We start from the raw sequence: 115,343 nt of genomic DNA, 5'->3' as shown, positions 1-115,343 counted from the left end.
AAGATATCTCAATAACTTAGTTAATGGACAAAATGGAGGCTACCGGTTTTGAAGATGACAATTACCTAAGTTAAATTTGCAGTATGATCATATAGCTGAAAATTAGTTTTCACAAATTAACATGGGTATAAAACAGGTGCTATTTAGGAATTCTGGCTGCTTTAACGTTTTTAATTTGAGTAAACATAATAAGGTGGGTAATTCCCCCATAGATATCCGTTATAATATAAGCATCTTTATTTGATTTATTCTGATTAATAAAACCTGTTGCGCTGAATTTATTTTCGTTGTGATCTGTGAAACAAAGTTTGATCAGTTTATGTTTTTGAATCGCTTGAGTAATGAAAAAATTAAGTTGAAAAGCGGGCATTTGCTGATAACTGATATTTTCATCTAGGAAGGTACTGTTAAATTTCTCTTGAATAGCCTGTATGGTCTGCTGTAAAGTTGTTTTTCTTAATGCCATCTTGAAATCACTCTCTTTCAGAACGCTTGTTCGATAAATTTATTATAGAACATTTGTTCGTAAATGCAAGTGTAATTTTAAGAGTTGAAAGAGAATAATTATAATTTGAAAATAGAGTCTTGAAAAAGCTACAAAAAAAGTACATCATTGAGTTAATACATTATTTTAGAGGAGAATTTAAAGACATGTCTAAAAGGGGAATGTTGATTGTACTATCTGGTCCTTCAGGTGTAGGCAAGGGAACTATCCGAAAGGCAATTTTTGAACAGGATGATAACAAATTTCATTATTCAATTTCAATGACAACTAGAAAGAAAAGACCTGGTGAAGTTAATGGAAAGGATTATTATTTTGTGTCGAAGGATGAATTTGAAAATGAGATTGCAGCCGGAGACATGTTGGAGTATGCACGTTATGTTGACAATTATTACGGCACACCGTTAAAATATGTTAATAAGATGCTTGATAGTGGTAAAGATGTTTTCCTTGAAATTGAAGTTAAAGGTGCGATGCAAGTTAGAAAGAAATGCGCAGATGGACTTTTTATTTTTTTAACCCCTCCTGATTTGATGGAATTGCGTCACCGTATCATTGAACGCGGAACTGACGACCTTGCGACTATTGATAAGAGGATGAAAAGAGCCGTCGGGGAGATTGAGATGATGCAGAATTATGATTATGCAGTTGTTAATGACGAAATCCCCGCAGCTGTTGAAAAGATTAAAACCATTATTCGAGCTGAACGGTGGCGTGTTAAAAGATTTTTGCCAGATTATAAAAAACAGTTAGGAGATGTTTTAAAATGATTTTGTATCCTTCAGTAGATGACTTGTTAAAACGTGTTGATTCTCGTTATTCGTTAGTGATGCTAGCAAGTAAACGCGCTCATGAACTTGATGGCGGAGCAGCTCCAATGTTGAATAAGTATAAATCTGTTAAGAATGTCGGTAAAGCACTTGAAGAGGTTGTTGCAGATGATTTAATTATCGATCCGGATGAGAGTGAAAAAATTTAGATTTATGTTTATTGAATTAGTTAATGTAGCGGTTTGAGATCATGCTTGGATGTGTTAACAACCTTTTAGTGGTTGAAGCACTCTGAGTGATCTCTTTTTTATTGTGTTTTTTGCTGCTAATATTGGTACAATATGGTTATTATATACAGGAGGCCGGCACAGTGAAAAATTTGCATGTTGCAGTCTATGTGACTGGGGGAATAGCAGCTTATAAAGCAGCCTTTTTTGTAAGGGAATTAATAAAAAAAGGTGCTCATGTCAAGGTTGCACTTACAAGAAGTGCAGAAGGTTTTATTACGCCCTTAACTTTTGGAACACTTAGTCGAAATCATGTTTATACTGATCAAGAAAAAAATGACGGAATTGTTCCTCATATTGAACTTTCTGACTGGTCGGATATTGCAGTTGTAATTCCGGCAACCGCAAATATTATTGCAAAAATGACTTCCGGAATTGCAGATGATTTTACAACTTCGGCATTATTAGCGAGCTCGTGTCCTAAGTTTGTGATTCCAGCAATGAATGAGAAGATGTATTTTAATCCGGCAACACAAAGGAATCTTGCACAATTACACAAAGACAGTGTCTTTGTCTTAGAACCAGATTCGGGTTTTTTGGCAGAAGGCTACGAAGGGAAAGGGCGTTTGCCCAAGATCTCACGGATCGTTTCATGGATAGAAAAAAAAGTTCAAAATTTTTCTCTAAAGCAGGACTTGTATGGAAAAAAAATCTTGATCACTGCTGGCAGAACCGTTGAACCGATTGATCCAGTTCGTTATATTACCAATCATTCGACAGGCAAGATGGGTTTTGCGTTGGCAAAAAATGCTGTTGCCCGCGGAGGAAAAGTTATTTTAGTTGCTGGGCCTACAGATTTAAAAATTGAAACAGGAGCAACGCTTATTCAGGTTCAGACTACAGCTCAAATGGATGAGGTTGTTGAACATTATTTTTCGGAAATGGATATTGTGATTATGGCTGCGGCAGTTTCTGATTACCGTGTCGAAAAGCCGGCAGCTCAGAAAATAAAAAAACATTCAGAAAAAATGTCTCTTTCTTTGATAAAAAACCCAGACATTCTTTTAAAGCTTGGAACTAAAAAGCAAAAGCAATTGCTGGTTGGTTTTGCTGCTGAAACTCAGCATTTATTGTCAAATGCTACTAAAAAAATGAAAGAAAAAAATGTTGACCTGTTAGTAGCAAATGACGTTTCACGTTCTGACATTGGTTTCGGCAGCGATCAAAACGAAGTTACTTTCTTACAACCAGATAAGAAACCGCGATTAATAAAAAAAACCAGCAAAGAAGAAATTGCCGAAAAAATTTTTGACATGCTGCTTTCCAAGTAAAGGAGGTGCTTAGAATCACTCAGTATGCTGAAGTAATTGTCGATGTTCCTACTATGCAGACCAATAGGCCATATACGTACAAGGTCAAAAAAGAGTTTGAGAATGAAATTGATAGCGGAATGCGGGTGGTGGTGCCCTTTGGTCGGGGGAGCCGCCTTGTGCAGGGTTTTGTTATGCGAGTGTTTACTCAAAACAGTTTTGAAGGCAGTTTAAAAGAAATTACTGCACTTATTGACTTTGAACCTGTATTAAATACAGAGTCACTAGAGCTTGCGAAGTGGATGGCACGCAACACCTTTTCTTTTGCAATCAGTTGTTTGCAGACAATGCTTCCAGGGGCGCTGCGAGCCAAGTATCAAAAAGAATTGGTTTTAATTGATGGCCGTGAACTTAGTAAAGAAGTATCGGCTTTTTTTAACACGCGGAAAAGCCAGTTTTTGGATGAACAAAAAGTATCAGCGGATTTGCTGACAAAATTATTGGATGCACGTAAAAAAGGGAAAGTTAAGTTAAACTACTTGGTTAATGACAGGCTTTTACCCAAAAAGGTGATTTTTGTAAAGAGTATTTTAAGTAAAGAGCAATTAGAAGCAGCAAAAAAGAACTTACGGGCAAATGCAGCCAACTTGAAAAAAATGCTTGATTATCTAATCCGACATTCCCAAGAAGTACAACAGACAATACTGGAAAAAAAATTGAAAATTACTGCACAAACCTTACACAGTGCGGAAAAAAGAGGCTGGATTAAAAGATTTGAGAAGGTTGCCCGGCGCAATCCTGTTGAAAATATGGAAATCGTTAAAACGCATCCAAGGGAACTGACTGTTGCGCAAAAAGAAGCAGTTACAGCAATTAATGCTGACATTGATAATGAAAACGCAATTACTTTTTTGCTTGAAGGAGTAACTGGTAGCGGTAAAACTGAAGTGTATCTACAGGCTATCGCACATGTGCTTGCAAAAAAGAAAACAGCTTTAATGCTGGTACCTGAAATTTCGTTAACGCCGCAGATGGTAAAAAGAGTAATCGGCCGTTTTGGTACGCAGGTAGCTCTTTTTCACAGCGGGTTATCTGCTGGGGAGCGCTTTGACGAGTGGCGCAGAATTAAGGAAGGCAAGGCAAGTGTAGTCGTTGGTGCAAGGTCTGCCGTGTTTACACCATTGGAAAACATTGGAGTCATTATTATGGATGAAGAACATGAAAGCAGCTATAAGCAGGAAAAAATGCCGCGTTACCATGCACGTGATGTTGCAAAATGGCGGGCTGATTATCATAATTGTCCTGTAATCCTGGGGAGCGCTACTCCTTCCTTAGAATCACGCGCGCGTGCACAAAAAGGTGTTTACCGCTGGCTTAAACTGCCTCAACGTATTAATAACAGACCGCTGCCGGCGGTTTCTTTGATAGATATGAGGCAGGAAGCTAAGAAGACACGTTTTCCTGATTTTTCACAATCTTTGTTGGACGCAATCACCGTAAGATTGGAAAAAAAAGAACAGACTATCTTAATGCTTAACCGCCGTGGCTATTCTTCTTTTATGATGTGCCGCGATTGCGGTTACGTTTTGAATTGTCCTAATTGTGATATTTCACTAACCCTGCACCTTGATACACATTCTATGAAATGCCATTACTGCGGGCATGAAGAGAAAATTCCTTATATTTGTCCTGCTTGTGGCAGCAAGCAGATCAGATATTACGGAACCGGTACGCAAAAAGTTGAAAAAGAACTAAGACAGCTTTTTCCACAAGCGCGGATTTTGAGAATGGATGTTGATACGACTAGGAGAAAGGGAGCACATGAGAGTATCCTGAGGCGCTTTGGGGAAAGAAAAGCCGACATTTTATTAGGAACACAGATGATTGCAAAAGGACTCGATTATCCTGAAGTAACTTTGGTAGGTGTACTCAATGCAGATACTGCGTTGGGCATGGCCGACTTTCGTGCAAGTGAGCGTACCTTTCAATTGCTTACTCAAGTAAGCGGACGTGCTGGACGTGCACAAAAAGAAGGAAAAGTAATTATTCAAACCTATAATCCAAACCATTATGCTCTATTATTGGCACAAAAGCAGGATTATGAGGAGTTCTTTAACCAAGAAATGAATATTCGTCATCGTGGAGGCTATCCGCCGTATTTCTTTACTATTCAGGTGACGGCAAGTGCCCTTGACGAGGGTAATGCTGCAAAAAAAATTTTTGAGACCTATACGGAGTTAAAAAAGGTTTTGGGTCGTAATTCTTTCATTTTGGGACCAACTCCTAAAGCAATTATGCGTATTAATAATCGCTATTATTACCAGCTGATTATCAAGTATAAAAAAGAGCCTAAGTTAAATGCGTGTTTGCATGCATTGTTACAGAAAAGCCAGCGCGATGAAAGAGCTGGTGTGATGATTACTATTGATAAAGAACCTTTGAATTTCATATAAATAAAAAGGAATGATAAATTAAATGACCTCTGTTGTTTTTATGGGAACACCTCAATTTGCAGCAACTATTTTAGAAGGAATTTTAGAAGCCGATTATAACGTTAAGGCAGTTGTTACACAACCGGATCGTTTTACAGGACGTAAGCGTGTTTTAACACATCCTCCGGTTAAGCAAGTCGCACTTGCACATCATATCCAGGTTTTACAGCCGCAAAAAATAAGTGGCAGCAAGGAAATGAAAGAAGTAATTGCATTGCAGCCTGATTTGATTATCACGGCGGCTTTCGGTCAATTTTTGCCGAATGCATTGATTGCTGCTGCTAAGGTTGGTGCCATTAACGTGCATGGTTCCCTTTTGCCTAAATATCGTGGAGGTGCACCTGTACAGTATGCTATTATGAATGGTGATCAAAGAACTGGTGTTACATTAATTTATATGATCAAAAAAATGGATGCTGGAGCTATGCTCGCCCAAGCAGAGTTGCCGATTACAGCAACGGATGATACTGGTTCGATTTTTGAGAAGATGAGTATCCTCGGACGCCAGGTATTGCTTGAAACTTTGCCAAAACTATTAAATGGTGAAGTCAAAGCACAGCCGCAAGATGAAGAAAAAGTTACTTTTGCTCCAGTGATTAGTGCAGAACAGGAAAAACTCAGCTTAACGAAAACAGCACAACAGTTGGACTGGAAAATAAGGGCACTTAGGCCAAAGCCGGGCGCATATTTTAAAAAAGTGGTTGGTAAGAGAACTAAACTTTGGAAAATCAAACCGCTTGCTGAAACAACATCTTTAGCACCAGGGTTTGTTGTTGCTGTTGACAAACAAAACTTAAAGGTTTCAGCTGCAAAGGGAACGGTTTACCAAATAGAACAACTGCAGCCCGCTGGCAAACCAAAGATGGAAATTACTGCTTATCTGAATGGTCAAGGGCAGGGTATAAAAGCAGGTCAAAGGATAATCGAGGATGAATAATAAAGAAAAAGAACCAACAGCTCGTTTTTTAGCCGTCGATATTTTAACTCGAATAGAAAGCAATAATTCCTATTCGAACCTTTTATTGAATCAAACGATGCATAAACAGCATCTATCACGCGTTGATGGCAACTTATTGACGAAAATGGTCTATGGTGTTTTACAACATCGGTTGACACTCGAATATTGGTTGGAACCCTTTATTAAGCCAAAGAAAATAGAAACTTGGGTAAAACAGCTGCTGCTGATATCCCTATATCAATTACAATATCTAGATAAAATACCCAGACATGCTGTGTTGAATGAGGCAATTGAAATTGCTAAAAAAAGGGGACATGATGGAATTCGCAAATTTGTAACGGGTGTTTTACACGCTGTAATCCGACAAGGTTTGCGTAATCTGCAAGATATCAAGCAGCCATTAAAGCGTTTGAGTATAACCTATAGTGTCCCTGAGTGGATTATTGAAAGCTTGCAGCGGCAGGTTGGGGAAGAAAAAACTATAAAGATTTTGGCATCGCTAATGAAGGTTCCACATCAGGCGGTGCGTGTCAATACTTCACATATACCCGTTGCTGATGCTATTGCGCAACTTCAACAAGAAGGATTTGAAATTAAAAAAAGTCCGATTTTTCCTGCTAGTTTAATACTTAATAATGGGCATGCGCTTAATAGCACTCTTTTTAGAGAAGGAAAAATAATGCTGCAAGATGAAAGTGCGGCTTTAGTTGTTGATTCGATGCAGCCGTTTGAAGATAAAATAATTTTAGATGCCTGTGCAGCCCCTGGTGGTAAAACGATGCAGATTGCTGATAGTTTAAAGTCAGGGAAAGTGATCGCGTTGGATATTCACCAGCACAAGGTGAAATTGATTAGAGAAAATGCCCGCAAGTGTGGCTTTAGTGCTCAAGTGACTGCTCAAACAATGGATGCCCGTAACGCTTCAGAACACTTTGCACCGGACAGTTTTGAACAAGTGTTAGTAGATGCGCCTTGTTCAGGAATAGGTTTGATGAGACGTAAACCAGAAATACGCTATGAAAAAACATCCGCTGATTCAAACAACCTGCAGCGAATCCAGCTTGGAATTTTAGAAGCAGTTTCTGTCCTTGTTGCTCCGAAAGGCAAACTGACTTACAGTACCTGTACAATCTTAAATACTGAAAATGAAAAAGTAATTAATATGTTTTTAAAAAAGCATCCAGAATTCGAACAACTTAAAACGACAACCAGTTATCATCTTAAAGATGATAAAAAGCTGGGATTAACTATCTATCCTGATGAATATGATTCAGATGGCTTTTTCATTGCAACTTTGTGTAAAAAAAACGTTGGGGATGAAGCAGATGATTTTTGCGTATAAGAGTGATATTGGAAGAATTCGCAAAAGAAATGAAGATTATGTCGGTGTTTTTAAAAATAAAAACGGAATCGAATTTGCTGTGGTTGCCGATGGCCTAGGCGGTCATAAGGGGGGCGATGTAGCCTCAGAAATGGCTGTTTCTCACCTTGGATTCAGGTTTGAAGAGACGAGTTTTGCAACTTTAAAAAAAGGGGCAAACTGGCTGGTTGAAGAAGTAGAACGTGAAAATGAGTTAATTTTAAAAAGAGCACAGCAGTACGAAGACCTGAATGGTATGGGGACAACTCTGGTCTGTGCGCTTTTCTTCGGCACAGAATTTCTTCTGGCAAACCTCGGTGATAGTCGTGGCTATCTTTTGCGCGAAAATGAATTAATTCAGGTTACGGAAGACCATTCATTAGTTAATGAATTACTTAAAAGCGGACAAATTAGTTCAGAAGAAGCTAAACATCATCCTCAAAAAAATATTGTTACGCGCACTCTGGGTATTTCTAAAAGTGCAACTTTAGATGAAAAAATCGTCAAAATGAAAACTTCTGATATGCTCTTGTTATGTACAGATGGATTAACCAATATGCTTTCTGATGAAGAAATCGAAAAAACTTTGCAAGATGATGCAACACTTTCTAATAAGTGCCACTCCCTGATAAAAAAGGCAAATGAAGCTGGTGGGAATGACAACATTACGCTTTTGCTTGCGCGGGCAGCAAAAAACGATGAGGTGGAACCGCAATGAAATCAGGTTATGTATTAAGCGGTCGTTATAAAATTGAAAAAAGCCTAGGCGAAGGCGGAATGGCTAATGTCTATCTTGCATTTGATCTGATTTTAAAAAGGGATGTCGCAGTTAAATTAATGCGTCTTGATTTAAGAGATGATCCTGCAGCAATTCGAAGATTTAAGCGTGAAGCCATTTCGCTTACTGAGTTAGTTCATCCAAATATTGTCAGTATATATGACTTAGGTGAAGAAAACGGTATGCAGTATTTGATAATGGAGTACGTAGAAGGGATGGATCTGAAGGAATACATCAGTAAAAGTTTCCCTTTTCGTTATACAAGAGTAATTGCTATTATGGAGCAAATTCTTTCTGCGGTTGCAGAAGCTCACGCACATGATATCATTCACCGTGATCTCAAACCGCAAAACATTCTGATCGATAAAAATGGTCAGGCTAAAATTACTGACTTTGGAATTGCCTTGGCAACGTCGGAGTATTCTCTAACACAGACAAATACACTGTTGGGGTCGGTCCATTATCTTTCACCTGAACAAGCAAGGGGAAGTTTGGTTACAAAACAGTCCGATATTTATTCTTTAGGCATTATCTTGTTTGAAATGCTGACCGGCCAAGTTCCGTATCAGGGAGAAACTGCAGTTTCAATAGCACTTAAGCATTTTCAAAACGAAATGCCCTCTGTTCGTTCATTTGACAAAAATATCCCTCAGGCACTTGAAAACGTAGTTCTAAAAGCAACTGCAAAAAACTTGAAGGAACGTTACCAAACTGTCCTTGATATGGCAAATGATCTGCAAACTAGTCTTTCTGAAACACGTTTAAATGAGCCCAAGTGGCATCACATAGAAGTAATGGATGATGAAACCAAGGTCCTAGAGCCTCTTTCATCCGGTATAGAAAAAAGTGAAGAAGATAAAATAAAAAAAACGCTGCAAAAGAAGCCAAAAAAATGGAGCCGCAAAAAAAAATGGCTGTTTTTTGGCGGAATTGGTTTTGCTCTAATGCTGTTTTTGTTTACAACTTTGGCGTTTGCTCTAGCCCCGCATAATGTCAAAGTTCCTAATTTAAGAGGGATGACAAAAGCAGAGGCAGAAGGAGTTTTATCTGATCGTAATCTTAAGGTTGGAGCAGTTACATACCAAAATAGTGATAAGTATTATCAGGGACAAGTTATTGCAGCTATTCCTCAAGAAGATACAAGTGTTCGTGAAAATTCAAAAGTAGCAATTGTGCTGTCTAAAGGACCTGAAAAATTTAACTTTGGTGATTACTCCGGTCAGTCTTATGCAACTGTTAAGAAAAAACTTGAAGCTAAGGGAGTAACTGTGCTCAAACAGGCTGAATATTCTAATAGTGTTGCAAAGGGTGAAATTTTAGCGCAAACACTTTCCAAGAATAAAAAGGTAGTTTGGGATCAAACTACGGTTACATTTACGGTTAGTTCAGGAGCGGGCCAAACTTACCTGCGCGATCTTACTGGCTATACTGAAAAAAGTGTTCGCGATTACGCAACTGAATTAGGATTGGTTGTTCAGGTCAAAAAAAAAGCTTCCAGCGACTATGAAAATGGCTTGGTAATTAATCAAGATCCGGCAGCTGGTTCTCCGGTACAAAGTGGCGATTTACTGCAGGTGACAATTGCAAAAAATGATGGGGAAAGTTCTTCATCTTCTGCGAGCAATGCAAGTTCTTCAAGCCAAAATCAAGAAAATGATTTTACAGTAGGAGTTACAGTTCCTTTTGATGGTGCTTCAAATTCATCAACCCAAAATGCATCAAATAAAATAGAAGTTTATTTACAAGACAAGAATCATAGCTACAATGATGTTTTCCAGAGTATGACAATCCAACGTAATACGGAACTTTCTTTACCTTTTACCTTAGACGGTTCAGCAGCTGGAAAGTATAAGATAGTCCGTGATGGGAAGGTTATTGAAGAAAAAGATGATGTTAAAGCTGCTGATAATCATTAAACTTGTTCTTCTTAGAAAGGAACGGTGCTGAAAATGACAGTTGGTCAAATCCATCAGTCTTTGAGCGGATATTATGATGTGAAAACTCAATCAAAAGTTTACCGTACCAGAGCACGCGGTAATTTTCGCAAGAAAAATCAGACTCCACTGGTAGGAGACTGGGTTGAGTTTAAGGTTTCTGATCAAACTGAAGGCTATATTTTGAAGATTATGAAACGCAAGAATCGCCTTGTACGGCCTCCAGTTGCTAACGTGGATTTTGCAATCATTGTTACTGCGGCAAAAGAACCTGATTTCTCAACTAATCTTCTGGATCGTCAGTTAGTAATGCTCGAAAAAAATTTAATTAGACCAATATTGTACTTTTCAAAGATTGATCTTTTAAATTCTGCGGAATTATCAAAATTAAAGATTATAGCAGCTGCTTATAAACCTTATTATAATTGTATACTTTCACTTGATCCTAAGCCGGAAGAGTTTTTAGGGACAGTTGAAAATCAGTTAGGAGTGGTAATGGGGCAAACAGGAGCTGGTAAGTCAACTTTGCTGAATAGACTAAAACCTGGTTTGGATTTAAAAACCGGTGAAATTTCTAAAGCGCTTAGCCGCGGGAAACATACCACTCGAAAAACGTCTCTTTTTTCTCTTCTAAATAATTTAATTGCTGACACTCCTGGATTTTCTTCTTTTGAACTAGCTGATATTACTAAAGAGAAGCTGGGTTCATTTTTCCCTGAATTTCGTGATCGCAGTATGGAGTGCAGATTTAGAAGCTGCCTTCATCTTAATGAACCTGGGTGCGCTGTTAAAGAAGCAGTTGAAAAAAGCTTGATTTTAAAGAGCCGCTATCTCAACTACATGCAGTTTCAAAAAGAAATCAGCGCCCAAAAACCAAAATATCGTAAATGAGGTGTTATAGATGAAAATTGCTCCATCAATTTTAAGTGCAGATTTTGCGAATCTGCAACATGAAGTAGCACAGGTAGAACAAGCAGGAGCACAGTATCTTCATCTGGACGTAATGGATGGACATTTTGTGCCGAACCTTTCTTTTGGGGTTCCGATTATTAAGGCACTTAGACCGCATAGTAAGATGATATTCGACTGTCATTTAATGGTCAGTCATCCAGAAGATTATATAACACAGCTTGCTTCTGCAGGAGCAGATATTATTGGGGTCCATTATGAAGCAACTGCCCATATTTATCGGCTGCTTCAATTGATTCATAAAGTTGGCTGCAAAGCAGAAGTTGTTTTGAACCCAGGGACTCCCTTAGGTGTTTTACAGGAACTTTATTCTGAACTGGATGCTGTTTTAATAATGACAGTCAACCCTGGCTTTGGGGGACAGAAATTTATTCCAGAAATTTTAGATAAGATTGAAAGACTGGCACATTTAAAAAAGGAACGCGGACTTTTATTCGAAATTGAAGTTGATGGCGGAATTGATGATCAGACCATCGCTTTGTGTCACGAAAAGGGAGCGACAGTTGCAGTTGCTGGTTCTTTTATTTTTGGGGGTACGTCACCTAAAGCACAGGTTGAAGTGCTGCGTAAAGTGGCAGGTGATTAATATGATTATTAATGTCTTAGTTGGTGGGCCGGTTAGTGAATGGCCCGATGATCTTTTCACAGGTAAAGAAAAGGAAATTTGGGTTGGTGCAGACCGAGGAGCTTTACGCTTGATCAAAAGAGGATTAACTCCTGCTGTTTCGATTGGAGATTTTGATTCTTCTTCTTCGACTGAAAGAAAGCAGATTTTTAAGGCAAGTCGTAAAGTTATCACTGCAAAAGCCGAAAAAGATGATACTGATACTGAATTAGCGCTTAAGGTTATTTTTGAGGAGTTTGAAGTTGAAAGAATTAACCTCTATGGAGCAACTGGAGGGAGGATTGACCATCTCCTAGCAAATCTCTTCTTTGTGCTGCGTCAGCCATTTTATGCTTATCTTGAACAAATCTTTATTTACGATCGTTTTAATTCAATTCGTTTTTTTAAGCCGGGGAAGCATCAGCTTGTTAAAGAGACAGATAAAAAATATTTAGCATTTGTTCCCCTAACTGCAGTAAAAAAATTAAGCTTGTTTGATGAAAAGTATAGATTATCCGAGGTTGATTTCAACTATCCAATTTCACTTGCAAGCAATGAATTTACCGGCAGTGAAGGAAACTTCAGTTTTGAAAGCGGAGTAGTTTGTGTTATTCAAAGTAAAGACTAGTCGCAGTGTTTGAATGAATGGAAAGACGGGTAATTTTAAAAAAGTACAAAAAAAGACTCGTAAAACGAGTCCTTAATAACTATACACGAGTTACCTTACCGGATTTTAAAGTACGAGCCGATACCCAAACTCTTTTTGGCTTACCGTCAACCAGAATTCTAACCTTCTGCAGGTTAGGTTTCCATGAACGACTTGTTTGGTTTAAAGCGTGTGAACGTTTCTTACCGAAAGTTGTTTTGCGGCCTGTAATAAAGTCTTTTGCCATCGTTATTCCTCCTTTGCTGCTAAAACTAAGAATACTGCTACTGATAACTCACTTGACTAAGTTATCATAATTCAGTTTTGAATGCAAGATTTTTCTGTAAAGTAAATTAACTTGGCAACCCTAATATCTGGTTCAGAAAACACATTAACTTCCTTCTTCGTTGAAATAGGGTTTGCGCTGGGGTATAGTGGTTTAGTGTGATTTATGATAAAATACCGTTAATGATTGTGCTAAATTAAGGAGGCTGTATTTTATGGCTGTAAAGATCAAAACGCAGTTCGGAAACATCGACATCAATAATGATGTGATTGCAACAGTTGTGGGCGGAGCAGCAACTGAAATTTTCGGGATCGTGGGAATGGCCAGCAAAAGTCAGATCCGGGATAATCTTAATGACATTCTGAAACGTGATAACTATTCTAGAGGAGTAGTAGTACGTCAAGAGGGATCCGGTGTTGCAGTTGACGTCTATATTATTGTAGGATACGGGACTAAAATTTCCGAAGTCTGCCGCAATGTTCAAGACAAAGTCAAGTATAATTTAGAAACCATGTTGGGTATAGCTGCTAGCTCTGTAAATATCTTTGTACAAGGCGTACGCGTCATTGAAGAGTAATAGAGCAGTTGTTGATAACCAAGGAGGATAAGTAAAGTTGAAAGTGACGAAGATAACTGAAGCGCAATTTAGAAAAATGGTTGCGCTCAGTTCTAAAAGGTTGAGTAAAAATGCTGAATTTATTAATTCACTGAATGTTTTCCCCGTTCCGGATGGTGATACCGGGACCAATATGAATCTTTCTTTTGCCAGTGGTGCAAAGTATGTAGCTGAGTCAACTGCAAACAGCGTCGGGTCACTAGCAATTGCTTTGGCTAAGGGACTTTTAATGGGAGCACGCGGAAATTCCGGTGTTATTTTGTCACAGATTTTTCGGGGTTTTTATAAGAGTACTGAAAAAAAAGATGTGCTGACAGCCGCTGATTTAGCGGCTGCCCTTTCTGCAGGGGTGGAATCTGCATATAAGGCTGTGATGAAGCCAACAGAAGGAACAATTTTGACTGTTGCACGTGAAGCGGCAAAGGCGGCAAACAAAAGAGCTGAAGAAACAGATGATGCCGTTTTGGTGATGAAGTCAGCCTATGAAGCAGCTAAATCAGCCTTGGCTAAGACACCTGAATTACTACCTGTTTTAAAAGAAGTCGGTGTTGTTGACTCTGGGGGGCAGGGATTGACTTTTGTATATCAAGGTTTTTATGATGTTCTTTCAGGCAATAAAAGCGAAGATGGCGATTCACACCAGCCAAGCGTTGAAGAGATGGATGAGATGGTTAATGCACAGCATCATAAGAGTGTGCAAAGCCAGTTGAATACGGAAGACATTCGCTATGGTTATTGTACTGAGATTATGGTTCGTTTAGGAGCAGGGCGTTTAGTGGATCAGAAATTCGATTACGATGAATTTAGAGCTTATCTCAACGGAATTGGCGATTCTCTTCTTGTAATTGCAGATGATGAAGTTGTTAAGGTGCATGTGCATACCGAGCATCCTGGTAAAGTTCTTTCTTATGGACAGCATTTTGGTTCACTTATCAAAGTTAAAGTCGATAATATGCGTCTTCAACATGAAACAATTTTGGAACACGATAAAGAAGAAAATGTTCAAGAGCAGTCAACGGCTGCTTCAGTCAATGGCTATGGAATTATTGCAATTGCCTCTGGTAAGGGATTAAATAAACTTTTCCGCAGTTTAGGCGCTACATATGTTTTAAATGGCGGTCAGACAATGAATCCTAGCACCCAGGATATTGTAGATGCGGTTGAAAAAACCCATGCAAAAAAAGTAATTATTTTACCTAATAATAAAAATATTTTACTTGCAGCACAACAGGCCTCTAAGATTGTATCTGGAGTGAAAGTTGCAGTTATTCCAAGTAAGACAATTGCCCAAGGCATGTCAGCTTTGGTTTCATTTAACCAAGATGCAAATCTTTCTGATAATGAAGAAGAAATGGCAGCGGATCTAGACACAGTAAAATCCGGTCAAGTAACTGTTGCAGTACGTGATTCTAACATTGATGGTAAGAAGATTGAAAAAGATCATTATATGGGTATCGTGGATGGGAAAATTGTAGTTACAGATCCTGTATGCAAACAAGCGGCCATTTTAATGGTAAAAGAAATGTTGGATGTTGACAGTGAAATAGTAACTGTTATCTATGGAACAGAAGGCTCTGCAAGCGAAGCGCAAGAAATCAAAAAAGCTGCCCTGGAATTTGATGAGGATCTAGAAGTTGAAATTCATGAAGGAGATCAGCCAGTGTATCCTTATTTAATATCAGTTGAATAAGTTTTTATTTTTATTCCTAGGTCTGATTGATTCATAGAAATCGATCAGGCTTTTATTATCCTTTTTCCAAAGAACGCGAGGTGTTTGTATTGAAAAGTCTGAATGATTCAATCAGTGTTTTGCCCGGTGTTGGTCCTAAAAAAATGGTTGCATTAAATAAGCTCAATATCAATACAATTGCAGACCTTTTAGGTGCTTATCCTTTCAGATACGAAGATTTTGCCACCCGCAAGCTTAGTGAAGTCAGTGATCAGCAAAAAGTTGCTCTAAAAGGAACGGTTGCATCGGAACCTGTAATCAGCCGTTTTGGCAGAAAAAAGAATAGATTAAATTTTCGTCTTTTGATTGAACATGATGTTATTATGGTAACCTTTTTTAATCAAGCATATCTCGCAAAACAGGTTGAAACAGGTAAAAGCCTTGCAGTATATGGGAAATGGGATGCTAAAAGGCAAAGCCTGACTGGAATAAAAATTCTCGCAGCAGCGGCAGATGATGAACTCGGTGGAGTATATCGTTCTTCAAAAGAGATTAAGCAAAGTCAGGTAAAAAAATTAGTTGCTGAAGCTTTTAAGGAATATCAAGAACTTATTGTTGACTTAATACCAGAAAAACTTCGTCATAAATACAGGTTAATGTCGCGTAAAGAAATGATACGCAACATCCATTTTCCAGACAATCAAAAAATTGCTAAACTGGCACGCAGGACCGGAGTCTTTGAGGAATTCTTTCTTTTTCAGGTTAAGATGCAATATTTAAAAAGGCATAGTCGAATTAAAAATGGGATTCAAATTAAGTATGATCTGCAAAAGTTAAGATCTTTTATTGCTGGTCTGCCTTTTACGTTAACTCCTGCTCAAAAAAGGGTTGTTAATGAAATCTGTTATGACTTGCATCACAAATATCATATGAATCGTCTTTTGCAAGGCGACGTGGGATCTGGGAAAACTATAGTTGCCGCGATTGCCTTGTATGCGGCTGTTACGGCCGGCTTTCAAGCTGCTTTAATGGTTCCAACTGAGATATTAGCACAGCAGCATGCGGAAAAATTTGTGCAATTATTTAAAGGACTCGATGTCAATCTGGTATTATTGACAAGTGCAACCGCCAGCAAGGCCAAGCAGCGAAGAGAGCTTCTTAAAAATCTGGAAAACGGGCAAATTGATATTGTGATCGGAACGCATGCTTTGATTCAAGATGACGTTAATTTTGCTAAAATAGGAATTGTAGTGACTGATGAACAACATCGTTTCGGAGTTTCACAGCGGCAAGTGTTACGCCAAAAGGGAAAGTCTCCAGATGTACTGATGATGACAGCTACTCCGATACCGCGTACACTTGCGTTAACAGCATATGGAGAGATGGAAGTTTCAACTATTGATGAACTTCCTAAAGGCAGAAAGATAATTAAAACATTTTGGCTTAAAAACAGCCAGTTGGCACAGGCTTATTCTTTTATTCAAAAACAACTGAAAGAACATGCACAAGCATACATTGTTAGTCCTTTAATTGCAGAATCTGAAATGATGGATCTTAAAAATGCTGAGGAAGTTTATGCTAAGACAAAAAAATTGTTTGAACCGCAATATCATGTTGGTCTTCTTCATGGTAAAATGAGCAGTGATGAAAAACGTCAGATTATGGCAGCATTCAAAGACCATCAAATTGACGTACTTGTTTCTACGACTGTGATTGAGGTTGGAGTGGATGTAACTAACGCAACTGTAATGATGATTTTGGATGCAGAACGTTTTGGATTAGCACAGCTGCATCAACTGCGCGGACGTGTTGGGAGAGGTGAGCGGCAGTCTTATTGCCTGCTTTTGGCTGATCCTAAAAACGAATATGGAGTAGCACGTATGAAAGTGATGGTTCAGACAAACGATGGATTCATGATTGCTCAAAAAGACCTTGAACTGCGGGGTCAAGGGGACATTTTAGGAAGCAAACAAGCTGGAATGCCAGAATTTAAACTGGGTGACCCGGTTGCTGATTTAAATGTTTTGCAAGTTGCGCAAAAAGAGGCAGCTCAAGTTGTTAACAATCCTGCTTTTGACGATTCGCAAAACAAAGATCCGCTTTTTAAGTATGTAAAACACAGTCTGAGTACTGGAATGAGTTTTGATTAAAACTGGGAGATGACAGTCAGAATGAAAATAGCAGTTGATGCAATGGGTGGCGATAATGCACCGCAAACGGTTGTTGAAGGGGTAGAACGTGCTCGAGATGAGTATAGTGATCTGGAATTTATTTTATTTGGAAAAAAAAGTGAAATTAAAAGCTACTTGAAAAGTGAAGTACACATTAAGATTGTGCATACCGATGAAGTAATATCGATGAATGATGAACCTGTGAAGGCTATAAGAACTAAAAAAAATTCTTCTATGGTACTAGCAGCAAAGGCTGTTAAGGATAAAGAAGCCGATGCTTTCTTTTCTTGTGGGAATACAGGCGCACTTTTAGCGGCCGGGTTATTAATTGTCGGTCGAATTAAGGGAATTTCGCGTCCAGGTCTTCTTTCAACCTTGCCTGTACTTAGTGGAGATGGTAGTGGTGCTTTTAATCTTCTCGACAGTGGTGCAAATGCAGAAAATAAGCCGGAACATCTTCACCAGTATGCAATTTTAGGCAAATATTATGCTCAAAGAGTTAGAGGGATTAAAAACCCACGTATCGGTCTTTTAAATAATGGAACTGAGCCCCATAAGGGAAGTAAGGTAACGCAGGAAGCATATCAGCTTCTTAATACAGATGACACCTTGAACTTTGTCGGCAATGTTGAAGCAAATGCTATTTTAAAAGGAGCTGCCGATGTAGTTGTTGCTGATGGTTTTACGGGTAATGCGGTCCTTAAAGCAATTGAAGGAGCAGCTTCTGCTATGATCCATTTATTAAAAAATATGATCATGGATAGTGGATTAACAGGAAAGCTAGGTGCAATGCTGCTTAAGTCAAGTTTGAGCGGTCTTAAAGATAAGATGGACCAATCCCGCTACGGCGGAGCAGTGCTTTTAGGAGTAAAAGCTCCAGTTGTTAAAGCACATGGAGCAAGTGATGATGCAGCAGTTTACTATACGCTTAGACAGATTCATAAGATGCTAGTTGAAAAAATGACACCTGATTTGGTTAGTTATTTTAGCCATAAAGGATAATAGCTATTTAAAAAAGTTGGAGGAAAACAATGACTGAAAAAGAGATCTTTAATAAAATTGCTAAAATTATTCATGAACGTTTTGAACTTGAATTAGACAAAATTACTCCGCAATTGAATTTCACTAATGATATTGATGCTGATTCTATTGATATCGTAGAGTTTGTACTGGAACTTGAAGATACTTTTGGAGCTGAGATTCCTGACGAAGAAGCTGAAAAACTGGCAACAGTGGATGATGTTGTCAAGTATATTGCGGCCCATCAGCCAGAATAAAGGTTAAGAAAGATCATATTAAAGGGAGTGTGGCATGAAAAATCGTCACGCTCCTTAACTTTATACAGATACAAGATTCATAACCTATTTTTCCAGCGGGTTTTAAAGATGGTCAGAGTAAAAAATTACAATAAAGCAAGAAGACTTTGTCCCAATGAGAGTGAAAAGGTATAATAAAGCTATGACATTAAAAAAGGAGAAGACCGGCGTGATTATTGGTTTGACTGAAAAAATAAAGAATGATTTTGGGATTAATTTTGAACATCCTGCACTACTTGATGAAGCATTTACGCATGCCTCTTACGTTAATGAGCATCCGCGAAAAAAGTTAAAGTATTATGAAAGAATAGAGTTTTTGGGCGATGCAGTAATGCAATTATGTGTTTCAGAGTATCTCTATAAGAGGTACCCTTCCATGCCTGAAGGGAAACTTTCACGGCTTAGAGCTGCCATGGTTTGTGAAGATAGTTTCAGTAAGTTTGCAAAAGAGTGCAACTTTGATGAATATATCAGGTTAGGCAAGGGAGAAGAAAAGGCAAATGCAAGAAAAAGGCCTTCGCTATTATGCGATATTTTTGAGGCTTTTGTTGGCGCTCTTTATCAGGATCAAGGCAAACAAGGTGTGGACAAGTTTATTAGCCAAGTTGTTTTTCCAAAGTTAGATATGGGATGGTTCGATCATTTGCTAGACCACAAGACTGAATTGCAGGAACTGCTGCAAAAAAATGGTGAAGTTGAGATCTGTTATAACGAAGTGACGGATGAAGGGCCGGAACATGACAAAGAATATACTATGACTGTAAGTGCAAACGACCAGATACTTGGCACTGGAAGCGGTCATTCAAAAAAAGCGGCAGAGCAAAATGCAGCTAATGCAGCCTTAAAAAAGCTTGCTGCAAAACAAGCGTGAATTTCAACAGTATGTAAAAAGGGGCAGTATTCTCAATGAAACTAAAGTCACTTGTCATTAATGGTTTTAAGTCTTTTGCAGATAAAACACAGATAGATTTTCAAGCAGGAATGACAGCTGTAGTTGGTCCTAACGGTAGCGGTAAAAGTAACATAATTGAAGCTATCCGCTGGGTACTGGGAGAGCAGTCGGCTAAAAGCCTGCGCAGTGGTAAAATGCCCGATGTAATCTTTGCAGGTTCAAGTGAACGCAAGGCGTTGAACCGTGCCGCAGTTGAGATTACTTTTTCAAATTTAGATCGTTATCTGCCTATCAATGAAGATGAAGTAGTGATTACACGCCGTATTTATCGTAATGGTGACAGTGAATTTTTGCTGAATGGTAAGAATGTACGTTTAAAAGATATTACTGATTTAATGTTGGATACTGGATTAGGAAAAGAATCATTTTCAATAATTTCTCAAGGAAGGGTTGAATCAATTTTCAACAGCAAAGCAGAAGATAGACGGACTATTCTTGAAGAAGTTGCCGGGGTTTTAAAATACAAAAAAGAAAAACAAAAGGCACAACAAGAGCTTTCACAAACGGCGCAGCATCTTAATCGTGTTGCTGATATTGTTAGTGAATTATCAAAACAACGTGAACCTTTGAAAGAACAAAGCAGTTTAGCAAGAGATTATATGGTGCAAAAAAAAGAGCTTGATCATTATAATTTAGCCCGACTAGTTCTTGAGATTATTCGTGATGAAAAAAAAGAAAAGGTATGTCGTGCTGATCTCGCAAAGTTTAACAAGTTGATAGAAAAAAAACGGATGGCGCTTGACGAAAATAAGCAACAAAGTGCTTACTTGCAACAACAGCAGCATGATTTAAATGAGCATCTTGATGAATTGCAGGAACAATCAAGTGAATTAGCAGGTCAGCATGAAAGGCTGAGTGGACAAAAAGAACTATCGCAAAAAGAAAGCGAGTTCCAAAAATTAAGGCAGCAGGAATTAGAAACAAAGTGCAGGGAAAATCGTGCTAAAATACAGCAGATTTCAGTACAAAGAGAACAGCTACTAAAAAAAATTAAAGATCTTTCTCTTGAAAGCACCGATTGGCAGAAAAAAATTGAACAGTTGGAACATCTTCGGCAACTTGATGAAGCTTCTCTTGAAGAAAGACTAGAAGAATTGCGTAATCAAATTATTGCAAATATGCAAAAATTAACAACATTGAATAATCAAGCTTCTTATCATGAAAAAGAAAAAAAACGTCAAGAGGCAGTAAAAAATTCTTTCGCCAAGAAAATAGGAGAGATAAAAGAATCAATAGCTGAATTACAAAGTGAAAAAACTGTTTTGAAAGAAAAATTAGTGGTTCAAGTTCAAAAAACTAAACAGCTTGAAAAGAAAAGTAAAGAAGCAAAACAAAAAATTGTACAAAAAGATGAACAATTTGCAAAGCAGAAGCAGCGCTGGTATAAGGGACTTGAGATCTTACAGCGTGCCCAGGTACAGTATGATAGTCTGAAAAACATTTCAGAGAATTACTCTGGATACTTTCGTGGTGTAAAGGAAATTCTGCAGTCACGTTCTAAACTCGAAGGAATAATTGGGGCAGTAACAGAACTGCTTGAGGTCCCGCCAAAGCTTGCTTTAGCAGTAGAAATGTCTCTAGGCGGCCAGCTGCAAAATGTTGTTGTTGCAAATGAAGCAGCTGCCAAAGAAGCAATCAACTTTTTAACTGGCAATCATTTGGGAAGAGTGACTTTCTTACCGCGGACTTCTGTAAGGCAACGCAGGTTGAATGCTTATCAGCAAAGAATAGTAAAAGAAACTGATGGAGTATTAGGTGTCGGCAATGAACTGGTCAGCTGCGAGAAAGAAGATCAAGCGGTTTTAAATTATCTGCTAGGCGCAACGGTTTTTGTTACGGATTTAGAAGTAGCAATCAAGCTGGCTTCTAAGATAGAGCACACTGTCCGGATTGTTACTCTGGACGGTGATGTTATTAATCCTGGCGGGTCAATTACAGGTGGGTCAACCAAACAGCATGGAACTGGTTTGCTTGAGCAAAAGCAGAAATTACAACAGCTAAAAATTGATATTGTAAAAATGAAAGATAAAATGCAGCAGTTTGAAATTGCAGGAACATCTTCACAAAAAGAAATAGAAAAAGATAAAAATGATTTCATATGTCAAGAAGACTTATATAAGCAAAATCAACAAAAAGTACAAGAAATAAAGAACAGCTTGGTACTGTTGGAAAATAAATTGAAGTATCAGCTTCAACAAGCTGACTTACAGCATTTTGAGTTTGAAAACACAAAAAAAGCAGCTGGTGTTTCTGAAAAAAATAATAGCCAATTGGCTGATGAACGGGAAAAAATTACTGCTAAGCTGGATAACTTGCATCAAAAGTATGCACAGCAAAAAGAAGAATTGGCAAATTTAACTCAAATTCAGCAAAAAAATTTACAACAGCTAAATCAGTTGAAACAGCAAACAGCAGTGGATAATGAACGTGTAATTGCGTTTAAAACAAGACAAGAAGAACTTAAAAAACAAGAAGAACAGTATCAAAGAGAGATAAAAAAGGCACAAGCTGACCTGCAACTGTTTATGCAAAGGCAAGAATTCGGCTTTCAAAAGAAAAGTACATTGGTTCAACGGTTGGTTGAACTTGAAGATAAGAAGAAAAAATTAATTCAAAAAATCAATGAAGGTAAAGAAAAAAGAGATGATTTGCATAATCAGCTGGCAGCAGCACAAAAGAAGACTTTGCGCCTGAATGAATTGCAAGAAATCACCTTTAATCAACAAAAGGGACAAAGTGTCACTCTAAGTAGACTTGACGCAAATCTTGACCGCAACTTACAGGAATTAGCACAAGAATATCAAATTTCATTTGAGAGTGCAAAAGAGCAGATAAAGGAAACAAACCTTGATGAAGTTTTGCATCGAATAAAATTGTTAAAACTTGGAATAGGTGATTTGGGGAATGTTAATTTAGGTGCGATAGAAGAATACGAGCAGGTTAATTCGCGCTATCAATTTCTTGAAACGCAGCAAACAGACCTGATTGAAGCAAAGAAACAGTTGCAAAACAGTATGCTTGAAATGGACAATGAAGTTAAAGTGCGCTTTAAGAAAACTTTTAAAGAAGTTGCGTTTGCATTTAGTACGCTCTTTCCAAAGATTTTTGGTGGGGGTCGGGCTGCTTTGAAGCTGACGAGACCGGATGATCTTTTAACGAGCGGCATTGACATAATGGCTCAACCGCCTGGCAAAAAGTTACAGCAGCTATCATTACTTTCTGGCGGTGAAAAAGCTTTGACTGCAATTGCTTTGTTATTTGCAATTTTAAAAGTTAAACCTGTCCCCTTTGTAATCTTAGATGAAGCTGAGGCTGCTTTGGACGATGCAAATGTTGAACGCTATGCTAGCTATTTGCAAAACTTTCATGATCAAACTCAGTTCATTACAATAACACACCGTAAAGGAACAATGAAACACGCAGATATTCTTTATGGAATAACCATGCAAGAATCTGGGATATCACGAATGGTTTCAGTTTCTTTAGCAAATGCAAAATAGTATTAAAGATAACTTGATAGGAGGACAACAATGGGCTTTTTTGATAAATTGAAACGTGCTTTTAGCGGCGAAGAGACTAAACAAGCAAGCGAAGAGGAACAGAAGTATGAACATGGTCTGCAAAAATCTCGTAAAACTTTTGGTGATAAGTTGAATGAACTTTTTGCGAATTTTCGCAGTGTCGATGAAGAATTTTTTGAGGAACTTGAAGAAACTTTAATTGAAGCTGATGTTGGTTTTGAAACTGCTGTAAAAATCAGTGATGAGTTGAAAGAAGAAGTTAAGCTCAGAAATGCAAAAGATAAAAAAGCTGTCACACAAGCAATTATTGAAAAACTGGTATCCTTGTATGAAGCTGAAGGAAAAGTTGAAGAAAATGATCTCCATTTTGCAGCGGAGGGACCTACCGTTTTTCTTTTTGTGGGTGTCAATGGAGTTGGAAAAACAACGACAATCGGCAAACTGGCTCATCGGTTGAAAGCAGAGGGGAAAAAGGTGCTTTTGGCTGCAGCAGATACTTTCAGAGCAGGGGCAATTGAACAACTTGTAGAATGGGGTAAAAGAGTTGATGTAACGGTGGTCAGCAAACCTGAAGGAAGTGATCCGGCTGCTGTTGTATTCGACGCGGTTCAAAAAGCCAAAACTGAAAGCTATGATATATTGCTGGTAGATACGGCTGGAAGATTGCAGAATAAAGTTAATTTGATGAATGAGCTAGCAAAAATTGAACGTGTGATAACGCGTGAACTTCCGGCACAACCGCAAGAAGTTTTACTTGCTCTCGATGCTACAACTGGGCAAAATGCTTTGACTCAGGCTAAACAATTTAAAGAGGTTACCAAAGTGACCGGTATTGTCCTGACAAAGCTTGATGGGACTGCTCGTGGCGGAATAGTTTTGGCCATTAGAAATGAACTGCATCTGCCTGTAAAACTTGTCGGGTTAGGTGAAAAAATGGATGATTTGCGTGACTTTGAACCGGAAGAGTTCGTTTACGGGCTTTTTAAGGGATTAATCTGAAAGTTGTAAATAAGAAGAGGTGAGATTCCGTTGGCAATTGAAAAAACAAACCGTATTAATGCCCTATTCGAATTCTATGAACCGCTTCTAACAAGTAAGCAGACTGAATATATTGCTTTGTATTACAGAAATGATTATTCTTTAGGAGAAATTGCAGAAAATTATCATATCTCTCGTCAGGCAGTCTATGATAATATAAAGAGGACTGAAGTCATTCTTGAAGCATACGAAAAAAAACTGCATTTGTTGCAGCAGTTTCAGTTGCAAAGCAAACAGACTGATGAACTGTTGATTTATGTTGAAAAGCATTATCCGCAAGATCACACTCTGTTGAAATTAGTTAAAAAGTTAGAACAATTAGAAGAATGAAAGTTGGTGGCTAAAAGTGGCATTTGAAGGGTTGACTGAACGTCTGCAAAATGCGATTGGTAAACTTAGACGCAAGGGAAAAGTTAGTGAAACTGATGTTAAAGAAGTTATGCGAGAAATTCGGCTGGCGTTGCTTGAAGCCGATGTTAATTTTCAGGTAGTTAAAGATTTTGTTAAGACTGTTAGACAGCGTGCGGTTGGGGCCGAAGTTTTAGAAAGTCTTACACCTGCACAACAGATTGTTAAAATCGTTAACGATGAATTGACAAAAGTTATGGGTGAAGAGGCTGTTACCTTAGAAAAAGCTCCTAAAATTCCAACAATCATTATGATGGTTGGTCTTCAAGGAGCTGGTAAAACAACTACATTGGGTAAACTAGCTTTGAAACTCAAAAAAGAACAGAACGCACGTCCATTATTAATTGCTGGTGATATTTACCGTCCTGCAGCAATTGATCAATTGAAAATTATTGGTCAAAACATAGATGTTCCGGTTTTTTCTTTAGGAACTGATATTTCTCCTGTTGAGATTGTTCGCCAAGGGCTTATACAGGCAAAAGAAAAAAAGAATGATTATGTTTTAATTGATACGGCTGGGCGTTTACAAGTCGATGAAAAGCTGATGAATGAGCTTTCAGAAATCAAGCAGTTGGCAGAGCCTAACGAAATTTTGCTGACTGTTGATGCAATGACTGGGCAAAATGCTGTTGAGGTTGCTAAGGGATTTAATGAACAGCTAAACGTTACAGGTGTTGTATTAACTAAGCTTGATGGTGACACACGTGGCGGGGCAGCACTTTCAATTCGCGCGGTAACGGGCAAGCCAATTAAGTTTATTGGACAAGGCGAAAAGATGACTGACCTGGATGTCTTTTATCCGGATAGAATGTCTTCTCGAATTCTAGGCATGGGCGATATGCTTACTTTGATTGAAAAAGCACAGCAAGATTTCGATCAGAAAAAAGCGACCGAAATGCAAGAGAAGATGCGCGAAAATACTTTTGATTTCAATGACTTTATTGATCAGATGGCACAGGTTCAAAAGATGGGGCCAATGGAAGATATTATTAAAATGATTCCTGGTATGGCTAACAATCCGGCATTAAAAAATTTAAAGGTAGATCCTAAGGATATTGAACATCTAAAAGCAATTGTCTTTTCGATGACAGAAAAAGAACGGGAAGATCCAGATCTGTTAAATCCTAGTCGCAGAAGAAGAATTGCGGCTGGTTCTGGACGTCCGGTTCAAGATGTTAATCGAATGATTAAGCAATTTAACCAGATGAAAAAAATGATGGGCAAAGTTTCAAAGGGAAACTTTTCAGGCATGGAGGGAATGCTAGGCAATGGTATTTCTGGAAAACTGGCAAAGATGTCGATGAATTCGATGATGCGTAAGAATAAAAAGCGTAAACTGAAGCGATTGCGAAAAAAACGCAAGCACAAGTAAGTTAATTTTTTTGCTTCTGTCAAGAAATAATCCTTTACAGCAGTCCAAATTACTGGTATATTATTTATCGTTAAGGAAGATATTAGGAGGTGTATTTATGTCAGTAAAGATTCGTTTGAAACGCATGGGTTCAAAGAAGCGTCCATTCTACCGAATTGTTGTAGCGGACTCACGTTCACCGCGTGATGGCCGTTTTATCGAAACAGTAGGTACGTATAATCCATTAGTAGAAACTGAAAGTGTAACTCTTAAAGAAGAAAACATTTTGAGTTGGTTGAATAATGGTGCACAACCTTCAGATACAGTACGTAACATTCTTTCAAAAAATGGTGTTATGAAGAAGTTTCATGATACAAAGTTTGCAAAAAAATAAGTTTTGAAGAATAAAGGATAGTTAGCTATTCTTGAAGCTTTTATATGACTTGAAAAAAGTAGCCAATTTAAGCGGTACTGTGTATCTTGTGCATAGTAAAAATGCGGCAGACATTATTTAATTGTCTAGCGGTGTTTATGGACTTTAAAAATAATTGTTAAAACCTCTTGATGAAGCAGCTTTGTTTCGTTCAGGGGTTTTCTTTTTAGAGGAGGGTGCACGTTGAATTACTACGAAGTTGGCCGAATCATTAATACTCATGGCATTAAAGGCGAGGTAAAACTCACTATTACTACTGATTTTGCTGCAGAACGTTTTCAAAAGGGTGTTCGTCTTTATATTGAGGATCAAAAAGAGCAGCCGATTGAAGTGAAACTGCAGACTATTCGGCGTCAAAAGCAATTTTATCTGCTTGGCTTCAGTGGTTATGATAGCATTAGCCAAGTTGAAAATTTTAAAGGCCGGAAGTTAATGGTTGCACAAGAAGACCAGCAAAAATTGTCAGTTGGAAACTATTATTACCGTCAAATAGTTGGATTGGATGTTTGGGATGAAAAAAACAACCAGCTAGGTGTTGTTAAAGAGATTCTCAACTTCGGGGCAAATGATATTTGGGTTGTTGAACGGCCGCATAAAAAAGATCTTTTATTGCCTGCTATCCAAGATGTGATTAAAAAAGTTGATTTGGAAAACGGTAAAATTGAAATAGAGCTATTAGATGGGTTGGATGTTTAATGAAAATTGATATCTTAAGCCTTTTTCCAGAAATGTTTGAAGGACCGCTCCATGAATCTATTGTCGGTAAGGCACTTGAAAAAAATTTGTTGCAGGTTAAAATTACGAATTACCGTGACTTTACGAAAGACCGACAGCATCATGTTGATGATTATCCGTATGGCGGCGGGGCAGGCATGCTGCTGCAGGCTCAGCCGATTTTTGATGCTCTTGATGAGGTTAAAAAGAACAGTGAAGAGGTCGGCAAAGTTATACTTCTCGATCCGGCTGGAAAAAAGTTTGATCAAAGTGTTGCTTCTGACTTGGCTAAGGAAAAACACCTGACTTTTATTTGTGGACACTATGAAGGTTATGATGAACGAATCAGAACACAAGTAACTGATGAAATTTCCTTAGGTGATTATGTTTTAACAGGTGGTGAACTGGGTGCGATGGTAATTCTTGACGCTACAGTCAGGCTGATTCCTGGTGTTCTTGGAAATAAAGCTTCTGCTGGTGATGATTCTTTTTCTGCAGGCTTGCTTGAATATCCGCAATATACACGGCCTGCAGTATACCGTGGCTTAAAAGTTCCAGATGTTTTATTGAGCGGTAATCATCAAAAAATTGCTCAATGGCGTAATTACCAAGCACTGAAAAGAACATATTTAAGACGTCCTGATTTACTTTTAAACATGAAACTTGATGCTGAACAGTGCAGTTGGTTGAAAAAAATTAAGAAAGAATATAAAAGTGAGTTATAGTTTTATCTTGAAAATGAAACTTGAGTATGATAACATTTTAACTGGCTTATGCCAGATTAACGATATTCCGCTGTGAATGGACATGAATGTCGGCGAAGGGGAGAAACAAAATGAATCCATTAATTGCAAAGATTACGGAATCTCAATTAAGAAGTGACATTCCTGATTTTCGTCCAGGAGATACTGTCCGTGTTCATGCTCGTATCGTTGAAGGTACACGCGAACGTATCCAGATTTTTGAAGGTGTAGTTATCAAGCGTCGCGGTAAGGGTGTTAGTGAAACATATACTGTTCGCAAGATTAGCAGTGGTATTGGTGTTGAACGTACTTTCCCAGTACACACACCGCGCGTTGAAAAAATCGACGTTATCCGTCATGGCCGTGTTCGTCGCGCTAAGCTCTATTATCTGCGTGATCTTCATGGTAAGGCAGCTCGTATTCCAGAAAAACGCCGTAAGTAATAGAATTAAACAGCATTAACTAAAAGCCTTGATTAACAGGGCTTTTTTGCTTCTCCAAAAAAACCAATAGACTGAAGTAAATGTGCTTTTCCTCAGTCTATTGGTTTATTTTTTACGTTACCTTTTTTAAACTTAATAGTATTTTTAAATTCTTGATTTGTCAGATCTTTTAAAATTTTATTTGGATGAGCTTTGTACAACATGCTGTTAATGTTAGTTAAAAAAAGACGATAAGCCGTTTTGATAATAAGCTTTCATTTGAAAAGCAATTTCTTCTGTTAAATGTGAAGGAATTGCAAAAATATTCATAAATTCCCAGCTATTCGCATCCTCGTATGTTTTATGCTCACAATAAAAGGGTAAGAGAAGTTTAATTGCTGTACTATTTGCTTGAGCCTCAATTAGTGCTCGTTGTGAATAGGAACGTTCATAAAGAATTTCATCACCGTAATCTTTAATGATTAAATGTGCAATTTCATGGGCAAGCTGAAAAGCAATTTCGCTTTTTTTATGCCAATTGGTGTTCATGATAATACAACGTTGTTCTATTGAAACAATTGACGGTGTTTCAGCAGCAAGTTCTTTTGTCCAAATAACACTGATTTTTAAAGAAGAAGCGATTTTAAGCAGTGAATCAAGTACCAAAGATTCCATTGCCCTATCCTCCCGTGTTATTTCATCTTATTTTCCCGCAGCAACCTTCTAATCAGTTCTAACTCGTCATCAGGGATAACCTTACCCTCGAATCTTAAAATTCCTTGAGGAGTGTCTGCAAGGTCAATTTCATTTTGACTGATCTTTTCGTTTGCAGATCGTCCCATCAGATAATCAAGCGAGACATCAAAAAAATCAGCCACTTTTTTAACACGTTCAACAGAAGGCGTTCTTTTTGTCCACTGATAGATTGTATTTTTACCGAACCCAAGCTGATCTTCAAGTTCATAGACAGAAATGTGATGTTCCTTTGCAAGATTCTTTATCCGGTCTACTGTGCACATAGTAAATCTCCTATCAGTAAAATATAACTAAAAAGTTAGAAAATTATTGAAAACTAACGTATTAGTTAGTATAATTAGTACAGGTAATAAAGATTAACATTTAATGAAATTGCTATTTTATTACACTGACGGCTATCTCTTTGTAAATTCTATAATAACGTAACTGGAATCGTCAAATAAATTAGCTAATATTTAGGAGTGGAGCAAAATGAAATATGAATTGTCAGATGCAATTTTGCTGTGTTTAAAAAGAAATAAGCGTATGGGTATAAAGCCAAGTTCTCAATCGGATATTGCAAACCACTTTGGGCTTTCAAAACCATATGTCAATCAGTTAATTAATGGAAGAGTTGCAGACTCTGAAAACACTAGGAAGTGGTTAACTCAGATTCGGGACTATGCGGGGACTAATAATTAATAAAACTATGAGTGCTCTAAAAAACTCTACAACAATAAAGAGGGGTGTACTAATAGTCGTTAGGCTTTGAGCATTACCTACGAATTATGAACATGGTCTGAATTTGGCTATGAGTAATTTGCGGTTAAGTGGAAAAAGGCTGACTATTAAAACACATTAATGCGCGTATTTGCAGATTAAAACAGAAGGACTGAGTCAAAAGTTAACATTTGGCTCAGTCCTTCTTAAATATTTTATTAAAAATTATTTTTTAATATCCCATCACAGAAACTACAGCAGTCAGTACCATTGTTCCAAGTGTAGCAATAATCATTACCCATACAACAGCTGTTGTAATTTTTTGAAACCGTGTCTTCTTTTTCTTGGCCAAAATAAGCTCACCTTTCATTTTCCTTTGCTCTTTACTATACATTCTGCTGTAGGTGCGTGTCAATATGTGCATGTCTTTGAGCATTTTTTGCAAAATTGCAAACCTCTGAAACAAATTGAATTTGACCTTGTAAACATTTATAATGAAACAAGTGAAAAACTTACCGGAAGAGGTGCCGATTATGTGCGGTTTTGTAGGGTGTTTAAGTGATATCACCAAAGATACCGGAAAAAAATACAACAAAATGATACATGCGATGAATAAGATGATTGTTCATCGTGGGCCTGATGATGATGGCTATTTTGAAGATCAAAATATTACTATGGGCTTCAGAAGACTAAGTATTATTGATCTTGAAGGAGGACACCAACCTCTTTCTTATGATAATGAGCGATACTGGATGACTTTCAATGGAGAAATTTATAATTATATTGAATTGCGTGATGAATTAAAAAAAGAAGGCTATGATTTTAAGACGGATTCAGATTCTGAAGTTATTTTAGCTATGTATGCTAAACACCGTGAGGATTGTGTGAAATTCTTTCGCGGAATGTTTGCTTTTGTTATCTGGGATCAACAAGAAAAAGTCTTTTTTGCGGCTCGTGATCACTTTGGAATTAAACCATTTTATTATGCTGCTGTAGGAGATAAATTTTATTATGCTTCAGAAAGTAAAGCAATTTTCAAAGTATTGCAGGATAAGACGTTTGATAAGGATGCTTTGCAAGACTATATGACCTATCAATTCGTACCTGAACCAGAGTCATTGGTTAAAGAAATCAGAATGCTTGAACCAGGACATTATCTGCTAAAAAAATTGGGAAAAAAGCCAGAAATTAAGCGGTATTACTATGCACAGTTCAAACCGGTAATCAGGCCTGAAAATGAGTACATTAAAAAAGTGCGTGATGTTTTATTTGATTCTGTTGAAAAGCATATGCGTGCAGATGTACCCGTTGGTTCGTTTCTTTCAGGCGGAATTGATTCATCAATTATTGTGGCAATTGCAAAACAATTTAATGAACATATCGAGACAGTTTCAGTAGGCTTTCAGCGTGAAGGATACAGTGAACTGGACGTTGCAAAAGAAACTGCTGAAAAGTTAGGGGTAAAAAACTATAGTTCAATTATCACTCCAGAGGAATTTATGAAGGCTTTTCCGCATTTTGTTTGGAACATGGATGATCCGCTGGCGGATCCGGCTGCAGTGCCGCAGTATTTTGTTGCAAAAGAAGCACGTAAACATGTTAAAGTTGCATTAACTGGTGAGGGAGCGGACGAACTTTTTGGCGGTTATACAATTTATAATGAACCTAATTCATTACGTCCCTTTAAATATACGAAACCGATTAACGGCTTATTGAAAAGAATTGCACAGATTATTCCAGAAGGAGTTAAGGGGCGCAGCTACCTTTTGCGGGGGACAGTGCCGCTGGAAGAACGGTACGTTGGAAATGCCTTTATCTTTAATGAACCTGAAAAGCATCGATTTATAAAAAATTACAATGTAAAGCATCCATTGCAAACTATTACGCACCCTTTTTATCATGATTCAATTGATTATGATTCAATCAGTCGAATGCAGTTTATTGATATGCATACTTGGTTAAATGGAGATCTTCTGCATAATGCGGATCGAACAACAATGGCTCACAGTCTTGAATTAAGAACACCTTTCTTAGACAAAGAAGTTTTTGCAGTTGCTAGTCAAATTCCGGCAAACTTACGGATCGCTCATGGAACAACAAAGTACATTTTGCGTAAAGCAGTTGAAGGAGTAGTCCCCGCACACGTTTTAAATCGTAAAAAACTGGGATTTCCGGTTCCAATTCGTTTTTGGCTGCGTGATGAAATGTATGACTGGGCACGTGATATTATTACTTCATCTCAAACTGATAAATTTTTTGATAAAGATTACTTCTTGAAACTTTTGGAAGAGCATCGCTTGGAAAAACGGGATAATTCGCGTAAATTATGGGCTATCTTAACGTTTATGATGTGGTATCGAATTTATGTTGAATCACCTGAACTGGTGGATTCAATGCAAGCAGCTAAATTTGATAATTAACTCAAATAAGAATGAAATGGGGTAATGCCGGTGGAAATCATGGTTCAAAAATTTGGCGGAACATCTGTCCAAGACGATGCAGCACGGCATAAAGCACTTGAACATGTTCGATATGCTGTTGAAAAAGGCTATAAAGTTGTGGTGGTAGTTTCCGCAATTGGACGCAAAGGTGCACCATATGCTACGGATTCGTTGTTAGAGCTGGTGGATAGTGGGAAGTCTAAACTTTCGCCGCGTGAGTTAGACATGCTTGTTTCCGTAGGAGAGGTCATCTCAACAGCTGTTTTTACGGAGCTTTTAAAAGAAAATGGGCTAAAAGCAGTTGCCATGACTGGAGCAGATGCAGGTTTTCGAACTGATAATGAATATCAAAATGCTAAGGTTATAGACGTTAAAACCGAAGGAATTCTTAAGACGTTTACCAGTAATGAGGTCGTTGTAGTTGCAGGTTTTCAGGGGTTGTCCCGTCAAGGACACGTAGCAACCTTGGGACGTGGCGGCAGTGACACTTCAGCGGCCCTTTTAGGAGCTGCATTGTCTGCAGAAAGAGTAGATATTTTCACCGACGTTTCGGGGATGATGACAGGAGATCCCCGAATCGTTAAAAAGGCACGTTTCTTAAAAAGTGTCAGTTATGAAGAAGTTGCTAATATGGCGCATGAAGGGGCAAAGGTAGTTCATCCGCGTGCGGTTGAAATTGCACAGCAGGCACACGTTCCCTTGAGAATTCGTTCAACTTGGGATAGTGTGGATGAATTAGGTACACTCATTTCAGATAGAGATCTTTCCATTCAGGATTATAGAAGTGTGACAGGAATCGCACATCAAGTTGGTTTAACTCAATTCAGCATTTCAACTGCAAAATATTCAGCTGATATGCTTTTTAAGTTGCTTGCAAAAAATGATTTAAGTGTTGACTTTATTAATATTCTTCCTGAAAAAGTTGTTTTTAACTTAAATCATATCCAAAGTGCTGCGGCTAAAAAAATACTTGCAAAAGAACATATTGCAGCTGATGTTATTTCTGATTGTGCCAAAGTATCCATTGTAGGAGCGGGCATTATGGGAACTCCAGGGATCACAGCAAAGATTGTTACGGCACTAGCCAAGTATGGAATTAAAATTTTGCAGACAACAGATAGTTATACTACAATCTGGGTGTTAGTCAGTCAAAAAGATCTTGGAGTTGCTGTGAATGCTCTTCACGATACTTTCTTGTTAGGTGCGTGAAAAATGGATAAAATATTTCAGTGGTACTGGCAATTGTTATTTTTGTCCTTAATTTGGCTGGTTTTACGATTATGGAAGAAGTTTCGACTTAAACCGCGGATTTTTTCAAAAAGAGTTAAACCAGTTGATATTTTAACGGTCTTTATTTTATATGGAATTCATCTCCTTTCTCTTGAGATTCTACACGTTTCAATGTTGCCTTATCTTTTTTTGGGGATGGGTCTTTTGGGAATTGGGATGACATTGGTGTATGTTTTTATTGAAAAAAGACTTGTTTATCGGGAGTTTTTCCTGCATTACTGGCGTTTTGTTGATATCGTGGTCTTTCTTTTGTACACACTCTTATTGGTGTTATTATTCGTTTAAAAATTAATAAAATGATGTAAAAATTTAGCTTAGAAATAACCGCTTTAGGTTGTTTCTAAACTTTTTTATTTTATGTGGTAAAAAGTGGTAAATTTGTGGTTTAAAGTGGGGGAATGTGGTACCATCTGTTTATGGTAGTGTCAAAGGTGGTGTCTTTTGATGTTTATGGGTGAATATCGGCATACGATCGATGAAAAAGGCCGGTTGATTATTCCAGCAAAATTTCGTGAAAGCTTGGGAGAGAAATTTGTAATCACTCGTGGGATGGATGGTTGTTTATTTGGTTATCCTCAAAGTGAGTGGGATAAACTTGAACAAAAACTGCAGCAGCTTCCTTTGACAAAAAAAGATGCGCGTGCTTTTGTGAGGTTTTTTTATTCTGCCGCAACAGAGTGCGAATTTGATAAGCAGGGACGTATTAGTATTCCACGTTCTTTGCGTGAACATGCGGCACTAGCAAAAAAATGTGTTGTAGTCGGAGTGTCGAATCGTTTTGAAGTTTGGGCACAGCAGCGTTGGGATGATTTCTCAAGCGAAGCTGAAGGAAATTTTGATGAAATTGCCGAAAATATGATTGATTTTGGGCTTTGATATAGGAGGTTATTTTGGAAAATTTCAAGCATAAAACTGTTTTGTTACATGAAGCGATTGCTGGATTAGCTGTCAAGCCTTCTGGAACTTATGTAGATTGTACATTAGGAGCTGGTGGACACAGCGAACTTCTGTTGCAAGGGCTCTCGCCGCAAGGTCACCTATACTCTTTTGATCAGGATCAAACAGCTATTACATACAATCAGGATAGATTCAGCAAAAGTGATAGTAAAGAAAAGATTACTTTTATTAAAGCCAATTTTCGATTTCTCAAAGAAGAACTGAAAAAGTATGGCGTTAAGGAAGTAGATGGGATCGTTTATGATCTAGGGGTTTCTTCACCGCAATTTGATGATGCCAAAAGAGGTTTTAGCTACCGCTATGATGCACCTCTTGACATGCGAATGGATCAAAGCCAAGAGTTGAATGCTCAAACTGTGGTTAATGAATGGCCGTATTCTGAGCTGGTAAGGATTTTTTTCCGTTATGGTGAGGAAAAATATGCAAAGTCAATTGCACGCAGGATCGAAAAAAGACGCGCGCTGCAAAGAGTTGTTACTACCGGAGAACTTGTAGATTTGATTAAAGAAGCGATTCCGGCACGTGCACGCAGAACAGGCGGGCATCCTGCTAAAAGAGTTTTTCAAGCTATTCGAATAGCGGTTAATGATGAGTTGGGAGCCTTAGAAGAATCTCTGGAACAGGCATTGGATTTGCTGAAGGTTGACGGACGGGTCAGTGTAATTACTTTTCAGTCTCTAGAAGACCGACTTGTCAAAGGAATTTTTAGAGAGGAAAGTTCATTGCCTGATTTGCCACCAGGGTTACCTATGATACCAAAAGAATACGAGCCTGATTATAAATTAATAACGCGTAAACCAATTGTTCCAAACGAAGAAGAAGTGGCAAAAAATCGTCGTGCACATTCCGCGAAACTTAGAATAATAAAGCGAATAAAAGAATAGGATAGTAATTATTTTTTGAAGGATATGATAAGATGGCACAAAATACTGCGAGACAAATGCAAGCACAACCGCAAATTGAACATAATCCAAGGCCAATACATACAAAAAAACCAGAATTACAAACTGGAAGGGTTCCATTTTCAAGGCTTGAGATTTTAGGGATTTCAATTGCAAGTATTATTGTTATGATCCTGATGATCTCCGTTATTTCATCAAAAATCACACTTTCAAAGGCACAGTACAACTTGCAGCAAGTTAGTCAGGGAATAGTTAATTTGCAAAATAAAAATGTTGATACAAAGCAAGAAGTCAGCGAATTATCCAGTCGAAATCGCTTGATGCAGGTTGCTCAAAATAATGGGCTGAAGATGAATGATCAGAATATAAGGAATGTTTCAAAATGAGCAGGAAGTATAAACGGCAGATAGATAGGCGAACACAGCAAACTAACAGAAAATTGTATGGACGTGGAATTTTCTTTGTTGTTGCGCTGTTGTTCGCACTATTTATCGGTCGCTTTTTTTATATTGCAACCTTTAAAAGTGTAAATAATGTCAATTTACCCAAAAAAGCAGCTCAGCTTTATGCCAGTAAATCCGAAGTTAAGGCACAAAGAGGTACAATTTATGACTCGGATAATCAACCGATTGCTGAGGATACTTCTACTTACACAGTCTACATAATTCTTTCTAAGACTGCAGTCGCTTTTGGCAAGAGAGAATATTTGGCAGACAGTGAAAAGAATAAAGCTGCCAAAGTTCTGAGCAACAATTTGTCTATTGGCTATGACCAAGTAAAAAAGATTTTAAATCCAGCAGATAAGGATACTTATCAAGTTGAGCTAGGAAATGCCGGCAAAAATATTTCACTTGAAACTAAGAAAAAGATTGAGGATGCAGGGTTACCAGGAATCAACTTCAAGGAGTCTCAGGCACGTCTTTATCCAAATGGTGTTTTTGCCTCGCATATTATTGGCTTGGCAGAAAATGAATCAAATAAAATGGTTGGAGTAATGGGACTTGAAAAGGTTTTTAATACACAACTTTCGGGGGTTAATGGGGTAAGGAGTTTTGAAAAAGATGTCCGTGGAACTCCAATTCCAGGTTCTAAAGTTAAAACAAGAAAAGCTAAAAATGGTGATAATGTCTATACAACGATTGATTCAAGGCTGCAGACTTATCTGGAGACTTTAATGACACAGGCTCAAGACAAATATAATCCTCAAACAATGAGTGCAGTTTTAATGGATCCGCATACCGGAGAAATCAAAGCTGCTAGTCAAAGGCCAACTTTTAATGCACAAACTAAAGATGGAGTCGGACAGATTTGGCGTAATATTTTGGTTGAAGATGGTTTTGAACCGGGTTCAACGATGAAGGTTCTAACCATGTCGGCTGCAATTGACAGCGGTATTTATAACTCAAATAGTACTTTTAAGTCGGGGACTTACAAGATAGATGGTAAAATGGTTGATGATTGGGATACTAATGGATGGGGAAATATTACTTATAGGGATGCATTTATCCGCTCATCTAATGTTGGGATGGCTCATCTGGAACAGCAAATGGGTGCTAAACGCTGGTTAAGCTATATCCATCGATTTGGGTTGCTTTCTTCTACGGATTCCGGACTTTTGAATGAAACTAAGGGAAGCATTGAATATAAGTACCCGATTGAACAGGCAAATACGGCGTACGGTCAAGGAATCAACGTTTCTGTTTTTCAGATGATCCAAGCTTTTTCAGCGGTAGCTAATAATGGTAAAATGGTAAAACCGCAAATTGTTAAAAAAGTTGTTAATCCTAATACTGGAAAAACAGTCACTAAAATAAAAACAAAAGTTGTGGGTCAGCCAATTAAAAAAGCAACTGCAAAAAAAGTGTTGAGTATGATGCAAGATGTTGTCTATAATCAAAATGGAACTGGTTCAGCATTTAAAATAGACGGCTATCCGATTGCGGTTAAAACAGGAACCGGTCAAATTGGCAATAGTTCTGGTACAGGTTATTTAACCGGTGATACTAATTATACTTTTTCAGTGGTTGGAGTTGCCCCAGCTAATGACCCACAGTATGTATTGTATTTAGTAATGAAACAGCCTAAAACATTTGCAAATAATACTTCTGGACAAATGCTGGCTTCTGTTTTTAATCCTTTAATGAAGAGAGCTCTTGATGAGAAGAAAGAATCCGTTTCTTCTTCCAATAATCAAGTAGTGCTTAAAAATGAGGTTGGCAAAAATGCTGCTTCAGTTCGAAAAGAACTGAGCAACTCAGGACTGCTTGTTGTAGAAGTCGGCAGCGGTAAAAAAATTCTAGCACAATCTGAGAGTCAGGGCAGTGTTTTATTATCAGGTGAACGGATAATTATCATGACCGGTGGTGAAAAAACAATGCCTGACATCACAGGCTGGTCGCGCAGCGATGTAGCTAAACTTGGAAAACTGTTAGGAATTGAATTTGATTTTTCAGGTTCCGGTTATGTCAGCTCACAAAGCGTGGCAGCCAATAAATCTTTGGTAAATGTAAGTAAAGTAGCAGTTCAATTAAATTAGAATGATGTGGTGAATTATGCAAGCAAGTAAGTTGATTAATAGTTTAAAATTTAAAAAAGTTATTCCGAATCGGTTCGAAGACTTCAGTGTGTCACTTCTGACACAAGATACCCGTGAAGTAGTTGATAACAGCATTTTTGTGGCTGTCAAAGGAGCGAAAGTTGATGGTCATACTTTAGTTGACACGGCCGTTCAAAAGGGCGCAAGCATGATTATTGCACAGGAAAAGCTTAGCAGTATAGAAGTCCCAGTGGTTTATGTGCGGGATACGAAAAGAGCAATGGCAATTTTGAGCAGCTATTTTTATGCTACTGCTAGTGAGGCATTGCGAATGATTGGTGTGACAGGTACAAATGGCAAAACAACTGTAACACACATTATTGAAGCAATTTTTCGTGCACATGGTGAAAAAACCGGGCTTATCGGTACGATGTATCGTAAAATCGGTGATGAAATTCTAGCAACGAAAAATACTACCCCAGACATAATAACGTTGCAGCGAACCCTTAATAAAATGGTCGAACGAGGTGTGTCAACTGTTTCTATGGAAGTTTCTTCTATTGCTCTGGTACAGGGCAGAGTATGGGGGATAGATTTTGATGTTGCAGTTTTTACAAACTTAACACGTGACCATCTGGATTATCATAAGACTATGGCAAATTATGCCCATGCTAAAAGCCTTCTCTTTTCGCAACTGGGAAATTCATATACTCATAACGGGGATACTAAGGTTGCTGTTTTGAATATTGATGATCCAATCGGACGACAGTTTGAGCATGACACAGCTGCGCAGGTGCTTACTTATGGCATCAAACAAGATGCGATGGTTAGAGCCTCTAATATCGTCATTCACAGTCAAGGTACCGATTTTGACCTTCAGTTGTTTGAACGTAAGTGGCATTTAAAAGTTAAGATGGTGGGGCTTTTTAATGTCTATAATATTTTAGCAGCATTAGCTGCAGCGTATGCTTCAGGCCTTGATCCAGAAGAGATAATTCGTACTTTGGAATCATTTCCGGGTGTAAGGGGCAGGCTGCAGCTGATCACATCTCCTACAAGAATTGCAGCGATAGTTGATTATTCTCATACGCCGGATAGTCTATTGAATGCGTTAGAGACAATCAATGACTTTGCAAAGGGACGTGTTTTTTGTGTGGTTGGCTGCGGTGGTGATCGTGACCATGGCAAACGGCCTAAGATGGCGGCAATAGCACTTGCCCATAGTGATTATCCAATTTTTACGTCGGATAATCCGCGTTCTGAAGATCCGCAAAAAATTATAGCTGACATGCTTACGGGTCTTCCTGAAGGGGAAAAAGTACCTACTTTTCTTAAAAGACGAAAAGCAATTGAGTTTGCAGTCAATCATGCGCTTCCAGGAGATATTATTTTGATTGCAGGTAAAGGGCATGAAGATTATCAGATTATTGGGGAACATAAATACCATTTTGACGATGTTGAAGAGGCACAAAGGGCACTTAAGATGAAGGAGCAGGAAAGTTAGATGTCGATTTTTAAGATGACGGTTGCAATGCTAATAAGTTTTGCTATTACCGTTGGTTTTCTACCATTATTTATAGATTATGCGCATAAAAAGAAACAAGGCCAAATGATCCGTGAAGTTGGACCAAAATGGCATGAAAAGAAAGCAGGAACCCCGACAATGGGGGGGCTGGTCTTTAATACAGCAATTCTACTGACAAGTCTTATCCTACCATTTCTTTGGAACCAATTAACACCTCAGTTATTGGTACTTGATTTTATTTTACTGTTATACGGTATGCTGGGATTTTGGGATGACTCCATTAAACTTTGGAAGAAGCAAAATGAGGGATTGAAAGCTGGTCAAAAATTAGCTGGTCAAATTATAGGAGCTTTAATTTTTATGCTTGTTTATACCCATGAAAGATTACCGGCTTCATTGAACCTTTTGGGGATGGAGCTTCACCTAGGAATTCTTTTCGTCCTTTTCGTCATTATCTGGTTAGTCGGGTTCTCTAATGCAGTTAACCTAACTGATGGAATTGACGGTCTTGTTGCTGGTCAAGCTGCTATTGCATTTGGCACCTATGCAGTTATAGCACGTGCTCAGCATCAGTATGATGTTTTGCTGTTTTGCCTTGCTGTAATTGGAGCATTAATCGGTTTTATTTTTTTCAATCACAAACCAGCCAAAATTTTTATGGGAGATATGGGTTCATTGGCACTCGGTGGAGCATTAGCAGCTGTCTCAATTTTGTTACACCACGAACTTTCGTTGTTATTTGTTGGTATTATTTTTGTAATTGAGACTGCGAGTGTCATATTGCAGGTTGCTTCATTCAAATTAACCGGGAAACGCATTTTTAAGATGAGCCCGATTCATCACCATTTCGAATTAAGCGGTTGGAGCGAGTGGAGAATTGACTTTACTTTTTGGTTTGTGGGCTTGTTGGCAGGTGTCCTTACTCTTTGGTGGATTTTATAATACACGTAAAAATCAGGTATTGAATTTTATTGTAAAAAGGAAGTCTATGCAGATGAAAAAAATTACATCTTATGAAAATAAAAAGGTATTAGTAATCGGGCTAGGAAAGAGCGGTTTCAATTCAGCAGAATTGCTAAGTACACTTGGGGCGAAAGTAACCGTCAATGACCTTAAAGAACCGAAAGATCCGCAGATAGCTGCTGAACTTAAAAAGCATGCAATTGGGCTGGTGACAGGCGGGCATCCTCTTTCACTGCTTGATGGAATGGACTTAGTGGTAAAAAATCCTGGAATCCCCTATAATAATGTTCTTGTTGCGGCTGCAGTCAAACAAGGCTTACCCATTATTACAGAGCCTGAACTTGCTTACGAGATTCTGGATGCGCCTATGATCGGTGTGACAGGTACAAATGGAAAGACGACAACAACTACCATGATCTCGCTGATGTTAAATCAAGGGAGAACTAAAGGGAAAGCCTATTTGGCAGGAAATATTGGAATACCAGCAAGTAAAGTAGCACAAAAAGCAACTCCTGATGATATTATGGTTACTGAGCTTTCGAGTTTTCAACTTCTGGGAATTACGAAACTGCATCCTCACATTGCAGTGTTAACTAATATTTATGAAGCCCATACAGATTATCATGGTTCACGTGCAAATTATATTAAGGCAAAGATGCGGCTTACAATGAATCAAAATAAAAATGATTTTTTTGTGGTCAATTGGGATAGTGTTGAATGGCAAGACCTGAGCAGACAATCTGCTGCAAAGGTAGTTCCTTTTTCCCGACAGGATAAAAGTGAAGAGGGAGCCTATCTTAAGGACGGTTGGCTTTATTTTAGAAAAGAAAAAATAATGTCGGCAGCTGAAATTAAGGTTCCTGGAGATCACAATATTGAAAATGCACTAGCTGCTTTGACAGTTGCAAAGTTATTGGGGCAAAGCACTGAAAATATTGTGGAAGTTTTGAAGACTTTTTCCGGTGTAAGACATCGTACACAATATGTCACAACGATTAATGACAGAAAGTTTTATAACGATTCAAAGGCTACTAATATGGAAGCAACTGAAAAGGCACTGGCTGGTTTCAGTGCACCAGTGGTTTTGTTGGCAGGTGGGCTTGATCGTGGCTTTACTTTTGAGAGGCTTGTGCCATATTTCAAGAAACTGCGGGGGTTGATTGTCTTTGGTCAAACTGCTGACTTGGTTGCAGCAGCAGCTGAATCAGCTGGCGTGAAAAAAATTCTGCATACTAAGGATGTTGTTACTGCGGTACCTCTGGCATATAAAATGAGCAAAAAAGGTGATATTGTGTTACTTTCACCAGCTTGTGCCAGTTGGGACCAGTATCCAACTTTTGAAGTTCGAGGAGATATGTTTATTACCGCGGTGACGAAACTTCAAAAACAAGTGGAGGTAAGGTAAGATGCGTATTTTGATCTCTGGCGGGGGAACTGGCGGCCATATTTATCCGGCACTTGCACTGATTGAAGCTCTGAAAAAACATGATCCGCAAACAGAAGTTTTATATGTTGGAACTCATAAAGGGTTGGAAAACAAAATAGTTCCTGCGGCCGGAATTGCTTTTAGGACAATCAAAATCCAAGGCTTTAAACGTTCGCTATCACTAGAAAATTTTAAAACAGTCTATCTTTTTCTTAAAAGTGTGCATGATGCAAAAAAAATAATTAAAGACTTTAAACCGGAAGTAGTTGTTGGGACGGGCGGTTATGTTTGCGGTGCCGTTGTCTATGCTGCAGCGCGGTTGAAAATTCCAACTTTTATCCATGAGCAAAATAGTATTGCCGGAATCACAAATAAATTTCTCAGCCACTTTGTTGATAAGATCGGGATTTGCTTTAAACAGGCTGAAAAAGAATTTCCAGCTAAAAAGGTTATTTTTACTGGCAATCCTAGGGCACAGCAGGTTGCAGACATTGTACCTTCTGGAAAGCTGCGGGCTTTAGGCTTGGATCCTACAAAAAAAACTGTACTTATTTTTGGCGGTTCACGTGGAGCACGCAGAATTAACGAAGCCAGCGTAGAAGCTTTTAAATTTTTTGGAAACAAAGAATATCAAATTCTTTTCGTTACGGGAAGCGTTCATTACGATAAAATTATGCGTCAAGTCGGCGCTGAGATTCCGCAAAATGTCTTGATCAAGCCATATCTTCCTGATATGCCGGGAATCTTACCGGAAATTACCTGTATTGTTGGCAGAGCGGGTGCCACTAGTTTAGCAGAAATCACTGCTTTGGGAATTCCTTCAGTATTAATTCCAAGTCCTTACGTAACACATGATCATCAAACACATAATGCTCAAAGTTTAGTTGAGATTGGTGCTGCGAAAATGATTGCTGAAAAAGATTTAACGGGTGCCAGGCTGGCTGGAGCAATTGATGAGTTGTTCCGAAATGATCAGTTAAGAAAAGCAATGTCAAAGAAGGCAAAAGAAGCTGGTGTTCCAGATGCTGCAACGAGAATTGAAAAACAGCTGCAGCAACTGATAGCAGCCCATTAATTTTCAAAGGGGGGTTGGTCATAAATGAAACGGAGAAAATTTTTAAAAAAAAATAATGTCTCGGACCAGCCTCTTACTCCATGGGAAAGGGTGCAAAAAGAGCGACGAACGAAAAGGGTTGGAAAACAATTACCCTTAAAAAGGAAAAAAAGGATCGGCGATAAACTGCCTAGACTTGTTAGGCAAAGAAATAAGGTACTGCGACGGCAGCTCTTTTTTAACCTATTATTTTTTGTCACGATGGCACTCATTTCCTTATATTTTATCCTGCCGGTTAGCCGGGTACAAAAAATCGAAGTATCTGGGATGGATTTGCAAACCGAAAATGCTGCGCTGGCAGCAAGCGGAGTGAAAAAAGAAGATCAGTTGTTAAAAGTAATTTTTATGCAGAAAAAAATGACAGAGAATATTACCAATACGGTTGCCGAAATCAAAAACGCTGAATTTAAATATCAATGGACTACAGTTAAAATCAAAGTTATCCCCAACACTATTAGCGGTTATGTGCTAGACAAAAACAGGTATTATTCTGTTACTCAAAGCGGAAAAGTTTCAAAGTTGGCTCGAAACCAGCCTGAGGATAATTATCCAGTTTATTCGGGGTTTGGTAATTCCCGTCAGTTGGTTTCTTTGGCTAACCAGATGAAAAAGCTACCAACAAAATTGACTGGAGCTGTTTCTGAAGTGCATTATGCACCTTCAGCAGTTAATCCTCAACGTATTCAAGTTTATATGAACGATGGGAATGAGGTTATAGCAACTATTTCTACTTTTGCACAAAAGATGCCGTATTATTCCAGTATAAAAGCAAAAGCAACGCAAAAAATTGTTGTTGATTTTGAAGTTGGTGCATTTTCTTATCCTAAGAAATAAAAAAATTTACAAATAGATATCAAATATTCAAATATAGCACTGAGAAGTGTATAAATAATAAACAGTGTGGTAAAATTTAATTAATCGGTTTGAGTAAAATATTGTTAATGCTGATTAGAAATAATAAAGAAAAGGGGGCTCAACCAATGGAAAATTCTGGGATATATGTTGGACTTGATATCGGTACGACTTCGATTAAAGTGATCGTAGCAGAATATGTGAAAAATCAGCTAAATATCATCGGAGTTGGAAGTGAACGCTCAGATGGTTTGAGCCGTGGAGTTATCGTAGACATTGATCGTGCGGTCACGGCAATCAAAAAGGCTGTTGCGCAAGCTGAACAAAAAGCAAATATTCAGATTTCTGATGTCATTGTAGGAATCCCTGCTGATTTACTTGAAATAGTGCCATGTAGCGGAATGATCGCTATTGGTGATGAAAATGGAAATTCAAAAGAAATTAATAATGACGACGTCTATAGTGTAACTAAAGCTGCTTTGACACAAAAATTGCCTCCTGAAAGAGATATAATCGATGTTCTTCCTGATGAATTTATCGTAGACGGATTTGACGGTATAAAAGATCCTCGTGGAATGATCGGTGTACGGCTTGAAATGAAGGGTGTTGTATACACTGGACCGAAGACGATTCTTCACAATACTTTGAAGTGTGTTCAAATGGCTGGTTTGAACGTTAAGGATACCTTGGTTGCTCCTCTGGCACTTTCGACTGTTGCTTTAAGTGATGGTGAACGGGATTTTGGAACTGTATTGCTTGATTTGGGCGGCGGCCAGACAACTGCTGCTGTTGTGCATGATCACAAATTAAAATATACATATGTTGACCAAGAGGGCGGCAAATTTATCACAAAAGACATTTCAGTTGTATTAAATACTTCTCTCGAAAATGCAGAAAAAGTTAAACGTAATTATGGTTATGCAGCAAGTTATCTTGCATCAAAGGATGATCTTTTCCCAGTAGAGGTAGTGGGAAAAACAGACACAGTGCAAATCAGCGGTGAATATTTAGGTGAAATCATCGAGGCACGCCTTACACAGATTTTCACTAAGTTAAAGAATGCACTCGTTCAAGTTAACGCTCTTGGCCTGCCGGGTGGAATTGTAATTACCGGGGGTGTGGCTGCGTTGCCGGGTGTAAAGGAATTAGCTGAAGATATTTTTGATGTGAATATCAGGATTTTTATTCCACAGCAGATGGGACTGCGGCATCCTTCATTTGCACAAGCAATCGGGTTGATACAGTATATGACTATTCGCAGTGAGATTGAGGTTGTTGTCAAAAGTGCTCTTAGTGGTAATGTTAAACAAGTTTCTCAAAAAGCAGAAGAGACAAATAACCCTCAGCTCGTTAAAGTTGATTTTGACGGTAAAAAAGCTGAAAGTAAACAAAAGAAACAAAGTAAAAGCGGTGCATTTGAAGGCCTCAAAAACTTCTTTAATACTTTTTTTGACTGATTTTAATTGGAGGGAAATGCAATGGAATTCTCACTTGATGCAAACGAAAACACAGGAGCAACGATTAAGGTTATTGGGGTCGGCGGTGCTGGCGGCAATGCCGTTAACCGAATGATTGCAGATGACGTTAAAGGCGTAGAATTTATCGTCGCAAATACAGATGTTCAAGCACTTAAAAGCTCAAATGCAGAAACAAAGATTCAGTTAGGGCCGAAACTTACGAGGGGCCTGGGAGCCGGCTCTAATCCTGAAATTGGGAATAAAGCAGCTCAAGAAAGCGAAGAAGCTTTGGCTGAGGCACTTCAAGGGGCAGATATGATTTTTGTGACTGCTGGAATGGGTGGCGGTACAGGTACAGGGGCTGCTCCGATCATTGCTAAAGTTGCAAAAGATCAAGGTGCATTAACTGTCGGTGTTGTTACCCGTCCATTTAGTTTTGAAGGACCAAAACGAGCACGCTATGCTGCTGAGGGTGTTGCGCAGATGAAAGAGCATGTTGATACTCTTGTTATCATTGCCAATAACCGTTTGCTTGAAATTGTTGATAAAAAGACACCAATGCTTGAAGCCTTCAAAGAAGCTGACAATGTTTTGCGTCAAGGTGTTCAAGGAATTTCAGATTTGATCACTTCACCTGGTTATGTCAATTTGGATTTTGCAGATGTAAAAACTGTTATGGAAAATCAAGGCTCTGCTTTGATGGGAATTGGTTCTGCTAATGGGGAAAATCGTACTGCGGAAGCAACCAAAAAAGCAATTTCTTCACCGTTGCTTGAAGTTTCAATTGATGGTGCTGAACAGGTCTTGCTTAACATTACAGGTGGCCCGGATCTTAGTTTGTTTGAAGCACAAGATGCTTCTGATATTGTAGCACAGGCTGCAACTAGTGATGTTAACATTATTTTTGGAACTTCGATTAATGAAGATCTTGAAGATCAGGTAGTTGTCACAGTAATTGCAACCGGTATTGATAAGAAAAAAGAAGAAAGGGCGGCTCGACATAAGCGGTTGAATAGCAGTGTTGGCGACAATAATGCTAGGTTGAATTCAGCAGCTAAAACAAGCACTTCTCAGCAAAATAATGATCCGCTCAAAGATTGGGATTTACGTCGAGAAATTACAGGAGAACGACCTGTGGAAAATTCTGAAAGAGCTGATGAGTTTCAAAATGTAAAGAAAAAGAAATTTGATATCTTCAAAGCTGATACTGCCAAAGATGATGAGACTGAAGATGGCGGTTTGAATACACCACCATTTTTCCGTCATAGACGTAAATAGTATTAAAAATGGTAAAAAATAAGGAGGTGTTGGAATGGCTTTAGGTAATAAACTAAGCCGCTTTTTCGGAATGGCTGATGATGAATATGATGAAGAAGGGACTTCTAAAGAAGAAAATGAATCTTCTGCTGACTTTTCTCAAAGTCAAAAAATTGTTTCTCTAAATGGAAAAAGACAAGAAATGGTAGAAAAAAAGATTGCTTTGTTTGAACCGCGGGTCTATTCTGACGTTAAATCCATTGCAACACGCTTGCTCAATGAACAGGCTGCTGTCATTAATTTTCAAAGAATGGATGAAGAACAGGCACAGCGGGTTGTGGATTTTCTGACAGGCACTGTGTTTGCAATTCAAGGAGAAATTCAGCGGGTTGGAGAACATATTTTCTTGTGTACACCGCGTGATTTTGTTGTAGAAGGTAATGTTACTGCGGATTTTACGGAATCTGATTTTAATTATTAGGAGTATGAGAATTGATTATCTTAACAATTGTTAACCGTCTGTTTCAACTTTACTCTCTTGCGTTGGTGGTGTATGTCTTAATGAGCTGGTTTCCGGGAGCCCTGCAATCTAAGCTCGGTCTCTTTTTAGCACGTTTTTGTGACCCTTATTTAGCTTTTTTTGACCGTTTTATTCCACCAATTGGAGGAATAAGCTTTTCACCAATCATTGCGTTAATTGCATTGCAGTTTATTCAAAATGGAATAAACTTAGTCTTAACTTCGATTTTCAGTTCCATGGGAATAATTTTTTAGAGGAAGGTCACTATGGTAAATGAAACGATTTATCAGCACTTCAGGCCTGATGAAGGTGCAACTGTTTCTGAAATTGCAGATCTTATTTCACAAGCACAGTCTGAATATAGGCCTATCCTCTCGCATTTTTTGAACCCGCGTGAAAGGTTTATTGCGAAAACACTTGTTAACGAAAATGGACAGATTAAAATGTCTAGTGAAGGGTTAGTTCCTGATGCAGAACGAAAAAGGGTTCTTTTCTATCCTGCTTATTATCAACCAACTCTTGCAGATTATGAACTTTCGCTGTTTGAAGTTAAATATCCAATCAAGTTTGCGTCCTTGAAACATTCCCAAATATTAGGGGCATTGATGAACTCGGGGATTAAGAGAAACGTTTTGGGTGATATCATAACCGATGGCAAGCGTTGGCAGCTTATTATGGATGCACATTTTGGTAATTTTCTACAAACACAGGTTGAAAGTGTTGGTAAAATCAGGGTCCGTTTTAATTTGCTTGAACCTGCTTCATTAGTTGTACATCGTGATGAATGGGAAGAAATTCAACTAACAGTTAGTTCTTTGAGAGTAGATGTCTTGGTTGCTGCGGTATACCATTTGTCCCGCAAACATGCCAAGGATATTTTAAATGCTGAGCTTATTCACATGAACTGGATGCTGTTAGATAAACCGGACCAAGAGCTTGCAGTTTTTGACATTGTTTCTGTACGTGGTTATGGACGTTTTAAACTTAAAACAGTCCAAGGTATCTCAAAAAAAGGAAAGATCCGTGTTACTGTTGCTGTTTTAAAAAAATAATACATACATGGAGGTGTTGGGGATATGACTTTGACCCCATTAGATATTCACAACAAAGAATTTCGCGTCAAACTGCGCGGTTATGATCAAGATGAAGTAAATGACTTTTTAGACCAGATTATTAAAGACTATGAGTTAAACCTCAAGGAAAATGAACACTTGGCTGGGGGTTTAAAGCAAAACGAAGAAAAGCTTAAATATTTTAATGATTTGAAAGACTCTTTAAACCAATCAATCATTGTTGCACAAGAAGCTGCGGATAAAGTTAAGGCTAATTCTCAACGCGAAGCTGAGATTATTAACCATGAGGCACAAAAGCAGGCTAAAGACGTTGTGGACCAAGCAAACGAAAAAGCTCATCATATTATTGAAGAAGCCTCACAAAAGGCAAAACGCTTGATTTTTGAAACAGATGATCTGAAGAAGCAAGCGCGTATTTTCAGGCAAAAGCTTCAAGTTATGATGGAATCGCAACTTGAAGTAGTCAAGGGCAGTGAATGGGACGATATTTTAAAGCAAGGCGATACCAGCAGTTACGAGGAAATACAAGAAGTTATCAGAAGAGATGAAGACCTTGACAAAAAGAGTGCAAAAGAAGTAAAATCATTTTCAAACATTGAAGAGCAAGAGAAGCAGGAAAATGCTGATAACAAACAGGAAAACAAGCAGGAAAATAAAGCAGTTGTTATTTTTCCTGAAGAAGATGGCGGTCAGCATTTTGATGAAGCAGCTTCAGATACTCAAAAAAATAAGTGAAACTAGAAAAGGAATAACAGTGTTAAGGTGCTGCTAAAGCGAGCTGATGGCTGGTGAAAGATCAGTGATTTTGGTGCCATAGTACTTATCATCTTTTTTGTGGCGGTTTGAATTACAGTAGGGCTGTCCGAGCAATGAGCGTTAATCATTTTTGAGGAGAGGGCTATTTATTAGCCTTCTTAAATTTGGGTGGTAACACGAAGATTTCGTCCCTTGCAGGGTTGAAGTCTTTTTTTTTATAAAATTTTAAGAGGAAAGAGGAAAACTATATGAGAATCAAAGAAACGTTGAATTTGGGGAAGACTAAGTTTCCAATGCGCGGGAACTTGCCAGTACGTGAAGTACAAAGACAAAGTGAATGGGAAGAAAACAAGGTTTATGAAAGGCGTCAAAAGTTAAATGAGGGTAAACCAAGTTTCATCCTGCATGATGGGCCTCCATATGCGAACGGAAATATTCATATGGGGCATGCACTTAACAAAATTACGAAAGACTTTATTGTGCGTTCCAAGTCAATGACAGGTTTTCGTGCACCGTATGTTCCCGGTTGGGATACTCATGGCCTGCCGATTGAACAGCAGCTGAAGAAGGCAGGTGTTGACCGCAAGGCTTTATCAATTGCTGATTTTCGGGAAAAATGCCGCGAATATGCTTTGGAACAAGTTGACAAGCAAAGGAAAGACTTTAAGCGGCTTGGTGTTGCAGGAGAATGGGACAATCCTTACTTGACTCTTGATCCAACATTTGAGGCTCAGGAAATTCGTGTTTTTGGCAAGATGGCAGAACTTGGTTTGATTTACAAAGGTAAAAAACCGGTTTTTTGGTCATGGTCTTCTGAATCGGCATTGGCTGAAGCTGAAGTAGAATATCACAATGTTACATCGCCCTCTGCTTTTTATGGGGAACAAGTTGTTGATGGCAAAGGAGTTTTGGATACAGACACATACATGGTAGTCTGGACAACTACTCCGTGGACAATTCCTGCTTCAGAAGGGATTACAGTTGACAAAGACTTTGACTATGCAGTTGTTAAACCTGAAGGGGTTAGCAAAAAATATGTAATTGCAACTCAATTAGTCCAAAATTGTGCAGAATTATTTGGTTGGAAAAAGTATGAGATTGTCAAACAGGTTAAAGGGTCAGAGCTGGAATATATTACAACGCAGCATCCATTCTATCCAAAACGCAAGCTTCTAACTATGATTGGAGATTTTGTTACACTTGATTCTGGTACCGGATTAGTTCATACTGCTCCTGGTTTTGGGGAAGATGACTTTAATGTAGGTAAGCAATACGGCTTGGACATCTACGTACCTGTAGATGACAAGGGTTATATGACTGAGGATGCAGGTCCAGATTTTGCCCATGTTTTTTATGAAGATGCTAATCAGATTTCTCTCGATAAATTGAAAGCTTCAGGAGATTTATTGAAGTTTATGCCTTTGGAACATAGTTACCCATTTGATTGGAGAACCAAAAAACCAATTATTTTCAGAGCGACACCGCAGTGGTTTGCTTCAGTAGGTAAAATTCGTGCTAAAATTTTAGATGCAATTGATGGAGTTAAATTTTTCCCTGATTGGGGTCAAAAAAGACTGCACAATATGATTCGCGATAGAGGAGACTGGGTTATCTCACGCCAACGTGTCTGGGGAGTTCCGCTACCAATTTTTTATGGTGAAGATGGCGAAGCAATCATTACTAAGGAGACTGTGGCTCACGTAGCTGAACTAGTTGAAAAATATGGTTCAAACATTTGGTTCCAACATGAAGCAAAAGACTTGCTGCCAGAAGGATTTACTAGTGAACATTCCCCTCATGGCAAGTTTATGAAAGAAACAGATATCATGGATGTTTGGTTTGATTCTGGTTCTTCTCATCAAGGTGTTTTAGCACAACGCGACTATTTAACCTATCCTAGTGATTTGTATCTTGAAGGTTCTGATCAGTATCGCGGTTGGTTTAATTCAAGTTTGATCACAAGTGTCGCGTTTTCTGGACAGGCTCCTTACAAACAGATTCTTTCGCAAGGTTTCACCCTTGATGGTGAAGGGCGCAAGATGAGTAAATCGTTGGGAAATACGATTGTTCCTTCTAAAGTAATTAAGCAAATGGGCGCAGAAATTATTCGTCTTTGGGTATTGAGTGTTGATTCTTCAGCAGACGTTCGTGTTTCGATGGATAGCTTCAAACAAATTTCAGAATCGTATCGTAAGATTCGTAATACTATTCGTTTCATGTTGGCTAATACTACGGACTTTGATCCAGCAAATGATACGGTTGCGTTTGATAATATGGAACCATTGGATCAATATATGGAGATTAAGATCAATAAGTTTACAAAAGAAGTTCTTGATGACTATGCGACCTATGATTTTATGGATATTTATAAGAAACTTATTAATTTTGTTTCTGTGGAGCTTTCAGCTTTCTATTTGGATATTGCAAAGGATGTCGTTTATATTGAAAGTGCTGATGCAATTAAACGCCGTTCAATGCAGACTGTTTTGTATGATATTGTTGTCAGACTTACCAAGCTTTTGACACCTATTTTGCCGCATACTACAGAAGAAATTTGGAATTATCTTAAGGAACCTGAAGACTACGTTCAACTGGCTGAAATGCCTGAGGTTAAGCATTTTAATGCTGAAAAGAAGATTAATGAAAATTGGGAAGTATTTCTTAAGATTCGTTCAGAGGTTTTGAAGGCTTTAGAGGTTGCACGTGATCAAAAACTGATTGGTAAATCGTTTGAAGCGCATGTTACACTTTATGTTGATGAAAATACTAAAAAACTGCTTTCTGAGCTTACAAGCGATGTTCGTCAGGTCTTGATTGTATCTGCACTCGACATCAAGAACCTTGCAGATGCACCTGCAAAAGCAAAACAGTATCGCGATCTTTCTATTTTGGTAGAACATGCCGAAGGTAAAGTTTGTCCGCGTTGCCGTATGATTAGACAAGACGTTGGTGTAGATAATAACTTGCCGTTACTATGTGCAAGTTGTGCAGCTTTGGTAAAAGCTGATTATCCTGAGGCTGTGACAGAAGGATTAACAGAATAAGACTGACGGCTACTCAGTTACGGTTTTTAATCACAAACAGTGAATTCCTAATTATATTAACCAGGAGTAAACTATGGGAAACTTATTGTTTATTAAAGTGTATTTTTTAAATTGAATTTTTAAGTAATATAAGATTGGGTTCGGTAATAAAGCTGATTAGTTCAGCTTTTTAGACCGAATTTTTTTTATATCAGAAACTGAATTTACACAAACTTTTGAGTTCCGACTCTGTGATTTTAAAAGACCTTATTTTTACAAGATATAACATCTATTAAAGTACAGCTGGTCATGCTGGCAATACACTGTGACAGGGAAAAGAGGGACAGAATTTTTAAGTGAAAACTTTGTAATCAGTGGTTTGATAAATAATTATCATTTTAAAGGAGAAGTAAAAGATATGACAATTTGTTATTATTAGTTGTATGATATGATGTTAATAGAATTAATTTGGAGGTCATTAAAATGAAGTTGCTGAAAGTTCATGGCTCAGGCAATGACTTTTTCATCCTAGATCAAAGCAAGCTGGAAAAGTCTCTGACTGAAGCAGAATTAAAGTTGTTTGCACAAAAAGTCTGTGACCGTAAAAACGGACTTCATGGCGGTTCTGATGGTGTTCTTTATGTAACTGCCGGACATGATGCTTCAGTTGCAGGTAAAATGCGTGTTATTAATGCAGACGGCAGTGAAGCTAGCATGTGTGGTAATGGCATTAGAGCCGTTGCCCGTTATCTTAGTGAACAAAAAGAAAAAACTGCCTTTAAAATTGAGACAATGTATGCTGACCTGAAAGTTAAGAAAGAACCTGATTTTGCTGCCCAGGTTAAAGTTTTTGATGCGGAAATTTCTCCTGTTTCCTTCGCATCTAAAGATCTTGGAATGAATGTTTCATCTAAAAAGAAGCTGATTAATGAAACAATTCCTGTTTTATCGTCAACATTGAAGTTTTCTGCAGTTGCAGTGCCTAATCCGCATCTGATTTCATTTGTGGATCATGCTGCTATAAACGGAAAAGAGCTGGGGAGAATTGCGAGTTATTTAAATTCTAAGGGTAACCCTCTTTTTCCAGACGGTGTGAATGTCAGCTTTGTTGAGGTTTTGGGGAGAAACAGAATTTTTGTTCGTACTTTTGAGCGCGGTGTCGGTTTTACTAATGCTTGCGGTACGGCAATGTCGGCTTCCAGCTTGATGTATGTACTTTTGTTTCCTGAGCAAAGCGGTTTGGAAGAAAAAATCACGGTTTTGAACCCCGGCGGGATGGTTAAAACTAAAGTCCACAATCGTATTGATGGTTCGTATTGGATGTCTTTGATCGGCAATGCAACTTTTGTAGCTAAAGTGGAAGTTGATTTAAGCGCGGCCCTTACTGGTGATTTTTCACGAGCACATTGGTATGAAACAGATGAACAAGAAGCTTACGAGAATTTTGTAAGGAGCGTTGTTAAAAATGAACTTTGAGGAAAAAGTACTGGATTCTAAGAGAATTTACAGTGGAAAAATTATTAATGTTGAAAAAGAAACAGTGCTCTTGCCAGATGGTAAAAATGCCCAGAGAGAGATTGTCAGACATCATGGGGCAGTTGCTTTGATCTGTGTTACGGCTGATGACAAAATGGTTTTTGTCAAGCAGTGGCGCGAGCCGTTGCGTAAGATTACCCTAGAGGTGCCTGCTGGGAAAATAGAACCAAGCGAAGAAAAGACCCCTTGTGAGACTGCGAAACGGGAGCTGAATGAAGAGGTACGTATGCAAGCTGAAAAGTTGCGGCAGATTGCAGTGTTTTACACATCTCCTGGGTTTGCAGATGAAAAGATGTATCTTTACTTTGCTGAAGGGTTAACGCCTGTTGAACAAGCATTACCTCAGGATGCAGACGAATTTTTGAATGTTTCTGAACTGAGTTTAGAAGAAGCTGAAAAACAAATTGCGGCTGGTTTTATTTGTGACAGTAAAACAATTATGTCTGTCTGGTATTGGAAGCTGCTTAAGCTAAGGAGTGTTTAATGTTGAAAAGCGAAGATGGGTTTTCGCGTACTTCTAGGCGCAAAGAAGAGCCGAGGAATTCTATGCAGGAACCTTCAGAGCAGTTGAGTCGTGCACAAGTGCGAAAATTCAGACAAAAGGAAGCTGAAGAAGAGAAAAGACGACTTTTAGGCCGTAAATTAAACTGGACAATATTATTCTTGGTACTTTCCATTGTTTTAGTGTATTGTTTTATGATTTTTATTAATTTTTGATGGAGGAAAGTAGATGAAGTACGGGATTTTGTGCGCAATGGAAGAAGAATTAAAAAGTTTGCGGACCCATTTGCAAACAGAAAAGGTTGTAATATTGGGAGGCATTGAGTTTTACGAAGGCCAACTGGGTAAACAAGAAGTAGTTTTGGTACGCTCAGGAATAGGCAAGGTACAAGCCGGTATGACAACAGCTTTGTTAATTGTTTCTTTCGACGTTGAGGCAGTTATTAACTCTGGTTCAGCGGGGGGAATTGGAGTTGGGCTGCACGTTGGAGATGTAGTTGTTTCTGAAGCGGCAGCATACCATGATGTTGATGCTACGGCTTTTGGTTATCTTCCAGGTCAGCTGCCACAACAGCCACAGCTGTTTAAAGCTGATAAAGCATTGTCTGCACAGATTGTACAGGCCGCAAAACAGAATGGCTTGAACACTAAAAGGGGATTAATCGTAACGGGAGATCAGTTTGTAGCATCTTCTGAAAAGATTGCAGCTATTAAGCAGATTTACCCAGCAGTCTTATGTTGTGAAATGGAAGGGGCTGCGGTTGCCCAAGCCGCATCTCAGTTCAACGTACCTTTTGTAATTGTGCGCGCAATGTCAGATGTTGGAGATGAAGAGGCCGGGCAATCTTTTGATGAGTTTATTTTAGATGCAGGGCGGCGCTCTGCACAGATGATTTTGAATGTTTTAAAAGTTTGAGGAGTTTTTATATAATGAGACATATATATTTAGATAATGCGGCTACGACACCGATGGCAGGGCCAGTCATTGAGAAGATGACGGCTGTTATGTCTGAAGTCTTCGGGAACGCCTCCAGCACCCATTATTTTGGGAGACAGGCAAGAGCAATCCTTGATAGCAGCCGTCATACAATTGCAAGGTCAATCAATACAAAGAAAGATGATGAAATCGTTTTTACGAGCGGCGGTACTGAAAGCGATAATACAGCAATCATTGAGACTGCCTTTGCACGTAGGAATGAAGGCCGCCACTTGATTACAACTGCAATCGAGCATGAAGCAGTTTTAAAATCAATGGCGTATTTGGAAACACAGGGATTTGAGGTTACGTACCTTCCAGTTGACACTAGGGGAAAAATCTCGCTTGCCGATTTGCGAAATGCATTGCGTGATGATACTATTTTAGTTTCCATTATGGCTGGCAACAATGAGGTTGGCAGCCGGATGCCACTGCGTGAAATCGGCCAGATTGTTGCAGACTCCAATGCGTGGTTTCATACTGATGCGGTGCAGGCCTATGGATTGATAGACATTGACGTTCAGGCAGATAAAATTGACTTGTTGTCAACATCTGCGCATAAGTTAAATGGGCCGAAATTTCTTGGATTTCTTTACCGTGGCGAAAATGTTACGATTCCATCTTTAATTAAGGGTGGCGATCAAGAACTCAAGCGTCGCGCAGGAACTGAAAATATTCCTGCCATTGCTGCTTTTGCTAAAGCTGTTGAGCTAGTAGACTCTAAAGAAAAGGCTAAAAGGCAAAAGAAATACGCAGGCTTTAAAGAACGGCTAGTGAATGGTTTGAGTAAAAACGGAATTGACTTTGAAATCAATGGTGAGCTCAGCGAAGATAACTTGCAGCATGTTTTGAATCTTTGGTTCAAAGACTGTCCTCATGATGCATTGTTGACAAATCTTGATCTGAACGGTATTGCTGTTTCAGCAGGTTCAGCTTGTACAGCTGGTAGTGTTGAACCATCGCATGTTCTAACGGCGATGTATGGTAAAGATAGTCCCCGGATTGAAGAATCTTTGCGTTTTAGCTTTGGTTCAGAAAATACAGCTGCTGAAATGGATTACGTCGTTGAGGTCTTAAGTAAAGTAATAAAGAGATTAAAAAAGAGGTAGTAAAAATGGGATACGAAAAAAAAGCTAAACTTTTGGGAGACAGCCGTGTCTTTGAATTGGACCCGCAGCTTAAAAAATATACTTTGCGCGATGTGGGATTTACAGAAAGCAGGGGTGGCAAATTTATATTGGAACGTCCGCTTGATCCGGAATCTCCTTTTAGTGCAAGCATCAAGTTTAAAATGACGATCAGTGCGGATTTTAAGGCATTCAAGATGGCAGTTACTTCTGCTAATGGTCTTAAGGAAGTCAATCTTTTCAAAGAAAATGACGCAAAGAAACGAGCAGAACAGTTGGATTATCTTTTAGATGTATTAATTAAAAGACAAATTCTCAAAGCAACGGTTTAGTAGTGTTGACTTGTCAAAATATCTTCAAGTGGATATAATGAGGATTACTGAAATAATACGACCTTCAAATCGTAAAGATTCAGAATCTATATTGAATGATGGTGATAGTATTATGAAAGACAATAACCAGACACGTGTCGTGGTTGGTATGAGCGGCGGAGTCGATTCTTCAGTCGTCGCTTATCTGCTCAAACAGCAAGGCTATGACGTTGTCGGTGTCTTCATGAAGAACTGGGATGAGCAAAAGGACAGTGGCGTTTGTACAGCTACGGAAGATTACGAAGATGTAGCTAAAGTCGCAAATAAAATTGGAATTCCATACTACTCAGTTAACTTCGAAAAAGAGTACTGGGACAGAGTATTCACTTATTTTCTTGATGAATACAAGCATGGGCGGACACCTAATCCAGATGTGATGTGCAATAAGGAGGTTAAATTCAAAGCTTTTCTTGATTACGCTTTGAAGTTGGATGCTGACTATATTGCTATGGGACATTATGCGCAATTGCGGCGTGACACCGCTGGAACTGTCCATCTTTTGCGTGGAGCAGACGACAATAAAGATCAGACCTATTTTTTGAGTCAGCTTTCCCAAGATCAGCTTCAGAAAGCACTATTTCCAATTGGCAATTTGCAGAAAAAAAAGGTTCGTCAAATTGCTGAAGATGCTGGTCTAGCGACGGCAAAGAAAAAGGATTCAACAGGGGTATGCTTCATTGGGGAACGTAATTTCAGCAAGTTTTTGAATGAATTTTTACCTGCAAAATCTGGGCTGATGAAGACTATATCAGGTGAAGTTAAGGGTAAACACTATGGCTTAATGAACTATACAATTGGGCAACGCAGAGGATTAGGAATCGGTGGAAATGGCAAGAGCAATGATCCCTGGTTTGTAATTGGTAAAGATCTGAAGACTAACACTTTATATGTTGGACAAGGATATCATAACGAACATCTTTATGCTGATAGCCTTGATGGCAGCAAACTGAGTTTTATTGCACCACTTAAGCACGGTTCAGTTTTTCACTGTACAGCAAAATTTCGTTACCGGCAGAAAGATTCTGGGGTGACTGTCTATCTGAATGATGCTGAAGGAAAAGTCAAGGTGGAATTTGACAATCCTGTACGTGCTATTACTCCAGGTCAAGAAGTAGTTTTTTATGATAATGAAGAGTGTTTAGGAAGTGCAACAATCGATCATGCTTACCAAAAAGAACGTGTTTTACAGTATGTGTGATTTTTAAAGCTGTAGAATACGAAGCTTAATATTCCGTATTATTTTACCTTAAAAACAAATAAAGTCTTAAAATAGACTTTTTATTACTATATCGAAGTTTTGTTATCGATGCGGTGATAAGAAGTCTTTTGTTGTAAAATGATGATATAGGAATAAAATTATTGTAATTCATCGCGGTGGTTTTTGTGGCATAATTAAGATAATTAAAAAAAGGGAGATTCATTGTGACTAGATTATTCTTCATTAGACATGGTAAAACAGAGTGGAACCTTGAAGGACGTTATCAAGGGTCGGGCGGAGATTCACCTTTATTAAAGGAGAGCTATACAGAGATAAAGGCGTTATCGAATTATTTGCGTCATTATCATTTTGAAGCGGTTTACAGCAGTCCTTTGAAACGTGCATTGGTAACAGCTCAACACCTAGCTGAAGGTTTGCCACAGCAGCTTGAGGTAAAAGTTGATCCTAACCTGAAAGAGTTTAACTTGGGTAAGATGGAGGGAATGAAGTTCACTGATGTAGCATTGCGTTACCCCCAAGAACTTGATGCTTTTGGGCATCATGCCGACCTTTATGATCCTACTGACATTGAAGGTGAAACCTTCCAGCAGCTTTTTGATAGGATGACACCTGCAATTCAAAAGATTGTAATGAATCATCCTACTGGTAATGTCTTGGTGGTCAGCCATGGTGCAGCTTTATGTGCAGAGATCAGACATCTTCTGGGCTACCCGCTTAGCGAGTTGCGTGCACGAGGCGGTTTAGCGAATACAAGTACGACTATTTTGGAAACACATAATGGTCGGGAATTTAATTGCCTTGCCTGGAATAAAACAGAATATCTAGGTCGCAGCTTAGATGCCACAGACATCGTTTAAGGAGCAGATCCATGAATAAAAAAAAAGAAAAACTAATTAAAGAAACAGATAATCTAGTAAAAAAAGCGATTAAGAAAATTGATGATCATCCTGAGGTTCCTCAAAACTATTATAATCTTGGAGTACTTTTAACTGAGCTGAAGAATTATGAGCAAGCACAAGAATTATATATAAAAGCTCTTTATCTTTTTAAAAAAAATAAAGAGGCGGCCGACTTGCTACATTATGGCTCGGGAAATGTGTTTTATGCAGCTGGTCTTTATGAAAAGGCAGTTAAAGAATTTCAAAGAGTTACAGGAAGTTCTTTAAAACAAGAAGCTTATCTGATGCTTGCTCAGACTGAATTTGCTCAGGATCACTATCAACAGGCAGTAGCTTTTGCATTGACAGTTGCTGAAAAGGAAGAAAAAAGTATTCCAGCACTTATGTTGTTAGGAGAAAGCTTTTTGGCCTTGGGGAATTTTGAAACGGCAAAAAAATATTTTGAAAAAGTTGTTAACTATGAACCTGCACATTTTAAAGCCAACTTTGAACTAGGGGTGCTTGAACTTGTTTCTGGGGGAAAAGGTACAGCGTATTTCCAGTGTGCACAAGGGATTGATGCACAAGCTTTTGCTGCTATGAAGACGCGGTTGGTTGATATTGAAAGGGTAGTAGCTGCTAGAAAAAAAGGTGGTAAAAAAAGTAATTAGGAGGAATTGGTTTGACGGGAAACGAACAACAAGACTTGTTACTGAAAAAACAAGAAGAAAGTTTTGTGAGCGGTAAAGTTGATGCCATTTTCTTTGAAAGCCCTGAAACCTTTTACAAAGTGATTCAAATAAAAATCAGTAAACAAAATATTTCTTGGTCAGAAGAAGAAATTGTGGTAACAGGAAATTTTGCAGAATTGAATGAAAACGAAAATTATCGCTTTGCTGGCAGGATGATTGAACATCCTCGTTATGGCAAGCAATTTCAAGCTTTTAATTATCAAAGTGAAACTCCGACAAGCAAAGAAGGCTTGATTACTTATTTGTCAGGCGAAAGCTTCAGCGGGATAGGTCAAAAAACAGCAGAAAAAATTGTTGCTCGGCTTGGCTTGAATGCTATAGAGAAGATTTTGAAAGACGAAAACTGTCTTGCTGGAATGGCATTGAGTAAAAAACAGCAACAAACTCTCCTTGAAAAGCTGCATAAAAACAACGGGACCCAGCAGATTATAGTTGAACTTAATAGTTTTGGCTTTGGAAGTCAGCTGGCTTCTACTATTTTTAACAAATATCATGAAAAAACATTGTCTGTAATTCATGAAGATCCATATCAGCTTGCACGTGAAATTCCTGGTATTGGGTTTAAACGTGCCGATCAGATCGCAGAGAAGCTTGGTTTTGCTGCCGATGCTTCGTTGCGGATTAAGGCGGCTTTGTTTCAAGGTATTTATGATATTTGTCAGGATCAGGGGAATACGTACACAAATACTAAACAGCTTTTACAACAAACCATGTTGTTGTTGACAGAAAGCAGGCGAGTACAACTTGCACCGCAAGTACTTGCACAAGAGTTGGTAAAATTGGCTGATGAAGGAAAGATAGTAGGTGAGAACCATCGAATTTACCTACGCAAGTATTACGAAGCAGAATGGCGAATTGCACAACGGCTTGAGAACCTGCAGGCCGATTCGGTAGAGTTGCCCAAAAATTTTGAGAAAAATTTTAACGGACTTTTAAAGCAGGTTGAAGCACAGTTGCAGATCAGTTACGGTAAGGATCAAATTACAGCAATCAAGACTGCGTTATGTTCACCAGTCTATCTTCTGACAGGCGGTCCAGGTACAGGAAAGACAACGATTATTAACGGGATAGTTGCACTTTATGCTGCTGTACATGATTTTTCTTTAGATTTTAATTCTTATCGAGATGAAACTTTTCCAATTATTCTAGCTGCTCCCACTGGCCGAGCTGCAAAAAAAATGAACGAGACTACAGGATTGCCCGCAGGCACTATTCATAGACTATTAGGATTAAATGGTAGTGATGAGGAAGAAGAACCGACTGAATCGCGTCAATTAGAGGGGAAACTGCTGATTGTTGATGAAATGTCAATGGTAGATACAGAGTTACTTGAACTCTTGCTTGAAGCAGTTCCTTCGAAGATGCAGGTGATCTTAGTAGGTGACAAGGATCAGCTGCCTTCTGTTGGACCCGGAAGAACCTTTGCTGATTTATTGGAAAGTAATTGCTTGCCTAAAAGTCAGTTGCAGACCATTTATCGTCAAGGTAGAGAATCATCTATAATTACTTTGGCACACGCTGTTAAAAAGGGCTATTTACCTGAAGATCTGCAGTTTAACCTCCCAGATCGTTCTTTTATTCCTTGTAACGTTTCTCAAGTTGAAGAAGTAATTCGCCAAGTTGTCTTAAAGGCACATGCACGCGGATTTTCAACTAAGGATATTCAGGTGCTAGCACCAATGTATCGTGGGCCTGCCGGAATTGACAGGTTGAATATAATGATGCAAGAAATTTTGAATCCAAAAAGAGAATCCCAAAAGCAGCTTGATTTTGGTAAACAGTCTTTCAGGATTGGTGATAAAGTATTGCACCTAGTAAACAGTCCTGAGGACAATGTCTTTAACGGCGACTTGGGGCAGGTAGTAGGTATTGCTGCTGCAAAGGAAAATAAAGAGCGTCAAGAAACTTTGATAGTTGATTTTGACGGTAACGAAGTAGAGTTCAAACGTAAAGACTGGTATAAGTTAAAACTTGCCTACTGCATGTCTATTCATAAGTCTCAAGGAAGCGAGTTCAAGTTAGTGATACTGCCCATGGTAAGACAATACATGCGGATGTTGAATCGTAATCTCTTATACACGGCAGTTACACGAGCAAAAGATTTTTTAATTCTTTTGGGTGAAGTTCCTGCTTATCAGACTAGTGTTGTCCAAATTGCAGTTGACCGGAAGACTACACTTTTAGAAAGAGTGCGTGAGGTCTTTAAACAAACAAAACAACGGGCCGAGGAAAGTTTAGAATCCAATCCAGTTCTTTCAAAAAAAGATGATCAAGGAAGTGTTTTAAAACCTGTTGTACAACAACGGGTGCTGACAATGAAACTTATTAGTGGGGGTCAGATTGATCCATTGATTGGTATGGCCAATATTAAGCCGATTGATTTTATGTAAAGTTCACGGTAAAAAAGTAATGTGCCGATAGTCACTAGGTTTTGAACATTAACTGCAAATCATAAACATTTTGGTTTTGACTATGAGTAATTTACTGTTAGGCAGAAAAAATGTAAGGCAAAAATAAAGGAGCTGCGACAAAACCTTCATTTTGGTTTTGCCGCAGCTCCTTTATCAGCTATCCTTTTTGCTTTTTTTGTGTCAGTGAAACGCTGTCTACATCAAACCAAAAAGGGTAGTTAACAATTCTGAAGAATACATCATAAAACTTGTTGGTCAGTTCTCGGTTGTCAATTTGTCCGAATTCAAGGGAATTAATCATAAGATGGAACTGCTTCTGTTTAAAAGTGTGAACAAAGGGAAGTTTTGTTTCAGCTTTAAACTTGCGAAAAAGCCAAAGTAAAAAGGAAGTAAAGGGATTTAGGCTGCTAATTACAGAAATGTTCAAAAGTTGTTCTGAAGTTTGTAATTGAGAGGCAGTTTTAAATTCACTTTCTGGAGTAATATTTTTGATACTAACTGAACATGTATTTTTAAAAAAATAATATTTGTGATTTATACGCAAGGTTGCAGCAAAATGTTCTCTGTTGACAAAAGCAGCGACAAGGCCGCAAAAACGTGCTGCATAGTACGAATGATGTTCCTGTAAAAAAATCAGCATCCTCGAGTTTTGCAGCAGGCTTGACAAATAAGCATTGAAACCAATTATGACTTCATCTAAGAATACTTTTTTTACAGTGTGCGTTGCTTCATCCATTTCAACTAAATTATAATATGTTGGTCTAATGGTGTTAAAAATTTGCTGCAATGCAATCAAGGGGTCTAATGAAACTCCTATTTTTTTTGCAAAAATGTTTTTATCTTCAAATGGAATAAAAGCAACTGGAATTTTTACTTTTGCGGCATTTAACAGGTTAGAGAGGACTTCTAAGAAGAAAATATTTCTGCCGCAGCTTATTACTACAGCATCTGTTAAAGCATGCATTCCCAAAGTATCAACGAACTGCTGAATTACACGTGAGATTTGTTTAAGATTGTGCACTTTGATAATTTTGTAGTTTATTTTGCTGTTTTTTAGTTCGGACTTGATTTTTTTCCAAGTTTTTTGTGGATCATTTTTTACCATTTCTTCATCAATTATGAAAAAGAAGGTCTTCACGTTTCTTGCCTCCATTCTTAAACAACACCAAGTCATTATAGCCATCTTTATGGTAATTTTACAAGCGTGGGTGACAAATTTATAAAAATTTTGAAATTTGTTTTATATGATTCTCAAGATTATCAACTGCTAGTGTTATATTAATTATTGTTAATTGGGATACTAAAAAAGAAAGTGTGATAATAGTCGCTAGGTTTTGAGCATTAACTGTGAATTACGAATATAGTCCTGAATTTGACTATGAGTAATTCGTGGTTAAACGCAAAAGGACTGAGCCAAAACATAAGTTTTGATTCAGTCCTTTTGTGGTATTTACATTATTGTGCATATCAAACAATTACTAGTAACGGGATAATCATTGGTTTGCGTTCAGTTTGGTCATAAAGGAAAGTTCTTAAATCATCTATAATGGCTTCTTTCAACATTCCTTCACTAACGTTTGGCTTATTAAGAGTTCTGCGCATAACCCTGAAAAGACGTCTGCGACCGTTATCTATTAATTCGCCGGATTCACGCATATAAATAAAACCGCGTGAAAGCAAGTCAGGACCAGCTAGAATTTCTTTTTGCTTCAAATTGAGTGTTGCGACAACAATCACTAGTCCTTCTTCTGAAAGAATTCGTCTATCACGCAAAACAACATTGCCGATATCACCAATACCAGAACCATCAACGTAGACAGCACCAGCATTGAAATGACCTGCAACTCTCGCAGAATCTTTTGTAAGAGCTAAGATATCACCGTTTTGCATAATAAATGAATGATCCTTAGGAACATCGCATTTTTCTGCCAGTTCAGTATGAATCTTCAACATTCGATATTCACCATGAACTGGAACGAAAAATTTCGGTTTCATGAGGCGTAGCATTAATTTTTGTTCTTCTTGTCCACCATGACCTGAAGCGTGGATATTATTTACTTTGCCATGAATAACATCTGCGCCTGCTTCTTCGAGTTTGTTGATTACGTGGTTGACACTTAGTGTATTGCCGGGAATCGGGGAGCTTGAAAAAACGACTGTATCTCCCGGTTGAATAGCAACTTGTCTATGCGTGCCGTTTGCAATCCTGCTTAAAGCAGCCATTGGCTCGCCTTGAGAGCCGGTACATAAAATCATGACTTTATTAGCGGGAAGCCTGCTGATCTCTCGTGCATCCACAAGCGAATCATCAGGTATGTTCAGATAACCCAGTTCGCGGCCGTTATTGATAGCTGCATCCATACTGCGTCCAAAGACTGCAATTTTACGACCTTTAGCAACCGCAACTTCAGCTGCTTGCTGAATTCGTGAGATATTAGAAGCGAAGGTTGCAAAAATAATACGTCCTTCAACCTTTTCAAAGATTCGTTTAATAGACTTACCGACCCAACGTTCCGATTTTGTAAAATTAGGAATTTCGGCATTTGTACTGTCAGAAAGTAGGCACAAAACACCATCACTGCCCAGTTTCGCCATTCTCTGCAGATTAGGCGGCTGATTTGTGACAGGAGTCAGATCAAACTTATAATCACCGGTAGCAACAATCGTTCCGCTCGGTGTTTTTACTGCAACTCCTAATGTGTCGGGAATCGAATGAGTGGTTCTGAAAAAAGAAACACTTGTTTTTCGAAACTTTAAAACACTGTCTTCGTTGATTTCATGCAATTCAGTTGTTCTTAACAATCCATGTTCTTCCAGTTTGCTTTTGATTAATGCCAGTGCTAATGGTCCAGCATAAATGGGCACGTTGATTTGTTTCAACAGATACGGAATTCCCCCGATATGATCTTCGTGTCCATGAGTAATCACAAGTGCTTTGATCTTTTGTTGGTTTGCAACTAAATACTGGTAATCTGGTATAACGTAATCAATTCCCAATAAATCGTCTTCTGGAAACTTAATTCCAGCATCAACTACAATTATTTCATCTTGAAATTGGACCCCATAAGTATTTTTTCCAATTTCTCCAAGACCGCCGACAGCATAAACAGCAGTCTCGTTATTCTTAATTTTTAATTTCTTCATTTACCGAGTTCCGCCAATTTATAGTGGGGACTCTGCTGTTCATATTCAAGAGCTTTGGGGCTTAACTCTTCAATATAATCAACATTATAAGAAGTATTGTTTTCTACAATACTTCTTGCATCAACTTCAGAATCAGCTTTCAAATAGAGCGCCGCAGTATTTTCACGACGAGGATTGATTCTTTGCGTTGGTTGATAAAAAATTTTGTAAATCATTAAACATTTCTCCTTATAATTAACTTAAAATTTCGGACAGCTTTCGTACGAAACGACAGCCCGACAGTTTTTCGCTATTATTAGCACTTAATTCCGAACATGGATTGTTTGCACAATAATTATTTATATTCTAGCATAATAGTCTATATAAGTATATAAAGGGGGGCCTCATTTAAGTACTACACCATGTTACTGATCATTAAGAGCGTTTTTGTTAATTTAATCATGTTATAATTACACAAAAAGAAATGAAGGGATTCTGAATGCAGCAGGTGTTCTTCTGGATTTTAATGGTTGTGCTTCTTATCATGCTAGGATGGATCCTTAAAAAAGTTTGGCAGATAAGGAGTTTTAAAAAGTTACAGCTTAAGAATAAAGAGATTACGGCTAAAGCACTTAAATTTGCTTTTGCACAGTTTAACCTACGTAATCCAAAAAAGAATATGAAAATTTCTCCTGATACAGCACGTTTAGCAGATGTTTGGGGAAGCGGAGTAATGGCGTATGAGTTTCGTGTACAGCTTAATCATGAAATTTCCTTGAAAGGATTAAGAAAAGAATTAGAAGCTTATTTGCAAGGATATGCTCAAAATCATAAACTTACTCATCTCGGTGAAACAGCTTTTGTAATTTCTGATTTGTGGCAGGAAAAGGGATTTTTGCACCTTGACATCACTTATGTTGTTAATGGGACAACTTTTAATTATTTGCATGATATAAAAAAAGTTGAATAAGTTGCTAGTCTGCCGGAACTTTGTAGCGATGTGTTTTACTGTAGCCTAAGGGACATATAGAATAAATAAAAAGAAAGTGCACTCAAAGGTTGTTAGACGGAAAGGACTGACTATTGCAACACGTTAACACACATATTGCAGTTTAAAACAGAGGGACTGGGTCAAAATGTAATCTTTGACCCAGTCCCTTTTTTAGAACACCTTATATTTTAAGAGTGTGTATTGTTTAAATAATAACTAGCCTAAAATAACTGTATTTTCTTCTACTTTGAATGGGTTTTTCATGTTGATGTGGTCAAAGAAGAGGATGCCATTTAAATGATCAATTTCATGCTGACAGACAATTGCAGGATAATCACGCAATTTCTGAACATGTTTGTTGCCATCCAAATCATACCAGCGCAGCGTGATTTTGTCATGACGCGGTACATAGCCGGGGACTTCACGATCAACAGAAAGGCATCCTTCCCCTTCTGAAAGAGCAGCCATTTTGACAGATTCGCTTAGAATAGTAGGATTTACAAGAATGTGCTTGAAAATCGGTTTATCATTTTCGTCTGGAACAAGGACTGCAGTCATCCTAAGAGAAACATCCAACTGTGGTGCAGCTAAGCCTACACCTGCTCTTAGCTTATATTTCTTAGCAATTTCTGGGTCTTGACTATTTTCAAGAAACTCCATCATTTTGTGTGCAAGCTCTTTTTGTTCTTTTGTTATTGGGAAACTCATTTCTTTTGCACGTGCACGCAAAGTGGGATTGCCCTCTCGAATAATATCTTTCATAGTTATCACAATATATGCCTCCAAATTTATCTTATCTTCTTAATTATAGACTACTGGAAAACTTTTTTAAAAGGATTTTATGAACCTGTCTTAAAAATTTCCACAATAAGACAATGACCGTGTATAATTAATCTCTAGGAAGATCCTTTCTGTCAGATATGGAATGAAAGGGGTAGAAACTAAATGAATATTCCTGAAAGTTATAGTTATCCTTTAAGAGATGAATGGTCCACTGCAGAAATTGTGACCGTTATTGATTTTTATCAGGCAGTGGAAAAAAGTTATACTTCAAAAATTTTACGCAGCGTTTTTTTGAAAAAATATCAAGACTATTTAAAAGCAGTTCCAATGAAAATGACACAAAAACAGTTGGATCGTGAGTTTCAACAGAATACACAGATGAGCATTTATCAAGCAGTAAAGACTGCACGAAAAACAGAGCAGAAGTATTTACACGTGCCGCTTAAAAATGCTGATGAATACTAGGATGGAGATGTTTTAGATGGACTCATTTTCACGTATTGATTCTCTGGTTAAGAGCTGGATGCATGTTGCTCGTTCTGAAATCATGCAGAATTTTGAAAAGGAAATAAAAGTTTGGACTAAATCTGGTCGTAATGATTTGGTAACAAGCATTGATCGCGCCGTGGAAAACTATTATGTTAAGCAGATTCAAGAAAATTTTCCTAGTGCGAAAGTCATTGGAGAAGAAAGTTACCAAAAAGAAATAGATTATAAGACGTCAGGTATGGTGTGGATCATTGATCCAATTGACGGTACAATGAACTTTGTTAAACAGCAAGACCATTTTGCCAGTATGATTGGTATTTACCAAGATGGTATCGGGATGCGTGGTTATATATATGATGTTATGCAAAATGATCTTTTTTGGGGTGGACCAGAAATTGGGGTTTTTTGTAATGAGGATAGGCTTCAGAAACCTCCTGATAGAAATCTGAGAAATGGTTTGGTTGAAATTTCAATGCCTTTTTTAGTGCATAATTATCGCAGTCTGCAGCGGGTGGCTCTGGAAAGCAGCGGAGTACGAATTTATGGCAGTGCAGGAATTCAGTTTATCCATGTGTTGCAGGGAAAATGTGCGGCTTATCTTTCATACTTACGGCCATGGGACTTTGCTGCCGGAAAAATTTTGGCGCAGGCTTTGAATTTACAAGTAAATACGATTGACGGCTGTACACTTGATATGCTATCATCTAGTGATGTATTAGTGGCTACGAAAAATGCTCAAAAAGACATTCAGTGTCTTGTCGCTCCTGCCCGTTAGATTCGGCTGTGACGAACTAGTCACAGCCTTTTTATACTAATATAGTGAAAATATAGTGGAAATTAAATTTTTATTTTCACATAAACTGCAGGGCTGCTGAAAAAATTTGGGCTTTTTCAACCAAATGAGATTTATATCTGTGAAAGGAAGAAAAAAATTTGAAAACACGTGATGATATCCGTAACGTTGCTATTATTGCCCATGTCGATCATGGTAAAACAACGCTTGTTAATGAGCTGTTAAAGCAATCGGATACTTTGGATGAACATACACAAATCGATGACCGTGCATTAGACTCTAATGCTATCGAAAAGGAACGCGGGATCACTATTCTTTCTAAGAATACCGCTGTTAGATATAAAGATAAACAGATCAATATTCTTGACACACCAGGACATGCCGACTTTGGCGGTGAAGTTGAACGAATCATGAAAATGGTTGATGGTGTTTTGTTGATTGTTGATGCCTTTGAAGGTACAATGCCGCAAACCCGTTTTGTTTTGAAAAAGGCCTTGGAACAACATTTAACCCCGATTGTGGTTATTAACAAAATCGATCGTCCTGGCGCACGTCCAGAAGAAGTTGTCGATGAAGTTTTAGATCTTTTCATTGAACTTGGTGCTGAGGAAGACCAACTTGAATTTCCAGTTATTTATGCTTCAGCTGTTAATGGAACTTCTTCGCTTGAGTCAGATCCGGCTACTCAAAAACACACGATGGATCCAATCTTTAAAGCGATTGTGAAGACAATTCCAGCACCGGTTGATAATTCTGATGAGCCTTTACAATTCCAAGTTTCGATGCTTGATTATAATGAATTTGTGGGCCGGATCGGTATTGGTCGTGTTTTTCGCGGTAAAATTAAAGTGGGCGATCAGGTTACTGTTATGAAACTTAACGGGACGCAAAAAAACTTCCGTGTTACTAAGTTATTTGGTTTCTTCGGACTTAAGCGCCTGGAAATTAATGAGGCTAAGGCGGGAGACTTGATTGCGGTTTCAGGGATGGAAGATATCTTCGTTGGTGAAACTGTTTGTCCAATCGATCATCCTGAGGCATTACCTATTTTGCGGATCGATCCGCCAACATTGCAGATGACTTTCAGGACAAATGATTCTCCTTTTGTCGGTCAAGAAGGCGACTACGTAACTGCGCGTAAACTTGAAGATCGTTTGAAGGTACAGCTGCATACAGATGTTTCGCTGCGTGTTGAAGATACAGATTCTCCTGATGCTTGGGTAGTTTCTGGTCGTGGTGAATTACATCTTTCAATTTTGATCGAAACACTTCGTCGTGAAGGTTTTGAACTTGCAGTTTCTCGTCCACAGGTTATTTATCGTGATGTTGACGGAAAGACCTGCGAACCATTTGAAAGTGTAACCATTGATACTCCAGATGAATATTCTGGCGCTGTAATCGATTCCTTGTCTCAACGCAAGGGTGAAATGCTTAATATGGAAACCAATTCTAACGGTCAGACACGTTTGACTTTCTCTGCTCCGACACGTGGCCTGATTGGTTATGATTCTCAATTCTTATCAATGACTCGCGGCTATGGGATCTTTAACCATACATTCTCTGAATATAAGCCTGTTATTCGTAATTGGGAACCTGGTCGTAGAAATGGTGCCTTGGTTTCTATTAATCGCGGTAAGGCTACAACTTATGCGATTATGGGTGTTGAGGATCGTGGAACGATTTTCGTTGATCCAGGAACTGAAGTTTATGAAGGTATGATTGTGGGTGAAAGCTCACGTGAACGTGATATCTCGGTTAATGTTACTAAAGGTAAGAACATGACTAATGTTCGTTCTTCAAACAAAGACCAAACTGCTTCTATTAAGAAACCGACCCACTTTACTCTTGAGGAATCACTTGAGTTCTTAAATGAAGATGAATTGCTTGAGATTACGCCAGAGAGTATTCGTTTACGCAAACGAATTTTGGAAACTAACGCACGTGAAAAGGCAGTTAAACAAAAGAAAACAGCTGCTAAGAAAAATTAAGTTATAAATTGCTAAATAATTTTTGAAATATAAAGCAAGTCTGAGAACAAAACATAATTGTTCTCAGACTTGCTTTTTTTCTGCTGTACATTTCTTTGTAGAGTTATTTAATTTTACTAAAAGCTAATTTTATCTATCAAAATTATATTTTCGTTCGTGAAAAAGAATTTATTTTTCAAAAATATTTCTTTTTAATTGCAAATTACGAATTTTGGCAACATAATAAAATTTAACAACTGAAAATAAATATTGTTGCAGGCATTTTAATTTTGGCTTTTTTCAATGGCAAGTTTCATTTCAACACAAATACTTGTATGCTATAATTGCTCTAGGTCAAGGCAAAACAAATCCGTATTCGCAAAGAGCTTTCTTTTTTATTTTAACGACCAGTTTGTTCCATCTTCAAAAAGAAAATTGTGTTGTTTTTTGATGAAACTAGTTCCTGCTTAGAGTATCGAGTATAAGAAAGTGAACGGTTTGAAAAAAATTAAGGAACCACTGTGACTTGATCGCAAAAACGTGAAGGCTATCAGGGAAAAATCAATTTTTTCTGTATTATACAGCCAGAGAGGGTGAATACTTTCCGTTTACTATGAAAAAATTGCGAGATAAGTTACACTATTTTGATTTTTATCTTTTTATTCCATATATTATTTTATGTGCAGTTGGAGTTGTAATGGTCTATTCTGCCAGCTCGATTAATTTATCATATTCAGGTGCAGCAACCAGCACTTATTTATTAAAACAGCTTTTATATGTTATTTTAGGGCTTGTTTGTTTTACTCTTGCGTATTCAATTCAGCTCTCAAAGCTTGTAAATCGCAGTTTTATAATGATGGGGTTTTTCCTCATGGTTATACTTTTACTGTATGCTAAATTTTTTACAACTGCGATTAATGGGGCTAATGGTTGGATAGACTTAAAAATATTCAGCTTACAACCGGCCGAACTTTGTAAGCTGTATCTGATTTTGTTTATGGCACAGTTAATAACCCGACGGGAAAAAATGCCGTTACAACAAAGAAAGCAAGTTAAAAAAAAGCCTTATATCTTAGCGGTTTTGCTTTTAATTCTGATTCTGATAGAACCGGATCTCGGCGGTTTTGCAATTAATGCTGCGATCATCCTTGTGATGTGGCTGGCAAGCGGAGAAATTAATTATAAAAAAGCTTTGTTCAGTTTGACTGTAATTATTGCATCACTCACATTATTGACTCAGTTATTTCGTTTTTGGAATCCAGTTTCCGGTACTAAGTACGAATATATGTACGGTCGGTTAGCAGCTTTTTACAATCCTTTTCATGTAGCAAGTACCAGCGGTCAGCAGTTGATTAACTCTTACTATGCAATTAGCAACGGCGGGTTGTTTGGTGTTGGATTAGGAAACAGCATACAAAAGAGGGGATATCTGCCTGAACCATACACTGACTTTATCTTGGGAATTATCAGCGAAGAGCTTGGGGCCATCGGAGTTGCAGTTGTCTTATTGCTTTTAACCTGGGTCGTGCTACGAATTTATCTAATTGGAATACGTTCTAACAGCACATATGATACATTATTGTGCTACGGTGTTGGTACCTTTATGGCTGTAGAAACTTTGTTCAATGTAGGAGCTGTTAATGGAATGCTGCCGATTACTGGTGTAACTTTTCCTTTCGTATCTTACGGTGGTTCCAGCATGCTTGTTCTCTCACTGGCATTAGGACTTGTTATGAATGTTTCAATTAATCAGCACCGTGGGAAAATGACCGAGTTTTTGCATTAGGTATTCAAGTTGTGGTCGTGAAGTTTAGTTTATATTTGAGAAGAAAGAAGGAGTTCAATGAAGATCGAGAAGGTGCTGATTGCTAATCGTGGTGAAATTGCAATTAGAATTATTCGTGCTTGTCATGAATTGAAGTTAAGGACTGTAGCGGTTTATGCAAAAGAAGATGAATTTTCAGTTCATCGTTTCAAAGCTGATGAAGCTTATCAAATTGGAATTGGCAAAAAGCCGATTGAAGCCTACCTTGATATAGATGATATTATCAGAGTCGCAAAGCTGACTGGTGCTGATGCAATTCATCCAGGTTATGGTTTTCTGGCAGAAAACGAACATTTTGCACAAAAATGTGTGTCTGCTGGGCTTATTTTCATTGGACCGACTGCCCAGCAGCTGGCTACTTTTGGTGATAAAGTAAAAGCTAAAGAAGCAGCTTTAAATGCCGGGTTACATACAATTCCAGGGAGTGATGGTCCAGTAACTTCTGTGGAAGAGGTTAAACAATTCACTGCAAAGCATGGTTTCCCTATTATGGTTAAAGCCGCTTTAGGTGGTGGTGGTCGCGGTATGCGCGTCATCCACGATGAAGGAGAAATAGAAGAAAGTTTTGCACGGGCTCAAAGTGAAGCAAAACAGTCTTTTGGAGACGATGAATTATACATTGAAAAGTGTTTAAAAAGGCCTAAACATATTGAAGTTCAGGTTCTTGCTGATCAGCATGGAAATGTGATTCATTTGTTTGAACGTGATTGTTCAGTGCAGCGGCGGCATCAAAAGGTTATTGAAGTAGCCCCAAGTGTCTTGGATGAAAGTCGGCGAAATGAGATCTGCGATGCAGCTGTTAAGCTGATGAAGAGTGTTCATTATCAAAATGCCGGAACAGTTGAATTTTTAGTCACTCACGACGACTATTATTTCATTGAGGTTAACCCGCGTGTTCAAGTAGAACATACAATTACGGAAATGATTACTGATATTGATATTGTGCAATCACAAATTTTGATTGCTGCTGGCAAGGATTTATTTAAAGATCTTGGAATTCCACAGCAATCCGAGTTAAAACGTCATGGCTTTGCTATCCAATGCCGTGTGACAACTGAAGATCCGGAAAATAACTTTATGCCGGATACTGGCAAAATTGAGACTTATCGTTCTCCAGGTGGTTTTGGAGTACGTCTGGATGGGGGAAATGCCTATGCTGGAGCTGTAATTACTCCTTATTTTGACTCTCTTCTTGTTAAAGCCTGTGTACAAGCTAGGACTTTTATCGGTGCGGTTCTCAAGATGGATCGAGTACTTGATGAATTTAGAATTCGTGGTATCAAGACTAACATTCCATTTATGCGCAATGTGATTAATCATCCAGATTTTATTGCTGGCAGAGCGCACACTACATTTATTGATTCAACGCCAGAATTGTTCCGAATGTCACATCCTAAAAATACGATCAACCAGCTTTTGAAGTATATCGGCAATATCACTGTGAATGGCTTTCCTGGAACTGAACATCATCGTAAGATCTTTGTGCCAGATATTAAGTTAACGGATGATTTCGGTCCGCGAGAGAAAGTTAAGAATGCAAAAACTATTTTAGATAAAGACGGTGTTGAAGCCGCTATGAGCTGGGTCAAAGAACAAAAAAGGGTTCTTCTCACTGATACGTCAATGCGGGATGCTCATCAAAGTTTATTTGCGACCCGTATGCGTACAAGGGATATGTTACCAGTTGCCCAAGTTTTTGATCGTGCATTACCGCATATTTTCTCTGCTGAAGTCTGGGGTGGTGCAACCTTTGATGTTGCCTACCGTTTTTTGGATGAAGACCCTTGGGAACGTTTGAAAAAAATTAGGAAAAAGATGCCGCATACGCTATTACAAATGCTTTTCCGTGGTTCTAACGCAGTAGGGTATCAAAATTATCCTGATAACGTCCTGCAGCGTTTTATTCAAAAAAGTGCAACAGATGGTGTTGATGTTTTTCGCATTTTTGATAGTTTAAATTGGATTAAACAGATGGAAAAAAGTATCCAATATGTGCGTGATACTGGGAAGATTGCGGAAGGAACAATGTGTTATACAGGAGATGTCTTGAATCCTGCTGAACATAAGTATGATCTTAATTATTATCGTAATCTTGCAAGTAATCTGGTTTCTGCAGGTTCTCAGATTATTGGAATTAAGGATATGGCAGGCCTTTTAAAACCTCAAGCTGCGTATGAGTTGATCTCTACGCTTAAAGAAGAACTGGATGTTCCGGTTCATCTGCATACACATGACACTACAGGCAACGGCATTGCAACTTATGTACAGGCAGTACGTGCAGGAGTAGATGTTGTTGATGTTGCTGCTAGTGCTCTTTCTGGAACTACAAGTCAGCCTAGCATGAGCAGCTTATATTATGCTTTATCTGGAGATGAACATCAACCTGACCTTGATATCGAAAATGTCGAGAAGATTAATCGTTATTGGGCAGGAGTAAAGCCATTCTATAATGACTTTATGAACGGAATTACTTCACCTCAGACTGATATTTATGAAACTGAGATGCCGGGTGGACAATATTCAAATTTGCAGCAACAGGCTAAGGCTTTGGGTATCAGAGATTTTGAACAGGTCAAAAAGGCTTATCGTGAAGTTAATAAATTATTAGGCAATATTGTAAAGGTAACTCCAAGTTCTAAAGTGGTCGGAGACCTAGCAATTTTTATGATACAGAATAAACTAACTTCTGAGTCAATCTATGAACGTGGGCAATCACTTGATTTTCCTGAATCTGTAGTTAAGTTCTTCGCAGGTGATCTGGGACAACCAACGGGCGGCTTTCCTAAAAAATTACAGGCGGTTGTTCTTAAGGACCATAAGGCCATTACTGTACGGCCGGGTAGTCTTGCAAAACCGGTTGATTTTGGCAGCAAAAAAGATGAACTGCAAGCTAAGTTAAAGGAACTACCGAGTGAAGAAGAACTTTTAAGCTATTTGCTGTATCCAGAGGTATTTCTTGATTACGAAACTGCAGTTACCAAATATGGAGATCTTTCACTATTAGATACAACTACTTTTTATCAGGGAATGAGAACTGAAGAAACTGTGCATATTAAACGGCGAGAAGGTAGGGTTGCAATTGTAAAGCTGGATTCTATCGGGGATGCAGATGAAGATGGTAATCGAATACTTTACTTTACTGTTAACGGACAAGATCAGCAGATTATAATTCGTGATATGAGTAAAAAGGGTAAAGCTAAAACTAATCAAAAAGCGGAACCTACAAATCCGCAACACATTGGGGCAACACTTAATGGTTCTGTTTTGAAAATACTTGTTTCTAAAAACCAAGTTGTAAAAAAAGGTGAACCTTTGATTGTTACAGAAGCAATGAAGATGGAAACTACTATTAAGGCACCTTTTGATGGAGAAATCAGCCATATCTATGTTAAAGCTGGAGATGTTTTGGAAACACGCGATCTTCTGATGGAGATTGAACCTATTAAAAGTTAAAGATAATGAGAAAAATAATTTTAATTAAAACGATCTGTAATTTTATAGCTATCTTTATCGTATTTTTATTAGGCAGTTATTTTTGGGCTGCTTTAAACGATAATCATAGTGTTAAAAGGAATGAAAGACCGATAGAAAAGGTTAAAAAAAGTCCGGTTAAGTTAACAACTCCTAAGGTAGCCAGAATCAAGACGCAGGGGCTTGCGCGCTATATTGGCGTTTCTTCAGCACAGATAGAACAGGATTTTGGTGAACCACAGGCTAAAATGGATAGTGCTAATAATGTGCAGTGGTGGTTATATGACCTTGACTCGACTAATTATCTGAAAATTGGAATTGACCAATATAATAAGAAGGTTAGTGATGTTTTTGTTGCAGGAAGCACACCGGACCAACCTGGCAGCTTGAGAGTGGGAATGACGTTTGAAAAGCTGCTGCAGTTGACATCTCTGTATGCTAACTTTGAATTATCGTATCATGAGCAAAAATTTCAATTTGAACTTTCAGAAGCAGACTTGAATCAGCGACCGTTGCTTGGATTTAAAAATGGCAGCTATGCAATCATATATATTAATCCGAGCTCTCAAAAGATTGATGCGATTGAATATCTTAATACAGATATGCTGCTTAAAAAAAATATTTACCGGGTTGTTTCAAAAACTCCACTGCCTGTTGAATATCAAGGAAACACTGATTGGGATCAGATGGATATTATGCTGCCCTTTGATCTAATGCAGCTGATCAATACGAAGCGTCGTTTAACTGCTGACCAAGTGCTTTCAATTGGCGATCCGCTTGTTCAAACTGCGCATAAGGTAATTGAAAAACTTGACGAACGGCCACGAGCTTATTTAAGTGCACAGAATGCTAACCTTTTAAAAAAGGTCACAAGTGGTGATGTCGGGCAGCAAAGAGAGCTTTACTTGCATAATAGGCAAATTCCCAAAAAGCTCTACAATGATGTAGAACTTGATGAAAAAAAGTATAAGATATATTCTTTGCTGCCTTATTATGATAATTCGGTCTTTTTTGAAAAGTTGAGGCTAAGACAGAGCCTTTGGAAAGCCTTTGTTTCTGAACGTACAAAAAATATTGGGATTGCATACGATCGAGGAATACTTGTTGTTATTATTAATAAGTAAAGGTGGAAAACGATGAATTTTGAGATTAATAAACGGCAAGGGGTAGTGGTTTATTTATTCCACTTAAAAAATAGCCGTCAACTGAAACGTTTTGGAACAATTCATTACGTTTCGCGGCGGATGAAATATGTCGTGTTGTATATGGACCATGCAAAAATTAACGAAAATCTTGAAAAGTTAGAGAACTTGCGCTTTGTAAAACACGTGGTCCTTTCTCCGCTGCCGGAACTTAAAATTGATTTTAATGATTCTTTAAGCAGTACTACCTATAAGTTAACGGATGAAGACCGCGAAAAATTTAAGAAAAATAAAGAGTGAGAAAATGAGAGTAATTGCTGGAAATTATGGAGGAAGACGACTAAAAGCTGTCCCTGGAATGAAGACTCGCCCTACAACGGATAAGGTCAAAGAATCAATGTTCAACATTATCGGTCCTTACTTTGACGGCGGGACTTCCCTTGATCTTTTTGCGGGTAGCGGTGGTCTCAGCATTGAAGCTGTATCACGCGGAGTAGAACATGCTTATCTGGTTGATCGCCAATTTCAAGCGGTCAAGACGATTAAGGAAAACATTGCAGTTACTAAAGAAGAAAATAAGTTTACTGTACTGAAGGCAAATGCAGAACATGTCTTGACAAAATTTGCAGAAGAAGGCCATAAGTTTGATCTGCTTTTTTTAGACCCTCCGTATAAGGAACAAAAAATTATTATGCTGTTGCAACGATTTGTGCAGGAAAAATTATTTGCTCGAAATGCAATGGTAGTTTGTGAAACCGATCAAATGGCACAGTTACCTGATAAGGTTGCCGGTTTTGAACTGATGAGACGGGTTGATTATGGAATCACAGAGCTTACGTTTTATCGTTATCGAGGTGAATGAAGATGAAAGCTGTTTTCCCTGGAAGTTTTGACCCTGTTACTAACGGGCACATAGATTTAATAAGGCGTGCGGCTCAGATTTTTGAAGACCTGACCGTTTTAGTTATGACAAATACAAGCAAGCATGGTCTTTTTAGCGTTTCTGAACGTATGACCTTTTTAAAAGTTGCCCTTAAAAGTTTGCCGCAAGTTAAAATTCAGGCCGCTTCTGACGCTTTGACTATTAGAGTTGCACGAGACATTGGTGCTCGGGTTATTGTTCGTGGAGTCCGTAATGAAAAGGATTTTATTTATGAAGGAGATATTGCGGCCATGAATCATCAGTTAGCGCCTGAAATAGAATCACTTTTTATGCCCAGTGCGCCTCAGTTCATGCACCTTTCTTCCAGTATCATTAAAGAAATTGCACAGTTTGACGGGAAACTGACGGGTCTTGTACCTCCCGCTGTTGAGAAGGCTCTTAAAGAAAAGTTGTGATGTGATGAAAAAAAAGAAATTTTTTGGATTAACTGCCTTAGCAATTGTATTATTAGGTATTCTGTGTTTTTTACCTTTGCCAATTTATGTTGAAACTGTCGGAAGGGCGCAGAATGTAGCTCAGTATGTTAAAGTTGCAGATAAAAAGGATAATACAAAAGGATCTTTGATGTTGACCTATGTGAATCTGGTCAGAGCAACCCCGGTAATTTACGTGGCAAGTTTTTTTGATAAATATGCTGCTAGATTACCGCAAACACAGGTTAGCGGAAGTGATTCTGATTCCGAGTATGAACGAATTCAAAACTATTACATGCAAGACGCTGTCAATCAAGCTAAAGCAGCGTCTTTGCGGCTAGCTGGGGAAAAATATCAGCAAAAATATCTTGGGATCTACGTCTTATCTGTTTTGAAAGATTCAACCTTTAAAAACAAACTGATGGCTGGTGATACTGTTACAGCTATTGACGGCCATTATTTCACTCAAGCAAAGGATTTTATCTCTTACTTGGAAAAAACGAATACTTCGAAAAAAGTGACCGTTACGTATTTGAGAAAAAGACAACAGCATACTGCTGTGGGCAAAACTATCAGATTACCGGGAACTTCCCGAAACGGGATTGGAATTTCATTAGCTGAACGCTCTCAGATAGTAACTAAAGAAAATGTTAAAACTGACATGAAAGGGATTGGAGGTCCATCAGCCGGGTTGATGCTGGCACTTCAGATGTATTCACAGCTGTCTCATGAGGATCTTAAATTAGGACGCAAAATTGCTGGTACAGGAACAATTTCAGCGGATGGAACTGTTGGAGAAATCGGGGGAATAGATAAAAAAGTTGTTGCTGCACAGCGTGCAGGTGCAACTATCTTTTTCGCTCCTGATAATAAGATTACTGCTGCTCAAAGGAAGGCAGACCCGCAAGCAGTTTCAAACTATAAAGAAGCAAAACGGGCAGCCGCTGAATACAAACTTAAGCTAAAGATCGTTCCCGTTAAAAATATCACGGATGCACTGGAATATTTGAAGAAATCGTAAAGTAATAAAAGTAATATGAGACTAGACCTAGTTTAATGAGCTGATTAATTCAGCACTTTCAGACTAGGCCTTTTTGTTTGCGCTGAGGAGATACAGCGTGTATAAGGTTTCAAGGCTGAAAATTTCCTCAATTTTATCTGAGAAAGATTTTAAAAAGTGATACAAGTACTTATTTTTAAAAGTTTGTACACTTTTTTTCTGCGTATTTATTACTGAAAGGGGGTTGAGATAGATGGATTGGCTCCGTGACTTTTGGGAAGAACACCGTACGCTTTGCATAATAATTATTGGTATTATTGCAGGTGCGGTTTTTATAGGCGCCAACTTATTCAAACAAACCGCTGGTTCAAAAGAAACTCAGCTGGTTTCGGCAACAAGTTCTTCACTGAATTCAAAAAAGGTCTCATATAAGAACGATAAAGAACAGCAAAATAATTCGGCTGCCAGTAAGAAACTATTTTATGTTGATATTAAAGGCGCAGTTAAAAAACCAGGTGTTTATCGTGTGAAAACTGGAATGCGTGTTGATGATGCTGTAAAAGCAGCGGGGGGATTTGAAGAATTAGCGGATCAGAATCAAGTTAACCTAGCACTTAAGCTCAATGATCAACAAATAATCTACATTCCATATCGCGGAGAATTTTCAAATAAACTGACTACAACTGTCGAAGCAAGTGAAAACAGCTCTGTGCAAGTCCAAGCAAAAGGAGAAGATACCGGCCCATCGCAAGACAGCAATTCTCAAATTGATTTGAATGCTGCAAAAAAAGAAGATTTACTTAAAATTCCTGGTATCGGTGAAAAAAAAGCTGAACAGATCTTGGCTTATCGTACAGAACACGGAAATTTCAAACAACTTGACGAGCTAAAAAGCATTTCAGGCATAGGGGAAAAAAGTTTTGAAAAACTCAAAGCATATCTAAAGGTTGAATCCTGAAACATCCTGTTGAATAAAGTTATTATCTGCTATACTATGAGTAAATTCGTGATTTGAAGGTGAGAACAAATGGCTGATATGAGAATTCCTTGGGACCAGTATTTTATGATGCAAGCAGTTTTATTATCTTTGCGAAGTACCTGTGAGCGACTTTCTGTCGGTGCTATTTTAGTTCGGGACAGACGTATTATTGCAGGCGGCTATAACGGTTCTGTTTCTGGAGATACACATTGCATTGATGAAGGGTGTTATATAGTAGATGGTCACTGTGTAAGAACTATCCATGCTGAGATGAACGCTGTTTTGCAATGTGCAAAGTTTGGAGCGGCAACTGACGGTGCTGAAGTCTATGTTACGGATTTCCCATGTTTGCAGTGTACTAAAATGCTGTTGCAGGCTGGTATTAAGAAAATCAATTATTTACGTAATTACCATAATGATGAATATGCTCTCAAGTTGTTAAAATTAAAAAGTGTTGAAGTGCATCAAGTCAAACTGGAGCAGAGATATCTGCAAAAAATTGTACCAGAAGTAGGATTAAGCGATATAGCAGGGAATAAACAGTCGAAAGACTGATCTTTCTTCTTACAATTTCTGCATACCTGATCTGTTTACTGTTTTTTTCTTTTGATTGGCTGTGGCTAGTAATTCTTGTTTTACTTATAGTGCGATTGATTGCAACGAAAAATAAAAGTTGGATCATTGCAGGTTTTATTTTCTCGTTTTTTTTCGCAGGGGCTGTCGTACAGTGGCAATCTGCATGGCAAAAGCGCAGTTATCGTATTGAAACTCAAGTGCAACAGCAGCATCTGCTCTTGCAGCCAGATGAATATGTGGTAAGTGGTGACTTAGTAAAAATGACGGGACGATGGCTTGAACATGCTGAAAAAGTCCAGTGTTTCTACTCTCTGAAATCAGAAGCTGAACAGAAAAAGTTTACCCAAATAAAAGAAACCAAGGTCATTATTTTTGATGGGACCATTCAGCAAGCCAGTGCTCCCACAAATGAAAATCAATTTGACTATCGCCGCTATCTGCAAGGTAAAAATATAAGTAATGTGATTATGCTTACGAGGTGGAAAGCACAAAATAAAGTTGTTGATTTAGATTTTGTTAACGTGTTTTTGTCCTGGCTGCATGCTGTGAGGAAAGCATTTCTTGAACATTTATCAAAGTTGCCCGAGCCTTTAGCAGGTTATAGTCAGCTGCTTTTACTTGGCTACTATAATCAAGATTCTTCCGAACAATTAGAACAAATCAGCTCCTTGGGATTGCTTTACCTATTCAGTCTTTCAGGAATGCATATTTTTTATATTACTTCCTTCTTCCGCCGAGTATGTATGAAATTAATGATTACACGTGAGACTTGTGATTTGTTCTTATTAACAGCTTTGCCGTTATATGTTGTTTTAGGAGGATTTTCTGCTAGCTTAGTCAGAGCAGTAATGATGGTGTGTATAATAATTAGTGCACGCAGCTTTTTTGGTATTAAGATAAGCGGAATTACAGCTGAGGGGATCGTATTAATTCTTAATTTACTCTATTCTCCAGTGCTTGTTTTTTCATTAGGAGCACAGCTGAGTTACCTGCTGACTTTTATCCTGATGCTTAATCGAAAGAAAAGTTCTCTAATTTTAGGGCTTAAGATGACAGGATACAGTTTACCGCTTATTTTATGGCATACTTACCAGTGGAACTTCTTAACATTATTGCTTTCAATTGTAATTGTGCCTTTATTTGAACGAATAGTGATTCCAGCAGTAGTTCTGGGTTCCTTTTTCTTTTGCTTAGTGCCTGTAGCCATTCCAATTTTACAAGTTTTTGTAGATATTTTTGCTTTTTTGGCAAAACTTCCAACTGTCATTACTTTTGGCAAACCACCGCTGTTTTTTATTGTTTTTTGGTTGGCAATTCAGTTTATGTTGGAATACTCTTTGCATACAAGGCGGTTATTAGGCATCTTGGTAGGCTCTTATGTTGCGGCAGCAGCAATTATCAGATTTCCGCTTTCACCTGAGGTTGTTTATTTTGATATTGGGCAAGGAGACTGTACCTTGGTGAGGGAAACTTTTAATCGCAGTGTAACCCTGATTGATACTGGTGGCAAAGTTAGTTTTTCAAGTGAGCGGTGGCGTAAGCGCGATGCAAAAACAAGTGGAGAAACAATCGTTGCAAACTACCTTCTTAGTAAGGGTATTAATTATCTTGATAATCTTTTCTTAACTCATCAAGATACAGATCATGTTGGAAACTTTCCAAGTATTAGTAATATATTGAGTGTACATCGAATATTTGTTCCAAGCGGTATGGAACATTTGTCGTCATTTAATGAAAGACTGCATCTTTCAAAAAATACGTTGCATGAAGTTTACCCGATAGATACAAAAAAAGTTAAAAAGATTGCAATTTTTAATTTATTACATCCTTTTAAAGCCGGTAAAGGTAAAAATGAAGATTCAGTGACACTATTTTTTACTGTGAAAAAATTACGTTTTATTGTCAGCGGTGATTTGGATAAAACTGGTGAAAGTGAGGTTTTACTGCACAATCCGAAGCTGAAAGCAGACATTTTAAAAACGGGCCACCATGGAAGCAAAACATCAACAAGCAAAGATTATGTGCAGCAGTTGAAGCCGTGCGTAGCGATTATTTCTGCCGGGCGGAATAACCGCTACGGGCATCCAAACCAAGAGACTTTAACAACATTGAAAGATCAGCAAGTCCCTTACTTGAACACAGCTGAGTCAGGAATGATTAAAGTTATTCCTTTAAAGGGAAATTTTGAAATTAAAACATTTGCTGAAAATGAAACTAAGAAACGGAGTAGCACAAATGAAGGTCAATGAGTTATTACAAAACATCAAGCAAAAGAAACTTGAAAAAATCTACGTAATTTTGGGAAGAGAAGAGTATACGGCTCGCAAGCTCTTACAAGCTTTTAAAGCAGCTGTTCCCGAAGATCAGCAGGCTGTGAATGTAGGAGAATACGATATGGAGACAACCTCGATTACAGATGCGGTTGAAGATGCTCTTTCAGCACCGTTTTTTGGTGAAAGAAGGGTAGTAATTATTAAAAGGCCTTACTTTTTAACAGGGGAAAATAAAAAAAGGAAACTTGAACAGTTTACAGATTCGCTAATTTCGTATTTGGAACATCCTGAGCCGACTTCTACAGTTGTCTTTTGGGCACCTTATCCTAAATTAGATGAACGTAAGAAAATTACGAAAAAATTATTAAAAAGAGCCATAGTGGTTGACAATGACTTTCTTGATGAGCGCAATACAAAATTATATCTGAAACAGAAGCTGAATAGAGCAGGGTATACCATTGAAAAAGACGCGCTTGCATTGTTCTTAAAGAGAACAGAAAGTCAGCTTTCTTTGATTATGAATGAGCTGCCTAAACTTTTCTTGTTGGCACGAACTACTAAAAATATTACATTAGAGATGATTGACAGAATGGTGGCGCAGACCCTTGAACAGAATGTCTTTGATCTCAGTACTGTTGTACTTAATGGAAATGTACAAAAAGCAGTTTTAATGTATCATGACTTGCTTGAACAGCATGAAGAGCCATTGAAGTTAAATGCTATTTTAGTTAGCCAAGTCAGACTTCTGCTGCAGGTGTCAATCTTACAGCAGAACGGATATACTCAAGGCAGTATTGCTGGTGTTTTAAGAGCTCATCCTTACCGGGTAAAGCTTGCATTGCAAAAATCCCGCCAAACTAAACAAAAAGAACTAAGAGATACTTATCTGGGACTGATCCAGCTTGAAGAAAAAATGAAATCTACACAACAAGATCCGCAGCAGCTTTTTGAATTATTTATGTTGGGCTACTTTACAAAAAGGACAGTTGGATAACAACCATTTTTGTGACATAATTTTATTTAACAAAAAAACCGTAGCAGAATTTGAGATTCACTACGGCTTTTTTAGTATTTATTTTGCTAAACGAGCTGCTAATCGAGACTTATCACGAGCAGCCTTATTTGCTTTGATCAAGCCTTTTGCTTTTGCTTGGTCAATTGCTTTAACTGCTGCTTTATAAAGGTCTTCAACATTGTCAGCACCTGTTGTTTTGGCATTTTCAAATTTCTTTACAGCGCTGCGTGTTGCACTTATTTTTGCAGCATTACGTGAGCCAGCCTTTTCATTGGTTTTAACACGCTTAATTGCGGATTTAATAATTGGCAAAGATTTCACCTCCATGACACATGATTCCATGCCGGTATCATAAAATTTTCAACATAGGCTATTATACAAGAGCAGGACAGACAATGCAATAAAAAAGTTAAAATGTGTCAAGCAAATTTCCTTGACTAGGATTAAACCAATTTAAGCAAAAGATTAGCTCTTGCAAAAAAAAGGTCTCACAGGTATACTATTAAACAGTACTTTGATGTACTAAACCTTGGACTCAGAATTTCGCTCCTCACCGACGTAGTTCCGGGACAATGGTTTATTTACAAGAAAGGTGGGATAGACATGGCAATTTCAAAGGAAAACAAAACTGAAATTATGCAAAAGTATGCTCGTCATGACGGGGATACAGGTTCTGCAGAAGTTCAAATTGCAGTTTTAACTGCTGATATTAATGGACTTAATGAGCATATTCGTGACCATAAAAAAGATTTTGCTTCACAACGTGGGTTGATGAAAAAAATCGGTCATCGTCGTAATTTGCTGGCATATTTGCGTGAAAACGACATCCAACGCTACCGTGAATTGATCAAGAGTTTAGGCTTGCGTCGTTAATAAAATTAATTTTTATTTTCTATAGAGAATTGGTAAAGAAACTTGGCTTTTTTTAATGCTGAGTTTCTTTTTATTTTGGAAAAAACGATAAAATTGTTGAAAAATAAGCTTATATAAGCTTATATTAGAAAACAATAAATTTTATTAGGTTAGGAATACGTCTTTTCATTGTTAAATATGTTATAATTATGTTTCAATAAGAAGTGAAGAAGGTTTTCATATGAGCGGATATAATGTTGCTGTTGTAGGTGCAACTGGTGCTGTAGGCACAAGAATGATTCAGATGTTGGAACAATCAATTTTACCAATCGCCAGTATTAAGTTATTGGCTTCAAAACGTTCAGCAGGAAAAGTATTGCATTTTAAGGGACAGGAAAAAGTCGTCGAAGAATTAGTACCTGATTCATTTAGGGGAATAGACTTGGCACTTTTTTCTGCAGGCGGTGGTGTATCTAAAAAGTTTGCTCCAGAAGCAATTAAAAGAGGAGCAGTTGTCGTTGACAATACAAGTGCATTTCGCATGGATCCAGATGTTCCCTTAGTTGTTCCTGAAGTAAATGAGGCTGCTTTGTCAAGGCATCACGGGTTAATTGCAAATCCTAATTGCTCTACCATCCAGATGGTAGTAGCCCTTGAACCGCTTAGAAAAGTATATGGGTTGAAAAAAGTAATTGTGACTACTATGCAGGCAGTTTCTGGTGCTGGTAATCGTGCCATCAAGGAACTTCATGACGAAACGCAAGCAGTGCTTGAAGGTAAGGATTACGAACCTCAAATTTTACCGGTTTCAGGTGACAAAAAGCATTATCAAATTGCTTTTAATCCGCTTGCACAAATCGATGTTTTTGAAGAAGATGGTTATACTCATGAAGAATGGAAAATGATTCATGAAACCAAAAAAATAATGGAAGATGAAGATATCCAAGTTACCGCAACTTGTGTTCGAGTACCTGTTGCAATTGCTCATTCAGAGTCTGTTTGGTTTGAATTAGATCAAAAAGGAGCAACAGTTTCAAAGCTGCAGGAACTCTTAAAAAAGGCACCAGGCGTTGTTGTTCAAGATGATCCAGATAATCAAATCTATCCTCAAGCTGTTAATGCTGCCGGGAAGAAAGATACCTTTGTAGGGCGGATCCGCCCTGATCAGGAACAGGCAGATGCTTTTCACTTGTATTGTGTTTCTGATAACTTGTTAAAGGGTGCCGCTTGGAACTCTGTGCAGATTGCTGAACGGCTAGATGCGCTTAACTTGTTGCGTGTGCCAAAATAAACTGGAGGATTAGTAATGAAATTTAATAACGCTGAAATTATTACAGCGATGGCAACTCCTTTTGATGATGAGGGGCAGGTTAGCTTTGAACGTTTGCGAGTATTGATTGAGCATCTGCTGCAAACTGGAACTGAGGGAATCCTTGTTTCAGGGACAACTGGCGAAGGCCCTACGCTTAATGTGGATGAAAAGTTAAAGTTGATTGCTGATACTGTCAAAATTGTAGAAAAAAGAGTCCCTATCATTGCAGGAACAGGCTCAAATAATACACGTGAAACGATTGCTTACACTAACAAAGTGGCGCAAATTAAGGGTGTGGATGCTGCTTTGGTAGTAGTACCATACTATAACAAACCGGATCAACGTGGCATGATTGCCCATTTTAATGCTGTAGCAGATGAAAGTAAACTCCCGCTTTTTATTTATAATATTCCAGGCAGAACGGGTGTTACAATGCAAGTTGAGACAATTGCAAAATTAGCACAGCATCCCAATATCATTGGGATAAAAGATTGTACTGGAAATGTTAATCTAAGCCGAATTGTAGCGCAAACACCTGCCGATTTTCTCGTTTATACAGGTGAAGATGCAGATGCACTTGCATCAAAGACAATTGGAGCAAAAGGTGTAATTTCTGTTGCCAGCCACCTATTTGGTAATGAAATCAAAAAGATGTATCGTAAGGTTGACGAAGGAGATTTCAAAGCTGCAGCACTTTTAATGCAGTCGTTAACACCAAAAATGACAGCTCTTTTTTCATATCCGTCGCCAAGTCCTCTTAAAGCAGCCCTTAACTACCGTAAAATTTATGTGGGCGGCTGCAGATTGCCGATTATGCCTCTAGATGATGAAAAAAGTGCGGAAGTAATTAAGAAATTGGAATTCTAAAGAGAGGTGAAATTATGAACAATATAAAGATCATTGCTTTTGGTGGTGTACGTGAAAATGCAAAAAATATGTATGCTGTCGAAGTAAATGACGAAATATTTATTTTGGATTGCGGCCTTAAGTATCCTGAAACTGGATTATTTGGGATCGACACAGTGATTCCGGATTTTTCTTACCTGCGTGCTAACGCACAAAAAATCGTGGGAGTTTTCCTTACCCATGGACATGCAGATGCAATCGGAGCGCTTCCTTATTTTCTAAGTGATTTTAAAGTCCCAGTTTTTGGAACAGAATTAACAATTGCTTTAGCAAAAATTGGGATAAAGAATGATCCTAAAACTGCAAAATTCGATGATTTTCATATAATTAATGAACAAACTGAAATTGATTTTGAAAATGCAACAGTATCTTTCTTTAAAACAACCCATTCTATTCCCGATTCTGTTGGGATAGTTGTTAAAACAGATAAGGGAAGTATTGTTTATACTGGTGACTTTAAGTTTGATCAGACGGCGACAAACGATTATCGGACTGACCTTGCACGTTTAGCTGAAATTGGAAGAGATGGGGTTCTTGCTTTGTTGAGTGATTCTGCCAATGCAGAAAACCCTACAGAAAATGTTGCTGAGCATAAAATATTTGAATTTATAAACGATAATTTCGAATATCATCAAGGTCGAATTATTGCTGCATGTGTAGCATCAAATATTATGCGGGTACAGCAAGTCTTTGACGCAGCAGCAAAAAACGATCGTAAAGTAGTTCTAACCGGACATGATGCCGAAGAAATTGTAAACACTGCACTTAATATGGACAAATTGCATCTTCCAAGTGAAGACCTGTTGGTTTCTTCAGATAAACTTTCAACACTTACTGATGATCAGGTAGTTATCTTAGAAACTGGCCGTTCAGGGGAACCTTTGAAGGCACTCCAAAAGATGGCTTTAAAGAAACACCGGTTTATTAGCTTGCATGAAGGCGACCTGGTTTTCATTACCACTACTCCTTCGCATGCAATGGAAACTGCAGTGGCACGGACACGAGATATGATTTATCGTTCTGGAGCAGATGTGAAGGCAATTTCAGATGAACTTAATTCTTCAGGACATGCAAGCCGGAATGACTTGCAATTGATGATGAATCTTTTGCGGCCGGATTATGTAGTCCCTATTCAAGGAGAGTACCGTTTGTTATCTGCAAATGCACGTTGCGCAGAGGAAATTGGAATTCCAAAGGACCATGTTTTCCTTGTTTCAAAGGGCGACGTTGTTGAATATGACCATGACAAACTTTTATTAGCTTCAACGGTCGAAGTAGGGGATACTCTGATCGACGGCAGCGGTGTTGGTGACATCGGCAATATTGTTTTGCGTGATCGTAAGATTCTTTCAGAAGATGGAGTTTTCATCGCAGTTGTTACTATTGACCGACGTAAAAAGCAGATTGTTAATCAACCGCAGATCACTTCGCGCGGGTTTGTATATGTTAAAGCAAGTCAGGATTTGATTGCTGAAAGTGCAGCAATCGCAACAAAAGTTGTTCAGAAAAACTTGGATAATAAAGAATTTGACTGGGGACATTTAAAACAAGATGTGCGTGACCAGTTAAATCATTTTTTGTACGAACATACCAAACGCCACCCAGTTATCTTGCCCGTTATTATGGAAATTAATCAGCACCGGCATTTTAACAAAAGAAAGAAAAAAATTAGTGAATAAATTTTAAAAAGCATAAATTGCCTTTAGCGGACATCGGAGAACAATTTTTCGATGTCTGTTTGTTTTAAACCATGATCGAAGAGGAGGCAGACCTTATGGAAGAAACGGATTATCAACGACTATATAATGATGGAATCGTTGCATTGTCGGCTGGGAAATTTCAACAAGCAAGCATGTCTTTTACAACTTGTTATTCAATCAAGGCGAACTTTCGGACTAATTATCTTCTTTTTTTGGCGCTTACGGGACAAGGACAATTTAGTGATGCTTTTTTACTTGCGCAAAAGTATTTGCGTGATTATGTGACTGATAACGAGCGCTTTGAACAGTTGCTTAGTACAGGTGCACAAGCAAAAAAATTTGTGGAGATTCGGAAATTATACTTGGCCGTTTCTGCTTATATGTCGGACAAAGAAAAAAGGTATTTTTTAGAGCTGATTAATCAGTTGGAAAGAGAATTCGTTTCTAGTAAGCCGAAAATATACAAAAGCTTGAAAAAAAAGGTTATTTATTGCGGCGCGTGTGATCTTTTTGAACAAAGAAGTGTGCTGAACATGGCAAAAAGTTTACCATTTGCGGATTATCTTGAAGCAGCTGTTTTTTTGCTTAAGGATCCGAATGTGCATCAGTTAATCAAAGTAAATGTACTTGACGATTTACGGTTGTTGAAAATTTCGGATAATTATGACTTTTATTTTCTTGATCATAACTTTTACCAAGTAAGTCCCAGTACGCTGCATGCCTTTGCTGCTTCGAAACTGTACAATAGGTTTGAAAACAGCTTCTTGCAAAAGGGCGAAGATGGATTAGGCAAGGAACGCTGGGCAGAATTGCGGCTAAAACTCAGCTTGCTGTATCCTTTTGAGATCGATTTAGTTTCTTTTTCATCAAGATGGCAGCATATTTTATTGTATGAAAAAGAGTTCTTATCGGTTTCAGATCAAAAGTGGGCGGACAGACTTGAAAGCAGTATTGCAGCCTGGAATGTTTAGTTGTCCTGTACAAGACTGGAAACCAAGTTTTTTGAGTTTTAAGTGTTTACAAATGATGAACAGCTCATTATAATAGCATAAGGATTCTTCTTTCAGGGAATACTAAATATATTGGTATTTCTACTGGGAAGTAGTATAATAAATCTTAAAGGATTATCGGCAATTGTTTTTGTTGCGGATTTTTCTTGCAAAATTACAGGAGGTTCGTATTAATGGCAAAAGAACATTACGAAAGAACAAAACCCCATGTAAACATCGGTACAATTGGACACGTTGACCATGGGAAAACAACTTTGACAGCCGCAATTACAAAGGTTTTGGCTGCAAAGGGATTGGCAAAGGCTGAGGATTACGCTTCAATCGATGCTGCTCCAGAAGAACGTGAACGTGGTATTACAATCAATACTGCTCACGTTGAATATGAAACAGAAAAGCGTCATTATGCTCATATTGACGCTCCAGGACATGCTGACTATGTTAAAAACATGATTACTGGTGCTGCTCAGATGGATGGTGCTATCCTCGTTGTTGCTGCAACTGATGGTCCTATGCCACAAACACGTGAACATATTCTTCTTGCACGCCAGGTTGGTGTTCAATATATCGTTGTTTTCTTGAACAAGTGTGACTTAGTTGATGATGAGGAATTATTGGACTTAGTTGAAATGGAAGTTCGTGAATTATTAAGCGAATATGATTTCCCTGGTGACGATATTCCTGTTATCCGCGGTTCAGCTCTTAAAGCTCTTGAAGGTGACAAAGAGGCTGAAGCACAAATTCAAAAATTAATGGATACAGTTGACGAATATATTCCAACACCAGTTCGTCCAACAGACAAGCCATTCTTGATGCCTATTGAAGATGTCTTTACAATCACAGGTCGTGGAACAGTTGCTTCTGGTCGTATCGACCGTGGAACTGTCAAAGTCGGTGATGAAATTGAAATCGTTGGTTTGAGAGACGAAGTTTTGAAGACAACGATCACTGGTTTGGAAATGTTCCGTAAGACTTTGGATCTTGGTGAAGCTGGCGATAACGTTGGTGCTTTACTTCGTGGTATTAACCGTGAACAAGTTGAACGTGGACAAGTTCTTGCTGCACCTGGTTCAATCCAGACACACAAGAAGTTTAAGGGTGAAGTTTATATCTTAACAAAAGAAGAAGGTGGACGTCATACTCCATTCTTCTCAAACTATCGTCCTCAGTTCTACTTCCATACAACTGATGTTACTGGTGTTATTGAATTGCCAGAAGGCGTAGAAATGGTTATGCCTGGTGATAACGTAACATTTACAGTTGAACTGATCGCTCCAGTTGCTATCGAAAAGGGCCTTAAATTCACAGTTCGTGAAGGTGGTCGTACTGTCGGTGCTGGTGTTGTTTCAGAAATCGACGACTAGTATTTTAAAAAGTTCGGATTTTTCCGAGCTTTTTTGTTGCTTTACAGTGTTTTCCATAAACGTAGAGTTTTGGAGAATGCTTTTTTATTATGTTCTGAAAGTTGCAGCAGATCTTTCAAACTCTTAAGAAAAGCAAGAAAATTTTGTTACTGTTATTCAACTGTTTTCTTTGGTTATAATTGCGTTTCAAGCCATATTTTTAAAAAACATACAAAATTATTGGAAAATTAATATTGAGCAGCTGTCCCAACTATCTTTTTTAGAGAGAATTATTTACAATTCCAAGCAATTACGGTAAACTTATTTAGTATGCAATTAGTAAATAAGTTGTACAAATTTTTTGTGCGGAGGGAAAATAATGTCTGCAAAATGGGAAAAACAGGGTGAAAATACAGGAAAGCTTACTTTCGAAATTTCACCAGATAAAATCAAAGAAGGTTTGGATCTGGCCTTCAAACGTGTAAAAAAAGATTTGAACGTACCCGGTTTTCGTAAGGGGAGAGTGCCACGTCAGGTTTTCAACAAAATGTATGGTGAAGAAGCTCTTTACCAAGAGGCATTGAATATCTTATTACAAGATGCTTATACAGCTGCCGTTGAAGAAACTGATATTAAGCCTGTGGGACAGCCTCATGTAGATGTAGAAAGTCTTGAAAAGGGCAAGCCTTGGGTATTGACTGCTGAAGTTTCAGTTGAACCTGAAGTTGAACTTGGACAATACAAAGGACTTGAGGTTACACCACATCCAACTCGTGTACTTGTCGGTGACATTGAAAAAAGATTAGAAGAGCTGCGTGGTAAAGAAGCTGAACTAGTTTTAAAAGAGGATGAACCGGCACAAAAGGGTGATACAGTTGTAATTGATTTTGAAGGTAAGATTGATGGCAAACCATTTGATGGTGGCAAAGCTGAAAATCACTCTCTTGAATTGGGTTCAAATTCATTTATTCCAGGTTTTGAAGATCAGCTGATCGATCATAAAGCTGGGGATAAAGTTGCTGTTAAGGTAACTTTCCCTAAAGATTATCAAGCGGAAGATCTTAGAAACAAAGAAGCAGTCTTTGATGTTGTAATCCATGAAGTTAAACAAAAACAGCTTCCTGAAATTGACGATGACTTTGCAAAAGATGTTGATGAAGATGTAGATAGTCTTGAAGAATTAAAAGCAAAGATCAAAGATGAATTAAAGGAAAAGAAAGTTGCAGATGCCAAGACAGCTATTCAAGATGAAGCTCTTGATGAAGCAGTTAAAAATTCAAAAATTGGTGAAATTCCTAGTGAAATGATTGACGAAGATATTGATCGTCAGATGGACCAGTATTTGGCAGGAATGAAACAGCAAGGTATTAATGCTGATATGTACTTCAAGCTAACAGGAACTTCTAAGGAAGATTTGCATAAACAGTTTGAAAAAGATGCTGCAAAGCGTGTTAAGACCAACTTAGTAATTGAAGCAATTGTTGCAAAAGAAGACGTTGAAGTCAGTGCTGATGAAGTTGATAAAGAAATTAAGGGCTTGGCTAAGCAGTATGGAATGGAAGAAAAAGCGGTTCGCAGCTCTTTGAGCGATAAGATGCTTAAGCATGACATTGCAGTTCGCAAAGTAGTTGAAGAAATTGCTGATTCTGCAAAACAAACGCGTGAAAAAAAGGATAATAAAGAAAATAAATAAGTAAAAAATAATTTTATCTGACTGATGATCACGTTAGGCTTTTGCCCAACGTGGTCATTTGCGCTAAAGTACCTTTAAAAAAGCAAATGGGTATACAAACTAAGTATTAGCGTTTATAGTTTTTGTTTGGTAAAATTTAGTAAATAGGTGGGTTTTAGGAGGTCGAATATGTTCGAAAATACAGATAAAAATGGACCTGTAATATGCTCATTTTGCGGGAAATCACAAGATCAAGTCAAAAAAATAGTTGCTGGACCCGGTGTCTACATTTGTAATGAATGCATTGATCTGTGCAAAGAAATTATTGATGAAGAGTTCCGGGATAAAGCAGCTGAAGGATTGACAGATGTCCCGAAACCGCGAGAGATAGTTAAGGTCTTAAACCAGTATGTGATTGGTCAGGAGCAGGCTAAGAAAACATTGGCTGTTGCAGTCTATAATCACTACAAACGTGTTAATGCAACACTAGAAAAAGATGATGACAATGATGAAACTGAATTGCAAAAAAGCAACATTTGTCTGGTTGGTCCTACTGGATCTGGGAAGACTTTTTTGGCGCAAAGTTTGGCTAAAATTTTGCAGGTACCGTTTGCGATTGCTGATGCGACTACATTAACTGAAGCTGGTTATGTAGGGGAAGATGTTGAAAATATTTTGTTAAAGCTTTTGCAAAATGCTGACTTTGACGTTGAAAGAGCAGAACGTGGGATTATTTATATTGATGAAATTGATAAAATTGCAAAAAAAAGCGAAAATGTTTCAATTACACGTGATGTTTCCGGTGAGGGTGTCCAACAAGCGCTGCTTAAGATATTAGAAGGTACGACGGCAAATGTTCCGCCCCAAGGCGGTCGTAAACATCCGCAGCAAGAGTTTATTAAAATTAATACAAGTAATATTCTCTTTATTGTAGGTGGTGCTTTTGATGGAATTGAGTCAATTGTAAAAAGTCGTTTGGGTGATAAAATGATTGGTTTTGGTGTTGACTCCAAACAAAAATACGATGAGCATAAGAGTTTGATGCAGCAGATCATTCCTGAAGATTTGTTGAAATTTGGACTGATACCAGAGTTTATTGGTCGTTTGCCGATCTTAACTGCTTTAGAGAAGTTGACTGAAAACGATTTGGTGCGGATCTTGACGGAACCAAAGAATGCTCTGGTTAAACAGTATGATAAATTGCTTAGAATTGATGATGTCAAACTGAAATTTGAGCCGGCAGCGCTGGAAGAGATTGCACGTTTGGCAATTGAACGTAACACCGGTGCGCGTGGATTACGCTCCATCGTTGAAAATACGATGCGTGATGTGATGTATGAGATTCCTAGCCGGGATGATGTTTCAGAAGTAATTGTCAATAAAGAAAGTATTGATGGTGAGCAGATGCCAAGGGTTGTATTAAGTGATAAACGTGCTTCGTAGATGAAGTTTGTATTTTTGAAATGCATTAAGTAAGTACGAATCAGATTGAAGAAGTTTAAATTAGGTCTGATCCAAAAGTCTGGTTGCTCCAGCTTTTCGGGTCAGATCTTTTTGTTTATATTTGGGAATACAAATAAACTTGCTATTTTAATTTATCATTTGGTCAGGAGAAAAGCAGGTTGATATTTTTGAAATCAATTAAAGGTTAAATCGAGATACGTCTTTATCTTTAAGCGTTATTTTGGTACCATTAGGTAGTAAGAGAATAATAGTAGGAGGTTTGATCATGGACAAACCACAAATTGGTGTGATCGGCATGGCAGTGATGGGCAAGAATCTTGCACTTAATATTGAAAGCCGCGGTTACACTGTTGCTTTATATAATAGAACAGGATCAAAAACTGAGAGGGTGGTTGAGGATCATCCAGACAAGAATTTGGTCCCTAGTTATTCGATTGCAGATTTTGTAGCTTCACTTGAGACCCCGCGTCGGATTATTCTGATGATCAAGGCAGGAGCACCTACTGACGGAATGATTAAACAGCTACTCCCGCATTTGGATAAGGGCGATGTCTTGATTGATGGTGGAAATACTTTCTTTGAAGAGACAGTCCGCAGGAATAATGAACTGGACGAATCCGGCATTAACTTTATCGGTATGGGCGTTTCAGGTGGGGAAAAAGGAGCACTTGAAGGCCCTTCACTGATGCCAGGCGGTCAAAAGAGCGCATATGAATTGGTTGAACCAATCTTAAAGAAGATTGCGGCTAAAGCAGAAGACGGGACTCCTTGTGTAACATATATTGGGCCTAATGGTGCAGGACACTATGTTAAAATGGTTCATAATGGCATTGAATATGGCGATATGGAATTAATCTCAGAAAGCTATAATTTATTGCGCAATGTTCTGGGCATAGAAGTAGATGAAATTGCAGCAATTTTCAAGGAATGGAATCAAGGAGAACTTGACAGTTATTTAATGTTAATCACAGCTGAAATTTTAACTCGTAAAGATGATCTTGGAAGTGGAAAACCAATCGTAGATGTGATCCTTGACCGTGCAGGCAATAAAGGAACTGGAAAATGGAGTTCTCAAAGTGCTTTGGAGCTTGGAGTGCCACAATCATTAATTACTGAATCTGTTTATTCTCGTTATATCTCTGCTTTAAAAGATGAACGCGTTGCCGCAAGCAAGAGTTTGACAGGACCGGATTTTGCTATTGCTGATAGTGATAAGAAGGCTTTGATTGAAAAAATTCGTCAGGCTCTTTACTTCAGTAAAATTATGAGTTATGCACAAGGCTTTGAACAGATGAGAGTGGCTTCAGAGCATCATAATTGGAACCTTAAGTATGATGAACTTGCAATGATTTGGCGCGAGGGTTGTATTATTCGTGCACAATTCTTGCAAAAAATTACGGATGCATTCAACAAACAACCAGATCTGAAAAATTTAATGCTTGACCCGTATTTTAAACAGATTACTGACAAATACCAGGCTGCTGTTCGTGACATTGCAGCGCTTGCTATCAAGGCAGGAGTTCCTGCTCCTGGATTTACAGCAGCAATCACTTATTTTGATCAGTACAGAGCAGCTGTTTTACCTGCTAATATCATTCAGGCACAACGAGATTACTTTGGTGCTCATACGTATGAACGTACAGATAAAGAGGGTACTTTCCATTATGAGTGGTACCATGAAGAGTAAAATTTTTTAAAAATACATGAGCCAGTTCGATCAACAATGAATCTGAAGACCGATTCATTGTTTTTTTTGGGCAATAAATAAGCGGAATTTAATCTGTAAAAACGACTATTCTTAGTTTTTATGTTAAGTTATACTTAGGTAAATTTAATTTGTTTTTTAGCATGGAATAAGTGAATTTAAATAATAAAAACAAACTTTTATAGGAGTGTAAAGTATGAGCCGAATATTGATAATTGAAGACGAAAAGAACTTAGCTCGCTTTGTCGAACTTGAATTGCAGCATGAAGGTTATGAAACAGAAGTTCATTATAATGGACGAACAGGATTGGAAGCTGCACTTGAAAAAGATTGGGATGCAATTTTATTAGACCTTATGCTTCCCGTTTTAAATGGATTGGAGGTTTGTCGCCGTGTACGGCAGGCTAAAAATACCCCCATCATTATGATGACTGCCCGTGATTCAGTAATTGACCGCGTCTCAGGACTTGATCATGGTGCGGATGATTATATTGTCAAGCCGTTTGCCATTGAAGAATTATTAGCACGTCTGCGTGCTTTATTGCGCCGCATTGATATTGAAAGTGAACAAAACGGCTCTAAACAGACTAAAGTAACTTATCGCGATTTGACGATTGAAAAGGAAAACCGGGTTGTACGCCGTGGAGAAGAGATTATTGAACTCACGAAGCGCGAATATGAATTGTTGCTGACATTGATGGAAAACGTCAATGTTGTTTTGGCCCGTGATGTTCTTCTAAAGAAGGTTTGGGGTTACGAATCCCAGATTGAAACCAACGTTGTTGATGTTTATATCCGCTATTTGCGTAACAAGATTGATCGACCGAATGAGGAAAGTTATATCCAAACGGTTCGTGGAACTGGGTATGTGATGCGTTCGTGAAAAAAAGAAAAAACCTTGTAGCTTCTTTAAGGGAGAAGAAAGAAAATAAACGTTTTTCACTTAAGCTGAAATGGGCAGTAGGAACGGCTGTAGGTGTCTTATTGATTTTTTCAGTTTTTGCTACGTTGCTATTTCAAAGTTTTTCTAGTTTGATGTTAAGGCAAGAACAGCAATATGCTTCTGACGCTTTGTCCGTGGCTGCTAACCGGCTTGCTAGCTTGGACGTTGAATTAACTGAAGACAATGCACGTCAAGAACTCAGTTCGGGTGTTAATACCAGTCAGCAAGAACAAAGAGAACCTTCAAAGTTATATTCTAACTCTGTTTTTGTAGCTTTTTCTCGTAAGAATATCGGAGTCGGTGCATACAACTTAAATGGACAGAAAGTTTTTTCATCACGTAAAATACCTGTAAAATTTGATATTAAAGAAACAGATTTAGGTAAAGTTGTTAAAAGCGACGGAACAAATGTCTACGTCGAAAGACGATCCGTTGTCTCTAGGAGTACTAGAAAAGTTATCGGTTATGTTCAAGTAACTAATCGGCTGTTGGATTATGATAACACACGGCAAAAACTTTTTTTGATTTTTATTGTTTTCGGTATCACAGCAGCTTTTGCCTGTGCAATTTTAGGGTATGTTTTAGCTTCTTGGCTTTTACGGCCTATTGATGATATTAATGAAACTATCAGCAAGATTAATGGAGAAGAAGAAGGGGATCCGGTTGCAGACATTCGAGTACCTTTAGTAGCTCATAATGATGAGCTGACAGACTTAAGCCGGACATTCAACAATATGCTGGATAGAATGCAGCGTTATATTGAACAGCAGCAGCAGTTTGTAGAAGATGTCTCCCATGAATTGCGGACCCCGGTTGCGATTATTCAAGGGCATCTGGAATTGCTGAACAGGTGGGGGAAAGATGATCCTAAGGTACTTGCAGAATCTATTTCGGCCTCGCTGCAAGAAATTACCCGTATGAAGAGTCTTGTTCAAGAAATGCTGGATCTTTCACGTGCTGAACAAGTGGAGATTCATTTCGGTAAGGAAATTACGGATGCACGTGAGGTTGCGCTGCAGGTTTTCAATAACTTTAAAATGATTCATCCGGATTTTGTATTTTTAATTGATGATGATTTAGGCGGAAAAACTCCTGTTAAGATATACCGTAATCATTTGGAACAAGTTTTAATTATCTTGATGGATAATGCAGTTAAGTATTCACGTAAACGTAAGGAAGTCCACTTATCAGTTTCTAAAAATGCACGGGTCGTTGACCTTGCTGTTCAAGACTTTGGTGAAGGAATTGCTCAAAAAGATATTGGAAGAGTCTTTAACCGCTTTTACCGCGTGGATAAAGCACGTAGTCGGGATGCAGGCGGAAATGGTTTAGGGCTATCTATTGCACAGCGCTTGATTGAAGGTTATCATGGTCAGTTGACTGTCGAAAGTGTTTTAGGACAGGGTTCCATTTTCCGGATCTCATTACCGTTAATTAATGAGCAGGATACGGTGCAGGATAATAGGGTTGTAAAAGACTGAGTTGTTATTTCAATAAAGGATCCTTGTCAAGCGGAAAAAGCTGACTATTGAGACCCAACTAGTGCGCATATTGCAGAATTAAAACAGAAGGCTGAGTCAAAATGTAACTTTTGACCCAGTTTTTTTTTGGTTTTGAACTAACCATAGTTTCAACTTTGTAAGTAGTTTTATTTTCAGAAACTGTAGTTGTCTAGCGATTTTTTAAAGTGATTTTTTGCGACAGTTTGTCTGAGTGGTTTTGAAAAAAATAGTTTGTTAGAATGAACGTGGAAATTCGATGATTTCTTAAGAGTGTATTTAGCCGATTGCAAAAAGGAGATAGAAGACAAGTATGAAGAAAATTAAACTTGCAGGTCGAAAAGTTTCAGCTATTGGAATTGGAACTTGGCATATGGGCGATAATCCTGCAGAAGAACAAAGTGAAATTGCTGCCATCCGTGCAGGAATTGATGCGGGGGCCGATGTAATTGATACTGCCGAAATGTATGGAAATGGCAAGTCTGAATCTTTATTAAAAAAGGCGCTTTTGACTTACGATCGTGATAAGCTTTTTCTGATTTCCAAAGTTTTACCTAATAATGCATCTGTTGAGCGAATGGAGCATAGTCTAGATGCCAGTCTGGATCGTTTAGGCACTGCTTATCTCGACCTTTATCTTTATCATTGGCGGGGGAAATTTCCGCTTTCAGAAACGGTTAATGAATTGCAGCGTTTAGTTGAAAAGGGGAAGATTCGTTCATGGGGTGTCTCTAACTTTGATACTTCGGATATGAAGGAACTTTGGTCCTTGCCAAACGGAAATATGGTAGCTGCAAATGAAGACCTTTACAATCTAGGAAATCGTGGAATTGATTACGATTTGGTAAAATGGCAGCAAGCGCACGAAATTCCATTGATTGCTTACAGCCCGTTAGGTGGATATCGAACATCAGATTCGCAAATGATAAAAGACACTAAAGTGCGAAAGATTGCTGAAAAATACCAAGTATCAGTTCAGCAGGTACTATTAGCTTGGACAATTCGCAATAAAACAACCATAGCTATTCCGCAAACGAGTAACCCTGCTCACATGAAAGCTAACATAGAAGCAGGCAACCTTGAATTGACTGAAGAAGATCTTCAGTTGTTAGAGCAAGCCTTTCCTGAGCCTAAGGTTAAAGAACCACTTGCCATTCGCTGATTAGCCAATAGTCGCTAGATTTTAAGCATTAACTGCGAATTACGAACATAGTTCGAATTTGACTATAAGTAATCCGTGGTTAAGCGGAAAAGACTGGCTATTGAAACGTGTTAATTATGGAAACTGCAAGAGAGTACAAAAAATGAGCCAAAATATAAGGGTTGACCCAGTACCTGATTAAAAAAATAAGCCTCTGAGAGTTGCAGCTGCTCTCAGAGGCTTATTTTTAAAGCTGTTTAATTAAGGCGTTGATGAAGAATTTGAAGAGGATGAAGGTTCACTGCTTGATAGTTGTGATGGTTCTGATGAAGAAGGATTAGAATTTTGCGAAGACGATGAACTTTCTGAACTTTGAGACTCAGGTTCAGATGGTAATTCACTGCTTGATGGTTCAGAAGAGGAAGGTTCTGAACTGGAACTTGAACTTGAGCTTGAACTCGAACTAGAACTGGAACTTGAGCTCGAACTAGAACTGGAACTTGAGCTTTCACTGTTTGAAGAACTGCTTGAATCTGAGTCGGGAACTGGTTCAGGAGAACCGGCGAGATACAATTCGCGAATACCATTCACTGTTTTTGTATAAACATTGCTCGGCTTTTCCCAATCAGTATTGGTTTTTCCTTCTGAAAGAGACTCCATTGCATACTTGTAGAAGTAAGAAGCAATCCTTGCAGAATCGGCAGTTAAATAATTACCGGTCTCATAAGGATGATCGTATCCTACCCATACAGAGATTGAGTAATGCTTTGTGTAGCCGTTAAACCAAGAGTCCATATCAGCAGAAGAAGGAAACTTAGCAGCAATATCAGCGGGATAACTGTTGGTACCGGTTTTTCCGGCTTGATACAAACCGCTGATATCAGCATAACGTCCAGTTCCTTGGGAAGTGTTGATAACATTTTTCAACATATCAGTAATCATATAGGCTGTAGAAGACTGCATAGCCTGTGTGCCTTCACTTGAATATGTCTTGGTTTCTCCATCAGCTGTTTCAATGCTATTGATGTAAGTAGGTTTATAATAAGTACCGCCATTTGCAAAAGCTGCATAAGCTGCAGCATTTTGGAGTGTAGAAGACGGTAAACCAATTCCATTTTGAAATTCAAGTGTTTTATCATATTTGAATCCTAACTTGTTGACAAAATTCTGGGCCTTGGTAATACCGACTGCTTCTAACGCTCTAATTGCAGGAATGTTGCGCGACTGTGTTAACGCACTGCGCATCGTCATTGTTCCTAAGTGTTGATGATCAAAATCAGAAAGCTCAATATTTGTTCCCGGATAAATGTATTTCGTATCTTTAAGTTGATGATAGGTTGCCCAGCTGAGATATTCGATTGCAGGTCCGTAATCCATCAGCGGTTTTGCAGTTGAACCATTAGTTCTGTCAGTTTGAACAGCCCTGTTTAAACCGTATGTCACATCCCCGCTTTTTCGACCGCCGATCATTGCTACAATTTTACCGTTGTTAGGATCGACAACTGTAGAAGCAACTTGAATTTTATCATCTGGATAATTGATTTCAGCAGTGTTATTAGCAAGATTATATAGGCGTTTCTGTGCTTTCATATTCAGATTAGTGTAAATTTTAAGGCTGTTGTTATAAGGGTCGTATCCCTTGCTACGGGCCTCTTGAATAACTTGTTTGATATAAGGATCAGCAATTTTTGCCTTTTCAGTGGTCTGAGTAGCACTATGGTTTTGTACTAAATCCTTTGTAACATCTTCTTGTTTAGCTTGACTAGCCTGTGCAGACGTAATTTTTTTATTTTCAACCATCGCATCCAAAACCTCGTTGCGGCGCTGTGTTGCTAATTTTGCATTTGAAATTGGATTATAGCTGGAAGGTGCATTCGGTATCCCGGCAATTAGGGCCGTTTGTGCTAGGTCAAGCTTACTGAGGGATCTGCCATAATAATAATGTGCAGCAGTCTGCATCCCGTAGGTGCTATCCCCCATGAAGACCTTGTTAACATAAAAGGTTAGGATCTGTTCTTTGCTGTAAGTATTATCCATCTTCAGTGCTAACCAGGCTTCTTGTGCCTTACGTTTGAATGTTTGATCAGAACGTTTAGTTGAGAAAAAAGATAGTTTTATCAACTGCTGATCAAGGGTACTGCCGCCTTGAAGTCCAGAAGAACCTGATACATTGGATACAGCTGCTCCTAAGATTCTGACAGGGTCAACTCCATGATGTTTGTAGAAACGCCGGTCTTCAATTGAAACAACAGCATCTTTTAAAGTTTGGGGAATATCCTTACTGTCTACATACTGGCGATTTTGTGCTCCCAGACTGACAATTTTTTTGCCTTCTGAGTCATAAAGTACAGTTGATCCTGCACTGGTGAGCGCCTTTTCTGTCAGAGCAGGGGCACTCTTGGCATAGACAAAAAAGATGGTTGCTCCTAAAGCAACTGCAACTTCAATTACTATCAGCAGGGTCAGTAAACTTCTTTTAAAAATTTTTTTAAATTTACCTTGCGGTTTGTTTTTCCTCACGTTTTGCTTTCGACGTGCAACCCGTGAGAGTTTAGGGTCTTTATTACTCATGACTTACTCCTTTTGTAGTATGAAGATTTTCAATCAGCTTGTCTACGCAGGCTAAATAGGGAACAAGCGGCTGGACATGATATATAATCGGAAAGCCGGTTGTTGCAATTACCTTTTTTGGAATTGATTTGCGGCCATGGCCTTGGTTGTCCCAATACTTAAGTAAAGTTGCGACCGGAAGCAAAAAAAGTTCCTGAGTTGCACAAAACTTAATAATAGTAAAACAAATCCCTCCTTGCCTAACACAAGCTTTCATGTGTTCAACTTGATGCTCATGGAAGTTATTGAGCGGAAAGGATGTTTTGCTGCGTGTCTCTTTGGCTTCGAAGTCAATATAATACCCATGATATACGCCGTTGTAATCTGTCGTAGAAGCCTGCTTAAAGTAGGCTTCTTTGATAACTGCAGCACTGCGTTTAGGGTAATCAACCTGCACTAATTGAATCGGGATGGGTTTTTTATGAACCACGGCAATCTCTCGGTGCAGATAATAAGTATTGCTTTGATTTAGCTCTTCTTCAAGCGACATGCCGCGATTACCAAAAATAACATTATTATTTTTTCGGCTTTTTTTTACAGAAGCCGGTTTATAATTTTGGCCGTTCGGATATCTGATGACCATGCTCCATCACTCCATTCGACTTATTATACCAACATCATTCATACTTGGCAAAAGCCCTCTGAAGGCGTGCTTGCTGATGGGGTATTTTTCTTATACTATATAATGGATATGATATTAAAGGAGGAAAGAGGAGAATGAAAATCTGGTTGTCAGGCTACCGTAGCTACGAGCTGAACATTTTCAAAGAATCTGATCCTAAAATCGAGGTTATTAAAAATACTTTAAAAGAATACCTGCTCCAAAAGTTAACGGAAAATGGACTTGAATGGATTTTAGCCGGTGGGCAGCTTGGAATAGAACAGTGGGGATTGGAAACTGCAAATGAACTTAAAAAGGATTATCCTGAATTAAAAACTGCAATGATGCTGCCGTATCAAGAGTTTGAACAGAATTGGCGTGAGGATAAACAAGCGAAGTATCAAGTAATTAAGCAGGCTGTTTCTTTTTCGGCAAGCATCAGTACAGACCCTTACAAAAGCCCGCATCAGCTGCGTAATTGGCAGGAATTCATGCTGGCCCATACTGAAGGAGCAGTTTTTGTGTATGATCCTGAATACGAAGGAAAGACCAAGTATCCTTATGAAGCAGTAAAAAAATACCAAGAAACACACGACTACCCTTTAACTTTAATTGATATGGACTGGTTGGAAACAAGTGCTAGAGAATTTATTGAGAGAAAAAGAGATAATGGTTTGCAATAATAAGAAACTTTGGTATAATTAAAAAAGTTACGAAGTTAGTTTTCTAGAGAATATGAGGTGCATTTCTGTGGATAAGATAAATTTCACGCCTAAAGACATTGTAAATAAGAACTTCAAACCTAAAATGCGTGGCTATGATCCTGCAGATGTGGATGAATTCCTTGATGATGTAATCAAGGATTATGAGACGTATTCTAAAGAAACACAGCGCTTGCAGATGGAAAATGATCGTCTCGTCAGCAAGGTAGATGAGCTTACCAAGCAACTTGCAGTAGGTAAGAGTGGACAAGCAAGCCATCCTACATCCAACGTGACGAATATGGATATCTTGAAACGTTTATCAAATCTTGAGCGGCATGTCTTTGGTGCTCAGTTGAATAATGATACGGATCAAGAGAGCCATTTCTAATAACTGGCATAATTTTTGATGAAGTTTTCTGGTAATCGCGGTTTGCTTTATGCAGACTGAGGAAAGTCCAAGCTTGCACAAGCTGAGATGCTTGTAGTGATCGTGCTTGCTGAAAAAATAAGGCAAGGTACCTTTATGGTAACGGCAGACAAAAAAGCTAAGGTTTGACTATGCTTTAGTAGTTTTGAAAAGTGCCACAGTGACGAAACAATATCGGAAACGATATTGGTGGAACGAGGTAAACCCCGCGAGCAGGTAACCCAAACTTTGGTAGGGGCGCTTCATGACGGAAATGAACTAATCATGGGGGCAGGCATTTTGCCTGGAGATAGATGATTACCACCGATTTCGGTTTCCTGAACCGGATGACGTACGGAACGTGGCTTATAGAGGACTTCATCACAGGACTGGTTAGGAGTATTTTCGGATATTCCTAGCCTTTTTCTTTTGAAAAATAAATGAAGGAATGACATACAAAATGAAAAAATATGAGTTGTTGGCAACTGCGGCTTCTGGAATAGAGGGCTTAGTCGGAAATGAATTGCGGCATCTTGGATATGAAACACAGGTGGAAAATGGCAGAGCACGTTTTCAAGGAACCTTTGAAGATATATTGCAAACCAATCTTTGGTTACGGACAGCGGATAGAGTAAAAATTATTGTTGCGGACTTTAGAGCAACTTCTTTTGAAGAACTTTTTGAAAAAGTTAAGGCATTGCCTTGGGATGAATATTTACCTTTAGATGCCGCTTTCCCTGTGGAAGGCAAATCGCAAAAATCAAAGCTTTTCAGCGTTCCCGATGTGCAATCAATTGTAAAAAAAGCGATTGTTGACAAAATGAGTACTGTTTACCATAGAAGAACCCGTCTACCTGAAACTGGTGCAAAGTATCCGCTAGAAGTAGCACTTAACAAAGACCAGGTGCTTTTGACCCTAGATACAAGCGGTTCAAGCCTTTTTAAACGTGGTTACCGTGTAGAAAAAGGACCGGCTCCTTTAAAAGAAAATATGGCAGCAGCTTTGGTTTTACTGGCACACTGGTACCCCGAAAAAACATTTGTAGATCCGGTCTGCGGTTCAGGCACGATTCCACTAGAGGCCGCGTTGATTGGACACAATATTGCGCCAGGGTTCAATCGTGACTTCATTTGTGAAACTTGGACTAATATGCCACAGGAATTAGCACAAGAAGTTCGTGCATCCGCGGATGCTCAAGCGGATTATGACCGTGAACTTGATATAAGGGGTTACGACATTGATGGCAAGATGATTGATATTTCCCGTCTGAATGCACAGGAAGCTGGTCTTTTGCATAATGTGCGCTTTAAACAGCTGGCTGTTAAGGATTTTAAAACTGATCTGGAAAATGGTGTAATTGTTGCTAATCCTCCTTATGGTGAACGTTTAAGCGATCAAGAGGCCGCACGTGAGCTTTACCGTCAAATGGGAGACGTTTATCGGCCATTGACCTCATGGAGCAAGTATATTTTGACCAGTGATCTGCAATTTGAGACTTTTTATGGACAGCGTGCAACAAAAAGACGTAAACTCTATAATGGTTCTATCAGAACAGATCTTTTTCAATATTGGGGACGTCGTAAAAAGAAATAGTTACCGACAATTTAATTAGTTTTTGAAAACAATAGAGCAAAAACGAAGGGCAGGGGGAGAGCTTTGACCCGTCTTTCGTTTTTTTATAGTCGCTATATAAAAGGCTAGAGCTGATGCAGTTTCTGTAGTGCTAAGGTATGAGCACCGTGATTTTCTTTTTCAGGAATCCAGCGGTTAATGACCAATGAATAGTTTTTCTGCAGCTTCAGCAGTTTTTTTAGTAGATGAGGGTAGCTTTTAGAATATTTTTTTGCAATACTATCCATAACGATCTTGCTATCGCTAAAGAATAGAATTGTTTCTTTTGTACCAAATAATTCAGCGACTTTTTTCCAGCCCATGATAGCGGCATTAAATTCTGCTTCATGATTTGAGCTGGGAGAAAGAGCAAAAGAAAATTGCTGTTGTTTTCCCTGTGAGATTATTAGTACCCCTGCGCTACTCGGGCCAGGGTTCCCTTTTGTAGCGGCATCTGTATATAATTTTATCAAATTATCTGCTCCTTAAAAGAAAGGTGTTTTGCAATGAAAACAAAGTTTTACTATCAACCTGACCTTGCAATGGCGCTTACTTGCTGGTCGTATACTTTTATGATACTCCTAGCAGGTTTTTTATTATGGCTTGAGTTGACTGTTTTTCAAGTTTGGTCAGCAATTGTTTTTTTGTTGTTTTTTATTACAGCGATCCTGCAGCTGCTCTTGCGTTGGGCCGAGATTGCTCAGGATTCGCAGGTACTTGTTTTACATACCGTTTTACCACAAAATACAAAAAAAATTGAGATTAATGAACTAAGAGATATTTCTTTAATAAAGGGCGGCCTTTCGTTCAGAGATAAAAATCACAAATACAAGATAATGATGTTGAAAAACAATCGTGAGGTTCTTTATAATTTAATTATGGATCAATAAAAAGTTCGTATTTATACGGAGACAGCTTTTTTTTAGAACAAAGTAGGCATAAAAAAGTATTTTTTGATGACATTATACGAACAATAATTTATACTAAGACTAAAACCAGCAAGGGGGAAAAGGATTGAAAGACATAGAAATTGCACAACAGGCGAAAATGGATAAGATAACTAAAATTGCTGAAAAAGCCGGTTTATCTTCAGACCAGATCGAACAATACGGGGATTATAAAGCGAAGATTAAACTTCCGGTAAAAGAAAATAGTAAAAGCGGGAAACTTATCTTGGTAACTTCGATAAACCCTACTCCAGCAGGGGAAGGTAAATCGACGGTTACTGTCGGGTTAGGCGACGCTTTTAGCCTGCTTAAAAAGAAAACTGTTATTGCATTGCGGGAGCCTTCACTAGGACCTGTCATGGGAATGAAAGGCGGGGCAACCGGGGGCGGCTATTCCCAAGTGGTACCGATGGAAGATATTAATCTTCATTTTACAGGGGATATGCACGCACTGACGACTGCCAACAATACACTTTCTGCTTTAATTGATAATCATATTTATCAAGGCAATAAGCTTCACCTTGATCAGCGTCGTATTCTTTGGAAACGTGTTTTAGATATTAATGATAGGGCGTTGCGCCACGTGGTCATTGGAATTGGTGGGCCTACACAAGGAATCCCGCGTGAAGACGGATTTGACATTACTGTTGCAAGTGAATTGATGGCAATTCTTTGTTTAGCAGAAGATATTGCGGATTTGAAAAAACGCATTGGGCGGATAGTTATTGGTTATACCACTGATAAAGAACCGGTAACTGTCGCTCAATTGGGTGTAACCGGTGCGATTTCGCTCTTACTGAAGGATGCTCTGAAACCTAATTTGGTTCAGACTCTTGCTCATACCCCGGCTATTATCCATGGTGGGCCATTTGCAAACATTGCACATGGATGTAACAGTGTCTTAGCGACACAGACAGGGCTTAAACTTGCAGATTATACTTTAACTGAAGCTGGTTTTGGCGCTGATCTGGGAGCAGAGAAGTTCTTGGACATTAAGACACCTGTTTTGGGTAAAACACCTGATACGATCGTGGTAGTTGCAACTGTACGTGCACTTAAGATGCATGGCGGGAAACCAAAGAACGCTTTAAAAGAAGAAGATCTTTCAGCACTTACTGCAGGTTACGCCAACTTGCAAAAACACGTAGCAAACATGCGTCGATATAATATTCCAGTTGTTGTAGCTATTAATCAGTTTTCTTCAGATACTGAAGCAGAGTTGAAACACTTGAAGGAACTTTGCGAATCTGACGGGACACCTGCACTTGTTGCTGATGTCTGGGCAAAGGGCGGCAAAGGAGCAATAGAATTGGCAGAAAAAGTTTCGCAGTTGTGTGAAGAAAAGCATGATTTCAAGCCATTATATGCACCTGAAGATGATTTGCAGGAAAAAGTTGAAAAAATAGTTACACAGATTTATGGCGGTGCAAATGTGGTATATGGAACAAAAGCTTTACGTCAGCTAAAGGATTTCAAAACATTAGGCTGGGATCATTTACCGGTCTGCATGGCAAAAACTCAGTATTCTTTGTCTGATGATCCAAAAGCTATCGGCGCACCACGTGACTTTACGATTCATGTTCGTGAGTTTGTGCCTAAGTTGGGCGCTGGCTTCGTCGTTGCATTAACCGGTAACGTGTTAACGATGCCAGGATTACCGAAGGTTCCGGCTGCAAATGAAATGAACTTGAGCAACGATGGGATAATTTCTGGGCTTTACTGAGTTTAAAAAATGGGAGTATCAATAGTCGTACTCTTTAAGTATTAAGTGTGAATTGCGAATATAGTCTGGATTTGACTATGAGTGATTTGTAATAAAACGGAGGAAAATGGCTGGCTGTTGGAACACGTTAATTCGGATATCGTAAGATAAAAATAAATAGCAGGATAAAATGTGAGATTTGACCCAGTTTCTGGTTATTAAATAAAAATAAAATAATTTTAAAGAAAGATCTAATTCAATGGCTGATTAATTTCGGTTTTTGAATTAGATCTTTTTGTTTTGCTAAAGACAATAGACAATTCACAGTTTCTGAGTATTAAACAATGTATTGCGAATATAATTTGTCTTTACTACAAAATTATGACTAAGCGAGGTGTAAGTTAAAGGAAAATTTTTGCCAGTAACTGGCAAAAATTTTTAGCGTTGTTGTAGTAATTAAAAGCTAATAAGTAAAAGCTGCTTTCTAAAAAAAAGCTATTTAATAGGGAATTAATTAAATTTTTTAAGCTAACTAAAAATATCTTTTATAGACAAACTATTAAGATGATTAAAGAATTTCCTTATTACAAAAGCCCGATTTCTTGTAAATTATAGAACAAATAAACTTGCCAAATTTTATTATGGAATTTTACAAACTTTTTACTCAAATCGTACCTAATTATTTACATTAGATATATATAATCAGAAGACGTACGTACGGAAAAACTAATAAGGGGTGGTTAAAATCATTACAGCACATTCTGGAAGCGATGGTCTTATTCCTAACAGCTTGCAGTTTCTAGAAAAAGCTTCTCAGTGGCCTGTGGCTGCTTTGGAGATCGATGTTAGATGGAATAAAGGCCAAAACCAGTTAATATTGGGACATGATCAGGTTTTTACAGAGGGATTAACGCTGAAAGAAGCTTTTGCGACTTTTAGTCATAGCGATGACAAAAAATTGCTTAACTGTGATCTCAAGGAACCAAATCTGGCAGAACATGTTATTGCCTTAGCTGGTGCGTATGGACTTGATAAGCGTTTAGTTTTAACTGGTGAGCTGAATGCAAGTGAACAGCAGCTTTGGCCTGCGCTAATCTGGCGTAACATTGAAACACTGGCGCCGAAGAACTCTTTTGAACGAATGTTAAAAGACAAACACTTTTTTAAGAAAGTTTTGTTAGAAGCAGTTGATGAAGGATGCCGCTGGCTCAACCTTCCCTTTCAATTGCTGCATCCTGTTAATCTTACATTACTTAAGGCAACAGGGTTAAAACTATCAGTTTGGACTGCAGGAGATGCTGATGAGGTTGATGCACTTCTCTCTTGTGGAGTCAACAATGTCACTACTACTGCGGCAAGCGCTTATTATGAATTTTCGAGGGGAATGGAAAAGCTTGAGTAGGAAAAAACTAATATTGAATTTCCTAGTATTATTTGTTTTTGCTTTCTTTATGTATGGACCATTGTTAAATACATTTATGCTCGCTTTTGCGAATAAATACCAGGCACCGCATGTATTGCCATTAAGCTTTGGCTTTACATGGTGGAAAAATGTCTTTGCGCAAAGCGACTTGCTACAAGCTTTTGTCAATTCTTTCTTAGTGGCTGCTCTTTCGACGTTTTTTTCAATGGTGATTTGTTTGCCTGCTGCTTATGCGATTGCACGATATCACTTTAAGGGAAGAAACCTATTTCTTTTTTCATTTTTACTTTCAAATGCTTTCCCTAAAATTGGACTTTACACTGCAATCGGAATAATTTTTTATAAGATGCAGTTGATGGGAACGTTGACGGGGGTAGTGCTGATTAACATTTTAAACACAATGATCTTTATGATTTGGATTCCTACTGGTGCGTTTCAAAATGTTTATCGTCAACAAGAGGAAGCTGCACGCGATGTAGGAGCTGGACCAATACGGACATTTTTCACGATAACCTTTCCTAGTGCTTTGCCGGCAATCATTGTTGCGGCTATGTACACCTTCTTGGGGGCACTTGATGAATCACAAGGGACCTTGCTGATTGGATTCCCACAAATTAAGACAATGGCTACGGCAATGTATGGCATTATTCTTGATCAAGCTCCGATGGTCGGCGCCATTTTTGCACTGTTGCTAGTACTTCCGGCAGTTTTAATTCTCTGGTTATGTTACAAGTTTTTTGGGAAAAAGTCGTTTCTGCAACAACTATTTATTAAATGAGAGAGTGATGATGCATGACAGTCAAGCTTATGATAGAAGACCTTTCCAAGAAATATGAGAATGGTGATGGTATTCAGGATATCAACCTAGTAGTTAATTCTGGTGAGATTCTGACCCTTTTAGGCCCCTCTGGTTGCGGCAAAAGTACTTTGCTGCGTTCGATTGGAGGATTCGAACGGGTTACTACTGGGAGAATATTGATTGCAGAAAAAGATGTCACGAAGCAGCCGCCAGAAAAAAGATCAACTATCATGGTTTTTCAAGGATACAATCTTTGGGAAAGAATGACGGTGTTTGAAAATCTGGAATTTGGCCTTAAACTCCGTAAAGTTTCAAAATCAGAAAGAAAACAGCGGATCATGGAGATGCTGACGATGTTGGGAATTGAAGCAATGGCTGCAGAATATCCGCAACAGCTTTCTGGAGGGCAGCAACAACGTGTTGCCATTGGACGAGCACTAGTATTACGCCCAGAAATTTTACTTTTGGATGAACCTTATTCTGCGCTTGATGCGAAGATTCGAGTACAGATGCGCGAAGAGTTAAAGAAAATTCAACGTCGTTTGCAGATTACTATTATCTTTGTTACACACGATCAAGAAGAAGCAATGATGCTTTCAACTAGAATTGCCGTCATGAAAAAGGGTGAAATTGTCCAAGTCGGAACACCTAGTGAAATCTATAATGATCCAAAAGATATTTATGTTGCTTCTTTTATCGGTGAAATGAATTTTGTCACCGCAGATACTGACCGAGTTGCTGCTTTCAGGCCGGAAGATGCACATATTACTTCTGCTCAAGAAGCAGGAGAGAATACTTATCATGGAACAGTTCAACAAAGTACACAAATGGGGCACTATTCACAACTAATGGTGAAGCTTGAAGAGCAAACAATCGTTTTATTTGCTGAAAAAGATGCTTTTGAGAATTATCCAGAAGGAACAGATATTTTTTTTGAAGTAAAAAAAATGCAGAACTTTATTAAAGGGGTAGAAAAATGAAATTTTGGAAAAGGGCAACAGCAGCTGCAGCAGGTATACTGCTTTTCGTGGGATTAGCAGGCTGCAGCAATTCTAGTGCAAGTTCAAAGAAGGCAAGTTCAAGCAGTGTCAAACAGACAAACGTTACACTATGGGCAGGCGGCTCGCAAAATGTAAAGGATGGGATGAGCAAGATTGTTTCAGCTTTCAATGCAAGTCCTGAAGGTAAAAAATATCACCTGAATTTAGAGTTTATTTTGTCAGGAACGAGTGCTGCAAGTTTACAAGATCGCTTGGTAGCAGCTAAAAAGGCTGGTCAAAAGAAAACAAATTATGATTTAATTCTTGCATCTGACTCAGACTATGCAGCATACACCCAACTTGGAGGCAAGGGTATTTTTGAAAAATATGACAAGAGTCAAATTTCAAACCTCAAAAATGATAAGGCAACTATTAGTGCTGGTAAGGGATACTTAGTACCATATCGTGGTACAACAGTTGTTTTAGCATACGATTCGGCTAAAGTTAAAAATCCACCAAAGACATCTAAAGAGCTCTATACTTGGATTAAAGCTAATCCTGGAAAATTTGCATATAACACACCAGAATCTGGTGGCGCTGGCGCTGCATTTTTACAAACAGCAGTTTACAACTATCTGCCTAAATCTGCCTTGACTTCAAGTGATTCTAAATGGGCTAACCAGTGGGATAAAGGATTGTCTTTACTGAAATCATTGAACAGCTATATGTACAAATCAGGCGGAAAAGTTGTTTATCCTAATAAAAACCAGGGAACAATGGATCTGTTGGCAAATGGTCAGGTAGAGATGATCCCTGCATGGCAGGATATGACTACAATGGCCTTAACAGCTGGAACTTTACCGAAGACTGTTAAGATGACCCAAATTTCTCCTGCATTTACTGGAAACCTCGATAGTTTAGTTATCCCTTCAATTGGATCTAACAAAAAGGGTGCTGAAGCTGTGATGAACTTTATACTTGGCAAAAAGGCCCAAAATATCTTAGTTGACACGATGGCTGCAATTCCTGTAATCGACCAAAAAGAAATTACATCTGATAACCTGAAATACATTAAGGGATTGAATGCAAAAGACTTCCGCTTTTCTAGTACTGGGGATCTTGCAACACAGCTAATTCAGAAATGGGATTCAGAAATTGAAAATGGAGTAAAATAAATTAAATGAAAAAAAGCGATGATCTAAAGAAAAAATGGGCGCCTTATCTTTATGTTCTGCCGGCATTTTTTCTAATTCTACTTTTGATTGTTTACCCGGTAGTTACATCGCTGAACCTGTCGCTTAGAGATAAGGTTACCTCGCATTTTACGCTGGATAACTACCACTATTTTTTTACTGATCAAGTCCAGCTGAACAATATAGGTTACACTCTGTTTGTTGCAGTTATGACGGTTGTTTTAGCTTTGCTGTTTGGTTTTATGCTGGCCCTTTATATTCGGTTTAACAATAATGGCCTCAGCAAGACAGTGGTTGCATTGACCATTCTTCCGCAGTTTATCCCGGGACTAGTTGCCGTTTATTCGATGATGTTGGTTGTTAGAAATGGTGGCGTCTTAAGTCGTATTGCTCAATCACTAGGTTTTACTTTTAATCCTAATCTGATGTATTCGGCTAATGGACTCATTATGGTAAATCTGTGGTTTAATATTCCTTTTGCTGCGCTGTTGCTACTTGCAAGTCTTGCAAATGTGAGGCAAGCTTCTATTGAGAGTGCACGTGATATTGGTGCTGATAAATGGACTGTTTTGCTTAAAATTATTTTGCCAACAACCTATAAGCAATTTTTTATCGCTGGGGCTTTTGTTTTCATGAGCAATGTGGGTTCCTTTACAACCCCGTTTTTGATGGGCGGAAATAATCCGCAGATGCTAGGAGTTGTTTTGTATAAGGAATTCAACCAGTACTTGGATTATAATAAAGCAGCTGCTCTTTCTGTTATTTTGTTTTTGCTGTGCAGCCTTTCTGCCATTGTGTATGTAATAGTTAACATGCGCAAGGAGAAGTGGAGATGAGAATTTGAGAACAATCTTAACCCGTCAATTTAAACTAGGTCCTCAAAACGATAAGACTACAATTCCTCTGAAATTCGAGCTTACCGGCTCAGTAGGTTTGTTAATTGAGTTTGTTTACGGACCGCAAAATGTGGAACTAGCACGTGCAAAACAGCTGATTGCTGCAGAATTACTTTCAGCTAACCAGTCTGCAACAGTGCAAAATGTAAAGCAATATCTGCCATTGCAAAATCTTGTAACTATTTCAGCTGCAAAAGATGGTCGTTATTTAGGTAACCATCACTACAAAGCACCACAGCAGCAGATTTTACTGTCTCCTGCCCACTCTTCACTGGGATATCTCAAACCTGCCAAAATCAGCGGCAAGTGGCAGATTAGTATGCATCAGCATTGTATTGCTTCTAAGTTAGTCATGGCAAAGATTATTATCAGCGAGTTGGAGGAATACGATGAATTATCACAGTATTGAATGGCATACGCATACAGTTCATAGTGATGCGGATCAAACAGTGGAAGAACTATTAAAAGCTGCTGCAAAAAGTAACTACGAAATTCTAAGCATTTCTGATCATAATACATTGAGTGCGTATGATGAAATTAAGGAAAAAGGATTAACGACTTCAGTTTTTCTGTTGCATAATTCACTTGAATGGACTACTTTTTATGGGCATATGCTGGTCTTGGGAACACACGAGGCACTTAACTGGTATGACGCAAAACCGGCAGATATAGATCTGTGGGTTAAAAGAAATAAAGAAGCAGGTGCAGTTTTAGGCGTAGCACATCCGTTTGAGCTGGGCAGTCCAATCTGTACTGGATGTCATTGGGATTTTTTGGTGAGAAACTGGGACAACTTTGATTTTATTGAAATTTTAAACGGCAACTCTCCCCAAGAACAGTTGTATAACCAAAAAGCGTATGCACTCTGGTCAAAGCTGCTGCAAGAGGGTCACCATCTTGCTGCCAGTTGTGGGCGCGATTGGCATCGCCCTAAAAAAGAAACAGAAAATGTTGCGATTAATTATCTAGGGGTAGAGCAGTTAAATGAAGAAATGATCAAAGACAGTATTCGCAAGGGTAATTTTTATGTGACTTTGGGTCCCAAGTGGGAATTTAATCTTAGTTCGCAAGAAAAACATGAGATTCTTATGGGCGCGACAATTTTACAAGGTACATATCATTTAGCTGTCAAGTTTCAAAACCAAGATAACGAATTAAACAGGCAATTTGGTGAAACTATAAAAAAAATCAAACTGCTGCAGAATGAAGAAGTCGTTGCGGAATTTTCACGTACAAACTTTGAAGAAGAGTTAAAGATTGACGTTGCTCTTACACGTGGCCCTTTTAGAATTGAGGGCTGGGGTTCTTTTAGAGGAATCCCTGACCAACGTTTAGTAATTTCAAATCCGTTTTATGTAGAATAAGATGCGCTTGTCTTCATCAATACTGTTTTTTGAAAGTTTAGTATCCGCAGACAGAGTTAGGGGCTGGATCAAAACTTGGGGTTTTGACCCAGCCCCTAACTCTGTCTTGCAGTATGTGACCTAGCAGGCTCATAGATTTTTAAGTCGCGTTCAGTACTTTGGCTTTTAAGAAAGAAAGGGAAGCAATGAAACCAAAAGAGCTTATTACGACAAAAGAATTTGGTATGTTTTATCATCTCTTCTGCGATGTATTTGAAAAAAATGATACTCCAGATTTACGAAAAATATTTTTTGAGCTGCATGTTCATGGGACTGTTTTGGGCTTCGTACAGGATGAACAGTTGTTGAGCGGGCTTGCTTGGTGGCGGTTTAAAGTTGTTTTCCAAGGCTGCAGGTATAATATGGGGGCAGTCGGGTCAGTGATGACCGCTCCGGCCGCTAGAAAGAAAGGAAACTCAACACTTTTATTACAAAGAGCACTTGAACAGATGGCGGCCTCAGGCATGACGTTGTCATACCTAGATCCATTCTCACATGCTTTTTATCGCAGGCTGGGTTACGGGGCAGCAATCAATCATATGCACTATACGATTGCACCGGAGCAGATCCAGTTGCCGCGGCTTGCTGATGGATTGCAAGAAGCAGCTGTCAGCAGCAGTGTACAAACAGGTTTATTGTCAGAGTATTTAGACAAAGTTGCGTCTTTTTACACACAGCAATTAATACATAAAAGCGGTGGACTGCTGCGCCCCAAATGGTGGTGGCAGCATCTTTGTGCTGAGAGAATTGAAATTTGCTGTTGTTTGAACACTAAGCAACAGCTTGAGGGCTATTTTCTCTATAAAAGAACGAGAAAGTCTTTAATTCTTAAGGAATTGTTGGTTAAGAATGCTGGTGCAGAAAAAAGTTTATTACAGTTCTTGCATATACAGTGGAGGAATATTGAACAGGTGATTTTTGAATCTGACGAACCGGTTTATAGAGGACAGTTGCTGAATGAACCGCTCGCATTAAGCGTACAAGTAAAACCTTTTATGATGGCCCGGATAATCGACCTGCAAGATTTTATTCTGCGATATCCCTTTAAAAATATTAATTTCGGTGATTTTGTATTAGCAGTGAGCGATTCACAGTTGGCACAAAATAATGGTGTATGGCGCTTATGTACTAAAAATGGGCGTATTTCTTTTTTTAAGTGCGCTCTTGCTCCGCAAGAAGCGGATATTAATACATCCATTGCTGAATTAGTACCGCTTTTTTTTGGTCAATAT

Annotated in this window: 108 protein-coding genes and 1 other RNA gene (1 of these 109 running past the window's edge); 96 read left to right on the top strand and 13 right to left on the bottom strand. The window is 38.4% G+C overall.

The window, feature by feature from the left end:
- Positions 1-139: 139 nt before the first annotated feature.
- The gene (locus FD46_RS08165; RefSeq protein WP_057896659.1) at positions 140-466 is read right to left on the bottom strand and encodes a hypothetical protein; all 327 of its coding nucleotides are present in this window, start codon (positions 464-466) and stop codon (positions 140-142) included.
- 185 nt (positions 467-651) lie between these two features.
- Between FD46_RS08165 and gmk the strand changes: the two genes are divergently transcribed.
- From gmk to FD46_RS08110, 11 genes are all read left to right on the top strand, one after another.
- A complete protein-coding gene (gene gmk, locus FD46_RS08160) occupies positions 652-1,272 on the top strand; it encodes a guanylate kinase (protein WP_057896658.1) in 621 nt (206 codons plus the stop codon).
- On the top strand, positions 1,269-1,481 hold the full coding sequence (rpoZ, locus tag FD46_RS08155) for a DNA-directed RNA polymerase subunit omega (RefSeq protein WP_057896657.1): 213 nt from the start codon (positions 1,269-1,271) through the stop codon (positions 1,479-1,481). Before gmk ends, rpoZ begins: the two co-directional genes overlap by 4 nt.
- 161 nt (positions 1,482-1,642) lie before the next feature.
- A complete protein-coding gene (gene coaBC, locus FD46_RS08150; RefSeq protein ID WP_057896656.1) occupies positions 1,643-2,830 on the top strand; it encodes a bifunctional phosphopantothenoylcysteine decarboxylase/phosphopantothenate--cysteine ligase CoaBC in 1,188 nt (395 codons plus the stop codon).
- A gap of 14 nt (positions 2,831-2,844) precedes the next feature.
- A complete protein-coding gene (gene priA, locus FD46_RS08145) occupies positions 2,845-5,262 on the top strand; it encodes a primosomal protein N' (RefSeq protein ID WP_083479416.1) in 2,418 nt (805 codons plus the stop codon).
- Positions 5,263-5,284: 22 nt separating this feature from the next.
- Complete coding sequence (gene fmt, locus FD46_RS08140; protein ID WP_057896655.1) at positions 5,285-6,238, top strand: methionyl-tRNA formyltransferase; 954 nt, start codon at positions 5,285-5,287, stop codon at positions 6,236-6,238.
- Positions 6,231-7,601: a 16S rRNA (cytosine(967)-C(5))-methyltransferase RsmB gene (rsmB, locus tag FD46_RS08135; RefSeq protein WP_057896654.1), complete on the top strand. Its 1,371-nt coding sequence runs from the start codon at positions 6,231-6,233 to the stop codon at positions 7,599-7,601. The genes fmt and rsmB overlap by 8 nt, the downstream gene beginning before the upstream one ends.
- Positions 7,585-8,337 (top strand): Stp1/IreP family PP2C-type Ser/Thr phosphatase, encoded by a 753-nt coding sequence (locus tag FD46_RS08130; protein ID WP_057896653.1) that lies wholly within the window; start codon positions 7,585-7,587, stop codon positions 8,335-8,337. The genes rsmB and FD46_RS08130 overlap by 17 nt, the downstream gene beginning before the upstream one ends.
- Positions 8,334-10,313, top strand: coding sequence for a Stk1 family PASTA domain-containing Ser/Thr kinase (gene pknB, locus FD46_RS08125; protein WP_057896652.1), 1,980 nt, complete (start codon positions 8,334-8,336; stop codon positions 10,311-10,313). Before FD46_RS08130 ends, pknB begins: the two co-directional genes overlap by 4 nt.
- A 33-nt stretch (positions 10,314-10,346) precedes the next feature.
- Positions 10,347-11,222 (top strand): ribosome small subunit-dependent GTPase A, encoded by an 876-nt coding sequence (rsgA, locus tag FD46_RS08120; protein ID WP_057896651.1) that lies wholly within the window; start codon positions 10,347-10,349, stop codon positions 11,220-11,222.
- A 10-nt stretch (positions 11,223-11,232) separates the two neighbouring features.
- The gene (gene rpe, locus FD46_RS08115; protein WP_057896650.1) at positions 11,233-11,886 is read left to right on the top strand and encodes a ribulose-phosphate 3-epimerase; all 654 of its coding nucleotides are present in this window, start codon (positions 11,233-11,235) and stop codon (positions 11,884-11,886) included.
- A gap of 1 nt (position 11,887) precedes the next feature.
- On the top strand, positions 11,888-12,532 hold the full coding sequence (locus tag FD46_RS08110) for a thiamine diphosphokinase (RefSeq protein WP_057896649.1): 645 nt from the start codon (positions 11,888-11,890) through the stop codon (positions 12,530-12,532).
- A 79-nt stretch (positions 12,533-12,611) separates the two neighbouring features.
- Here FD46_RS08110 and rpmB read toward each other — a convergent pair whose 3' ends face one another.
- The gene (gene rpmB / locus FD46_RS08105; RefSeq protein WP_057896648.1) at positions 12,612-12,797 is read right to left on the bottom strand and encodes a 50S ribosomal protein L28; all 186 of its coding nucleotides are present in this window, start codon (positions 12,795-12,797) and stop codon (positions 12,612-12,614) included.
- Positions 12,798-13,050: 253 nt separating this feature from the next.
- On the opposite strand from rpmB, the gene FD46_RS08100 reads away from it, so the two are divergent.
- From FD46_RS08100 to rplS, 14 genes are all read left to right on the top strand, one after another.
- The gene (locus FD46_RS08100; RefSeq protein WP_057896647.1) at positions 13,051-13,413 is read left to right on the top strand and encodes an Asp23/Gls24 family envelope stress response protein; all 363 of its coding nucleotides are present in this window, start codon (positions 13,051-13,053) and stop codon (positions 13,411-13,413) included.
- 37 nt (positions 13,414-13,450) lie between these two features.
- The gene (locus FD46_RS08095) at positions 13,451-15,142 is read left to right on the top strand and encodes a DAK2 domain-containing protein (RefSeq protein WP_057896646.1); all 1,692 of its coding nucleotides are present in this window, start codon (positions 13,451-13,453) and stop codon (positions 15,140-15,142) included.
- Positions 15,143-15,231: 89 nt separating this feature from the next.
- Positions 15,232-17,271 carry an ATP-dependent DNA helicase RecG gene (gene recG / locus FD46_RS08090; protein ID WP_083479400.1) on the top strand — a complete coding sequence of 680 codons (2,040 nt, stop codon included), beginning with the start codon at positions 15,232-15,234 and terminating at the stop codon, positions 17,269-17,271.
- Between the two features lie 21 nt (positions 17,272-17,292).
- Positions 17,293-18,294: a phosphate acyltransferase PlsX gene (gene plsX, locus FD46_RS08085; protein ID WP_057896645.1), complete on the top strand. Its 1,002-nt coding sequence runs from the start codon at positions 17,293-17,295 to the stop codon at positions 18,292-18,294.
- Positions 18,295-18,323: 29 nt separating this feature from the next.
- Positions 18,324-18,569, top strand: a complete 246-nt coding sequence (gene acpP / locus FD46_RS08080; protein WP_057896644.1) for an acyl carrier protein — start codon at positions 18,324-18,326, stop codon at positions 18,567-18,569.
- Between the two features lie 208 nt (positions 18,570-18,777).
- Positions 18,778-19,479 (top strand): ribonuclease III, encoded by a 702-nt coding sequence (rnc, locus tag FD46_RS08075; RefSeq protein ID WP_057896643.1) that lies wholly within the window; start codon positions 18,778-18,780, stop codon positions 19,477-19,479.
- 35 nt (positions 19,480-19,514) lie between these two features.
- Positions 19,515-23,060, top strand: a complete 3,546-nt coding sequence (smc, locus tag FD46_RS08070) for a chromosome segregation protein SMC (protein WP_057896642.1) — start codon at positions 19,515-19,517, stop codon at positions 23,058-23,060.
- Positions 23,061-23,090: 30 nt separating this feature from the next.
- Positions 23,091-24,080, top strand: a complete 990-nt coding sequence (ftsY, locus tag FD46_RS08065) for a signal recognition particle-docking protein FtsY (RefSeq protein WP_057896641.1) — start codon at positions 23,091-23,093, stop codon at positions 24,078-24,080.
- Between the two features lie 30 nt (positions 24,081-24,110).
- Complete coding sequence (locus tag FD46_RS08060; RefSeq protein ID WP_057896640.1) at positions 24,111-24,449, top strand: putative DNA-binding protein; 339 nt, start codon at positions 24,111-24,113, stop codon at positions 24,447-24,449.
- 16 nt (positions 24,450-24,465) lie between these two features.
- Complete coding sequence (ffh, locus tag FD46_RS08055; RefSeq protein WP_057896639.1) at positions 24,466-25,899, top strand: signal recognition particle protein; 1,434 nt, start codon at positions 24,466-24,468, stop codon at positions 25,897-25,899.
- Between the two features lie 97 nt (positions 25,900-25,996).
- A complete protein-coding gene (gene rpsP, locus FD46_RS08050; RefSeq protein WP_057896638.1) occupies positions 25,997-26,272 on the top strand; it encodes a 30S ribosomal protein S16 in 276 nt (91 codons plus the stop codon).
- A gap of 222 nt (positions 26,273-26,494) precedes the next feature.
- The gene (rimM, locus tag FD46_RS08045; RefSeq protein ID WP_057896637.1) at positions 26,495-27,007 is read left to right on the top strand and encodes a ribosome maturation factor RimM; all 513 of its coding nucleotides are present in this window, start codon (positions 26,495-26,497) and stop codon (positions 27,005-27,007) included.
- Positions 27,007-27,750: a tRNA (guanosine(37)-N1)-methyltransferase TrmD gene (gene trmD, locus FD46_RS08040; protein WP_057896636.1), complete on the top strand. Its 744-nt coding sequence runs from the start codon at positions 27,007-27,009 to the stop codon at positions 27,748-27,750. The genes rimM and trmD overlap by 1 nt, the downstream gene beginning before the upstream one ends.
- 110 nt (positions 27,751-27,860) lie before the next feature.
- A complete protein-coding gene (rplS, locus tag FD46_RS08035) occupies positions 27,861-28,211 on the top strand; it encodes a 50S ribosomal protein L19 (protein WP_057896635.1) in 351 nt (116 codons plus the stop codon).
- Between the two features lie 213 nt (positions 28,212-28,424).
- Here the strand turns inward: rplS and FD46_RS08030 are convergent, their stop codons facing one another.
- Positions 28,425-28,865: an ImmA/IrrE family metallo-endopeptidase gene (locus FD46_RS08030; RefSeq protein ID WP_057896634.1), complete on the bottom strand. Its 441-nt coding sequence runs from the start codon at positions 28,863-28,865 to the stop codon at positions 28,425-28,427.
- Positions 28,866-28,882: 17 nt separating this feature from the next.
- The gene (locus FD46_RS08025; RefSeq protein WP_057896633.1) at positions 28,883-29,209 is read right to left on the bottom strand and encodes a helix-turn-helix domain-containing protein; all 327 of its coding nucleotides are present in this window, start codon (positions 29,207-29,209) and stop codon (positions 28,883-28,885) included.
- A 208-nt stretch (positions 29,210-29,417) separates the two neighbouring features.
- Between FD46_RS08025 and FD46_RS08020 the strand changes: the two genes are divergently transcribed.
- Entirely contained in the window at positions 29,418-29,627 is a 210-nt protein-coding gene (locus tag FD46_RS08020) for a hypothetical protein (RefSeq protein ID WP_057896632.1), read from the top strand.
- Positions 29,628-29,877: 250 nt separating this feature from the next.
- On the opposite strand, the gene FD46_RS10250 is transcribed toward FD46_RS08020, so the two are convergent.
- On the bottom strand, positions 29,878-30,015 hold the full coding sequence (locus tag FD46_RS10250; RefSeq protein ID WP_187329027.1) for a DUF4044 domain-containing protein: 138 nt from the start codon (positions 30,013-30,015) through the stop codon (positions 29,878-29,880).
- Positions 30,016-30,178: 163 nt separating this feature from the next.
- Between FD46_RS10250 and asnB the strand changes: the two genes are divergently transcribed.
- The 29 genes from asnB to recD2 all read left to right on the top strand — a co-directional run bounded on the left by asnB (position 30,179) and on the right by recD2 (position 61,487).
- Complete coding sequence (asnB, locus tag FD46_RS08015; RefSeq protein ID WP_057896631.1) at positions 30,179-32,065, top strand: asparagine synthase (glutamine-hydrolyzing); 1,887 nt, start codon at positions 30,179-30,181, stop codon at positions 32,063-32,065.
- A 30-nt stretch (positions 32,066-32,095) separates the two neighbouring features.
- Entirely contained in the window at positions 32,096-33,295 is a 1,200-nt protein-coding gene (dapG, locus tag FD46_RS08010; RefSeq protein ID WP_057896630.1) for an aspartate kinase, read from the top strand.
- Positions 33,296-33,298: 3 nt separating this feature from the next.
- Positions 33,299-33,661 carry a DUF3397 family protein gene (locus FD46_RS08005; RefSeq protein WP_057896629.1) on the top strand — a complete coding sequence of 121 codons (363 nt, stop codon included), beginning with the start codon at positions 33,299-33,301 and terminating at the stop codon, positions 33,659-33,661.
- A gap of 159 nt (positions 33,662-33,820) precedes the next feature.
- The gene (gene mraZ, locus FD46_RS08000) at positions 33,821-34,252 is read left to right on the top strand and encodes a division/cell wall cluster transcriptional repressor MraZ (protein WP_057896628.1); all 432 of its coding nucleotides are present in this window, start codon (positions 33,821-33,823) and stop codon (positions 34,250-34,252) included.
- A 14-nt stretch (positions 34,253-34,266) separates the two neighbouring features.
- Positions 34,267-35,217, top strand: coding sequence for a 16S rRNA (cytosine(1402)-N(4))-methyltransferase RsmH (gene rsmH, locus FD46_RS07995; protein WP_057896627.1), 951 nt, complete (start codon positions 34,267-34,269; stop codon positions 35,215-35,217).
- 32 nt (positions 35,218-35,249) lie between these two features.
- A complete protein-coding gene (gene ftsL, locus FD46_RS07990) occupies positions 35,250-35,621 on the top strand; it encodes a cell division protein FtsL (protein ID WP_057896626.1) in 372 nt (123 codons plus the stop codon).
- Positions 35,618-37,771 (top strand): penicillin-binding transpeptidase domain-containing protein, encoded by a 2,154-nt coding sequence (locus FD46_RS07985; protein ID WP_057896625.1) that lies wholly within the window; start codon positions 35,618-35,620, stop codon positions 37,769-37,771. Before ftsL ends, FD46_RS07985 begins: the two co-directional genes overlap by 4 nt.
- Before the next feature lie 16 nt (positions 37,772-37,787).
- Complete coding sequence (locus tag FD46_RS07980) at positions 37,788-39,275, top strand: UDP-N-acetylmuramoyl-L-alanyl-D-glutamate--2,6-diaminopimelate ligase (RefSeq protein WP_057896624.1); 1,488 nt, start codon at positions 37,788-37,790, stop codon at positions 39,273-39,275.
- Positions 39,276-40,238, top strand: coding sequence for a phospho-N-acetylmuramoyl-pentapeptide-transferase (mraY, locus tag FD46_RS07975; RefSeq protein ID WP_057896623.1), 963 nt, complete (start codon positions 39,276-39,278; stop codon positions 40,236-40,238). It abuts the gene before it with no gap.
- Positions 40,239-40,290: 52 nt separating this feature from the next.
- Positions 40,291-41,664, top strand: coding sequence for a UDP-N-acetylmuramoyl-L-alanine--D-glutamate ligase (gene murD, locus FD46_RS07970; protein ID WP_057896622.1), 1,374 nt, complete (start codon positions 40,291-40,293; stop codon positions 41,662-41,664).
- Position 41,665: 1 nt separating this feature from the next.
- The gene (gene murG / locus FD46_RS07965; protein WP_057896621.1) at positions 41,666-42,760 is read left to right on the top strand and encodes an undecaprenyldiphospho-muramoylpentapeptide beta-N-acetylglucosaminyltransferase; all 1,095 of its coding nucleotides are present in this window, start codon (positions 41,666-41,668) and stop codon (positions 42,758-42,760) included.
- Positions 42,761-42,784: 24 nt separating this feature from the next.
- Positions 42,785-43,633, top strand: a complete 849-nt coding sequence (locus tag FD46_RS07960) for a cell division protein FtsQ/DivIB (RefSeq protein WP_057896620.1) — start codon at positions 42,785-42,787, stop codon at positions 43,631-43,633.
- Between the two features lie 146 nt (positions 43,634-43,779).
- A complete protein-coding gene (gene ftsA, locus FD46_RS07955) occupies positions 43,780-45,108 on the top strand; it encodes a cell division protein FtsA (RefSeq protein ID WP_057896619.1) in 1,329 nt (442 codons plus the stop codon).
- Between the two features lie 21 nt (positions 45,109-45,129).
- A complete protein-coding gene (ftsZ, locus tag FD46_RS07950) occupies positions 45,130-46,386 on the top strand; it encodes a cell division protein FtsZ (RefSeq protein ID WP_057896618.1) in 1,257 nt (418 codons plus the stop codon).
- A gap of 34 nt (positions 46,387-46,420) precedes the next feature.
- A complete protein-coding gene (locus FD46_RS07945) occupies positions 46,421-46,846 on the top strand; it encodes a cell division protein SepF (protein WP_057896617.1) in 426 nt (141 codons plus the stop codon).
- 14 nt (positions 46,847-46,860) lie between these two features.
- Positions 46,861-47,139, top strand: coding sequence for a YggT family protein (locus FD46_RS07940; RefSeq protein WP_057896872.1), 279 nt, complete (start codon positions 46,861-46,863; stop codon positions 47,137-47,139).
- A 12-nt stretch (positions 47,140-47,151) separates the two neighbouring features.
- Complete coding sequence (locus tag FD46_RS07935; RefSeq protein WP_057896616.1) at positions 47,152-47,937, top strand: YlmH family RNA-binding protein; 786 nt, start codon at positions 47,152-47,154, stop codon at positions 47,935-47,937.
- Between the two features lie 24 nt (positions 47,938-47,961).
- The gene (locus tag FD46_RS07930; protein ID WP_057896615.1) at positions 47,962-48,693 is read left to right on the top strand and encodes a DivIVA domain-containing protein; all 732 of its coding nucleotides are present in this window, start codon (positions 47,962-47,964) and stop codon (positions 48,691-48,693) included.
- A 269-nt stretch (positions 48,694-48,962) separates the two neighbouring features.
- The gene (gene ileS, locus FD46_RS07925; RefSeq protein WP_057896614.1) at positions 48,963-51,758 is read left to right on the top strand and encodes an isoleucine--tRNA ligase; all 2,796 of its coding nucleotides are present in this window, start codon (positions 48,963-48,965) and stop codon (positions 51,756-51,758) included.
- 462 nt (positions 51,759-52,220) lie between these two features.
- Positions 52,221-53,213: a diaminopimelate epimerase gene (gene dapF, locus FD46_RS07920; protein WP_057896613.1), complete on the top strand. Its 993-nt coding sequence runs from the start codon at positions 52,221-52,223 to the stop codon at positions 53,211-53,213.
- Positions 53,203-53,757 (top strand): NUDIX hydrolase, encoded by a 555-nt coding sequence (locus FD46_RS07915; protein ID WP_057896612.1) that lies wholly within the window; start codon positions 53,203-53,205, stop codon positions 53,755-53,757. Before dapF ends, FD46_RS07915 begins: the two co-directional genes overlap by 11 nt.
- A 2-nt stretch (positions 53,758-53,759) precedes the next feature.
- Positions 53,760-53,990, top strand: coding sequence for a hypothetical protein (locus FD46_RS07910; protein WP_235805605.1), 231 nt, complete (start codon positions 53,760-53,762; stop codon positions 53,988-53,990).
- Between the two features lie 13 nt (positions 53,991-54,003).
- Positions 54,004-54,690 carry a 5'-methylthioadenosine/adenosylhomocysteine nucleosidase gene (locus FD46_RS07905; RefSeq protein ID WP_057896610.1) on the top strand — a complete coding sequence of 229 codons (687 nt, stop codon included), beginning with the start codon at positions 54,004-54,006 and terminating at the stop codon, positions 54,688-54,690.
- Positions 54,691-54,704: 14 nt separating this feature from the next.
- Positions 54,705-55,859, top strand: coding sequence for a cysteine desulfurase family protein (locus FD46_RS07900; protein ID WP_057896609.1), 1,155 nt, complete (start codon positions 54,705-54,707; stop codon positions 55,857-55,859).
- Positions 55,860-55,864: 5 nt separating this feature from the next.
- Positions 55,865-56,209: a DUF1831 domain-containing protein gene (locus FD46_RS07895; RefSeq protein ID WP_057896608.1), complete on the top strand. Its 345-nt coding sequence runs from the start codon at positions 55,865-55,867 to the stop codon at positions 56,207-56,209.
- 112 nt (positions 56,210-56,321) lie between these two features.
- Entirely contained in the window at positions 56,322-57,446 is a 1,125-nt protein-coding gene (gene mnmA / locus FD46_RS07890) for a tRNA 2-thiouridine(34) synthase MnmA (RefSeq protein ID WP_057896871.1), read from the top strand.
- Positions 57,447-57,670: 224 nt separating this feature from the next.
- Complete coding sequence (locus FD46_RS07885) at positions 57,671-58,324, top strand: histidine phosphatase family protein (RefSeq protein WP_057896607.1); 654 nt, start codon at positions 57,671-57,673, stop codon at positions 58,322-58,324.
- Between the two features lie 11 nt (positions 58,325-58,335).
- The gene (locus tag FD46_RS07880; RefSeq protein WP_057896606.1) at positions 58,336-59,016 is read left to right on the top strand and encodes a tetratricopeptide repeat protein; all 681 of its coding nucleotides are present in this window, start codon (positions 58,336-58,338) and stop codon (positions 59,014-59,016) included.
- Positions 59,017-59,027: 11 nt separating this feature from the next.
- Positions 59,028-61,487 carry an SF1B family DNA helicase RecD2 gene (gene recD2, locus FD46_RS07875; RefSeq protein ID WP_057896605.1) on the top strand — a complete coding sequence of 820 codons (2,460 nt, stop codon included), beginning with the start codon at positions 59,028-59,030 and terminating at the stop codon, positions 61,485-61,487.
- Positions 61,488-61,665: 178 nt separating this feature from the next.
- On the opposite strand, the gene FD46_RS07870 is transcribed toward recD2, so the two are convergent.
- From FD46_RS07870 to FD46_RS07860, 3 genes are all read right to left on the bottom strand, one after another.
- Positions 61,666-62,646 (bottom strand): diacylglycerol kinase family protein, encoded by a 981-nt coding sequence (locus FD46_RS07870; protein ID WP_057896604.1) that lies wholly within the window; start codon positions 62,644-62,646, stop codon positions 61,666-61,668.
- 329 nt (positions 62,647-62,975) lie between these two features.
- A complete protein-coding gene (gene rnjA / locus FD46_RS07865; RefSeq protein ID WP_057896603.1) occupies positions 62,976-64,652 on the bottom strand; it encodes a ribonuclease J1 in 1,677 nt (558 codons plus the stop codon).
- On the bottom strand, positions 64,649-64,867 hold the full coding sequence (locus FD46_RS07860) for a DNA-directed RNA polymerase subunit epsilon (RefSeq protein WP_057896602.1): 219 nt from the start codon (positions 64,865-64,867) through the stop codon (positions 64,649-64,651). The genes rnjA and FD46_RS07860 overlap by 4 nt, the downstream gene beginning before the upstream one ends.
- A 290-nt stretch (positions 64,868-65,157) precedes the next feature.
- Between FD46_RS07860 and FD46_RS07855 the strand changes: the two genes are divergently transcribed.
- Positions 65,158-65,601 (top strand): hypothetical protein, encoded by a 444-nt coding sequence (locus tag FD46_RS07855; protein ID WP_235805604.1) that lies wholly within the window; start codon positions 65,158-65,160, stop codon positions 65,599-65,601.
- Between the two features lie 237 nt (positions 65,602-65,838).
- Here FD46_RS07855 and def read toward each other — a convergent pair whose 3' ends face one another.
- The gene (def, locus tag FD46_RS07850) at positions 65,839-66,393 is read right to left on the bottom strand and encodes a peptide deformylase (protein WP_057896600.1); all 555 of its coding nucleotides are present in this window, start codon (positions 66,391-66,393) and stop codon (positions 65,839-65,841) included.
- A gap of 174 nt (positions 66,394-66,567) precedes the next feature.
- On the opposite strand from def, the gene FD46_RS07845 reads away from it, so the two are divergent.
- The 14 genes from FD46_RS07845 (at position 66,568) to holA (ending at position 83,270) form a co-directional block, all read left to right on the top strand.
- Positions 66,568-66,870, top strand: a complete 303-nt coding sequence (locus FD46_RS07845; RefSeq protein ID WP_057896599.1) for a UPF0223 family protein — start codon at positions 66,568-66,570, stop codon at positions 66,868-66,870.
- Between the two features lie 16 nt (positions 66,871-66,886).
- Positions 66,887-67,669, top strand: a complete 783-nt coding sequence (locus FD46_RS07840; protein WP_057896598.1) for an inositol monophosphatase family protein — start codon at positions 66,887-66,889, stop codon at positions 67,667-67,669.
- A gap of 158 nt (positions 67,670-67,827) precedes the next feature.
- Positions 67,828-69,675: a translational GTPase TypA gene (gene typA / locus FD46_RS07835; protein WP_057896597.1), complete on the top strand. Its 1,848-nt coding sequence runs from the start codon at positions 67,828-67,830 to the stop codon at positions 69,673-69,675.
- 592 nt (positions 69,676-70,267) lie between these two features.
- Positions 70,268-71,440 (top strand): FtsW/RodA/SpoVE family cell cycle protein, encoded by a 1,173-nt coding sequence (locus FD46_RS07830; RefSeq protein ID WP_057896596.1) that lies wholly within the window; start codon positions 70,268-70,270, stop codon positions 71,438-71,440.
- 63 nt (positions 71,441-71,503) lie between these two features.
- Entirely contained in the window at positions 71,504-74,932 is a 3,429-nt protein-coding gene (locus FD46_RS07825) for a pyruvate carboxylase (RefSeq protein WP_057896870.1), read from the top strand.
- Between the two features lie 5 nt (positions 74,933-74,937).
- Positions 74,938-76,074, top strand: coding sequence for a CAP-associated domain-containing protein (locus tag FD46_RS07820; protein ID WP_057896595.1), 1,137 nt, complete (start codon positions 74,938-74,940; stop codon positions 76,072-76,074).
- Positions 76,075-76,086: 12 nt separating this feature from the next.
- Entirely contained in the window at positions 76,087-76,392 is a 306-nt protein-coding gene (locus FD46_RS07815; RefSeq protein WP_057896594.1) for a YlbG family protein, read from the top strand.
- A gap of 4 nt (positions 76,393-76,396) precedes the next feature.
- Positions 76,397-76,954, top strand: coding sequence for a 16S rRNA (guanine(966)-N(2))-methyltransferase RsmD (gene rsmD, locus FD46_RS07810; RefSeq protein WP_057896593.1), 558 nt, complete (start codon positions 76,397-76,399; stop codon positions 76,952-76,954).
- Complete coding sequence (gene coaD, locus FD46_RS07805; protein ID WP_057896592.1) at positions 76,951-77,430, top strand: pantetheine-phosphate adenylyltransferase; 480 nt, start codon at positions 76,951-76,953, stop codon at positions 77,428-77,430. Before rsmD ends, coaD begins: the two co-directional genes overlap by 4 nt.
- A 4-nt stretch (positions 77,431-77,434) precedes the next feature.
- On the top strand, positions 77,435-78,469 hold the full coding sequence (locus FD46_RS07800; protein ID WP_057896869.1) for a SepM family pheromone-processing serine protease: 1,035 nt from the start codon (positions 77,435-77,437) through the stop codon (positions 78,467-78,469).
- Positions 78,470-78,701: 232 nt separating this feature from the next.
- The gene (locus FD46_RS07795; RefSeq protein WP_057896591.1) at positions 78,702-79,406 is read left to right on the top strand and encodes a helix-hairpin-helix domain-containing protein; all 705 of its coding nucleotides are present in this window, start codon (positions 78,702-78,704) and stop codon (positions 79,404-79,406) included.
- A 69-nt stretch (positions 79,407-79,475) separates the two neighbouring features.
- Positions 79,476-79,982, top strand: a complete 507-nt coding sequence (locus tag FD46_RS07790) for a ComE operon protein 2 (RefSeq protein ID WP_057896590.1) — start codon at positions 79,476-79,478, stop codon at positions 79,980-79,982.
- Positions 79,979-82,252 carry a DNA internalization-related competence protein ComEC/Rec2 gene (locus tag FD46_RS07785; RefSeq protein WP_338040992.1) on the top strand — a complete coding sequence of 758 codons (2,274 nt, stop codon included), beginning with the start codon at positions 79,979-79,981 and terminating at the stop codon, positions 82,250-82,252. Before FD46_RS07790 ends, FD46_RS07785 begins: the two co-directional genes overlap by 4 nt.
- Entirely contained in the window at positions 82,239-83,270 is a 1,032-nt protein-coding gene (holA, locus tag FD46_RS07780; RefSeq protein ID WP_057896589.1) for a DNA polymerase III subunit delta, read from the top strand. Before FD46_RS07785 ends, holA begins: the two co-directional genes overlap by 14 nt.
- A 78-nt stretch (positions 83,271-83,348) precedes the next feature.
- Here the strand turns inward: holA and rpsT are convergent, their stop codons facing one another.
- Positions 83,349-83,603, bottom strand: a complete 255-nt coding sequence (rpsT, locus tag FD46_RS07775; protein ID WP_057896588.1) for a 30S ribosomal protein S20 — start codon at positions 83,601-83,603, stop codon at positions 83,349-83,351.
- 291 nt (positions 83,604-83,894) lie between these two features.
- Between rpsT and rpsO the strand changes: the two genes are divergently transcribed.
- The 12 genes from rpsO (at position 83,895) to FD46_RS07715 (ending at position 98,856) form a co-directional block, all read left to right on the top strand.
- Positions 83,895-84,164 carry a 30S ribosomal protein S15 gene (gene rpsO, locus FD46_RS07770; RefSeq protein ID WP_057896587.1) on the top strand — a complete coding sequence of 90 codons (270 nt, stop codon included), beginning with the start codon at positions 83,895-83,897 and terminating at the stop codon, positions 84,162-84,164.
- Positions 84,165-84,384: 220 nt separating this feature from the next.
- Complete coding sequence (locus tag FD46_RS07765) at positions 84,385-85,434, top strand: aspartate-semialdehyde dehydrogenase (protein ID WP_057896586.1); 1,050 nt, start codon at positions 84,385-84,387, stop codon at positions 85,432-85,434.
- 15 nt (positions 85,435-85,449) lie between these two features.
- Positions 85,450-86,322, top strand: a complete 873-nt coding sequence (gene dapA, locus FD46_RS07760) for a 4-hydroxy-tetrahydrodipicolinate synthase (RefSeq protein ID WP_057896585.1) — start codon at positions 85,450-85,452, stop codon at positions 86,320-86,322.
- Positions 86,323-86,336: 14 nt separating this feature from the next.
- On the top strand, positions 86,337-88,040 hold the full coding sequence (locus FD46_RS07755) for a ribonuclease J (RefSeq protein ID WP_057896584.1): 1,704 nt from the start codon (positions 86,337-86,339) through the stop codon (positions 88,038-88,040).
- Positions 88,041-88,135: 95 nt separating this feature from the next.
- Positions 88,136-89,032, top strand: a complete 897-nt coding sequence (locus FD46_RS07750) for a hypothetical protein (protein ID WP_057896583.1) — start codon at positions 88,136-88,138, stop codon at positions 89,030-89,032.
- Between the two features lie 212 nt (positions 89,033-89,244).
- Complete coding sequence (gene tuf / locus FD46_RS07745; protein ID WP_057896582.1) at positions 89,245-90,432, top strand: elongation factor Tu; 1,188 nt, start codon at positions 89,245-89,247, stop codon at positions 90,430-90,432.
- A 358-nt stretch (positions 90,433-90,790) separates the two neighbouring features.
- Positions 90,791-92,104, top strand: coding sequence for a trigger factor (gene tig, locus FD46_RS07740; RefSeq protein WP_057896581.1), 1,314 nt, complete (start codon positions 90,791-90,793; stop codon positions 92,102-92,104).
- A gap of 168 nt (positions 92,105-92,272) precedes the next feature.
- Entirely contained in the window at positions 92,273-93,526 is a 1,254-nt protein-coding gene (clpX, locus tag FD46_RS07735) for an ATP-dependent Clp protease ATP-binding subunit ClpX (protein ID WP_057896580.1), read from the top strand.
- Between the two features lie 286 nt (positions 93,527-93,812).
- On the top strand, positions 93,813-95,234 hold the full coding sequence (gene gndA, locus FD46_RS07730; protein ID WP_057896579.1) for an NADP-dependent phosphogluconate dehydrogenase: 1,422 nt from the start codon (positions 93,813-93,815) through the stop codon (positions 95,232-95,234).
- 214 nt (positions 95,235-95,448) lie between these two features.
- Complete coding sequence (locus FD46_RS07725) at positions 95,449-96,135, top strand: response regulator transcription factor (RefSeq protein ID WP_057896578.1); 687 nt, start codon at positions 95,449-95,451, stop codon at positions 96,133-96,135.
- The gene (locus FD46_RS07720; protein WP_057896577.1) at positions 96,132-97,676 is read left to right on the top strand and encodes a HAMP domain-containing sensor histidine kinase; all 1,545 of its coding nucleotides are present in this window, start codon (positions 96,132-96,134) and stop codon (positions 97,674-97,676) included. Before FD46_RS07725 ends, FD46_RS07720 begins: the two co-directional genes overlap by 4 nt.
- A 331-nt stretch (positions 97,677-98,007) precedes the next feature.
- Positions 98,008-98,856 (top strand): aldo/keto reductase, encoded by an 849-nt coding sequence (locus tag FD46_RS07715; protein WP_057896576.1) that lies wholly within the window; start codon positions 98,008-98,010, stop codon positions 98,854-98,856.
- A 240-nt stretch (positions 98,857-99,096) separates the two neighbouring features.
- Here FD46_RS07715 and FD46_RS07710 read toward each other — a convergent pair whose 3' ends face one another.
- Positions 99,097-101,406 (bottom strand): transglycosylase domain-containing protein, encoded by a 2,310-nt coding sequence (locus FD46_RS07710; protein ID WP_057896575.1) that lies wholly within the window; start codon positions 101,404-101,406, stop codon positions 99,097-99,099.
- Positions 101,399-102,028: a Holliday junction resolvase RecU gene (gene recU, locus FD46_RS07705; protein WP_057896574.1), complete on the bottom strand. Its 630-nt coding sequence runs from the start codon at positions 102,026-102,028 to the stop codon at positions 101,399-101,401. Before recU ends, FD46_RS07710 begins: the two co-directional genes overlap by 8 nt.
- Before the next feature lie 134 nt (positions 102,029-102,162).
- On the opposite strand from recU, the gene FD46_RS07700 reads away from it, so the two are divergent.
- The 4 genes from FD46_RS07700 to FD46_RS07690 all read left to right on the top strand — a co-directional run bounded on the left by FD46_RS07700 (position 102,163) and on the right by FD46_RS07690 (position 104,750).
- Positions 102,163-102,729, top strand: a complete 567-nt coding sequence (locus tag FD46_RS07700) for an SLOG family protein (RefSeq protein ID WP_057896573.1) — start codon at positions 102,163-102,165, stop codon at positions 102,727-102,729.
- A gap of 67 nt (positions 102,730-102,796) precedes the next feature.
- The gene (gpsB, locus tag FD46_RS07695) at positions 102,797-103,138 is read left to right on the top strand and encodes a cell division regulator GpsB (RefSeq protein WP_057896572.1); all 342 of its coding nucleotides are present in this window, start codon (positions 102,797-102,799) and stop codon (positions 103,136-103,138) included.
- A 23-nt stretch (positions 103,139-103,161) separates the two neighbouring features.
- Positions 103,162-103,530, top strand: an RNA gene (gene rnpB, locus FD46_RS10245) — RNase P RNA component class B.
- Between the two features lie 86 nt (positions 103,531-103,616).
- Positions 103,617-104,750, top strand: a complete 1,134-nt coding sequence (locus FD46_RS07690) for a THUMP domain-containing class I SAM-dependent RNA methyltransferase (RefSeq protein ID WP_057896571.1) — start codon at positions 103,617-103,619, stop codon at positions 104,748-104,750.
- 104 nt (positions 104,751-104,854) lie between these two features.
- Here FD46_RS07690 and FD46_RS07685 read toward each other — a convergent pair whose 3' ends face one another.
- Positions 104,855-105,241: a ribonuclease HI family protein gene (locus FD46_RS07685; protein WP_057896570.1), complete on the bottom strand. Its 387-nt coding sequence runs from the start codon at positions 105,239-105,241 to the stop codon at positions 104,855-104,857.
- 33 nt (positions 105,242-105,274) lie between these two features.
- Here FD46_RS07685 and FD46_RS07680 point away from each other — a divergent pair, with 33 nt between their 5' ends.
- From FD46_RS07680 to FD46_RS07635, 10 genes are all read left to right on the top strand, one after another.
- Positions 105,275-105,658: an EbsA family protein gene (locus FD46_RS07680; RefSeq protein WP_057896569.1), complete on the top strand. Its 384-nt coding sequence runs from the start codon at positions 105,275-105,277 to the stop codon at positions 105,656-105,658.
- Positions 105,659-105,782: 124 nt separating this feature from the next.
- Positions 105,783-107,438: a formate--tetrahydrofolate ligase gene (locus FD46_RS07675; protein ID WP_057896568.1), complete on the top strand. Its 1,656-nt coding sequence runs from the start codon at positions 105,783-105,785 to the stop codon at positions 107,436-107,438.
- Between the two features lie 715 nt (positions 107,439-108,153).
- The gene (locus tag FD46_RS07670; RefSeq protein ID WP_057896567.1) at positions 108,154-108,819 is read left to right on the top strand and encodes a glycerophosphodiester phosphodiesterase; all 666 of its coding nucleotides are present in this window, start codon (positions 108,154-108,156) and stop codon (positions 108,817-108,819) included.
- Between the two features lie 13 nt (positions 108,820-108,832).
- Positions 108,833-109,618 (top strand): ABC transporter permease, encoded by a 786-nt coding sequence (locus FD46_RS07665; RefSeq protein ID WP_235805602.1) that lies wholly within the window; start codon positions 108,833-108,835, stop codon positions 109,616-109,618.
- 14 nt (positions 109,619-109,632) lie between these two features.
- Positions 109,633-110,619 carry an ABC transporter ATP-binding protein gene (locus FD46_RS07660; protein WP_057896565.1) on the top strand — a complete coding sequence of 329 codons (987 nt, stop codon included), beginning with the start codon at positions 109,633-109,635 and terminating at the stop codon, positions 110,617-110,619.
- Entirely contained in the window at positions 110,616-111,794 is a 1,179-nt protein-coding gene (locus FD46_RS07655) for an extracellular solute-binding protein (protein ID WP_057896564.1), read from the top strand. Before FD46_RS07660 ends, FD46_RS07655 begins: the two co-directional genes overlap by 4 nt.
- A 5-nt stretch (positions 111,795-111,799) precedes the next feature.
- Positions 111,800-112,648: an ABC transporter permease gene (locus FD46_RS07650; RefSeq protein WP_057896563.1), complete on the top strand. Its 849-nt coding sequence runs from the start codon at positions 111,800-111,802 to the stop codon at positions 112,646-112,648.
- Between the two features lie 4 nt (positions 112,649-112,652).
- A complete protein-coding gene (locus tag FD46_RS07645) occupies positions 112,653-113,117 on the top strand; it encodes a hypothetical protein (RefSeq protein WP_057896562.1) in 465 nt (154 codons plus the stop codon).
- The gene (locus FD46_RS07640) at positions 113,098-114,072 is read left to right on the top strand and encodes a CehA/McbA family metallohydrolase (protein ID WP_057896561.1); all 975 of its coding nucleotides are present in this window, start codon (positions 113,098-113,100) and stop codon (positions 114,070-114,072) included. The genes FD46_RS07645 and FD46_RS07640 overlap by 20 nt, the downstream gene beginning before the upstream one ends.
- A 185-nt stretch (positions 114,073-114,257) precedes the next feature.
- On the top strand, positions 114,258-115,343 hold the 5' portion of the coding sequence (locus FD46_RS07635) for a GNAT family N-acetyltransferase (RefSeq protein WP_057896560.1). 114 nt of this gene lie beyond the right edge of the window; the window shows 1,086 of its 1,200 coding nt (coding positions 1-1,086); it begins with the start codon at positions 114,258-114,260; its stop codon lies off the right edge, out of view.

The organism is Liquorilactobacillus oeni DSM 19972 (assembly GCF_001436275.1).
GTDB lineage: Bacteria > Bacillota > Bacilli > Lactobacillales > Lactobacillaceae > Liquorilactobacillus > Liquorilactobacillus oeni.
This window is presented reverse-complemented; position numbering and strand designations above follow the sequence as displayed.

Coding starts and splice junctions, on each gene's coding strand:
- FD46_RS08165 (WP_057896659.1), bottom strand. CDS start 466: ATGGCATTAAGAAAAACAACTTTACAGCAGACCATACAGGCTATTCAA.
- gmk (WP_057896658.1), top strand. CDS start 652: ATGTCTAAAAGGGGAATGTTGATTGTACTATCTGGTCCTTCAGGTGTA.
- rpoZ (WP_057896657.1), top strand. CDS start 1,269: ATGATTTTGTATCCTTCAGTAGATGACTTGTTAAAACGTGTTGATTCT.
- fmt (WP_057896655.1), top strand. CDS start 5,285: ATGACCTCTGTTGTTTTTATGGGAACACCTCAATTTGCAGCAACTATT.
- rsmB (WP_057896654.1), top strand. CDS start 6,231: ATGAATAATAAAGAAAAAGAACCAACAGCTCGTTTTTTAGCCGTCGAT.
- FD46_RS08130 (WP_057896653.1), top strand. CDS start 7,585: ATGATTTTTGCGTATAAGAGTGATATTGGAAGAATTCGCAAAAGAAAT.
- pknB (WP_057896652.1), top strand. CDS start 8,334: ATGAAATCAGGTTATGTATTAAGCGGTCGTTATAAAATTGAAAAAAGC.
- rsgA (WP_057896651.1), top strand. CDS start 10,347: ATGACAGTTGGTCAAATCCATCAGTCTTTGAGCGGATATTATGATGTG.
- rpe (WP_057896650.1), top strand. CDS start 11,233: ATGAAAATTGCTCCATCAATTTTAAGTGCAGATTTTGCGAATCTGCAA.
- FD46_RS08110 (WP_057896649.1), top strand. CDS start 11,888: ATGATTATTAATGTCTTAGTTGGTGGGCCGGTTAGTGAATGGCCCGAT.
- rpmB (WP_057896648.1), bottom strand. CDS start 12,797: ATGGCAAAAGACTTTATTACAGGCCGCAAAACAACTTTCGGTAAGAAA.
- FD46_RS08100 (WP_057896647.1), top strand. CDS start 13,051: ATGGCTGTAAAGATCAAAACGCAGTTCGGAAACATCGACATCAATAAT.
- plsX (WP_057896645.1), top strand. CDS start 17,293: ATGAAAATAGCAGTTGATGCAATGGGTGGCGATAATGCACCGCAAACG.
- acpP (WP_057896644.1), top strand. CDS start 18,324: ATGACTGAAAAAGAGATCTTTAATAAAATTGCTAAAATTATTCATGAA.
- smc (WP_057896642.1), top strand. CDS start 19,515: ATGAAACTAAAGTCACTTGTCATTAATGGTTTTAAGTCTTTTGCAGAT.
- ftsY (WP_057896641.1), top strand. CDS start 23,091: ATGGGCTTTTTTGATAAATTGAAACGTGCTTTTAGCGGCGAAGAGACT.
- rpsP (WP_057896638.1), top strand. CDS start 25,997: ATGTCAGTAAAGATTCGTTTGAAACGCATGGGTTCAAAGAAGCGTCCA.
- trmD (WP_057896636.1), top strand. CDS start 27,007: ATGAAAATTGATATCTTAAGCCTTTTTCCAGAAATGTTTGAAGGACCG.
- rplS (WP_057896635.1), top strand. CDS start 27,861: ATGAATCCATTAATTGCAAAGATTACGGAATCTCAATTAAGAAGTGAC.
- FD46_RS08030 (WP_057896634.1), bottom strand. CDS start 28,865: ATGGAATCTTTGGTACTTGATTCACTGCTTAAAATCGCTTCTTCTTTA.
- FD46_RS08025 (WP_057896633.1), bottom strand. CDS start 29,209: ATGTGCACAGTAGACCGGATAAAGAATCTTGCAAAGGAACATCACATT.
- FD46_RS08020 (WP_057896632.1), top strand. CDS start 29,418: ATGAAATATGAATTGTCAGATGCAATTTTGCTGTGTTTAAAAAGAAAT.
- FD46_RS10250 (WP_187329027.1), bottom strand. CDS start 30,015: ATGAAAGGTGAGCTTATTTTGGCCAAGAAAAAGAAGACACGGTTTCAA.
- asnB (WP_057896631.1), top strand. CDS start 30,179: ATGTGCGGTTTTGTAGGGTGTTTAAGTGATATCACCAAAGATACCGGA.
- FD46_RS08005 (WP_057896629.1), top strand. CDS start 33,299: ATGGATAAAATATTTCAGTGGTACTGGCAATTGTTATTTTTGTCCTTA.
- mraZ (WP_057896628.1), top strand. CDS start 33,821: ATGTTTATGGGTGAATATCGGCATACGATCGATGAAAAAGGCCGGTTG.
- ftsL (WP_057896626.1), top strand. CDS start 35,250: ATGGCACAAAATACTGCGAGACAAATGCAAGCACAACCGCAAATTGAA.
- FD46_RS07985 (WP_057896625.1), top strand. CDS start 35,618: ATGAGCAGGAAGTATAAACGGCAGATAGATAGGCGAACACAGCAAACT.
- FD46_RS07980 (WP_057896624.1), top strand. CDS start 37,788: ATGCAAGCAAGTAAGTTGATTAATAGTTTAAAATTTAAAAAAGTTATT.
- mraY (WP_057896623.1), top strand. CDS start 39,276: ATGTCGATTTTTAAGATGACGGTTGCAATGCTAATAAGTTTTGCTATT.
- murD (WP_057896622.1), top strand. CDS start 40,291: ATGAAAAAAATTACATCTTATGAAAATAAAAAGGTATTAGTAATCGGG.
- murG (WP_057896621.1), top strand. CDS start 41,666: ATGCGTATTTTGATCTCTGGCGGGGGAACTGGCGGCCATATTTATCCG.
- FD46_RS07960 (WP_057896620.1), top strand. CDS start 42,785: ATGAAACGGAGAAAATTTTTAAAAAAAAATAATGTCTCGGACCAGCCT.
- ftsA (WP_057896619.1), top strand. CDS start 43,780: ATGGAAAATTCTGGGATATATGTTGGACTTGATATCGGTACGACTTCG.
- ftsZ (WP_057896618.1), top strand. CDS start 45,130: ATGGAATTCTCACTTGATGCAAACGAAAACACAGGAGCAACGATTAAG.
- FD46_RS07945 (WP_057896617.1), top strand. CDS start 46,421: ATGGCTTTAGGTAATAAACTAAGCCGCTTTTTCGGAATGGCTGATGAT.
- FD46_RS07935 (WP_057896616.1), top strand. CDS start 47,152: ATGGTAAATGAAACGATTTATCAGCACTTCAGGCCTGATGAAGGTGCA.
- FD46_RS07930 (WP_057896615.1), top strand. CDS start 47,962: ATGACTTTGACCCCATTAGATATTCACAACAAAGAATTTCGCGTCAAA.
- ileS (WP_057896614.1), top strand. CDS start 48,963: ATGAGAATCAAAGAAACGTTGAATTTGGGGAAGACTAAGTTTCCAATG.
- dapF (WP_057896613.1), top strand. CDS start 52,221: ATGAAGTTGCTGAAAGTTCATGGCTCAGGCAATGACTTTTTCATCCTA.
- FD46_RS07915 (WP_057896612.1), top strand. CDS start 53,203: ATGAACTTTGAGGAAAAAGTACTGGATTCTAAGAGAATTTACAGTGGA.
- FD46_RS07905 (WP_057896610.1), top strand. CDS start 54,004: ATGAAGTACGGGATTTTGTGCGCAATGGAAGAAGAATTAAAAAGTTTG.
- FD46_RS07900 (WP_057896609.1), top strand. CDS start 54,705: ATGAGACATATATATTTAGATAATGCGGCTACGACACCGATGGCAGGG.
- FD46_RS07895 (WP_057896608.1), top strand. CDS start 55,865: ATGGGATACGAAAAAAAAGCTAAACTTTTGGGAGACAGCCGTGTCTTT.
- mnmA (WP_057896871.1), top strand. CDS start 56,322: ATGAAAGACAATAACCAGACACGTGTCGTGGTTGGTATGAGCGGCGGA.
- FD46_RS07880 (WP_057896606.1), top strand. CDS start 58,336: ATGAATAAAAAAAAAGAAAAACTAATTAAAGAAACAGATAATCTAGTA.
- rnjA (WP_057896603.1), bottom strand. CDS start 64,652: ATGAAGAAATTAAAAATTAAGAATAACGAGACTGCTGTTTATGCTGTC.
- FD46_RS07860 (WP_057896602.1), bottom strand. CDS start 64,867: ATGATTTACAAAATTTTTTATCAACCAACGCAAAGAATCAATCCTCGT.
- FD46_RS07855 (WP_235805604.1), top strand. CDS start 65,158: ATGGTTGTGCTTCTTATCATGCTAGGATGGATCCTTAAAAAAGTTTGG.
- FD46_RS07845 (WP_057896599.1), top strand. CDS start 66,568: ATGAATATTCCTGAAAGTTATAGTTATCCTTTAAGAGATGAATGGTCC.
- FD46_RS07840 (WP_057896598.1), top strand. CDS start 66,887: ATGGACTCATTTTCACGTATTGATTCTCTGGTTAAGAGCTGGATGCAT.
- FD46_RS07830 (WP_057896596.1), top strand. CDS start 70,268: ATGAAAAAATTGCGAGATAAGTTACACTATTTTGATTTTTATCTTTTT.
- FD46_RS07820 (WP_057896595.1), top strand. CDS start 74,938: ATGAGAAAAATAATTTTAATTAAAACGATCTGTAATTTTATAGCTATC.
- FD46_RS07815 (WP_057896594.1), top strand. CDS start 76,087: ATGAATTTTGAGATTAATAAACGGCAAGGGGTAGTGGTTTATTTATTC.
- rsmD (WP_057896593.1), top strand. CDS start 76,397: ATGAGAGTAATTGCTGGAAATTATGGAGGAAGACGACTAAAAGCTGTC.
- coaD (WP_057896592.1), top strand. CDS start 76,951: ATGAAGATGAAAGCTGTTTTCCCTGGAAGTTTTGACCCTGTTACTAAC.
- FD46_RS07800 (WP_057896869.1), top strand. CDS start 77,435: ATGAAAAAAAAGAAATTTTTTGGATTAACTGCCTTAGCAATTGTATTA.
- FD46_RS07795 (WP_057896591.1), top strand. CDS start 78,702: ATGGATTGGCTCCGTGACTTTTGGGAAGAACACCGTACGCTTTGCATA.
- FD46_RS07790 (WP_057896590.1), top strand. CDS start 79,476: ATGGCTGATATGAGAATTCCTTGGGACCAGTATTTTATGATGCAAGCA.
- holA (WP_057896589.1), top strand. CDS start 82,239: ATGAAGGTCAATGAGTTATTACAAAACATCAAGCAAAAGAAACTTGAA.
- rpsO (WP_057896587.1), top strand. CDS start 83,895: ATGGCAATTTCAAAGGAAAACAAAACTGAAATTATGCAAAAGTATGCT.
- FD46_RS07765 (WP_057896586.1), top strand. CDS start 84,385: ATGAGCGGATATAATGTTGCTGTTGTAGGTGCAACTGGTGCTGTAGGC.
- dapA (WP_057896585.1), top strand. CDS start 85,450: ATGAAATTTAATAACGCTGAAATTATTACAGCGATGGCAACTCCTTTT.
- FD46_RS07755 (WP_057896584.1), top strand. CDS start 86,337: ATGAACAATATAAAGATCATTGCTTTTGGTGGTGTACGTGAAAATGCA.
- FD46_RS07750 (WP_057896583.1), top strand. CDS start 88,136: ATGGAAGAAACGGATTATCAACGACTATATAATGATGGAATCGTTGCA.
- tuf (WP_057896582.1), top strand. CDS start 89,245: ATGGCAAAAGAACATTACGAAAGAACAAAACCCCATGTAAACATCGGT.
- tig (WP_057896581.1), top strand. CDS start 90,791: ATGTCTGCAAAATGGGAAAAACAGGGTGAAAATACAGGAAAGCTTACT.
- clpX (WP_057896580.1), top strand. CDS start 92,273: ATGTTCGAAAATACAGATAAAAATGGACCTGTAATATGCTCATTTTGC.
- gndA (WP_057896579.1), top strand. CDS start 93,813: ATGGACAAACCACAAATTGGTGTGATCGGCATGGCAGTGATGGGCAAG.
- FD46_RS07725 (WP_057896578.1), top strand. CDS start 95,449: ATGAGCCGAATATTGATAATTGAAGACGAAAAGAACTTAGCTCGCTTT.
- FD46_RS07715 (WP_057896576.1), top strand. CDS start 98,008: ATGAAGAAAATTAAACTTGCAGGTCGAAAAGTTTCAGCTATTGGAATT.
- FD46_RS07710 (WP_057896575.1), bottom strand. CDS start 101,406: ATGAGTAATAAAGACCCTAAACTCTCACGGGTTGCACGTCGAAAGCAA.
- recU (WP_057896574.1), bottom strand. CDS start 102,028: ATGGTCATCAGATATCCGAACGGCCAAAATTATAAACCGGCTTCTGTA.
- FD46_RS07700 (WP_057896573.1), top strand. CDS start 102,163: ATGAAAATCTGGTTGTCAGGCTACCGTAGCTACGAGCTGAACATTTTC.
- FD46_RS07690 (WP_057896571.1), top strand. CDS start 103,617: ATGAAAAAATATGAGTTGTTGGCAACTGCGGCTTCTGGAATAGAGGGC.
- FD46_RS07680 (WP_057896569.1), top strand. CDS start 105,275: ATGAAAACAAAGTTTTACTATCAACCTGACCTTGCAATGGCGCTTACT.
- FD46_RS07660 (WP_057896565.1), top strand. CDS start 109,633: ATGACAGTCAAGCTTATGATAGAAGACCTTTCCAAGAAATATGAGAAT.
- FD46_RS07655 (WP_057896564.1), top strand. CDS start 110,616: ATGAAATTTTGGAAAAGGGCAACAGCAGCTGCAGCAGGTATACTGCTT.
- FD46_RS07650 (WP_057896563.1), top strand. CDS start 111,800: ATGAAAAAAAGCGATGATCTAAAGAAAAAATGGGCGCCTTATCTTTAT.
- FD46_RS07640 (WP_057896561.1), top strand. CDS start 113,098: ATGAATTATCACAGTATTGAATGGCATACGCATACAGTTCATAGTGAT.